77 protein-coding genes, 2 CRISPR repeat arrays and 2 riboswitches are annotated in these 103,222 nt (G+C 26.0%); of the genes, 14 read left to right on the forward strand and 63 right to left on the reverse strand.

What is annotated here, in order from left to right; translation table 11 throughout:
- Positions 1–149: 149 nt before the first annotated feature.
- The 7 genes from Q1K13_RS02980 to Q1K13_RS03010 all read right to left on the reverse strand — a co-directional run bounded on the left by Q1K13_RS02980 (position 150) and on the right by Q1K13_RS03010 (position 6,353).
- Complete coding sequence (locus Q1K13_RS02980; protein WP_300347634.1) at positions 150–533, reverse strand: hypothetical protein; 384 nt, start codon at positions 531–533, stop codon at positions 150–152.
- A gap of 120 nt (positions 534–653) precedes the next feature.
- Positions 654–1,658, reverse strand: a complete 1,005-nt coding sequence (locus tag Q1K13_RS02985) for a DUF4003 family protein (protein ID WP_300347636.1) — start codon at positions 1,656–1,658, stop codon at positions 654–656.
- 227 nt (positions 1,659–1,885) lie between these two features.
- Positions 1,886–2,440, reverse strand: a complete 555-nt coding sequence (locus Q1K13_RS02990; protein ID WP_300347637.1) for a hypothetical protein — start codon at positions 2,438–2,440, stop codon at positions 1,886–1,888.
- A gap of 243 nt (positions 2,441–2,683) precedes the next feature.
- Positions 2,684–3,283 carry a DUF3267 domain-containing protein gene (locus Q1K13_RS02995; protein WP_300347638.1) on the reverse strand — a complete coding sequence of 200 codons (600 nt, stop codon included), beginning with the start codon at positions 3,281–3,283 and terminating at the stop codon, positions 2,684–2,686.
- A 332-nt stretch (positions 3,284–3,615) separates the two neighbouring features.
- Positions 3,616–5,010: a sensor histidine kinase gene (locus Q1K13_RS03000; RefSeq protein WP_300347640.1), complete on the reverse strand. Its 1,395-nt coding sequence runs from the start codon at positions 5,008–5,010 to the stop codon at positions 3,616–3,618.
- Between the two features lie 34 nt (positions 5,011–5,044).
- Positions 5,045–5,713, reverse strand: a complete 669-nt coding sequence (locus tag Q1K13_RS03005; protein WP_300347641.1) for a response regulator transcription factor — start codon at positions 5,711–5,713, stop codon at positions 5,045–5,047.
- 217 nt (positions 5,714–5,930) lie between these two features.
- Positions 5,931–6,353 carry a PepSY domain-containing protein gene (locus Q1K13_RS03010; protein ID WP_300347642.1) on the reverse strand — a complete coding sequence of 141 codons (423 nt, stop codon included), beginning with the start codon at positions 6,351–6,353 and terminating at the stop codon, positions 5,931–5,933.
- Positions 6,354–6,634: 281 nt separating this feature from the next.
- On the opposite strand from Q1K13_RS03010, the gene Q1K13_RS03015 reads away from it, so the two are divergent.
- Positions 6,635–7,120 (forward strand): GNAT family N-acetyltransferase, encoded by a 486-nt coding sequence (locus Q1K13_RS03015; protein ID WP_300347643.1) that lies wholly within the window; start codon positions 6,635–6,637, stop codon positions 7,118–7,120.
- A 113-nt stretch (positions 7,121–7,233) separates the two neighbouring features.
- Here Q1K13_RS03015 and hcp read toward each other — a convergent pair whose 3' ends face one another.
- The gene (gene hcp / locus Q1K13_RS03020; protein WP_300347645.1) at positions 7,234–8,889 is read right to left on the reverse strand and encodes a hydroxylamine reductase; all 1,656 of its coding nucleotides are present in this window, start codon (positions 8,887–8,889) and stop codon (positions 7,234–7,236) included.
- 1,079 nt (positions 8,890–9,968) lie between these two features.
- Here hcp and Q1K13_RS03025 point away from each other — a divergent pair.
- From Q1K13_RS03025 to feoB, 4 genes are all read left to right on the forward strand, one after another.
- A complete protein-coding gene (locus Q1K13_RS03025; RefSeq protein WP_300347646.1) occupies positions 9,969–10,226 on the forward strand; it encodes a MarR family transcriptional regulator in 258 nt (85 codons plus the stop codon).
- Between the two features lie 135 nt (positions 10,227–10,361).
- Positions 10,362–10,580: a FeoA family protein gene (locus Q1K13_RS03030; RefSeq protein WP_300347647.1), complete on the forward strand. Its 219-nt coding sequence runs from the start codon at positions 10,362–10,364 to the stop codon at positions 10,578–10,580.
- A gap of 12 nt (positions 10,581–10,592) precedes the next feature.
- Positions 10,593–10,820: a FeoA family protein gene (locus tag Q1K13_RS03035; protein WP_300347648.1), complete on the forward strand. Its 228-nt coding sequence runs from the start codon at positions 10,593–10,595 to the stop codon at positions 10,818–10,820.
- Between the two features lie 20 nt (positions 10,821–10,840).
- On the forward strand, positions 10,841–12,850 hold the full coding sequence (feoB, locus tag Q1K13_RS03040) for a ferrous iron transport protein B (protein WP_300347650.1): 2,010 nt from the start codon (positions 10,841–10,843) through the stop codon (positions 12,848–12,850).
- A gap of 437 nt (positions 12,851–13,287) precedes the next feature.
- On the opposite strand, the gene Q1K13_RS03045 is transcribed toward feoB, so the two are convergent.
- A complete protein-coding gene (locus Q1K13_RS03045) occupies positions 13,288–13,815 on the reverse strand; it encodes a hypothetical protein (protein WP_300347651.1) in 528 nt (175 codons plus the stop codon).
- Between the two features lie 416 nt (positions 13,816–14,231).
- Here Q1K13_RS03045 and Q1K13_RS03050 point away from each other — a divergent pair, with 416 nt between their 5' ends.
- Positions 14,232–14,387 (forward strand): hypothetical protein, encoded by a 156-nt coding sequence (locus Q1K13_RS03050; RefSeq protein WP_300347652.1) that lies wholly within the window; start codon positions 14,232–14,234, stop codon positions 14,385–14,387.
- A gap of 152 nt (positions 14,388–14,539) precedes the next feature.
- Here the strand turns inward: Q1K13_RS03050 and Q1K13_RS03055 are convergent, their stop codons facing one another.
- The 4 genes from Q1K13_RS03055 to Q1K13_RS03070 all read right to left on the reverse strand — a co-directional run bounded on the left by Q1K13_RS03055 (position 14,540) and on the right by Q1K13_RS03070 (position 17,388).
- A complete protein-coding gene (locus tag Q1K13_RS03055) occupies positions 14,540–15,136 on the reverse strand; it encodes a hypothetical protein (protein ID WP_300347653.1) in 597 nt (198 codons plus the stop codon).
- A 407-nt stretch (positions 15,137–15,543) separates the two neighbouring features.
- Positions 15,544–16,218, reverse strand: coding sequence for a hypothetical protein (locus Q1K13_RS03060; RefSeq protein ID WP_300347655.1), 675 nt, complete (start codon positions 16,216–16,218; stop codon positions 15,544–15,546).
- Positions 16,219–16,467: 249 nt separating this feature from the next.
- Positions 16,468–16,893: a MarR family winged helix-turn-helix transcriptional regulator gene (locus Q1K13_RS03065; protein ID WP_300347656.1), complete on the reverse strand. Its 426-nt coding sequence runs from the start codon at positions 16,891–16,893 to the stop codon at positions 16,468–16,470.
- A 27-nt stretch (positions 16,894–16,920) separates the two neighbouring features.
- Positions 16,921–17,388, reverse strand: a complete 468-nt coding sequence (locus tag Q1K13_RS03070) for a hypothetical protein (RefSeq protein WP_300347657.1) — start codon at positions 17,386–17,388, stop codon at positions 16,921–16,923.
- 940 nt (positions 17,389–18,328) lie between these two features.
- Here Q1K13_RS03070 and Q1K13_RS03075 point away from each other — a divergent pair.
- Positions 18,329–18,580, forward strand: coding sequence for a hypothetical protein (locus Q1K13_RS03075; protein ID WP_300347658.1), 252 nt, complete (start codon positions 18,329–18,331; stop codon positions 18,578–18,580).
- 1,336 nt (positions 18,581–19,916) lie between these two features.
- Here the strand turns inward: Q1K13_RS03075 and Q1K13_RS03080 are convergent.
- The 9 genes from Q1K13_RS03080 to Q1K13_RS03120 form a co-directional block, all read right to left on the reverse strand.
- Positions 19,917–20,633: an ECF transporter S component gene (locus Q1K13_RS03080; protein ID WP_300347659.1), complete on the reverse strand. Its 717-nt coding sequence runs from the start codon at positions 20,631–20,633 to the stop codon at positions 19,917–19,919.
- 196 nt (positions 20,634–20,829) lie between these two features.
- Positions 20,830–22,524 carry an ABC transporter ATP-binding protein gene (locus Q1K13_RS03085; RefSeq protein WP_300347660.1) on the reverse strand — a complete coding sequence of 565 codons (1,695 nt, stop codon included), beginning with the start codon at positions 22,522–22,524 and terminating at the stop codon, positions 20,830–20,832.
- On the reverse strand, positions 22,506–23,393 hold the full coding sequence (locus Q1K13_RS03090; RefSeq protein WP_300347662.1) for an energy-coupling factor transporter transmembrane component T: 888 nt from the start codon (positions 23,391–23,393) through the stop codon (positions 22,506–22,508). The genes Q1K13_RS03085 and Q1K13_RS03090 overlap by 19 nt, the downstream gene beginning before the upstream one ends.
- Before the next feature lie 105 nt (positions 23,394–23,498).
- Complete coding sequence (locus Q1K13_RS03095; RefSeq protein ID WP_300347663.1) at positions 23,499–24,338, reverse strand: DUF4430 domain-containing protein; 840 nt, start codon at positions 24,336–24,338, stop codon at positions 23,499–23,501.
- Positions 24,339–24,417: 79 nt separating this feature from the next.
- The gene (locus Q1K13_RS03100; RefSeq protein WP_300347665.1) at positions 24,418–29,670 is read right to left on the reverse strand and encodes a DUF4430 domain-containing protein; all 5,253 of its coding nucleotides are present in this window, start codon (positions 29,668–29,670) and stop codon (positions 24,418–24,420) included.
- A 508-nt stretch (positions 29,671–30,178) separates the two neighbouring features.
- Positions 30,179–30,358, reverse strand: a riboswitch (cobalamin riboswitch).
- 128 nt (positions 30,359–30,486) lie between these two features.
- Positions 30,487–31,092, reverse strand: coding sequence for a nucleoside/nucleotide kinase family protein (locus tag Q1K13_RS03105; RefSeq protein ID WP_300347667.1), 606 nt, complete (start codon positions 31,090–31,092; stop codon positions 30,487–30,489).
- Between the two features lie 58 nt (positions 31,093–31,150).
- Entirely contained in the window at positions 31,151–31,525 is a 375-nt protein-coding gene (locus Q1K13_RS03110; protein ID WP_300347669.1) for a DUF6483 family protein, read from the reverse strand.
- Positions 31,526–31,566: 41 nt separating this feature from the next.
- Positions 31,567–32,136, reverse strand: a complete 570-nt coding sequence (locus Q1K13_RS03115) for a hypothetical protein (RefSeq protein ID WP_300347670.1) — start codon at positions 32,134–32,136, stop codon at positions 31,567–31,569.
- Positions 32,129–32,674, reverse strand: coding sequence for a hypothetical protein (locus Q1K13_RS03120; RefSeq protein ID WP_300347671.1), 546 nt, complete (start codon positions 32,672–32,674; stop codon positions 32,129–32,131). Before Q1K13_RS03120 ends, Q1K13_RS03115 begins: the two co-directional genes overlap by 8 nt.
- Before the next feature lie 94 nt (positions 32,675–32,768).
- Here Q1K13_RS03120 and Q1K13_RS03125 point away from each other — a divergent pair, with 94 nt between their 5' ends.
- Entirely contained in the window at positions 32,769–33,227 is a 459-nt protein-coding gene (locus Q1K13_RS03125) for an NUDIX hydrolase (protein WP_300347672.1), read from the forward strand.
- A gap of 413 nt (positions 33,228–33,640) precedes the next feature.
- Here the strand turns inward: Q1K13_RS03125 and Q1K13_RS03130 are convergent, their stop codons facing one another.
- The 17 genes from Q1K13_RS03130 to Q1K13_RS03210 all read right to left on the reverse strand — a co-directional run bounded on the left by Q1K13_RS03130 (position 33,641) and on the right by Q1K13_RS03210 (position 60,977).
- Positions 33,641–35,437 carry a DUF2357 domain-containing protein gene (locus Q1K13_RS03130; RefSeq protein ID WP_300347674.1) on the reverse strand — a complete coding sequence of 599 codons (1,797 nt, stop codon included), beginning with the start codon at positions 35,435–35,437 and terminating at the stop codon, positions 33,641–33,643.
- Entirely contained in the window at positions 35,421–37,364 is a 1,944-nt protein-coding gene (locus tag Q1K13_RS03135; RefSeq protein WP_300347675.1) for an McrB family protein, read from the reverse strand. Before Q1K13_RS03135 ends, Q1K13_RS03130 begins: the two co-directional genes overlap by 17 nt.
- Before the next feature lie 9 nt (positions 37,365–37,373).
- Entirely contained in the window at positions 37,374–38,597 is a 1,224-nt protein-coding gene (locus Q1K13_RS03140; RefSeq protein ID WP_300347676.1) for a hypothetical protein, read from the reverse strand.
- A gap of 431 nt (positions 38,598–39,028) precedes the next feature.
- A complete protein-coding gene (locus tag Q1K13_RS03145; RefSeq protein WP_300347677.1) occupies positions 39,029–39,175 on the reverse strand; it encodes a hypothetical protein in 147 nt (48 codons plus the stop codon).
- Positions 39,176–39,364: 189 nt separating this feature from the next.
- Positions 39,365–40,833: direct repeats of the CRISPR family, unit length 30 nt; unit sequence ATTTAAATACATCCTATGTTAAGGTTCAAT.
- A 181-nt stretch (positions 40,834–41,014) separates the two neighbouring features.
- Positions 41,015–41,311 carry a CRISPR-associated endonuclease Cas2 gene (gene cas2 / locus Q1K13_RS03150; protein ID WP_300347678.1) on the reverse strand — a complete coding sequence of 99 codons (297 nt, stop codon included), beginning with the start codon at positions 41,309–41,311 and terminating at the stop codon, positions 41,015–41,017.
- A 58-nt stretch (positions 41,312–41,369) separates the two neighbouring features.
- Positions 41,370–42,368, reverse strand: coding sequence for a type I-B CRISPR-associated endonuclease Cas1b (cas1b, locus tag Q1K13_RS03155; RefSeq protein ID WP_300347680.1), 999 nt, complete (start codon positions 42,366–42,368; stop codon positions 41,370–41,372).
- Positions 42,369–42,403: 35 nt separating this feature from the next.
- The gene (gene cas4 / locus Q1K13_RS03160; RefSeq protein ID WP_300347681.1) at positions 42,404–42,895 is read right to left on the reverse strand and encodes a CRISPR-associated protein Cas4; all 492 of its coding nucleotides are present in this window, start codon (positions 42,893–42,895) and stop codon (positions 42,404–42,406) included.
- 12 nt (positions 42,896–42,907) lie between these two features.
- Positions 42,908–45,568: a CRISPR-associated helicase Cas3' gene (cas3, locus tag Q1K13_RS03165; protein WP_300347682.1), complete on the reverse strand. Its 2,661-nt coding sequence runs from the start codon at positions 45,566–45,568 to the stop codon at positions 42,908–42,910.
- A gap of 111 nt (positions 45,569–45,679) precedes the next feature.
- Positions 45,680–46,477 carry a type I-B CRISPR-associated protein Cas5b gene (cas5b, locus tag Q1K13_RS03170; RefSeq protein WP_300347683.1) on the reverse strand — a complete coding sequence of 266 codons (798 nt, stop codon included), beginning with the start codon at positions 46,475–46,477 and terminating at the stop codon, positions 45,680–45,682.
- A 3-nt stretch (positions 46,478–46,480) separates the two neighbouring features.
- Complete coding sequence (locus Q1K13_RS03175) at positions 46,481–47,434, reverse strand: type I CRISPR-associated protein Cas7 (RefSeq protein WP_300347684.1); 954 nt, start codon at positions 47,432–47,434, stop codon at positions 46,481–46,483.
- A gap of 4 nt (positions 47,435–47,438) precedes the next feature.
- A complete protein-coding gene (locus Q1K13_RS03180; protein WP_300347685.1) occupies positions 47,439–49,211 on the reverse strand; it encodes a type I-B CRISPR-associated protein Cas8b/Csh1 in 1,773 nt (590 codons plus the stop codon).
- Positions 49,212–49,396: 185 nt separating this feature from the next.
- Positions 49,397–50,089 carry a CRISPR-associated endoribonuclease Cas6 gene (cas6, locus tag Q1K13_RS03185; protein ID WP_300347687.1) on the reverse strand — a complete coding sequence of 231 codons (693 nt, stop codon included), beginning with the start codon at positions 50,087–50,089 and terminating at the stop codon, positions 49,397–49,399.
- Between the two features lie 448 nt (positions 50,090–50,537).
- A CRISPR array of direct repeats spans positions 50,538–53,055; the repeat unit is 30 nt; unit sequence ATTTAAATACATCCTATGTTAAGGTTCAAT.
- A gap of 720 nt (positions 53,056–53,775) precedes the next feature.
- On the reverse strand, positions 53,776–54,987 hold the full coding sequence (locus tag Q1K13_RS03190) for a GNAT family N-acetyltransferase (RefSeq protein ID WP_300347688.1): 1,212 nt from the start codon (positions 54,985–54,987) through the stop codon (positions 53,776–53,778).
- 149 nt (positions 54,988–55,136) lie between these two features.
- Positions 55,137–55,916 (reverse strand): hypothetical protein, encoded by a 780-nt coding sequence (locus Q1K13_RS03195; protein WP_300347689.1) that lies wholly within the window; start codon positions 55,914–55,916, stop codon positions 55,137–55,139.
- 195 nt (positions 55,917–56,111) lie between these two features.
- On the reverse strand, positions 56,112–56,813 hold the full coding sequence (locus Q1K13_RS03200) for a hypothetical protein (RefSeq protein WP_300347690.1): 702 nt from the start codon (positions 56,811–56,813) through the stop codon (positions 56,112–56,114).
- 185 nt (positions 56,814–56,998) lie between these two features.
- A complete protein-coding gene (locus Q1K13_RS03205) occupies positions 56,999–59,236 on the reverse strand; it encodes a Piwi domain-containing protein (RefSeq protein WP_300347691.1) in 2,238 nt (745 codons plus the stop codon).
- Between the two features lie 49 nt (positions 59,237–59,285).
- Positions 59,286–60,977, reverse strand: a complete 1,692-nt coding sequence (locus Q1K13_RS03210) for a DUF262 domain-containing protein (RefSeq protein WP_300347693.1) — start codon at positions 60,975–60,977, stop codon at positions 59,286–59,288.
- Between the two features lie 420 nt (positions 60,978–61,397).
- On the opposite strand from Q1K13_RS03210, the gene Q1K13_RS03215 reads away from it, so the two are divergent.
- Positions 61,398–61,724: a bacteriocin immunity family protein gene (locus Q1K13_RS03215; RefSeq protein WP_300347694.1), complete on the forward strand. Its 327-nt coding sequence runs from the start codon at positions 61,398–61,400 to the stop codon at positions 61,722–61,724.
- A 124-nt stretch (positions 61,725–61,848) separates the two neighbouring features.
- Here the strand turns inward: Q1K13_RS03215 and Q1K13_RS03220 are convergent, their stop codons facing one another.
- The 16 genes from Q1K13_RS03220 to Q1K13_RS03295 all read right to left on the reverse strand — a co-directional run bounded on the left by Q1K13_RS03220 (position 61,849) and on the right by Q1K13_RS03295 (position 87,104).
- Positions 61,849–68,307, reverse strand: a complete 6,459-nt coding sequence (locus Q1K13_RS03220) for an NPCBM/NEW2 domain-containing protein (protein ID WP_300347695.1) — start codon at positions 68,305–68,307, stop codon at positions 61,849–61,851.
- A 386-nt stretch (positions 68,308–68,693) separates the two neighbouring features.
- Positions 68,694–68,780, reverse strand: a riboswitch (cyclic di-GMP riboswitch).
- Positions 68,781–69,006: 226 nt separating this feature from the next.
- A complete protein-coding gene (locus Q1K13_RS03225) occupies positions 69,007–71,631 on the reverse strand; it encodes a calcium-translocating P-type ATPase, PMCA-type (RefSeq protein ID WP_300347696.1) in 2,625 nt (874 codons plus the stop codon).
- A 205-nt stretch (positions 71,632–71,836) separates the two neighbouring features.
- Positions 71,837–72,460 (reverse strand): TerD family protein, encoded by a 624-nt coding sequence (locus tag Q1K13_RS03230; protein WP_300347697.1) that lies wholly within the window; start codon positions 72,458–72,460, stop codon positions 71,837–71,839.
- 11 nt (positions 72,461–72,471) lie between these two features.
- Entirely contained in the window at positions 72,472–73,056 is a 585-nt protein-coding gene (locus Q1K13_RS03235) for a TerD family protein (RefSeq protein WP_300347698.1), read from the reverse strand.
- A 17-nt stretch (positions 73,057–73,073) separates the two neighbouring features.
- Entirely contained in the window at positions 73,074–73,691 is a 618-nt protein-coding gene (locus tag Q1K13_RS03240) for a TerD family protein (protein WP_300347699.1), read from the reverse strand.
- Positions 73,692–73,737: 46 nt separating this feature from the next.
- Entirely contained in the window at positions 73,738–75,285 is a 1,548-nt protein-coding gene (locus Q1K13_RS03245; RefSeq protein WP_300347700.1) for a toxic anion resistance protein, read from the reverse strand.
- 14 nt (positions 75,286–75,299) lie between these two features.
- A complete protein-coding gene (locus tag Q1K13_RS03250) occupies positions 75,300–76,847 on the reverse strand; it encodes a YceG family protein (protein WP_300347701.1) in 1,548 nt (515 codons plus the stop codon).
- 188 nt (positions 76,848–77,035) lie between these two features.
- Positions 77,036–77,371, reverse strand: a complete 336-nt coding sequence (locus tag Q1K13_RS03255) for a hypothetical protein (RefSeq protein ID WP_300347702.1) — start codon at positions 77,369–77,371, stop codon at positions 77,036–77,038.
- 471 nt (positions 77,372–77,842) lie between these two features.
- Positions 77,843–79,102 carry a DUF3427 domain-containing protein gene (locus Q1K13_RS03260; protein WP_366522606.1) on the reverse strand — a complete coding sequence of 420 codons (1,260 nt, stop codon included), beginning with the start codon at positions 79,100–79,102 and terminating at the stop codon, positions 77,843–77,845.
- Between the two features lie 1,025 nt (positions 79,103–80,127).
- Positions 80,128–81,528: an LlaJI family restriction endonuclease gene (locus Q1K13_RS03265; protein WP_300347703.1), complete on the reverse strand. Its 1,401-nt coding sequence runs from the start codon at positions 81,526–81,528 to the stop codon at positions 80,128–80,130.
- A 6-nt stretch (positions 81,529–81,534) separates the two neighbouring features.
- The gene (locus tag Q1K13_RS03270) at positions 81,535–83,337 is read right to left on the reverse strand and encodes an AAA family ATPase (protein WP_300347704.1); all 1,803 of its coding nucleotides are present in this window, start codon (positions 83,335–83,337) and stop codon (positions 81,535–81,537) included.
- Positions 83,338–83,339: 2 nt separating this feature from the next.
- Positions 83,340–84,389, reverse strand: coding sequence for a DNA cytosine methyltransferase (locus Q1K13_RS03275; RefSeq protein ID WP_300347706.1), 1,050 nt, complete (start codon positions 84,387–84,389; stop codon positions 83,340–83,342).
- Positions 84,376–85,458, reverse strand: coding sequence for a DNA cytosine methyltransferase (locus Q1K13_RS03280; RefSeq protein WP_300347707.1), 1,083 nt, complete (start codon positions 85,456–85,458; stop codon positions 84,376–84,378). The genes Q1K13_RS03275 and Q1K13_RS03280 overlap by 14 nt, the downstream gene beginning before the upstream one ends.
- A 33-nt stretch (positions 85,459–85,491) precedes the next feature.
- Positions 85,492–85,695 carry a helix-turn-helix domain-containing protein gene (locus Q1K13_RS03285; protein ID WP_300347708.1) on the reverse strand — a complete coding sequence of 68 codons (204 nt, stop codon included), beginning with the start codon at positions 85,693–85,695 and terminating at the stop codon, positions 85,492–85,494.
- 871 nt (positions 85,696–86,566) lie between these two features.
- Positions 86,567–86,863, reverse strand: a complete 297-nt coding sequence (locus Q1K13_RS03290) for a DUF1281 family ferredoxin-like fold protein (RefSeq protein ID WP_300347709.1) — start codon at positions 86,861–86,863, stop codon at positions 86,567–86,569.
- Positions 86,864–86,870: 7 nt separating this feature from the next.
- Positions 86,871–87,104, reverse strand: coding sequence for a hypothetical protein (locus tag Q1K13_RS03295; RefSeq protein ID WP_300347710.1), 234 nt, complete (start codon positions 87,102–87,104; stop codon positions 86,871–86,873).
- Between the two features lie 256 nt (positions 87,105–87,360).
- Here Q1K13_RS03295 and Q1K13_RS03300 point away from each other — a divergent pair, with 256 nt between their 5' ends.
- Complete coding sequence (locus Q1K13_RS03300; RefSeq protein ID WP_300347711.1) at positions 87,361–88,416, forward strand: hypothetical protein; 1,056 nt, start codon at positions 87,361–87,363, stop codon at positions 88,414–88,416.
- A 781-nt stretch (positions 88,417–89,197) separates the two neighbouring features.
- On the opposite strand, the gene Q1K13_RS03305 is transcribed toward Q1K13_RS03300, so the two are convergent.
- From Q1K13_RS03305 to fliB, 3 genes are all read right to left on the reverse strand, one after another.
- Entirely contained in the window at positions 89,198–90,001 is an 804-nt protein-coding gene (locus tag Q1K13_RS03305; protein ID WP_300347712.1) for a GIY-YIG nuclease family protein, read from the reverse strand.
- A gap of 131 nt (positions 90,002–90,132) precedes the next feature.
- Positions 90,133–90,903 carry a Tim44 domain-containing protein gene (locus Q1K13_RS03310; protein ID WP_300347713.1) on the reverse strand — a complete coding sequence of 257 codons (771 nt, stop codon included), beginning with the start codon at positions 90,901–90,903 and terminating at the stop codon, positions 90,133–90,135.
- A 266-nt stretch (positions 90,904–91,169) separates the two neighbouring features.
- Entirely contained in the window at positions 91,170–92,327 is a 1,158-nt protein-coding gene (fliB, locus tag Q1K13_RS03315) for a flagellin lysine-N-methylase (protein ID WP_300347715.1), read from the reverse strand.
- Between the two features lie 917 nt (positions 92,328–93,244).
- On the opposite strand from fliB, the gene Q1K13_RS03320 reads away from it, so the two are divergent.
- Positions 93,245–94,144, forward strand: coding sequence for a LysM peptidoglycan-binding domain-containing protein (locus Q1K13_RS03320; RefSeq protein WP_300347716.1), 900 nt, complete (start codon positions 93,245–93,247; stop codon positions 94,142–94,144).
- 146 nt (positions 94,145–94,290) lie between these two features.
- On the opposite strand, the gene Q1K13_RS03325 is transcribed toward Q1K13_RS03320, so the two are convergent.
- The 3 genes from Q1K13_RS03325 to Q1K13_RS03335 form a co-directional block, all read right to left on the reverse strand.
- Positions 94,291–94,602 (reverse strand): hypothetical protein, encoded by a 312-nt coding sequence (locus Q1K13_RS03325; RefSeq protein WP_300347717.1) that lies wholly within the window; start codon positions 94,600–94,602, stop codon positions 94,291–94,293.
- Between the two features lie 168 nt (positions 94,603–94,770).
- The gene (locus tag Q1K13_RS03330) at positions 94,771–96,453 is read right to left on the reverse strand and encodes an ABC transporter permease (protein WP_300347718.1); all 1,683 of its coding nucleotides are present in this window, start codon (positions 96,451–96,453) and stop codon (positions 94,771–94,773) included.
- Positions 96,454–96,456: 3 nt separating this feature from the next.
- Positions 96,457–97,275, reverse strand: a complete 819-nt coding sequence (locus Q1K13_RS03335; protein ID WP_300347719.1) for an ABC transporter ATP-binding protein — start codon at positions 97,273–97,275, stop codon at positions 96,457–96,459.
- Between the two features lie 793 nt (positions 97,276–98,068).
- Between Q1K13_RS03335 and Q1K13_RS03340 the strand changes: the two genes are divergently transcribed.
- The gene (locus Q1K13_RS03340; protein WP_300347720.1) at positions 98,069–98,383 is read left to right on the forward strand and encodes a YbjQ family protein; all 315 of its coding nucleotides are present in this window, start codon (positions 98,069–98,071) and stop codon (positions 98,381–98,383) included.
- Positions 98,384–98,924: 541 nt separating this feature from the next.
- On the forward strand, positions 98,925–99,689 hold the full coding sequence (locus Q1K13_RS03345) for a DUF1189 domain-containing protein (protein ID WP_300347721.1): 765 nt from the start codon (positions 98,925–98,927) through the stop codon (positions 99,687–99,689).
- A gap of 195 nt (positions 99,690–99,884) precedes the next feature.
- On the opposite strand, the gene Q1K13_RS03350 is transcribed toward Q1K13_RS03345, so the two are convergent.
- Positions 99,885–100,415 (reverse strand): GNAT family N-acetyltransferase, encoded by a 531-nt coding sequence (locus Q1K13_RS03350; protein ID WP_300347723.1) that lies wholly within the window; start codon positions 100,413–100,415, stop codon positions 99,885–99,887.
- A gap of 496 nt (positions 100,416–100,911) precedes the next feature.
- On the opposite strand from Q1K13_RS03350, the gene Q1K13_RS03355 reads away from it, so the two are divergent.
- Positions 100,912–101,601 carry a YitT family protein gene (locus tag Q1K13_RS03355; RefSeq protein WP_300347724.1) on the forward strand — a complete coding sequence of 230 codons (690 nt, stop codon included), beginning with the start codon at positions 100,912–100,914 and terminating at the stop codon, positions 101,599–101,601.
- 1,269 nt (positions 101,602–102,870) lie between these two features.
- On the opposite strand, the gene Q1K13_RS03360 is transcribed toward Q1K13_RS03355, so the two are convergent.
- Positions 102,871–103,047, reverse strand: a complete 177-nt coding sequence (locus tag Q1K13_RS03360) for a hypothetical protein (RefSeq protein ID WP_300347725.1) — start codon at positions 103,045–103,047, stop codon at positions 102,871–102,873.
- Positions 103,048–103,222: the final 175 nt, after the last annotated feature.

Below are 103,222 nucleotides of genomic sequence, written 5' to 3' on the forward strand. Positions count from 1 at the left end.
AGGTTGCAAACTTTTTTAAGTTCCTAACTATTTTATCAGTTAATCTTATAAAGCAATCCCAAATTAAGTTTATTTAATAAACTTAATTAAAAAATAAAATTCCGTGATTAATTAATCACGGAATTTCCTATAATAAATCTTTTTTAAGTTTAATAATCCAAAAGAAGAGCTAATAAATAATCAGCATATAACTCATGTATTTTATTTATAATAATTTTTTTCTTATTTTCATCTAACCCATAATGCCTATTTAAATGTGAAAAAGCTTCATTTGCATAATTTCCTTTTAAATACTCCAAAGAAATTTCTTCTTTTTTTAACTTTTTAAAACTTATTTCGCGTTCTATATTTTTAACAATCTGTTCAACTAAACATTCTAAAGAACAATATGTTTCATCTACTATAAAAAATCCGCCATCTTCTACTCCAAACCCTTTTCCACAATTAAAGCAAAAAGCTTCTATTTCCTCATTATCTTTTATATTATTTTTATCTAAACATAATTCTTCTTTTATGCTAAATAAATTTTCCATCTAAACCCACCTCTTTATTATAATTAAAATTATTATACATATATAAATATAATTTCCTAATTTATATTTATATATGCTTTTATAAATCAATTAATGTTTAAGTGGATTCATAAAAATATATTAATTGCTACTTATAGAACTTACTGCCACTATACTTGCTGTCACTGCGGTTATAATAGCTATTTGTGAGGCTATAACAATATTTATTGATGTGTTATTTGTTAAATTAATCATATTATCCTTATGAATACATTCCTTGGCATATACAGATGCCACAATTGAAGCTGCTATCATATTTCTAACGTAATACCACATACTAAAAGTTCCAAATCCACTTACCTTTTTTAGTCTTTCTGATACTTTCTTAACTTCTTCTCCAAATTCTTTATAATCATCACAAACAAAGGGTGTTATACCTAGAAGAGGAGTTGCAGACCATCTTAATGGAACCTTACACTCCTCTAATGTATTATTCATTTTTGCAACCATTTTACATTTCTCTCTGCTTGTTTTATTTATAACAGATAATAAATGGCATAAGCTTTGAAGATCATTTCCCTTTTGAAAACCAGCTGCCTTCAAAAGAGTGTAACAATCTTCAATATCTCTAAATGTCTCATTTAAATTTTGAGAGGTTGTTGCTATTATTGCCGCTTCACATATATGGGCTTGTCCTGTTAAAAACATATTATTTTTCTTCATGTATCCATATGCTCTTCTTGAATCAATTATTGAACTTGTTACGGATTTTTTTTCTCTTGCAAAATATATAATTTGTGCTGCTAAAACAAGATATTGATTAGCAAACAATTCCTTTTTCAACTCTTTGCATATTAAATTTATATCTTCTAAAGCATCTTTTATATCCTCTTCTTCATAAATATTTATAGCTAAATTTAAAATATTTATAGATCTAAAATTCGAAAATACAGATGTATTTTCTTTTATTATCTTAATTGTCTTTTCTATCTTATCTTTTTCTGCTATTTTATTTTTTATTGTTAAATTTAAAGCTGCACACTTTATTAAAATATTTGTTGTTGTTAATTTGATTCCTTTAATACTATTTAAAATCTTAATATTTTCAATAAATAAATTTAATCTATCTTCCATATCTCTTCTCATGTTTTCAACCTATAATCCTATTTTCAATATTATTTATAACTTTTTAAATTATATTTATATTATATACTCCAAATAATGTTAACCTTCAAATTTTTAGTTAATTTTAGCTATTAAATTAACTCATTAAAAATTTAAAACATATCCTTTAATTAAAACTAAATAAAAAAGTATGATGTTTAAAATAACAGCATACTTTTTTTATTTTTAAATCACTAATTTATATACAATTATCTCCATTGACCATCAACTAATAAAACTTGTGATTGTTGTACTCTATTTAATTTGTTTATTACAATATTCTTTTTATCTAGTTCTTTTAATATAGGATATTGGATTGCTAAAGTTTTAAATGCATCAAGCTCGTCCATCGCTAAAACTGTAGCAGATTTAAGTGGTATTATTTCGCTGTTATCAAAGCCTAAATCTACTTTAAATAATTCCTTAGGTGTTGATAATATCCTTTTATGTTCTGAAAGCAAACGTCCAACAGCGGCGTAATCATTAGACTGTATAAGTTCATTAAGTTTTAATTTTTGCTCCTCTGTAAGAGTTAGCATATAGTCTAACATATCATCCTCTGGTCTACTATGTACTGGAATAGGGTTTAAAATCTCTCCTTTTTCTCTCTCAATAGTTTCTGGAACCTCATCTTCTAATCCCATATCTTCCCCTTCTAAAACTACATCTTCTTCATTAAATTCAACATTCTCCACATTTCCATCTTCGTTTAATTTTACTTCTATATCACTTCTAACATCTCCATTTTTATTAAAAAAACCCATTTTTATCTCCTCCTATATATAATTATCTATGGCTTAAAATATATCCATATATTTTTATTTATTCATAAATTTAATTTATATATATTATATCATTTTTATCTCTCTTAAAAAATAGAAAAAGCAAGTTAATACTTGCTTTTTATGTTTTTTAAAATATGTAAACTAACTTTCATTTTAAAATATATACTTAATGTCTATATATTTATACTTTTTATAAAAACTAACTTTAAAAAATATTTCTAATTAAATATACCAATAAGAGTTAAGTCCAGCCACTTGTATTTTTGCACGACTTGGAACTTGTTTTATGCTATTATAAATATTCATAAAATCACTAACTCCCATTATTAACTCTATAAATCCAAAAGTAAATAAAATACTTCCCCAAAACTCCATACTATTTGGTATAAAAATCCATAATATAAGTGGTAAAAAACCTAATATTATATTTGGTAATATACTTAAGAAAATAAATCTTTTTTTAGAAATAGCACTGTTTGTTTTTACTATAGCCGTCATCTCTTTTATGGAATACCACATTTCTACTTCAGAGCATTTAGGAAAAACTATTGCATGTAAAAATTCATGTGGTAATATAGCAAATGGTATAAGTACTACTCCCCATGGATTTATTACATTACCTAATGAAAAAAAACCACCGATTTTTATTCTTATTAATATAACAACCAATAAAAATAATATAACTGGAATTAAAGAAATTCTAATTGTCTTAGCAATTTCTCTTGCTGTTTCTGTCTCCCCAATCATTACAGCACCCTCTGGTAAATCTCCAATAGGTAAATCCCCTACATCTTTAAATTTTCCTTTCCAAACTAACTTCAAATAATTAGCCACAAACTTATATATTATTTAATTATAAATCTAACCCTATAGATGTTATTTATAACCTATAAGTAGTGACTTTCACCTCCCCTTTTTTATTTAAACAAATATTGAACCACTCCAACAGCCCTTATAATTCTTTGCATATTCTTTGTAAATTTTAAAGAAAATTTAACCTTAAGAATTATAAGATTTCATTCGTTAAATATAAATTTTATAAACATTAACTTTAAATAAAGATATAAATATAAACCTTATATAAATATAAGGTTTATATAATATTAACTATTAATATATAGTATACCATAATATATAACTTTATTAACAATTAATCAAAAAATAATCTTAATTTCTGTAAATTCTCCTAATTTACTATTAATATAAAGTTTTCCATTATAAAGCTTTATTATTCTTTCAGCTATTGATAATCCAAGCCCAAAGGAATTATTCTTAAACCTTGACTCATCTACTTTATAAAATCTATTAGTAACCTTATTAATAGACTCCTCTGGAATTCCAATCCCATTATCTCTTATTGTTAATATTTTCTCCCCTTTAAAGCTAAATAAATTAATATCTATTTTAATCTTTTCTTTATCATTGTATTTTATAGCATTATCCATAAATATTATAAGAAGTTGTTTTAAATGTTCTTCTTTCATATTAATCTCAAAGTCATCCTCTTCTTTAAGTGAATATATTAATTTTTCATTTAAGATCTTGTAATTTTCTAAGGTTTCAAGTATTAAATCCCTAGGATTATATTGTTTTAAGTTATTTATATCAATCTCTTCTTTTTCAACCCTTGACAAAAGAAGCATATCATTAACTATTTTCTTCAATCTATCCACCTCATTTAAGCAAATATCTAAAGATTTATTTAATATCTTCTCATCATTTTTCCCCCATCTTTTAAGCATACTTAAATGTCCTTGAAGGGCTGTAAGAGGTGTTTTTAATTCATGGGACGCATCTGATACAAATCTCTTTTGTTTTTCTAAATTCTCTTCAACATCATCCATCATAGAATTAAAAATTATATTAACCCTATCAAATTCATCATTTTCTTTTGAAACATAGGCTCTTTCATGAAATCCATTATTTTTTATTTCAATAATTGTATCTGTAAGCTTATTTAATCTTTTAAGGAAATTCCTAGATACATACATAGCACCTAATATACTAAGTATAGCAGCAAATATTAAAGTCCCTAAGAATCCATAAAAATAATTTTCTATAAAATCCTTAAAAACATCTATATTCTTAATTATTTCTATTATGTATTCCTTATTTTCTATTTTTATAGGTCCACTTAAAACATCATAAGGTTTAAATCCTATAAATTTAGTTTTAACTTTCACCTTACCCTCATTTAAATAAAGATTCCCCTCTTTAATATCATCATTTTTATATATAAGTTCCCCCTCTTTAGAATAAATTCTTATAAAATAAGTTTCATCATCCTCATCACTATAAAAAGATATTCTATTTAGATAACTTTCAAATTCTTTCTTAGACATACCAATATTCTCATCTCTCATAAGCGATGAGATGTTTGCATATTGATTTTTAAGTAAGTCTTTTTCATAATCCCTAATAAAAAATGTAAATCCAATAAGCTGAACCCCAGTATATACTATTAATATAACTAATATAATTGCTAATGAACCTAATGTAAGTTCTTGAAATATTGGTAATTTACCTTTCTTTTTTAATTTATTTATCATGTTCTTACTCCTGACATAATATAAATTCTTAAGTTTATTCTTTCATGACATATCCTACTGAACGTATGGTTTGAATATATTTTTCCTTATCCTTTGAATCTAATTTTGTTCTTAAATATCTTATATATACATCTGTAATATTTGTTTCTGGCTCATAATCATATCCCCAGATTTCATTTAAGATTTCATCTCTTGATAAAACCTTATTTTTATTATTTATAAGAAGCATTAAAAGTTCATACTCCTTATTAGTTAAAGTAATTTCCTCCCCATTCTTGTATAAGACCCTTAAATCCTTGTTAATTAAAAGGTCTTTAAAATAAATTTCTGAATGTGGTTTATTTTCTTCTCTTCTAAAAACAACCTCTATTCTTGCTATAAGCTCCTCAATTGCAAAGGGTTTAGCTAAATAATCATCTGCACCTATATTAAGACCATTCACCTTATCCATTACAGAATCCTTAGCACTAAGCATTATTACAGGTGTATTTTTTTCCCTTTTTAGTCTTCTACAAATCTCAAAACCATTCATACTAGGTAGCATAATATCTAGAATTATAAGATCATACTGATTTTCTAATGCATCATTTAACCCCTCTCTTCCATCAGATTTAATATTCACATCATATCTTTCATATTCTAATTCCATTTTAAGAAAATCTGAAATATTTGCTTCATCCTCAACAATTAAAATTTTTTTCATATATATCCTCCTAAATACTGGCTAATTACGTAAATTATCATCTTATAACTATACTAAATCAATATATTTTCAACTAAACTTTAGAGAATTCTCTATCTTCTATAAGATTTAAATTAATCACCTAAATATTTAGCTAAACATAAAAAACATAAAAAATAGTGAGCCTTAAGCCCACTATAATTTTATCACCTTAATAAAAAATAATCCTCTATAAATTTTATACATTGTTACTATTTACTATATTATTATCACTTTCTTTAACCTGGTGAAATTTTTTATGTTCATGCTCATGATGAAAGTCATCCTCCTCATAACTAACCTCAGTAATAGCACCAAAACTTGCATCTACATTTACCTCTTGAAGCATATTATTCTTGTCCTTTATCTTAAACTCATATTCTAAGGCTCCATCTTCTATTTCTTTTTTAACTCTAACAACTTCTCCAGGAACTTTCTTTAATGCAATTTCCTCACATTGAGCTTGTGTATATTTTGTGTTACTTTTCACCTTTTCATAAATATAATATCCACCAAAAGTTACAATTGATGTTACTCCAATTGCCATAACAATACATGTTATCAATATTTTCTTTTTATATTTATTAAATCCCTCTTTAACTCTTAATAATATATTTTTCATTTTTAATTCCTCCTCACATCTTATGACTTAATAATAAACTACTTTAAAGCCTTGTTCATTAATCATAAATTAGAGAAAGATTAAAATTTTTTAATTTTTCTAATTTGCTAATATCCACCTAATTTCTTTCATATATATTAACTATAATCTTTTTAAAACTTATATTTTTCTTAGGATTCTCAAAGTATCCTTCTCTTTTAATTGAGAATCCTTTTAAGAAAATCTAATTAACATATTTTTATGAAAGGAGAATATGGAGAATAAGATTTTCCATAATAATTATGAATATAAAAATAAAAAATGTTGAAAGTTATAAGGATTTAGCCCTATTTTGGGATATGTTTTACGAATATATAAATGATATTTTCGAAACCTCCTCAGAGGACCCAAAGATATTAAATTACTTTTTATCAGAAGATTATAAAAAAGAAGTTATTAATCTAAGTGAAAGAGATTTTAATCCTTTAAGAATAGTATTTTTCACCTTAAATGAAAAAATTATTGGTTTTGCTACTTATATGATTTTTATAAATGAATTTGGCAAGTCTAAAATACTTGAATTTTACATAAATAAAGATTTTAGAGCTCAAAGTTTAGGTACACTTTCATTTCTAAAACTTCAAAAACAGATGATTAAAGAGGGTGCAAAACTAATTGAATTAACCCCTACAAATAATAGAAATCAGTCATTTTGGATAGAAAATGGCTTCAAAAAAACTTCTTTATTTTATAGTGATGGTAGAAATATCCTCTCCAAAACTCTTTGATGGTGTTATATTTCAAACATTAAGTTTCTCTTTTCTAAAATCTTAAATTAAATATTAAACAAAATAAAGCTATATTCTTAGCAACTCTAAAAATATAGCTTTATGTTATTATATTATAAATTTTGATGTAAACAATTCTTTAAATCATCCTCTGGTGTACTTATTGGTTTTAGATCAAAATTATCAACTAAATATTGTAATACATTAGGTGATAAGAATGCTGGTAATGATGGCCCAATGTATATTCCCTTAATACCTAAAGCTAATAATGCAAGTAAATCTGCGACAGCTTTTTGCTCATACCAAGAAAGTATTATACTAAGTGGAAGTGCATTTACATTTGTATCAAAGGCATCTGCTAAAGCTGTAGCAATCTTAACAGCTGAATATAAGTCATTACACTGACCTATGTCTAAAAGTCTTGGCAGCCCTGCAACTTCTCCAAAATCCAATTTATTAAATCTATACTTACCACAAGCTAATGTTAATATTATACAGTCTTTTGGAACTTTTTTCGCAAAATCTGTATAATAGTTTCTTCCAGGTCTCGCACCATCACAGCCACCAATTACAAAGAAATGTTTTATTTTCCCCTCTTTAACTGCTGATACAATAGCTTCTGCATGACTTAAGGTTGCTTTATGCCCAAATCCTACCAATATCTCTTTACATTCCTCATCTTTATCATATCCACCAAGTTCAATGGCCTTATTTATTATTTCTGAGAAATCTTTTTTTCCGTTTTCATCAGCTTTTATATGCTGTATTCCTTCCCATCCAACAACACTAGTACTATAAATTCTATCTTTATAACTTTCTCTAGGTTTCATAATACAGTTTGTTGTCATTAAAATACATCCTTTAATATTATCAAACTCTTTTTGTTGATTTTGCCAAGCAGAACCAAAATTTCCTGCTAAGTGTTTATATTTTTTAAGTCCTTCATATCCATGTGCTGGAAGCATTTCTCCATGAGTATATATATTTACTCCTTTTCCTTCGCTTTGTTCTAAAAGCATTTCTAAATCTCTTAAATCATGTCCTGAAACAATAATAAAAGGACCTTTTTTAAGCGTTACATTAACTTTTTGTGGTGAAGGATTGTTATATTTTGTTGTATTTGCATCATCTAAAAGCTTCATAACATCAATTGCTATATTTCCTGTTTTCATTGTTAATGCAATTAAATCATCTAAATTAAGTTTTGGATTAGTTGTAGCTTCTAAAGCAGTAATATAAAACTTATCTACTTCACTACTTTTATATCCTATAAATCTAGCTTGATGACCATAGGCTGCTATTCCTTTTAATCCATAAAGTATTGTACTTCTTAAAGAACGTATATCTTGATCTAATGAATCATCATACATTATTCCAGCTTTTACTGCATCTTTAAGCATTTCTTCCTTAGTACAACTTAAATTATATGTAGCCTGATCACAGTATTCTCCAATTGGTGCCTTCTCTCTTATATCCTCTTTTATTTTTTGTGATTTTAAAAGAAGTTCAATATGTACTTCTGGATCAAAATTAACATTTGTAAGTGTTGTAAAAAGGCAATCTTCTATAAACTTAATTACACCTTCCTCAACACACTCTCCTTTATCTAAAATTGCTTTTCCATAAGAAGCTATCCCTTTTAATTGATATATTAATAAGTCTTGTAAATTTGAAACCTCCGGTGTTTTACCACAAACACCCATTTTAGTACATCCCTTACCTCCAGCAGTTTGCTCGCACTGATAACAAAACATAAGTGAATTTTCCAATTTATTTTGCTGCTAACCTTAAATATTTAGCAACTCCCTCCTCTTTTATATTAAATTTTATTAACTGTCACTCTTATATTCCTCTTTCTAAAATAACATTTAAATTAATGAATTAGAAATTTCTAAAAACAGAAAAATATAAATGCTCTAATTAATATAAACTTAATATTCCCGTTAAAGTTAAAAGTATTCACTATTACTTACTTATGAATCAAACAAAAAACTATAACCTACTCTATGAAATCTACTTACTTTCATTTATAAAATAAATTTAATAAACACTTTGATTTATAAATCACAAGTTTTCATTCACAAAATTTATAAATACTCATATTTATAATAATATAGACTTATACATAGCCACCTCCTTGTTTTGATATTATATAGGATAATATTTTTATTATGCATGCACATCTCCTTTATTAAACCCCTATATATTAAAACTTACTTAAACAATAGTTATCACTTCACACAAGTTATGTATTAGTCTATATGAACTTTTTAGTTACCTCATTTCAAGCACTAATTTTACTAATAACTTTATCTTTATATTACAAGGGGAAACCCTTGTTTTTTCTTTTAAACCAAATTCCACATTATTCTAATTTTTCATATTAAAGAACCCATCAATTCCAAATTAACACAAATTCATATTAATTTTATTTGAGTTTCTAAAAATAAACTATAAAAATAGCAGTTTTACTTTTAATCTGAATATTTAACGCTTTATTCATATTTTAATTTTTAATAGCTTTCTTTCGACTTTTTTCTTCACCTTTAAACCTTATTTATATCAGCTAGTTTTAGATTTATATATATTTTTTAATATAAAACAATATTATTAATTTATTTATATATACAATTCGCATTTAGTTTACATAATTATTAATAAAATTAAAACTATATGTTAATTGTAGCATTTTAAAGGAAATAAGACTTGTACTTTGTTAATTTCTTTATACAGTAATTAACAATATTTATTCACAATTGAAAATAATTATCAATAATAATATAATAACACATGAAATTAATTATCACTTGCTTTTGCAAGATTAAATAAATGAAAAGGTGTGATTATAATGTTGAAAGACATCTTAAGAATAATAAAAGATTCTGGAGAATTTTCTTCAGCATCAATCGCTTCAAAACTTAATATAAGTGAAGCTATGGTTGATATGTATAAAGAACAACTAGAAAAAAAAGGGTTTATAAATAAGACCACTCTAAGTGGATGTTCTGCAGAAAAATGTTCAAGTTGTGGGTGTGGATGTTCAAGTAATCTTTCTCCACTTTCAGGATTTGAAATCACAAAGAAAGGTCTATCACTTTTAGACTAAATTCTATAATTTTTATAAAATACCTTTACCTATACCTTAGTATTGAGATTAAAAATCTGTTATTTTTAAGAATTTACTCTCAATAAAACCATTAAACAGTAAATTAACCAAATTATAATTAGGAGGAATAATAAAATGGAAACTTTAGAAACAAAGAAGATTGGTGAAAAATTAGTAGTCAAAGGACTTGAAAAAGATAGTTCTGTTAAGAGAAGACTTCTAGATATGGGGATTACTCCTGGTATCACTCTAGAAATTACTGGGAAAGCACCTTTAGGTGATCCAATTGAAGTTATGGTAAGAGGATATAAACTTACTTTAAGAAAAACTGAAGCTAAAAGTATTTTTGTTTAGGAGGAATTCATTATGATGCCAATGGCTTTAGCAAAGGGTGGTAGCTCAATTCAAGTTGAAAGAATACTACTTGATGATACCCTAGGAAAAAGACTTAGAGAGATTGGAATTTCAAAGGGAAATGATATTGAAATTATAAAAAATGATAGTGCTGGCCTTATACTTGGTATAAATGGAAGTAGACTTGCACTTGATAAAACTTTAGCTCAAAAAATATTTGTAAGAGAAATTAATGATTAATTTATTAAGGGGGAAAATTAATGTTAACAATTGCGTTAGCTGGTAATCCTAACTGTGGTAAGACAAGTTTATTCAACCTACTTACTAAGTCAAGACAACATATAGGAAACTGGCCAGGTGTTACAGTAGAAAAGAAAGAAGGAACATTAAAATTTAAAGGAGAAAGCTATAAGGTAGTAGACTTACCTGGAACGTATAGTTTAGGTGCTTACTCTGAGGATGAAATAGTTGCTAGAAACTATATAATGAAAGATCACCCAGATGTGGTTATTAACGTTGTAGATGCAACAAACCTTGAGAGAAATCTCTATCTTACTACTCAACTTATAGAAATGGGAGCAAATGTTGTAATTGCTCTTAATATGATTGACCAAGCAGAATCTTTAGGACTAAATATAGATACAAATAAAATATCTAAAAATTTAGGTGTTCCCATAGTTAAAACATCGGCTCTTAAAAACCTAGGAATTAATTCCCTTATAGAAACTGCTATAAAAACTAAAAAAAGTTCAGGTAAACTTGAAATAATATATGGTGAAGAAATTGATACTGAGATTGAAAATCTTTCTAAAGTATTAACAGAACATAAATCAAAATTAGAGTTTCCTGTAGAATGGACTGCTCTTAAGCTATTAGAAAATGATGAATATATGAAAGATATAGTAAAAAATTTAAATTCTCCAAGTATATTCGCTAAATTAGAAGAAAGTAACAAAAGAATTGAAGAAAAAATAGGATTTGAGGCTGAAATGTCAATAGTTGATAAAAGATATTCTTTCATAGCTTCAGTTACTCAAGGTAATGTAAAGCAGCCTAAGGAAAAGAAAGTTACTTTCACTGAAAAATTAGATAAGATAGTTACAAACAAATATTTAGGAATTCCTATATTTGCACTTATAATGTACTGTTTATATGAATTAACATTCATAATTGGAGCTGGAATTCAAGACTGGTTTGGAGATCTTATTGCTAATGTTGGTGTAATTGTATCAGGATGGTTTGAAAGTATTGGTGCTCCTGAAATTTTAGTTGGATTTATAAATGATGGATTATTTGGTGGTGTTGGTGCCGTTCTTTCATTCTTACCATTAATCATGGTTATGTATTTCTTACTAGGTCTTTTAGAAGATAGTGGATACATGGCAAGAGCTGCTTATGTTATGGATAGACTTATGAGATCTTTAGGCCTTCATGGTAAAACATTTGTATCTATGATAGTTTCAGTTGGATGTAATGTTCCTGGAATAATGTCTACTAGAACTTTAGAAAATAAAAAAGATAGAATGATAGCAATACTTATTAATCCATTTATATCATGTGGTGCTAGATTACCTATATATGCAGTATTTGTACAAGCATTCTTCCCTACTCATCAAGGATTAGTATTGTTTAGTTTATATGTTTTAGGAATAATAGTTGCCTTAATAAGTGGTAAAATATTTAGTAAAACTTTATTTAAAGGTGAATCATCTTACTTTATAATGGAATTGCCTGCTTATAGAATGCCATCAATAAAAAATGTTTCTTTATTGATGTGGGAAAAAGCAAGTGCCTTCTTTAAGAAAGCTGGTATGATTATATTCCCAATGATGATTGTTCTTTGGGCATTATCAATATTCCCATTAGGAGTTGAACCAAATAGTGAACACTCATTCCTTGGAATGATAGGTGGATTTGTTGCTCCAATATTCGCATTAGCTGGATATGGTACTTGGGAAGCTGGTGTATCATTAATCACTGGTATATTGGCAAAAGAATCTGTTGTTGCAACAATGGGTATGGTTTATTCTGGTGTATCTGAAGGTGAGGCTTTAATAAATACTATTCACCAGGTATTTACTCCACTTTCAGCAGTATCATTCTTAGTAATGACCCTACTATATACTCCTTGTTTAGCAGCTTTAGGTGCTATAAAGAGAGAAACAAACTCAATGAAATGGACAATATTCTCTGCAATTTACACATTTGTAGTTGCTCTAGTATTATCAACTCTAGTTTACCAAGTTGGTTTACTACTAGGATTCAACTAAGATTAAATAAAATAAAATTAAACAAGCCTTCTAATTATAATTATTAATTTAGTTATAATTAATATAAAAGAATCAAGAAGCATCCTTCCAAAATAGCTTCTTGGTTCTTAATTTATTCTATAAAATTTAAAATGTACTTAAAATATAATTATGCTATTCTTCTACTGGTATCAAAATAGCATTCTGAACATACTTTGCACCTTCTGGTGTTAAGTTTTGTTCTCTTGAAAATTATTTTTGATTGTCAACCACAAGATGATACAAATCTAATACTTCACAATTTTAATCTTTTTTTAGTTAAATATATAATAACAGCTCTCATAAAATCAACTCTACTAAAAAAATTCTAAAATTACTTAAACAAAAAACTATATTAGATTTTACTCTAATATAGCCTTAAATAAATTTATTCTTATATTTTTATATTAGAAAGCTTTTTAAAATCCTTCTCTAAATGGTGGGAATACATATTCATCTTGTTTTTTAATGGATATTAAAACCTCTTCTCCGCATATATCCTTACAAACAACTGTTCCTCTAAATACTTTTAGATTATCTAAAGCCCCCATTTTTAAGAACTCCATAAGTGCCTCTACCTTAGTATCAAAATAAACCTCAGGTATCTCTAACCCATTTTTAGTAATCTCTGCAATTATATATTTTTCTGAAATATATTTACACCAAGCATTTTCTTTATTCCATCCTAGCCCAAACTTTTCATTCATATTATCATACCAATTTTCAGCTAGTATTTCTTTATCACTTTTATTTTTTTTGCCAACTAATTCTTCCTTAAGCTTAGCAACTGCATATCTAAGATAGAAAACCTTGTCCACTTCATCTTCAAATTCATATAAATTAAGATCAAAGCCATAAGTCTTATAAACTTCCGTAACTTTTTCATTGAGTTTTTTAGAATCAATCACAAAATTTCCATTTATTGTCTTATATGTAGTAATTCCCATTCCTTGCTCTCCTTCATCTAGAAAAATTATTTTATTTGAACATACTTTTTAATTCTATTAACAAATTATTATTATCTTTTTATATAATAACATAGTCAGTAAAACTTTGCCAATTATTGAAAGAGTGCAAAATCTTGTATTTATCCCTGTAAAACCAAATTTATATAGTGTTTATGGTATATATTTATATATATTTTCTCAAAATAATATCCATTCAATATTTATTAAAAATTTAACCTCTCTATTCTCATTGTTTGATGAAAATAAATAATTATAGTATAACTAAGATATAAATATTGCTTTATTTACTATTTATCCTTGATAAAACTTAATAACTAAAGTTAAAGCACAAATAAAGTAATTTTAATTTATAAACCTCTTTTAAAAGAGCTTAATTTATTGAAGGAGTTACTATAATGATTAAAAATAACTTAAATAAAACCAAAAAAGAAATATGCGAAATATGTGGTGAGAAAATGGAAGAAAATAAATTTGCCTATGACTATGATGAAAAAAATAAACTAGTTTTTAAATGCCCAGCCTGTGGTCATAGAAAGGTAAAAAATCTTTAACACTTATTATCAAGTAATAAAATATAAGAATAAATTAATCCATTTACATGTACTTTTAAATTAATGAAAAAATTCTTATTTATATCTTTTAAACCTAGAATCTAAATAAGAATTTTTATTATTCAATATTATTCACTTTTTATGTACTTATCTTATGTACTACTCATATCTTTATTATTTGAACTTTCTGAAGCTTTTTCTTGTTCACTTTTTCCTATTTCAGCTGCTAATTTAAGTTTTATTTTTTCAAAACATTGTTTTTGTCCTTCATCTAATTCTCTTCCTTCTATGCTTTTACATAGTGGTTTTGCTTCCTCAAAATTTTTTTCAACTATTAACTTTTTTAACTTATCCATATCATTTTTTAAATTCTTATCAAATTGTTCTTTATTTTCTATGCTTTTTTCTAAAGAATCTACGCTTTTTTTAAATGCTTTAAAGGAATCATCCTTATTCCCAATAGCTTCAATCTTTACTTGAGCTTTATCTATTTCACCAGCTTTAAAAGCCCTCTCAGCATCTAAATAATCTTCCACCATTTTTTTAAGATTTTTAGCCTCATTATTCTTAGGATCTGCATCTAATGCCATATCAAAAGAAACAACTGCCTTATCATATTCCTTTTCATTTATAAGTTCTTTTCCCTTAGCTACAGCCTTTGAAGCTTCTGAATTACCACATCCAACAAGACTTCCTAAAATGAAAGTCGAAAATACTCCTGCAACTAAGAATTTAATAACCTTACTCAAATTTAAATTCGCCTCCACATATACTATGGACCACCTACAAAATGCTAATTATAATCTAGTCCTTATATAAATTTTCTACTTTTAAATTAAAATAGCCTTCACATTTTTGTATTAATTTTCCTTTTTCAGAACAATATTATCATACTTTATATAAGAAGTAAACAAATTTAAAAACCTAAAAATAAATTAAGAGATAATTTGTAATTTATCACAAATTATCTCATTTTTAATGTTTTTTATTTAATATTTTCGAACCACCTTGGGAATAAAGCCACGAGATTTTACGCCATTAATCTATAAATAACTATCTTTAGGACCTATAATTAATTATTTTAATAAACTCTATAAAACTTCTAACTTACTCTTTCAAAAACTTTTATGTGATATTAAATATTAATTCTAAACCTTTAGTCATCTATGTATTTATCCAAAGCTGTTTTTTCTGGTTTATCTGTGAAAGTATATAAACTAAAGCTCTCTTCAACCTGTTTAGATGTTATTCCATCAAATAGTATAGTATCTAGCTTTTCAATATCCCTTAATGCTATTTCTCTATTATAATCTTGACATATTATATTTATATACCACTCTCTAATTATTTTGCAAAGTTCTCTTGGAAGCCTTATATTTCTCATAGCTTTTATAACACTCTCATCATCTACAGCTATTATATTCAAAGAATAATCTAATGATTTAGAAAACTCAAAACTATCTGGAGTGTAGTTGAAATCTAATCTCATATCACTAAACTCTACTGCCCCTTCTATAGATAAAGTAAATCCTGCAAAATCATAATGTAAATCAAACTCTTCTTTTTTAAATATTTGAAATCCAAACTTAACTTTTCCCTTAGTAACGCCTTTAAAACTTCTCTTTGATTCACTTGGAAACCTTAAAATAATTAAAAGACTATCTCTCTCTGTCAAAAGACTTATCATATCCTCCATAAGATTTATAGAAAGCTTGCTTCCAACTTCTAGGTAAGCCTCACACTCTCCCTCTTCATCTAAATCATGAATAGGATCTTTTCCTAAAATATCATTTAAATATCTTTTAAAGTCAATATCAAATTCCTGTTCCATTCCCTAAGTTTCCTCCATCTTAAAATAACCTTACTCATTATATATCAATGAAGTTTTTCTTACAAACCAAATTTTAACCTTTTTGTCTTTTTTAATTTTAATTTCATCGTAAAAGTTAGGATTTTTACCCTTCACCCTCTAAGTTTTAAATAAATACTTTGATTTATTGCTAAATAAGAAAGTTGATTAAAATTTAATAATATACATCCTCCCTTATTTCTTATAAAAATAAAAAGATTAAGGAATTAATTACTCCTTAATCTTATTTCTAAGTTTCAATAATGTTTCTCTTATATCTCTCAACTCTTCATGAGTAAAATTTTCAAAAACACTATCAAAACTGTTGTTTATATCATATCTAAAGTTTTTTACAAAATTTAATCCTTCTTTTGAAAATACTATATAAGTATTTCTTTTATCCTTATCATCTTTTTCTTTTTTAACATATCCAAGTGATTCTAACCTAGAAACTATACCAGACACCGTTCCTTTAGCTAATGACATATCCTCACAAAGTTGTTTTATTGTGATTTTTCCTTTATGAGCAATAAGCTTTATTACAGTAATCTGCTGATGAGTAAGTCCACTTTTTCTCATTCCATCACTTACTTTTCCCATTGTACTTGAATGTATTTCTTTTATAAGCATTGCTATTTCAAATGAATCATGATTCATTTTTTCCCCTCTTTTCAAGCTCTTTAATTAAACTAACTTTTTAAATTTAATTTTAACATTCTCAAATCTTAAGAATCCTAAGAAAAAACTAACTCCAGCCATAAATAAAGCAGCTCCAAGACCTACATAGAAGGCTCCTAAATAAAAAGGATTAAATATTCCTAAATTTCTAACTGTTATACCAAAAAAAATCATAAATCCCATTATTATATAGCTTTTAAAATCAAAAAATGAAAATGCACAATGCTTAGTAAGCTCACTATTGACTATTCTTGTAGTATGTTTTTTAAACATTTTACTAAATATAAATTTAAAAAACACAAAAAATACTAAAGCTGCAAATACTAAAGTTATAATCATATTTCCATGATGAGAAATAATATCTCCAAAACCTAATGTGAAAACTCTAAACCCTGCAAATCCCCACACTAATCCTGCTATTAAAAGCAAAGTTTTCTTGCTTACTCTAGGTGTAAATTTTTTAATATTTTCCATATGTAATCACTCCTACCTTTCATTTATAAAGTTAAAACTAAGTCCTTAAAAATTCCTATCTACTATAAAAACATCATTTATTTTTTTATCCACTAAATTTACGTTTTATTATTTTATAACTTAACATATAAATAGTTCGCATTAGAACTTATTTGTTCTTATGCGAACTATTTTACACTTATTATTATTTCTTGTCAAATACTTTGTAATATAATATTCTTAGTTTCTAAATTAGTTTAACCTTTAAGTATATAATATTAATTTATGGGAAATCTAGTATTGTACCCTAAGAAATTAAGATAAAATTTTGTGATGTTCATCACCTCCTAAAAGTCTTAATTTCTCTAAAATTTTCTATATGCCTTTTTAATTAAAGAAATGCTATACCAACTTTCCATATTTATAAAAAATATACTGGTATAGCCTTCTTTACTTTATATGTTAATTTATATTATTTATTTTAAATTAATGATTAAATGATTATGATTTTAAATAAAACCCAAAAATGAAAAGCTATTCATTTTTATGAATAGCTTTTCATTCTGCACATAACCATATACACAATATAAATTAATACTAATCGATATACTTTGATTTTACCATTCTTAAAATTTTAAAACAATATCCTTATTTGTACAAAAAATTAGATTTTACCTCTTAAATATTTATTTTATATATATTAATTCTCTCTAACTTTTAATTTCGTTAAAATATTAATTTTATTTTCCATTTTCTAAATACAACTTCAAAAAACTAACATAAATTTAATTAAATAAAACAAATAATATTATATAAAATATTCATCATAAAACCCATTTGTAAACCTTAAGTAAACCATTTTTTAATTTTCCATTTTTTTCTATAAAATTCATTTATAGTGCTCTATAATTAATTTAGAAGTTATATTTTAATACTAATTTGTTTGTGAGGAAGGTATTTCATGTTTAAATGTAAAAAGTGTAATAAGTATTTAAAACTTGTATATAAGGATGTTGAAATTGAAATTAATGGTCTTACTATTAAAGCTATAAATGCTCCTGTAAAACAATGTCCTCTTTGTAAGGATATTCAAATACCAAAAATAGTTAAAAATAGGATAGCTATTTATGCTAATGAGGAAAATTCTCTTATAATAAACTATGGAAAATGTGAAGCTGAAGAGGTTATGGCTAGTCATATGCTAGTTGTTTAATTATTATAGTGTTTACCTATATTTATATCTATACAAAATTTGTTTTATTGTTTCTGTTTTAGTAGATTGTTGATTTTAGCTACTCTTTTAAACCTAATCAATTGTGCAGAGAGAGTTTCTATTTAATATCTAAAAAGTTCAATTAACAAAAGTTAAGTTAAAAATAATTTTATTTTTTAGACTATGTTTGTTAACTATTCACCACTTATAGAAAATTAATAATTCTATAAACTTTAGTTAAAGCATAGTCTTTTTTTGATATTTTAAATTCAATTGTAAATACTTCTTATTAATGTTATAATATTTGGAAATAAATGTATTTTAGAGATGAGGTGATTATAATTTATCTTATAGCTTTTTTTATATTAATAGGACTTAGTTTTTACTTAGGAAACAGCAATAAATCAGCTAATAAAAAACTTTTTATAATTTACTCAGTGTTCATGATGACTTTAGGAATATTTGCTTCTATTTTTCTTAAAGGAATTATGCTTAATAAACTTACTAAAACAGTGGAGATAAATAGCCATATTAATAATGATTTTATTCTTTGGGTAAATGAAAGATTTGATTTATATTTTAAAATTTCATACATTTACCTTTCCATAATAATAGCTGTGTTCCTCTTTAATCTTTATGCAGATAAAAATATACGTAATAGGGAATCCTCTAAAAATTTTACCAACTTAAATATACTTTCTATGTTTATATTATTTATAGGATCTAATATATTCTCCTTTAGCACTATAAATAAAAACTTTGATATTTCTTTTTATATAGTAATCTTATCTTTATGCCAAATATTTATACTTCATTTACCCCTAGTAGCTAAAAGACTTTATGTAGGAAATCCTAATGTTGAAGGCACGCTTTTTGATTACTATTGAACTACCTTTGGTCATAAAACCACAAAAATTCTTTTAGCTTAAATTTTACACTTTTATTACCACGCCACACTTATAAAAAATAAAGAGTCCAATTTCCCATTATTTCTCACTAACTTAATTAAATATTAAATTCATTTAAATTGTGAAGTTTAAACATTTTGCAATAAAAAATTTGAAGCCCTAAATCTAACAAAAAATTTAAATTGTGAAAGTTTGAACATATCTTACTCCATAATAATATAAAAAAAGAAAATCTATGAGGATTATTTTTCATAGATTTTCTTTTTTTATATTTTAACTTATTTTTTAATTATATAGATACTAAAAATTTAATTTTTCTTAAATTTAACCAATGCTAACTTATAAAAACAAACACTTGATTAAATATTGAAACATTAAATTTCTACATCTAAATTTATAAGCTTACTCTCTAAGTAATCTAGTAAAGCCTACACCTCATTTATAAGTCCAAATTTAACCTTTATTCTTCTTAATTTAGCACTCCATGGTGTATATAAAAAATATAAGAATACTGCAGTTGCAAATCCATGGGTAAAATCAAACCAAAAACTTGATATATAAAGGGCAAAAAATGCTTTCCATGAAAAATCGTAAACAAAACTAACTGCTGTGAATATATTCATTATCCATCCAAATAAAAATCCTGATAAGAATCCAAATAAACACAAACTTTTCTTTCCTTTTATTATTTTAAACTTGAAGAATAATCCTGCTAAAAATCCTATTAATCCCCAAGAAAACATTTGCCAAGGAGTCCAAGGCCCTTGCCCAAAAAATAAATTTGAAGCTAAGGCAGATATTGCTCCTGTTAAAAATCCAGCCTCTGGTCCAAATACGCTGGCTGTTATTATAACTATGGCTGATGTTGGTTTAAAGCTTGGAAGTGGTGCAAAGGCAACTCTCCCTACTGCCCCTATAGCTGCCATGACAGCAAGAGGAATCCATTCCCTAGCTTGTGGTTTCTTCATTTCATATATCATCAAAAATGGAATCATAGCTAATATTATTAAAAATATACTTATTAATCCATAGCTTCTATTATCATATAAACTATAAAATATCAAAGCTACAGGAAAAACTATAAGTATTAATATTAAGCTAATTAATAATCTTTTTCTCAAATTACTTTTATTTTCTTTACTCAATTATTAATTCTGTTGCCAAAAATCTATAGTTCTGTTTTAAACTAGTGTTTATTTTAGATAGGTATTTACGCTAATCTTAACAGGCAGTTTAGAATTTCATTAAACAGAACCAAATATATAAGCCCTAAAATATTAAGATCCTTTTATAGATTTTGAGCAACAGTCACCTCCTCTCTAAACATATTTAATTTTATATTTAATTTAAATTTAGATTGCATAACTTAACCACATCATCACAAGTTATTCCCTCTTTAAATATATCCCTAGTCATTCTATTGGCTACTGTTGTGTAAAAATTATTTCCACTAAAGAATTCAACTGGTTCTCCTTCTGAAACAATGCTTCCATCAAAAAACATAGCACATCTATCAGAATAATTAGCACAAAATTCTATATCATGACTTACTAAAAGTATAGTCATCCCATCTTTCTTTAGTTTCAACAATAAATCCCCTATTTCTTCCTTAGAATAAGCATCTAATCCTTTAGTTGGCTCATCTAAAAGAAGTATTTTAGGATTTAAAAGTAAAACCTTTGCTAAGGCAGCCCTTTGAATCTCCCCACCACTTAAATCATAAGGATGCTTATTTAAAAGATTTGTTATATTTAATTTCTCTGCTATATCTAAAACTCTTCTTTCAACTTCTATTTTTTCTAACTTGTCAAAGATAAAGACCTCTTCTAAATCCTCTTTAACAGTTTCAAAAACAAATAAAGACTGAGGGTTTTGAGGAAGAACTCCTAAATTTTCTTTATAAAGTGAGTTATTTTTATACTTTTTAATAGGAAGTCCATTAATAATAACCTTTCCCTTAAAAGGCTTTCTTTGATTTGAAATAATTGAAAGGGTTGTGCTTTTTCCTGTTCCATTCCCTCCTAATATAGAGTAGAACTCTCCTTTTTTAACCTTTAAAGAAAGATGGCTAATAGTTGGTTCACTTGTTTTATCATATTTAAACCATATATCTTTAAGCTCAATAGCTATTTCTTCAGTTAATATTTTATTAGAAGGTTTATTTAAACTTTTGACCTTTAATCCTTCTCCTAATAATTCTTTAATCCACCTCTTTCCACTTCTCACATCAAGAGGTATCTCCCCATTAAATTTATCCTCTAAATTTCTAAGTTCCTTATATATTCTAGTTGGTGTTGGAAGTGCTTTAAACATTTTATGCTTTTTACTATCTTCACATAAAATTTCAACCACCTCTCTAGGTGTTCCACTAGCTAATAAATTTCCATTATCTATAACAATAACCTTATCTGCCACAGGATATATATCCTCTAAATTATGTTCTGTTATTATGATTGTTGTTGATAATTCTCTGTTTATTCTAACTAAAGTGTCTAGAAAATCTTTGGCTGCTATTGGATCTAATTGTGATGTTGGTTCATCTAATATTAAAACCTTAGGTTGCATAACCATAATTGAAGCAAGATTTAAAAGTTGTTTTTGTCCACCTGATAATTCCACAACATCTCGTCTAAACCATCCTTGTATTCCAAAAAAACTACTCATTTCTGCAACTCTTCTTCTAATAGTTTGAGTGTCTACTCCTAAATTTTCTAATCCAAATGCTAATTCATGATACACCTTATCTGTTACTATTTGAGATTCTGGATTTTGAAGAACATATCCAATTTCACTTGATGTCTTCCTAAAATCACAATTTTTAAGATTTTCTCCATAATAAACAACCTCTCCATTTCTTTCTCCATAAGGCGTAAGCTCTGGTTTTAAGTGTTTTAATAAAGTACTCTTTCCTCCTCCTGATGCTCCACAAACTAAAATAAATTCTCCTTCATTTATGGATAAGTTTATATTATTTAAAGCTTTCTTTTCCTCCTTAGGATATGAAAAACTTAGATTACTTACTTTAATTGCTTCCATTTTATGTCCTCCATAATTTCTAAAAGACTTGGCATAATTCCTAAACTAAAAAATGCTACATAAACTACTATTGATTTAAAGTTAAATGGAATACGGGCAATTTTAGGATAGAACCTTAAACTTGAAATTCCCATTAAATAACCCACTCCTAAAATTATTGTAATAATTATTATAAAGGCAAGCATTATTCCATCTCTCTTTGTAAAAACAAATATGGAAAAGTTTGTTCTTCCCTTTAATCCATATCCTCTAGCCTTCATTGAATCTGCTGTCTCTACCCCATCTTCTAAGGCCCAGGTAACTAATATTGATAAAATCCTCATAGAACTTTTAGCCCTCTTAATCCAAGGACCACTTGAACAATCTAAACCCATAGTTTTCTGTGAAGCTGCTATTATTTTAGTTTGATTTATTAGCTTTGGAATAAGCCTTAAAGTCATACTTATCATTAAAGCTATGGAAGGAACTAATCTTCCAAATATATATAAAAACTTCTCTGATGTTATGATTTCATTATAACAACTAAACCACAAAACCACAGAAAGCATCATTCCTCCAGAACATACTCCATACATAAGAGATTCAAAAGTTACTGGATTTTCTCTTAAATAAAAAAGAACAGTTGCCCCTCTATGTACAAAAATCACATTTATAATAGCTATTCCTAAAGCTGTCATAAGTCCAAACAAAAATATTTTTTCAGTTTTATCCTCATCTAACAAAGAAGCATATATAACGCTACATACAAGTGATATAGCTATGAAAACTGGATGCATAAAAAACATTGAAGCTATTATCACGATTAAAAAGTAAGTAAAACTCACTATAGGATGGTATATTGAAAAAGCCCTTTCCTTATGAACTTTCATAAACTCACTCCTTTCTCTCCTATATAAATATTAATTAAGTTAAAATAACATTAGGAAGGCTTATAAACTTTAAGCCTTCCTAATTTTTATAATTCTCTATAGAATTTATGCACCTAAATCTTTTCCTAAATCACAAGTATAGTTAAATACTATTTTGTCTCCATCTTTTAACTTATATGCTCCAACCCCATAGTTTGGATATACTCCATTTACTTCATACATCCATCCACTATATTTTCCACAGTCAAATTCATATAAATTATCTATTCCTTGAATATAAATAGCACTTCCTGCCCCTGTATATTCCATTTGTATATTATGCTGACGCACTACCTTAGTTAATACATCAAAAACATTTTCACCGTCTTTTATATCAACTTTTGTAGTTCCTAATATTACACCATTTGAAGGAAGATGTGAAAATCCATCTTCCTTTCTAATTCCATAATCAATAGCCTTATTAGCCTTAATTGAAATTGTTACAGTTTCCTTGTTCTCTTTTTTTGGTGCTTCTTCCTTCTTAGCTTCATCAACTTTTACATTTGAATTTGAGTTATTTGAAGTATTAGTATTTATCTTACTACTATTATCCACAGTGGTTTTAGAAGTATTTTTATCATTATTAGTAGTGGAATCTGATTTTTTCTCACTTTGTGGAGAAGTTTTTTCTACCTTATTACCCTCTTTACTATCCTTTGGCTTTTCTGTATTTTGCTTCTCTTCTTTATTTTCCTTACTACTATCTTTTGAATCATCTTTCTTATCTTGAGGTTGTTCTTTAACCTGATCCTTAGTTGAAGATTTATCTGAACTATTAGTTTTATTAGTGTTTCCACTTTCAACTACTGCTTTATTAGCTACTACATTTTCTTTATTTTGATTAATACCAAAGGCAACGCCAATCAAAACAATAGCAGCTATTAAAAGCCCTATAATCTTCTTCATATCAACTTCTCCTTATTTATTAAAACTTAAATATAAAATTCAAACTAAATTTATAGTAAGAATATATTTACTTTAAGTTTTACTTAGCTTCTTTTTTCTTTTTATATTGTCTTACTATTAATTCTTTTAATACTAGTAAAACACATACACAAGCTAATGTTATAAGTACAACTTGGAAATTGCTTAATGGTTGTTTTTGATTTCCAGTAATTGTGTTTGTTGCACCATTCTCTTTTTCATTATTATCTGAGTTATTTATTGTATTTACTCCATTTGAAGCTTCTTTATTTGATTCATCAACTTTAGCATTCTCTTCATTAGCTTCCTTATTTTCAGCTTTTAAATTTGAAGCGCTTGTTTCTTTTCCTTCATTTGAATAAACTTTACTATTTGAAGAAACTTTATCATTTGAAGAAACTTTATTATTTACTTTATTATTTACTTTATTGTTTCCATTTAATGAGGCATTTCCATTTTCACTTAATAAAATACTTCCATTTCCATTTGATGAAACTCCATTGTTTACCACATTATTATGTGATGGCTTAATATTTGTATTTGATGAAGTTCCATTATTTGAACTTACTCCATTTGATGAACTTAAATTATTATTAGGTCTTAAAGCTCCAGAATTTGAAGAACTTCCACTATTTGATGTGTTTCCAGAATTATTATCACTATTATTTCCTGAGTTATCTGGTTTTATAACCTCTCCATTATTACCTGAGTTGTTTCCATCTTCAGTATTTCCTGAGTTATTATCTATTACAACGTCACTCATATCATATAAAGGAGTTTTATTTTCTAAATATCTTTTATATGCTGCTAAACCATACATAGCTTGCTCTGTAGCCATATCATTAGATGAAATTTCTCCTAATGAATGTTTAAATCCACCATCATTATTCATGAAGCTAATTATATCAGCCACAATCCAATTTTTTCCTTTTACAAATTCTTTGCTCTTTGGATTTATTCCTAAAGAAGTTAATCCAACTAATGTCTGAACTGATGCTTCTACATTTTTAACTGAGTCACTCATGTATCCACCATCATTTAACTGAGCTTTTGATAAGAAATCTAAAGCTTTGTCTATTGAAGCTTTAACATTTTCTTGGTTTTTATATTTGCTTAAAGCTTGTATTGCCATTCCTGTTAAATCTACATTTCCAACATTTCCTGATAATGCAAAACCACCATCTTTAAGCTGTGCTTTTAATATTGTATCTATCATTTTTTCTCTTGAATTTGTAGCATCCTTAGGTATTTCATAGTTGTTTGTGTCTAAAGCTATTAAAGCAAATATAACACCATTTAATCCTTGTTTTGAAACATTCTTATAATTATAAAGTTTTTCAACTAAATTATATCCACCAACATTTTTAGGATCTTTTCCTAAAGCTGTTAATGCTATTATTGTTCTTGAGTACTCTGTATATTTATTTCTAGTTAAATTTCCTTTTTTCTCTTTAACTACATTTACTAAATTATTATAGTAAGTATTTAAGTAAGCTTTATCATTAAACATTCCAGATCTTACTAATCCAAGTATATCCCATTCATTTCCAAAAGTTGGATTTTTAACATTTGATACAGTCCAGTTTATTGCACTCTTTAATGCTTCATCTAAAGATTTAGATGGATTAACAACATCAACTGGCTTATTATCAGGTTTAACCTCTGGTTTCTCTGGCTTAACATCTGGTTTTACAACTGGTGGTTCAGGTTTTACATCTGGTTTAACCTCATTACCTGTTACAACTAATTTAATAACTGGCAATTCTCCCTTATAAAATTCTGAATCCACATAAAGAATACTTGGTTGCCACTCTTTAAATACTCTACCATTTGTAATAGTATAAGTACCAGCTTTAGTTCCCTCAGGTATTTTAAACTTAATAGTTTGAAGGTTCTTGCTATCTTTTGCGCCATCTTCTGATTTTATTTCATTTAATCCTGGAATATTAGTATTAAATATTGTTTCAGCTTCTATTATTTGTCCCGCGTTTTTATCTGGCATTTCAAGGTTATTTATTTTTAAAGTAACCTCATCTCCAGCTTTTATTGGTTCTTTATTTAAAATTTCAGCTGTATATGGATTTTTATAATTCTTATTTTCTAAAACTTCTAACTTAAAGTTTGGTAAACTTGAGAAGTTTCCTTCTCTAACATCTGCATTTAAATTTGGGCCTTCTCCTGCTATTTCTCTTTCACTAAATAACTTATCTCCCCACCAAGATTCCTCTATATTTCCACCTGTGAAATTAAAAGTACCTGCTGTGCTTGCAGTAAATTCTATTGCATTCTTTGTAGCTATATTATACTGGCTTGCTGCACCATATATATTAGTAGCACCTGGCATATCAGTTTTATATTCTACTCTTGTTCTCTTTGGATTATAAACTCTTAAAAACTTTGGAACTGGAGTTTCTAATCCACTAAAACTTATCTTAACCTTATCTCCTTGAACTATTGCTTTTCCTGGATTTGTTAAGTTTGAAATGTTTATTCCTAATTTTTTAGCTTTTAAAGTGTATGATTCATAAGAAGTTTTATCTCCTTTACTTGCAGTAATACTTACTACGTTATACCCTTCTTTAAGCTTAATATTATATCTTCCTTGGTTATCTTTTATAACTTCTTTATTATTAAATAAAACATTTATATGGGCATCACTTGAATCTACTGTGAAGCTATAATCATAGTTATCACCTGTATAATATAAAGTATCGTATTTATTTTCTTTTATTGAAGTTATTATTTTAGGACCAATTCCTTTATTTTCTCCTGTAACATATACGCTTATTAACGCTGGTGTTTCAAGTCCTGGATATCTAACACTTACCTCTGCTACTCCTGGTTTTAAAGCAGTTATTAAACCTGTCTTACTTACTTTAATAACTTCATTTCCTTTAACAACAGAGTATGTCATTCTTGCAGTTTCATCATTTTCATTACTTCTTACATCTGGTGAATCAACAGCTATTATCTGATGAGTTTTTCCACTTTCTAAAACAAGATTTAAAGAATCAACAATTATTCCTGCACCTGGTCTTAATTTAACCTTATAGTTTATTGTATATGATTTAGTAGATTTATTTCCAGCATTATCGGTTGCTTCTATATCAATCTTGTTTGCACCCTCATTTAAATCTACAGTATATTCTCCTGATTTACTTTCCTCAAGTTCTTTTCCATTTAACTTAACAACTGGGATTATAGTTGAATCAACATTATCGCTTACTACTACTCTAAAGCTTAATTTCCCTTTTGAAACAGTTGAATTATCAGTTAAATTTGCTGATATACTTGGTGCTTCCTTGTCCTGCGGAATAGAATCTCTAACTTTAAAACTTATATTAGGTAATATTGAAAAATTCTTTTCATAAGCCCAATTCTTTTCAGTTGCCCCATTTATATCATTACCATACCACCATTGATATATTGAACCATTACTCATGGTATAAGTTCCTGGTTTAGCATCATTAGGTATTTTAAAAGTTACTGTGTTTAGTTTATTTCTATCTACATAAGTATGATTTCCTGCAGATTTTGATGAAACTTTTTCAAGACCTTTTAAGTTTGTAGTATATACTGTCTTTAATTCTTGTGAGTTATATTCTCCTGGAATGTAAGAAAATGATTCTTCTAATCCATTAAATCTAACTGTAACCTCACTACCTGGAACTATAGCATTTGCATTGCTTATTGAATAGCTTATTTTCTTACAAACTATTTTATAAGTTTTACCATCTACACTTAAATTGTTTTCACCAACTGGCATTTTTACTGCATACACATCACCAATTGGAGAAACTTCTTGTCCATTTAATAAAACCTTTGATGAAGCTTTAACTCCTTCTAGTTTTAATAAGGCTGAATCCTCTAAAGTATATACCTTATCAAACTCACTCCATTTGCTTAAATCTAATGAATAAGCCTTGCTTAAATCAACCTTAGGATTTATTTTTAAGTTTATAGTTGGGAATACTGAAAACTTTCCTCTAAAGGCTTCTTTTCCATATGAAAGACCTCCCCAAGATTGTCTTATTCCACCATTAGTTAATTGATATTCACCAGGCTCTGTATCATTTGGAATTTTAAATGTTACCTTTGATAATTTTTCTCTATTAACAGGCGCACCTTTTAAGGTTTCTGAACTTACAGTTTTTAAACCTGGAATATTAGTATTAAACTCTAAAGTTGTTTCTTTTAATTTATAATCAGAACCATTTTTCATGGCTTCTTCAACCATTCCATTAAAATCAACAGTTACTGTTCCACCTGGTACTGGATTTCCTTCTATTTTATAAGGAAGTGTTTTACAAGTTATTGATATTGGATAGCGACTTCCCCATCTAATAACTGATAATTCATGTATTCCTGGTGTTATGTTTATTAGTCCATATTGTCCTTTTACAGGAACTTCTTTTCCATCAAATAAAACTGGTTTAAGATCAGAATCACCAAGTCTTACAACTCTTGCCCATATTGATTTTTGTCCTTCTGCTAAATAAACTGTATTAGGATTTGGTTGATCCCAATTACTAAACATATCTAAATCAAATGAAGGCTTTACATCTGGTACTACTACTTCTTCTTTTTTAACTACTAAACCTTTTATTGAAGCCTCTAAATCATTTAAAAGCTTATCCATCTTCTCTCCATAAGCTTTTGTATCACAATCCCCATTTCCTAATTCAACAGACATCATTTGTCCTATTTGTTCATTTGTAGGGATTTCTTTTTTAACTGTAGTTATTTCATCTTGAAGCTTTTTAAAACTTTCTTCTGTATATTTATCTTTAGAGATTTTCTCTGCTTCATTTAGTTTGCTTCTTAACTTGTCTATTTTATCTACAACTAAAATATCTTCTCCCATATCCTTAGCTGTATATTGAAGTCTTACTACATCTCCATTTTTTAATGTGTAGTCAGACATTCCTACATTTGGATAAACTCCATTAACTGAGTATTTCCATCCACTTACTGAACCATGGTCAAATTCTGATAAGAAATCTCCCTCTGGAGTTTTTATTCCTGATATATAAAAGTTTTTATCTAAGGTTCCTGTACTTTTATATTCTATCTTAAGATTTTTCAGTATCTTATCTATGGCTACGGATGCCTTTTCTCCTACGGTTATATTTTCTTTAGTAGGTTTTAAGATATCACTTTCTCCTAAAACTCTTCTTTCAATTGATAAAGTTATTGTTCCAGTATTTTTACTATTCTCTGCTGCAAATACTGCAGTCGGTGTGAATAAATTCATAAAGAAAATCAAGAACGTAAATACTGACAATAACTTTTTAAATTTAAAATTACTCTTCATTTTTCACCTTTCCTCCTAAATTATAGATGCTTAAATAATTTTTAGCATAAAAAATAGACATTCACAATGAATATCTATCTAGGAATATACAAGTTATTATCTGATTGTATTAAAACTATTTCAAATTTTAAAACAAGCTTTTAATTTATATATTATAAACAATTATATAAATTTTTTAATCTTGAATTAATAAAAATGCCCTTTTTAAGTTTTAAACATATTTAATATGATATTTTAAATTTCCTTAAATAAAAGTTTTAACTTTATAATTTCAAAAAAAAAAAACAGACTTCATAATTATAATAAATAATTTATTAATAAAAAATCAAACTTCATATTCTCATAAAAAGTTCATTTTATAATCAATTATAATAAATTATGAACAAAATTTAATTTAAAATGAATAAGACTTAAATAATCACATTAAATATATTAATTTACTCTTAAGCACTCTATATTAACCCTATATAAAAGCTAATCAGTTTCCTTGTTTCTTTCCCCAGAAAGATACTCTAAGTTGAAAAAGGCAGGTCTCCTGGCTCATAACTCACTCTCTTTAGTACCTTCCCATGAAAACTCACAGTGGTATATCACTAAAGAAAAGTTACTTACAGTTGCTGGGGGCAGCTTTAGCATTTAACTAAATTCCCTATTAAGCATTTTATACACCTAATTCAAAAGTATGCTTATTAATTTAATTTTATTCCATATAACATATTAATATAAATATAGATTTTATTCAACAAAATTTTAGACAAATAAATATTTAATACTTATTATTTTCATCTTTTAACTTAAATTAACTATTTTTAAATATCAAATTAATGATTTAACCCATTCATAAAGTTTTTCTCCTACTTCTTCTTTAGATAGGTTGTCTACATTTAAAACATCTACATTATTATTTTTTAGTAACCAATCCTTTTTTAAAGGCAATAAGTTATTAATCTGGTAATCAAAAAAGTTTCTTGAGCGTGTTTTATCTTTTTCTTTATTTCTGTATAAGGTTTCATCTTTCCCATTTAAAAACAAAATTCTATCTGGCATAAATTTTCTCAATTCCTCTAATTCCTTATGAAGTCTTTCGTAAACATTCCAGTCTAATCCCTTACTCTTAGGATAGTTTAATGTGTAAAATTCTATTTCTTCAGCGCCATAATCCATAATTGAAAAGCCATACTTTTTTGCATTCTTTCCTCTTTCAATTTCATTTCTTATCCACAGCCTTTGTATTTCAATATATTCTTCAAATACATCCTTATTTAACCCTCTATTTTTAATCTCCTCAATAACTTTTGAATTATCTTCATAAACAATATTTACATTTAGTTTTTTACTTTCTAAATGCTTTAAGGCAGTTGTCTTGCCAACTGCCATGGCTCCTTGTATTGATAATACTGTTCCTCTCTTTTTACCCTTCATTTTTAATACTTCTTTCTAAGTTTTTATTTATAAGATCATATTGCCTAAGACTTTATTACTATTCTACTCTCATTCCTAATATTTTTAATTCCTCTAGTCCCTCTATTATCTCTTTTCTTGAAAAATTACATTTATCTAACCTTTCATCACTATAGTTATTTATTTCATCATAAAATTTCAAGGCTATTTCATAGTTTCTTTTGCTCACATGAGATTCTAATGAATCAAATATCAAATTCTCTGCCTTATTTATCTTGCCTTCCTCTAAATACTTTCTAATCATTATTTCTAATAAATCATCTTCTGAAAGTTTCATATCATAATTATCATCTTCTATGTTGCTCTTTACAGCATCCTTACCTGAAGTTATTGCAATTAGCATATTGCTAGCTGCAGTTATAAGTCTCTTTATATAATCCTTCTCAAAATACATCTTTATCCTCCCAAAACTCATCTATTAATGTTACTCTCTTTTTACCCTTCATTTTTAATACTTCTTTCCCAGTTTTTATTTATAAGATTCATAATTCCCTTTATATTTTCATCACCTGGTTTAAAAAAAATCAATCCTTTTTTACCATTTTTCATATAATTTATACTTATTTTTCTTCCTACAATTTTAACTTCTGTTAATCCATAATATTGAATTTTATAACTTACCTTATCACTATATACTTTTATATAATTTTTATTTGATAAATCTAATTTTTCTTTCTTAAGATAATCCCTTTCCCCTAAAGAACCAAATAATTTTCTAGAATATTTTATTTTAGTTGCCATGATATTTATTTCGTATATGCTATAAAAAACTAAAATCATAGAAATTATATATAGTATATAACTGTGTACTTTGCTTAACTTAAGTAAATCTACCAATGTACCTGCAAAAACTTTTACCAATAAAAAAGATAAAATTAAAAACATAATAATTAAAAACCACTTTTCAATCATATATGTAGTTTTGAAAAGACTAAAATCGTAAGTCATTTTTAGCTTTCTAAGTTTACCTTTTTTTAAAGTATTATTACGTTTTATATTATGCATTCTTATTCCCCCTCATTGAAATTATCTCCTCTTTAAATTCATCAAAGTTTTCAAATTTATTTTTAGGGAACATAACTATAAACCCACTCTTTTCAATAAACACAATTGAATCCTCGTCATTTTTAACACGGCATCCACTTAAATTCAAAGTAATATCCTTCCATTCTGACTTCATATATAATTTTTTATCCTTTAATATCACATTAAATTCTCCAATTAAATATTGGTAATACTGAATTAAATTTTCTTTACTTAATCTATTCAATTTAAATTTTTGTAGAAAGTAAAAAATAATATAAACTAAATAATACAATATTGATATAAAAATTAAGTCAACCATCCCTTTAATAGAAAATAACTTGTCTTCTAAACCAATAATAATACTAGTAATAAGTACTAAAGCTAATAAAGCCAAAGAGCTCTTTTTAAAACTTTCAGATAAATCATCATAATTTTTTGTTTCACGAAAATAACTTTTTAAGGTTTTATTACTTTTTATATCCTCAAATTCTATACTTACCTTATATTGTTTATCCAAACAATCACCACTTTCCTTATTTTTAAATTTTATTTATCATATAAAAAATCTTGTTATAATAAATATATAGTAATTTTTAGGAGTTGACAATTATATGGATAAGCATTTCACTGTTTCAATATTTATAGTTCACAAGGACAAGGTATTATTACACCTACATAAAAAAGCTAAAAAAATACTTCCTCTAGGTGGTCATATAGAACTTAATGAATCACCTGAAGAAACCTGTATTCGTGAGGCCTATGAAGAATCTGGATTAAACATAAAAATATACAATCCATTTAATGAAAAACTAAAGAAAAGTTGTAATTTTTCAAATGAAAAACTTTTAATAAACCCAATGCACACAATTTTAGGTGAAGTAGCCCCTGAGCATTATCATATAGATTTTGTTTATTATGCTACATCAGAATCCTTTGAAACTAAGCCAGCATCAGGAGAATCTAAGTTATTAAAATGGTACTCAAAAGAAGAGATTAGAAACCCTACTAATATCCAAAATAATATTTTATATATGGCTAATGAAGCTTTAGATTTATTAGGGGAATTTTAAACTAGTATAAAGAGCTTGAAGAAAAATTTAATGGATTTAACTCTAGATTTATTAGGCAAATTATAAATATTAAACTTAAGCTTAGATTTCTTATAGATTTCAAAAGACTTTATAAAAAAATAAGTACTAAAACTTTAAAGCTATGTAAAAAATACATTTTTTTCAAAAACCATACTTAAGAAGTAAAAATTAAAACTTGCAAGCCCCTCATAAAACTAACCCTATTTTCCATGAAAATTCTTAAGTTTTTATGCTACTTGCAAGTTTTTTAAGTTCATTTTTTTAAACTTTATTTTTTAAATTATGCATTTTAAATATTAAGAAAGTTAATTCCTAAAAAAGAATTAATAATAAGAAATCTAAAGGAATACTAGGATTTAAAATCTCTTTGTTTTGTGCTTTTAATTAGCTATTTAAATTCCATAAAACCTTTCTTTTTTAAGAACTTTCTCTATTTCATTTTTAAGCTCTAAGGTGAAAACTTCTAAGTTATTTTTAGGCTTTAGTTTTATGAACTTTAAGTTATTATCCTCATCCTCATCTAAATTAAACTCATCATATTTAGACCTTGGATATAATACTATAACTTTTTGCAGAGGATTAAATGGTGTTTTTTCTTTTATAAGGTCCCCATTTTTCTTTAAGTTGAATATACTATCACAGCTTGTTCCATAAGCCATAAGCTGTTTTACAATGCCTTTGTCTAAGCTGCTATACCAATCCTCTTTCCATATATCTTCCCTATACCTATATTTAAATTCAAATATGATACTTCCTAGGAATATTTCATTTTTGTATATATCAAGTCTTCCATCTGGTCTATTATTTAAAGCCTTTATAAAAATTGGCTTTTCATTAAAATCTGTTTCACTGCTCTTTCTTGGAATAGGGCTATCATAATAAAATTTAAGGGTTACATCCTCTTTTTTGAAAGTTACCACAGTATTTTTATTTAAACTTTGTAAAATCTTATTTTTTTCCTTTGTATATATGTCTCCTTGAATATTTTCATACTTTAATTCATCTCTAAGTATTTTACATATTTTTATATAACACCACATTTCATAAAGATTATCTGTTCTTTTAAACTGGAGAGAGAAGTTTATATTCTCTTTCTCTTTTTTTAATTCCTCAGAATGAAGTTTTTCATAAACCCTATATAATATGTTATATCTAGAATCTTGAATAAGCACATGGGGAATACTATGACCAAAAGTTCTTCCAACCAAATTATACCAATCAGTTGATTTTAATATATTTATGGAACTTCTCATTCTATCTGCCTTTATTCTAAGCTCCTTTATACCTTTTAAAAGCTTTAGTCTTCTTTCTTCATTTAATTTACTTTTTAAATCCTCTTCATTCCCACTAAAATCACTTAACTTTTCCTTTTCTACCTCTCCAACTCCTCTTGAAAACCTATTTAGTATGGTCATCATTTCACATACAATCTTTTTTACCCACCTATTTTCTGGTAAATCATATTCTATATTTTTTATTGGTGCTTTCATAAATCCAGGCTTTATTGAATTATTTAGATAACTTCTCATTGTAATGTTATCTATTTTTCTAACCTTTTCCTCATTTATAACTCTATAACTATTGCTTATTTTATAATTCGGCCTAACTTTAAGTTCCATAAGAGCATTCATTATATTTGAAAAATCCTTCTCTATTATAAGAAAAGCATATAAATCTTTAGGAAGCTCTTTTAAAAGTTCTCCATCTATAAAAGAAAACTTTCTCCTTATAAACTCAAAGCTTATTCCATCAATTTCACTTTCTAATTCTCTCTTTAACTCATTGCTCTCATCAAAAGTTAAATTTTTACCTATTACATTAAATAGGGAGTAATAAATTTTTCCCTCTACCTTTACTCTTATTTCATATATTCCTGGTATAAATGGACAAACTCCCTCATTGTAGTAAAGAGGAAATTCCTCCTTACATGGTTTAATATAAATCTCATTTTTTGATATTCCAATAGAATCCTCTGAAAATGAATCTAAAGGAAATTCATCTAAACAATCTAAATAAAGTTTTGCATCCTTATTTTCACAGTTAAACTGAATTGTTATTAACCTATTTTCCTCAATTTCTACTAAATCTTTCTTGCTTATATCATTTAGTGTTTCATAAAAATTCAAAGTTTTTATTTCATTGTTGTATAACTGATGAAAGTTAACCTTAAAATTATAATGTGTATCCATATATCTCTAACTCTCTTGCCTTATTTAAGATATAAGCTCTTGATACTTCAAAATTTGATACATCTTTAAATTCATCTAAGATTTTAAGAATTTCACTGTGTAAAACTTCTTTGTTATAATACTCACCTATAAATTCTCCCCACTGTTCCTTAGTTCCTCTAATCTTTGGTAAAACCCTTTGAGCTAGCTGAATATCAATTCCCTTTTCTCTTGTTATAATTTTTCCTAAAGGTAAATTCCTTATATAACTATCTATTTGACTTACTATCCTAAAGCCTATACCTACATTTCTATTTAAAACATTCATATTTTTATGAATTTCAGTTAAAAGTTCTAATTCTCTTTCTGTTAAATCTATACACTCTGATTTTTTTGTCATATTATCATAATCTAAAAATGAAAACTCTTCTAAATTACTTTCTAAAGGTTCTCCACATTCTAATTTTTTAAGTTCTAAGAAACTTACTTGATTTAAACTTATAACATTTGCTCTATCTAAAACCTTATCTGAAAAATGACAAGTAGATTCATCTAAATTAACAGTTCCAACAAATAATATGTTATCTCCAATTTTTATATTAGCTTTATACCTATCTGAATTTTTTAATTCCTCTTCTAAACTTTTATTATAAAGCTTTAATACTCTATCCTCACCATCTAGCTCTAAGACTGATAAAATCTGTGAAAAATAATGCTCAACCCTTGCTAAATTCATTTCATCTAAACATACTATATAAAGTTTATCCTTATTTTTCTCTGCTTCAACTAAAGTATCTAAAAAGCCAGAATCTCCTGGTCTATACACTTTATTAATGGTATCAACATATCCTAATAAATCACTATCATCAGTCCATGAAGGTCTAACAGGTATGAAATTTAGTCCCTCTTCCTTTAAGCCTAAAGCTTTCCCATAAGCTTGTACAATTTTAGACTTTCCAGTTCCACTCATGCCAGATAGTATAACAAGTTTTGATGATTTCATAGAGGTATGAAAATTTATTAAGTCCTCTTCTTTATAAAGTAGATTCATATTTCTGCATGTCTTAGTAAAGTTATTTATAAATTTCCCTTCATGAGTATTTTCATCTAAAATATATCCTTTATGTTCATAAGAATATCCTTCTTTTTTCCTATTCTCTTGTAACAAAACCTCTTTTCCACTATTATTCTGAAAAAAGAAATCCTTAAATTCCTCTTTTAAAGCCTCCTCTTCTTTTTTAAGTACTTCTTGATTATTAGCTAAATCAATTATTTCTAAAAAGGTATTCTCTTCAACAAAAATTATATCCTCACATTTTGGACTTCTAACAAAGCTTTGATACCATTTTTCATCCTCTTCAACTACATTAAGCTCATTAAATCCATAGCACACCTTGTCATCTATATATATTTGCCTTTCTATTCCTGTAATAGCTCTTATTTTCTCCTCATCTTCAAAGAATATTACTGATGGAGCAGAATCCCTGCCCTCTTCTACACCATTCACTCCTTCAATCCACTTATTATTTAGTAATAAATTCTTAAATTCTTCAAAAGAAACCTTGTTTTTCTTTTTTGAGAATACTGGAACTACTCTGTAAGTATAATCCTCTTTAAAACTCTCTGGCTTCTTAAGAATAATTGTCTCCTCCATAAGATAATTTTCTACGTCTTTATGAAATTCATCCTTTTTCATAGGCTTAAACATAACTAGTTTATCTAAAAGAAAGTCTGAAAGTCTCTCTTCTCTTACTTCACGCTCTTCATCTTCACAATCAAAAAAACCATATTCATACATTCCACTAGAAAAACAAGCAAAACTCTCTTCACATATTTCTCCATTATTAAACTTTGAAATTGTCTTAACTCCAAACTGAAGTATTTTTCTGTTATTTAAAAATATATTACTATTTACTTTTCCTAACATGTATATACTAAAATTCTTCATAATACCCTCCTACATAACTACATCCATATGATCTTTTAATTCCCCAAAGCTTCTAAACTTATAAACCTTATAATTATTTTCTCTTCTATTTATTCTACTTTGATCCACTACTTGTAAGTCATATAAAAGTACCCAAACTTCCTCATAGTCATTTAAAAGTTTATCTAAATCCTCTATCTTTTTCACGTCAATTTTACTAAAATCATAATTTAAACCTTTTATATGAAAATCATCTATTTCTCCTATTATGGCTATTCTTCTCCTTGAAAATCTCTCCATTTCTTTCTCTTTAAGCTCAATTTCTTTTTTAAGCTCCTTAATCTCATTTTTCAACTTGATTTCTTTATTTTTAAACTTTTGATTTTCGCTTTTTAAAAGAGCATTTTCTTCATTTCCCTGTCTTTTTTCATTCAAAGCCTTGTCATATCTTTCTTTTAATGAATTATATTGCTCTTTGCCTTTCTCCTCAATTCCATTAAGTTTTTTAAGATTTTTTTCAAACTTTTTATTTTCTAACTCTAAATCATTTATTTGTTTTTTTAAGTTTTTAATTGAACTCTTATTCTCAAGCAAAGCTACTTTTTTCTCTTCTCTAAGCTTTCTAATTTCCTCATCTTTTTTTCTATTTTTCTCTTTTAAAATTTCATATTCCTCTTTTAATTTTAAGAGAATTTCATAAGAAACTTCCTCTTTTACCTCTTCTATTATTTTACTTTCTTCTATACTTGAAGCTATTTCCTCCTTAGCTTCTCCTTCTTCTAAATTTAATTTTTTATCTTCTAATTTGTTATTATCTTTTAAACCATGAACTTTAAAATCATTATTTTCTAGGATATCTACCTTTTTTTCTCCTTCATAAGTTAGTCTTAATGAATTTTTTTCTATTTCATCTACAATTAATTCTTTAAGACTTAAATAATTATTTTTTTCAGTGGATATAATAAACTCAATAATTTCTTCATTTGCATTTCCATCATTAAAAATCTTTATTAACTCTTCTTCTTTATAATTCTCATTCATTCCATTTAAAGAAGTTAAATCAAAAAAATCCTTAAGACTATTTATATTTGATTTATTCTCCAAGCTTCTTGATATAATAACTCTAGGAGGTAAAGTTTTCTTTCTTTTGTTCTTTGGAAATCCATTTATATTTAAATCTACATATCTAATTATTTCTCTTAATCTTTTTTCATCTACATTTTTAATATACCATTTTAAAATTTTTTCATCCATTTTACCAAAACCTCTCAATTTTAATTTAATTTATCTATTTAATTATACAAAATCCTAATATTTTTTCCAATTTATAACTCAATATAATTAATCAATAATAGAAGTTTTTAAAAAATTTACTAATATATCCTTAATAAATTCATATATTTTTCTCTTCTAAAGTCACCAGTTTTCTAAATTAAACCCAAAATAATACCCATACTAAAATAAAAAACTTCCATTAATACTATAAAAATTCATTAGCACCAAATTTAACAGGCATTTTTATTTATGCTAAATAAAAATATAAATAATCTTTAAATGCTTTCTTAGTAGCATTAGATGTAGTTCTTCTTTGATGAAAATAAAAAAGGACTTAAAGATAAATAATCTTTAAATCCTTTTTCAGTATAAATTCATATAATACCTCTAATTTTTCATGATTACTTCAATTAAAACTCTTCATAGCTTATGTTAAACTCTTCGCCTTTTTCATCACTAGGAAGATTTTTACTTAAAGATATGTAAACAAGTCCAATTAAAGCTGGTAAAATAAATATTGATAAAGATAATAAAATGGCAAAATTTAATAAGTTCATAATAAAAACCTCCTTTTAATATAATGTAAAAATTTAATTATTGCTTATATAAATTCCTTGATTTAATTATATAAGAACTATTTAAAATCTTATATTTAAAAACATTACACTAAAGTTACAAAAATGAAACATTTATTAAAAAAGATTAACATTAAAATATGAACATATTTTTTGAATTAATCAAAGTACATTTAAATACATCCTATGTTAAGGTTCAATCAATTAGTAATAATTTGTCTATAAGAGAAAGTTTTATTTAAATACATCCTATGTTAAGGTTCAATTTATGTTCTACATAAACATCAACAAAAAATTTATCTATTTAAATACATCCTATGTTAAGGTTCAATCAAGAGAATTTGCAGACGGCTTACAAAATAAAGTTTTATTTAAATACATCCTATGTTAAGGTTCAATCTTCTATGTATTTGCTTAATAAACTGCATTTCCCATTTAAATACATCCTATGTTAAGGTTCAATCTTATATCAAGAGAATCTATTATTTCATTTTTTATTATTTAAATACATCCTATGTTAAGGTTCAATAAAGGTTTCTCGTCCTGCTATTAAATTTAATTCTGAATTTAAATACATCCTATGTTAAGGTTCAATTTTTTAAAAATTCTAAAGTTTCTTTTTGCTTTTGTATTTAAATACATCCTATGTTAAGGTTCAATCACTTGCGGAACAAAAATATTATACAATAGAAAAAATATTTAAATACATCCTATGTTAAGGTTCAATATTAATAGGTACAATTAAATCAACTGGACAGAAATTATTTAAATACATCCTATGTTAAGGTTCAATTAACTAAGTTGTCTATTTCCTCATTCAAAGCATCTATTTAAATACATCCTATGTTAAGGTTCAATCGCTTGGTATTGTTGTTAGCATTCCAGTTGCACAATTTAAATACATCCTATGTTAAGGTTCAATAGGAAGAAATGAAAAAAGAAACACATAAGCTTGGATTTAAATACATCCTATGTTAAGGTTCAATATTTAGTGTAATTCTTGTTACTCAAAATGACCGCTATTTAAATACATCCTATGTTAAGGTTCAATCACAATCTAACACTTTAAAAAATCTTTTAGTCATTCATTTAAATACATCCTATGTTAAGGTTCAATTTTAAAAGAAAAATGGGGACATGGTTCTGCTTACATATTTAAATACATCCTATGTTAAGGTTCAATTTGGTTCTTTTCTTTTTGTGACAATGCATCCTTAGAATTTAAATACATCCTATGTTAAGGTTCAATGACTTAAAAAAGAAGAAGATATATATAGTGCAAAATTTAAATACATCCTATGTTAAGGTTCAATGTTGGTAAAAATGGGCTTAGTATAGCTAGTGTTAAATTTAAATACATCCTATGTTAAGGTTCAATCCATATATTTTAAATTTATATCCGAAAATTCTAAAATATTTAAATACATCCTATGTTAAGGTTCAATGTTAGATTGGTTTATAAAAATTTTAAATATGGGTTATTTAAATACATCCTATGTTAAGGTTCAATCAAAATTTATACATACGACTTTTTAGAAAAAATACAATTTAAATACATCCTATGTTAAGGTTCAATATAAATTTTAAGGAGGTGGCAATCATGAAAGATAATTTAAATACATCCTATGTTAAGGTTCAATGCTTGTAAAATAGCCATTTTTATTTTCAACTTTTTTATAAGATATTGTTATTTCAATATCTTCAATAATATTTTACCAATGTTTCATTAAAATTTAAAGCATAATATTATATTTCTTCTAATCGCTGTTATTTCAATAGTTTAAACCTTCTTTTATTTTTTTATCATTGGTAAAATATTAGTTAGAGTATTAAATTTTCACCATTTACTACTTCTTTAACGCCTAAAACTTCTTCTCCAAAAACCTTACCATTTAATAATTTAACTATACATATAAAATCTTCATCTTTTTCTATTACTTTATTTAAATCTTTTCGCAAATTAATAAGATTAGATGGTGTTATTTCTCCTCTAAAAACTGACTTTTGAAAATGTGATAAATACTTTTTGCAAATTTTAAATACTTTATTTACCCTTTTTTCATTTACATCATAAAATAAAAAAGCATAATTATAGTTTATATTATTTTTCCCTTTCATATTTTCCTCCAAGCTCATTATAATCTATAGTCTACAAGTTTATTATAACTATACTTTATTAGTAATTATCTTTTAAACTAAATGGCTTAAATTCTTTCCCCTCCATTATGAATTTTATAAGTTTATAGCAATCTAGTTTTATAGCTGTTTTATAAGTTATTTTCCTCTTAAGTTTTGGATGTACAAATACTGAATCTAACCTTTCTTCAAAAGCTTTTATAAATATTTCTCTTCCCTCTTCATTTAAAAGACAATAATTAACTTTCTTATCAAAATGTTTTTCAACCTTTAATGTTTTCCTATTTACCAATTCAAAAATAGTCTTATATACTATTACTGGTTTAAAAACCTCACTAATATCTAAACTTAATGAAAATCTACCTTCTGAAGGCTCATGCAAAAAACTTATTCTTTGATCTAAGTGAGTTTTATATATAGTTGATATTGTTTTAGTATATAGAAGAGTATTCCCAAAGGATATCAGAGCATTTATTGGATTATCTGGTGGTCTTTTGCATCTTTTATTCATTATAAATTCCTCTGGTAATATAAACTTAAAATCAGAATAAAACCTTTGCCAAAGCTCTCCTTCAACAGCCATTATCTCATTTATATTTTTTGAATTATCTAATCTAGTGTAAAATTCTTTTTTTATCCAATCTATAGTTACTTTTACTTCTTTTTTATCATGTTTATAGTAATGATATAGAAGTTCATATATATTTTTTCCTATCCCTTCAACTATATTTTTAGCTATTTCTATTCTATTTTCATTAAATACTTTAACCTGCTTTATTAATAACTTTCCACTATTATATTTATTTTTAGGATAAAAAGTCCCACTATATCCTTCATAATAATTAAAAAAGTGCATAACTATATTATTTTTTCCTATAAAATCTAATAACTTTGTGTTTATGCTTATTTCATTTAGACAATATATTTCATTTACTCCTTCTACAGGTATATATATGTTTTTTCCACCTTTTCTAAAACATAGCGAGTTATCTTTTCTTGTAAGTTCACCCATAGAGCTTATATACTTGGTTTTTGCCATATTTTAATACTCCTCTCAAACTTTTATAATCTTCTCTAAATATAACAATACTCATAATAAGCACACTTTTTACATTTAGGCTCATTTAATAATTTTGGTATATCCTCTTCTAAAATTAACTTTTCAATATCACTAATAACTTCATCTAATTTTTTCTCATTTTCTTCTGTTAATTCAAAGGTTAAAGTTTTCTTTTTTGTTTTATTTTTTTCTATAAACTCTAACTTTCCTTTTCTCTCAATCCCTTTATTTTTTAAAACTTTAAGATAGTATAATAACTGCCACTTTGAAGCCTCTACATCAGCATCAGACTTCTTAACTTCTGTAAGATATTCTTTTGTAAGCTTATCAATCTTTATATTTTCAATTTCTATTTCTGTATTATCCCCTTTGTTTCTCTCTTCATGAAGTGCTTTACCCATGCTAACATTTTCACTATTATCCTCCAAATTTAATCTGTTTCCATGAAAATAACATTGCCTTTTACAATGAAAATAATAATTTATAAGTGTTCCATTTGCTTTCAAAATTCTCACCTCTTACAAAAATTCTCCAATGTCCTTTTCAAACAAAGTTTTATTTAATTTCCCATTTTCAAAGAAATCTTCTCCATTACTTATATAAATAAGTTCTCCAATTCTATCATTATAATTAAAATTTTGATTTGTTTTTATTCTATAAATAAAATAATTCATATCAGCTTTAATCTTTGAAAGCTTTATTATTTTTTCTGCATAATCAATATCATTATTTAAAAGTAACTTTTTATATTTTTGCCATACATCTTCTCCATTTATTTTTTTTATAGATTCTTCTTTATTATCTTTAACTTCTAATTCATAAGCTAAAAATATTTGAATTTCATTTTCTTTTTTATCTATCAATCTCATCTTCTTTTCAATTTCTGAAAAATTAAGATTTCCAACAGAATTCTTAAAAAACTCTCTTGTATTATTTGAATTTTCTCTGCTTGTAACTTCTAAAAGGCTTTCATTTACAAGTTCATTATATTTGTTAAACTGCTTTTCTTTAAGTATTTCTCTAAGTTCTTTATTTTTTAAAGTTAAATTTGAATTTTTTCTAACATCTTCTTTATATATGCTTACTGCATCATCTAAATTAAAGAAATAAACTATTGAATCCTCCTTTAGGCAGGATCTATTTATTCTTCCTAAAAACTGTTCTTCACTATCTAATATAGATGAATCTTTAAATCCAATATCCATATCTATGTCTACTCCAGCTTCTATAACCTGAGTTGAAACTAAAATTATGTTTTCTAAAGGATATTTTAATTTATTACCTTTAATCTCATCTATTATATTTTTTCTTTCAACAGAATTATCATCTCCTGTTAATAGTCTAATCTCTGATTTTATTTCTCCTAATTCTTCTTTTGATTTAAGTTCTTGAAAAAATTTATAGGCACTTTTTTTATTTATAAATTCTACTATTCTCTTTTTTCCCTCATATTCTTTAAGCTTTTCAATTAATTTCTCGAAAATTTCTTCATCCTCTAAATCCATTAGAGAATAATCTACCTTTACTCTATTTTTAAACTTCTTGTTTTTAAAATATTTATCTCTGTTTTTTATTAAATTAACTGAATTATCATTTTCTAACCCCTTTGAATTTAATAGTTTTTCTAAATTTGGTAAAGTAGCAGACATTATTATAATCTTTATATTTAGTAACTTTGAAAATTCATTTAAAAACTCTATTATTTCTCTCCATATTAAATTTTTATAACTTTGTATTTCATCAAGTATTATTACACTATTTGCTAATTGGTGAAAAGCAAATATATTTTCTTTATTTGTTCCAAACATATATGAAAATAAAGATACGTGAGTTGTTAAAATCATAGGATAATTTAAAAACTGCCTATTTAATAAGGATTTTGAATAATCAATGTATTCTTCATTTTCAAAATAAGAATCTCTTTCATAGTTATCATTTATTACTTCTTTTATTGGAAACAATGAATTTATAACCGCAATTTCTTCTAAAACTTCTTTGTTGGTTTTATATATTTTTTTTAAAGTTTCAATATTTTGTTCTATAAGAGTGTTAAATGGATAAACATAAAATATCTTATTTTTTGAAGGATCCTTTTCTATTATTTTAAAAGCTAAATTATTTGCTACATTACTCTTTCCACTACCTGTAGGTGCTTCTAGATAAAATATATTTTTGTTTAAATTTTTAACCATCTCCTTTTCAGCATCTAAAAACATCTCATTTCTTAAGATATTTATATTATCTACTTTGGAAAAATCTTGATTTTTTCCATATTCACTTTTTTCATATTCTCTTATGTGTTTATAAATCTCCCCCTCTCTAAAGCTCTTATAAAACTTACCTATATCCTTAATTGTTCCTATATCATTTATCTCTGTTCCACTCATATATTCAGATGTAGCATAATAATCACAGGCTATTAAAATTGAAAGCATAAACCTTTCATAGGTGTATAAGTTTATTGAATTTTTGGTTTCATTTTCCTCTTCTAAAATTATCTTATTAAATTCCTTAAACCTATCTATTATTAAATTTATCTTCCCTTTATTTAATCTTAGTTTTTTAAAATAAACTGGTTCTATAACGTTCTTAATTCCCCTTATTTTATACTCTTCAAATTCTACCATAAGCTTACCAAAATCTCCTGAATATAATTTAATATCATCTAAAGGAGAATGGTGTTTTGATATTATATATGAATTTAAAATAAGTAATGCAAAAAACACATCTTTATTGTCTTTTCCTATCTTATATGCTTTTCCTAAATTTAAAATTTCCTCTAAAAAATAATCTATATATATTATTGATGAATATATGGAATGATTTGTATCTGAAATAAGTCCCATATCAATTTTTAAATCATTATCCATTTTTTCCTTTTGAAAATTCGGATTTATTTTTCCTATATCATGTAAGCTAATTATTCCTAAAAGCATTTTTCTAAATAGTTCTTTTTCTTCCTCCAAAGGATTCTTTAAGAATATATTTTCAAAATTTAAAAAAATCTTTTCTAATTCTTTATCCTCATAAATTCTTTTAAAATACTTTTTACATAACTCTATATGTATTTTTAAGGTTTCTTTTTCTTTTATATTTTCATTATCTTTATGTGCAAAAACTTTATAATTTTCTTTTGTTAAATCATCTAAATCTATATAATCTAAAAATTTTAAATACATAATGATCCCCTTTCTTTTTAATTTAATTTTCATATAAAATTTGGCTGTATTACATATCCAAAAAGTATATATAATACAGCCTATTACTTTAACTTATTTAAAATATTTTTTCTATATAAATTGAAGTGTTTTATCTTTAACTTTATAAATTAAACTCTCTTTTTCTTTTTCTAAATAGCTATTTGTATAAATTAAGCCCTTACATTCATACATTGTTGTTTCATCATTTAAAGTTATTGGTAAAAATTCTTCATATTTATAATAAGTTTCTTCTTTATAGTTTTCATCTTCAAATTCATTAAACATATTAAATATATCATCTTTCTCTTTCTTAGAAAGCCTATAACTATCTTTTATAAAGAAACTATCTATACGATTTACTTCTATACACTCTTCACAATTACATATTTCATAGTTTAATAAATCTACCATGTGATCATTTTTACCTAGGTATGGTAAATATACATAATTTCTATTTAAAATAGCCTTTGAAATTTTATTTGCTTCTTCTCCATCTAAAAGAAGATATATATCCCAAGAAGGGTTTTCTAGCCATTGCTCTTTAATAATAAGAGTTCCCCCTTGCTCCTGTGAAGCATATCCAACAGTATTATTGAATACATTTAATCTCTTTCTAATAACCCCATTTTTATTATTAGGGACTATTGAAATCTTTAAATCTTTAAGTTTTTCATAAAACTCTGGAAACTTTGTTTCTATCTTTTTAGATTTTTCACCCTTATATTTTGAATTTCTCTGATTGTATCCACCATATCCTAATATTGCTCCAAATATACCAAGAAGAGCTACTTTGTGTATATGACCATAGGTAAAGTACATATTAGAATTAACATCTGGTCTTTTGAAAAATCCAGTTTTCCCTTCTAATGTGAATTTTAAAGCTTTCATGTATTACAACACCTCTTTTTTACTAAAGATATTGTAATATTTAGCTCCTTCAAAATTAGCTTTCAAATCAATTGTTAAAGGATTATAGAATATTTCTATACTTTCAATCCTATCCTCTAAGCCCTCTAAAACCTCTTTAAAATTTAATTCGAAAATATTTTTTTCTTCCCCTTTTATAAACTTCACATATCTATCTAGATTTGGTAAATATAATGTACTATCTGTTTTTATAAATATTGAAAGTTCATTTTCACATCCAACTTTTGAATTGGTTGCAAATGAAGTTGTTGATGAAATTGCAGCTTCTTTAAACTCCTTATAATCCTCTTCTGTATATCCATCTGTAACACCTAAATTTATAAACTCTTTATACGCAAGTGGATTTATAACAAAAGGATAGCAATAATGTGCTTCTGGAGTTACTATTTTACTTCCTAATGTTGAATTTTTTGCCTCTTCATCACCTTTTTTATTAGCCTTTTCACTTCCATCTCTAAAAGGAGAAAGTATTTTCTGTTCCTCAGCCTCTGCCTCATCATATATATTGTATCCTTGACCTATTTGAACAGCCCCAGTTATTGATATATTATTATTACTCTCTGCAAAGGTAGCTCCAAAGTTTTTTACATCTTTAGCTTTAAAAAGATTCATTAAAACATTTCTACCATCTTTTTCATCTTTTAAATTATCAATACTAAAGATTTCCTCATATCTTTCTTTTAGTGATTTTGGAACTAAAGAAACTTCTCCTTTTTTTCCATCTGAAAACTTCATTGATTTTATATAAAGAACCTTATCACCTGCATTATCCCATGATTTTTTCATAGGATATTTTAAAGCTTTGTCACTTCCAAATATATCTCCTTCAGAAGTTGTTTTTGGAAATCCTGTAAAATCAGCATTCCAGTTTGCCATTCTTGATGAAATGCAAATTAATCCATAAACTCTTTTATCCATATAACTAATTCTCCTCTCTCTCAACTTTTTCAAATATTATATTGCCGCTTAAATATCCCGCTGTTATGAAATCACCTTGTATTTTACCTTCTACTTCATATCCTAAAACCATAGTATAAAGTCTTTTAAATCTAACATCTTTAACTAAGTCTAAATCATAGTTATATTTTTTATAAAACTTAAAAAGATTTGACTTTATTATCTCATCATTTTTCGCATTAATTATTGGATTTGCTAAAGATAAAGGCTTGTTTTTACCCTTGCTCTTTCCTATTAAATATGAAGTTAATTGACCAACTGCAAAAAAATATTCTCTATCACTTTCTATAGCATCTTCTTTGTTTTCTAAGACTTTATTTCTTAATCCTTTTCTTATGCCCATAAGAATATCAGCCATGCTTTCCTCTCCTCCTTCAAAATACTCTTTTAAAGAGTAGATTAAATTAAATTGATTTAACGCCTTTATAAAATATCCGTTATCTAAAGAAGTTTTTAAGGATAATCTTGAAGCTTTATTTAAAACATTCCAAACATGAGTTTTATCACCTTTATAGAACCAATTAAAAAGTTCTCCTCTCGCCATAAATAAAGCTCTTTTTAAATAAACTTCTTTAATTGAAATATCTTCTGAAAAGTAATTTGTTATTAAAAACTTGTTAAAAAATATTACATTTATTAAGCTTTGTAAATCCTTTTTATTATCAATAACTTTGTAGTCCCAATTATCTTCTTTTTTCCTGTTTTGAAGTAAAACTTCTCTTTTTTCACCTATTATATTTTTAAATTCAAATACTTTATTTAACTTAGGAGAATATTTTGGAATAATGTCATAATCCTTAATTTCACATTCTTTTCCTTTTAAAACTCTTATGTAAATCCCACTGAATTCTTCCTTTAAAAATTCTCCATCCTCAATAGCAAAAAACTCTGAATCATTTAAATAAACGTTACATTTTCTTTGTACAGCTAAATTAAAAAGAAAATCAAAAACTTTTTTCTGTCTTAAAACCTCCTCTTGATTTAATAAGGTTGGAAAACCTAAATCTCTTGTCTTATTTTCTAAATAAGGTTTTTTTGAATTTAAGCCCATATTATCATTGGGAACTCCCTTAATTTCTCCATTTATTTTCAAGTTATATTCATTGCTATTATAAATATTTGGAACTAAATAACGTTTACCTTCTTTGTAAAAATCCTCTTCATCAAACAAGAAGAATATCTTTAAATAATTTTTATCTTTTAAATCTACATCTAAAGTAAAAATATTTTCCAAAATCCAAGACTTAACCTTAGATAGCTTTTCTAAATCAACTTCTCCTAATTGCTTTTCTACTTCTTCATATATCTCTAAAGATTTTTTCTTTTTATAATATTTTTCTCTTTGATTTGATAGAATCTTATAATATTCATCTATACGCTCTTTGTTCAGCTTTCTTTTTCCATTTTTTTCATCAGGTTTTAAACTATCTTTTTTAATAAAAAAACTTAAATAGTTATTACTATGTATAACTTTTTTCCCATCAATTGGTTTTTGCATATTTATAAGACTATTATAATCCATTTTACAAATCAGCTTAAAATTTTCTATGGTAGAATCAATTTTTTTATTTTTTTTATCAAATATAATATTAGTTCTAAAAAATTCTTTAAGATTTCCATTTTCATCTGGCTTTACTATTAAATAAGTTCCATCACTTGGAATATAATTGTCTAATATTTTGCTTTCTAAATTATCCCCAAAATTACTATAAATATAGTTTTTAACTTGATCTAACATCCATTCTTTCCTCCCCTCCTAATTAACTTCTACTTATCATATCAAAGGTTTCAATACCAATAATTATTTTATTTAAACTACTTTTTAATTAATTATGCTTTTAAATATTTCTTAATAAATAAAATTAGTTGACTAACTACTTTTATTTACTTTTAAGTTTATTTTTTACAATAGATATCAAAAATTTATAGCCACCTATAGTTTAAAAATCCAAATCCTCTTGAATTGATTTCTCCAATTCCTACACCTATACTCATATAAGCTATCTTTTGAGATAATTCATCATCACTTACATTTAAGGTTAATTTATCACCGAGAATTTTTATTTCTTTATAATTTGTGGCTATTGGTTTTTTATTATTAAATTCTATAGAATTAAATAAAGGAAAATCTTCATTTATATTCTCTCCATAAAACTCGTTATACTTTTTAATCAGGTTAACTTTTAATCTATTTGCATACTCATCAATATTCATATTGCCTTTCCAATACCCAAAATCATTTTTAATTACAACTGGAGTAATTGAATAAAGTCTATCAATATGATGTTTTTTTATTTCTTTAATATCAACTTTTATACACTTTAATGATTTTGTATAACTTTTATGAAGTTCGTTTAAAAGATAGTTAGCTAACTTGCTATCTATTGTTCGTAATTGAAAAGTATAAATATTGTCCTTTTTATAAATCTTTTCTTTTTCAACAGGATAAAAAGAATTAAAAGTGTACATCTTGTACGAATTTTTCTTATGTAAACTTAAAAATTCATCATTTCTCGATAAAGTTGTATCTATAAGCTTACAAATCTCTTTTGAAGCATCACTCTGACTTATATCATCTAAAGTATAAACTTTTATATCTTCTTGAAAAATATTCACTCTTCTCACCTCCTTATAAAATATTCCTTTATATTAAGTTTAGTTCTTGATAAAATACATAATAAATTCAAAAATTTAACTTAATAATATTTACCTTTTGTCAAAAACATCTTATGTTATAGTTAAAAATTTTCACTCATTAAAAATATTTTTTAAACACTCAAAGAGTTAACATTAATTAAATATATTTGACAATTTAATTTTATCACCATTTTTTTACTTGTCAAATTTTTCTTTTTTAAATTTAACCATTTATTTAATTTTATTCCATTATTTATTTAAAATTTATTTTTTATTTTATAAATTTATTACTTAATTATCCATACTTTTATCATTTAAACAAATTTTAAAAAGCTTGATAATCTAATTTTAGTCTTTATCTTTTTAATGTGTACACTATGTTAAGGTTCAATGAGCAGAAATTGGAAAATGTGGATTGGAGCAGATTATTTAAATACATCCTATGTTAAGGTTCAATTATACTACTATACTACTTCCTATAGAAATACTATCTATTTAAATACATCCTATGTTAAGGTTCAATGTTGCTAATCTTTTGTCTATGTTATAGCCTAATTTATTTAAATACATCCTATGTTAAGGTTCAATAAAGTTATAGAAGGATTCTTATATATTTCTTTTAATTTAAATACATCCTATGTTAAGGTTCAATGCCATTAATATAGTTGGTAAATTAGTTGCTATAGCATTTAAATACATCCTATGTTAAGGTTCAATTAATAGACAATATAATGGATAACAATATATATCTATCATTTAAATACATCCTATGTTAAGGTTCAATTTGTCTATATACATTAGAGGAAGCTCAAGAGCGAATATTTAAATACATCCTATGTTAAGGTTCAATGATAATGGTTTGAGTATTGAAGATTTAACTACGAAATTTAAATACATCCTATGTTAAGGTTCAATAAGATTAGTAGACTCTGTTATTGTAATTGTTACGTTATTTAAATACATCCTATGTTAAGGTTCAATAAGTCTTTTCTTAATCTAATTTCATGCTTATAAACAATTTAAATACATCCTATGTTAAGGTTCAATTTGCTCTTAAAGTTCAGGAGTTCAGAACTAAAGCAAGATTTAAATACATCCTATGTTAAGGTTCAATATTATAACTTGTAATAATAAAAAATATTCTTATATGATTTAAATACATCCTATGTTAAGGTTCAATGATATTGAAGAAATAAACGACTTTATGAAAAGTTCATTTAAATACATCCTATGTTAAGGTTCAATCTACCCTTAAATTCTATACCTGCACCACTTCCAACATTTAAATACATCCTATGTTAAGGTTCAATCCAACTCTTGATAATGAGCCTGAATACATCACTTCATTTAAATACATCCTATGTTAAGGTTCAATTTAGTGTTCTCTTCTTGTAGTTGTTTTAAAATGTTATTTAAATACATCCTATGTTAAGGTTCAATTTAGTTCTCTCTTTTCCTGTCTTAGTAATGTAATCTATTTAAATACATCCTATGTTAAGGTTCAATGCTCAACTTGCCGTTACCGCAGCAACAAAAGCTAATTTAAATAAATCCTATGTTAAGGTTCAATTTACACCTCAGCCAGTAGCATCTCAACCAACTGTATTTAAATACATCCTATGTTAAGGTTCAATATGCTATGGGATTTAATACAGGTTCAATGTCAAAATTTAAATACATCCTATGTTAAGGTTCAATGCTGGAAGAAAAGATGTTATAAAGGCTGTTGATTAATTTAAATACATCCTATGTTAAGGTTCAATTAGCCTTTTCTAAGTTGTTAATGGTGCAAGTGTTGTATTTAAATACATCCTATGTTAAGGTTCAATATAAGCTTATAAGAGTATTTAAACAAGAAAAATTTATTTAAATACATCCTATGTTAAGGTTCAATAAATATATTGTTGATTATTAGAGGAACGTCTTATATATTTAAATACATCCTATGTTAAGGTTCAATTTGAACCAAACAATCTGTTAATAAACTTACATCATTATTTAAATACATCCTATGTTAAGGTTCAATTAGAAAAATTTGCAATTACATTTTTCTTTTCAACATTTAAATACATCCTATGTTAAGGTTCAATCTTCAAGGTAATTTTAGAATTGGACAAGATAATGTATTTAAATACATCCTATGTTAAGGTTCAATTAGCTCTCTTCTTCATCTGTAGCTTGTTTGTAAACTATTTAAATACATCCTATGTTAAGGTTCAATATAAAAATGATTCTGTAGAAGTTTTTATAATAAGCAAATTTAAATACATCCTATGTTAAGGTTCAATACTATATCTCCACACTTTTTCAAGCGCTGGTAAACAATTTAAATACATCCTATGTTAAGGTTCAATAGGAAGATGAGTAAATTTCTAGTTTATCAAGCTAAATTTAAATACATCCTATGTTAAGGTTCAATGAAGAAATGACAATGTTAAATATGTTGACATACAAATTTAAATACATCCTATGTTAAGGTTCAATATAACAAGTAACAATATAACAAATGGAGGAGAAATAATTTAAATACATCCTATGTTAAGGTTCAATGTATGGCTTAGAGCAATCAATTGCTTTATTACTATATTTAAATACATCCTATGTTAAGGTTCAATAACAAAATGCAAAAAACCATTTGTAACAGAACCACTATTTAAATACATCCTATGTTAAGGTTCAATTTAAGATAAAATATCAATTTTAAATAAAAAATATTCATTTAAATACATCCTATGTTAAGGTTCAATTCAGCATTTATAACTTCCTCTGCTTCATGTTCATCTATTTAAATACATCCTATGTTAAGGTTCAATAGAAAAAGTAAATTCGCAAAGTCAGGGTATGCTGATATTTAAATACATCCTATGTTAAGGTTCAATTTCAAAAATGCTTAAAAATAAGAATTAATTTACATCATTTAAATACATCCTATGTTAAGGTTCAATACTTGAAAAATAGCCATTCTTCTATTTTAAGATTTAACTTAATATTAGTTATTTACTTACTTCTAATACTATTTTACCAATGTTTTTCATTAATTGAAAGTATTAATTTTAAAATTGTGTTTAATGTAGTTATTTCAATGGTTTAAGCATGTTTTATAAACAATTTTAATTGGTAAAAATTTTGTTATTATTAGTACTTGATTTATATTTTAATTTTGTTATTAAGAAAATTGTATTTCACAAAAAATATTTGATGAATAGTTAATTTTATTTACAAAATGACTATTGTTATAATATTATAACAACAATCATTTTACATTTTTCCAATTAAATTTTAAAAAGCATAGGTGAGTACTTCTTCCAGCTTTAATATTAAAATTAAATACTATATAAGTATTTATCTATTTTTCATAATTACCTATTATTTTAGCCTAAAACTTCTTTAAATGGTTCTACGCCTGCCAAAGTAGCCGATTTTAGCACTAACGATTCTAATAAACGCACTTGTTTTATCACTGCTTAAATTATTAGTATCTTTGATTAACCTGCAAAAAATCAAATCATCTTGCAGCTTTGTTTACCATGCAAAAATTTATTCAAACTTATATAAATTTCAAAGAAAGAATAATTTTAAGAATAATTAAGCTATTTTTTCATAACAACTTAAGAGATTCTATATTCATGGTTTTATTTTTTTAAGTGTTTAGCAAATGCTTATATTTAAACGCAATCTAGGTTTTCTATATATAAAGGTAGTGGAAACCAGCTCTGTATAAAGTTTGGAATATCTTTATTAAAATCAAAATAAGATTTTAATGGGGAGAATATGAAATTCATTGCCTCTAATTCCCCTAGTTCAATATGAAATTTTCTTATGTTTTGTGATTTTAATTCCTTATTACCTGACCCTTCCTTACTTAATTCATCCTTATATTCTTCTATTTTCTTTAATTCTATATTATTGTTACTAACTTTTATATTTAAAACCCCATAATTTTCTATGCCTATGCTGCATTCTCCATCAGCTAAATTTGAATAGGTAGCTTTTAGTTTTAAAAATAACCCTACTACTTTTTCATAATTAAATATTCTAAAGTTGTTGTTTATATTGATTGAGTAATTCTCACATATCTTCATAAGCTTAGATATTTTCTCAATTTCATGAACTCCTAATCTTAAATTCACTTTCCCTAGCTTAAATCTTTTTATATATGAGGCTATAACAAGGTCTATATCATTATTATCCTCTAAAGCCACCTCAAAAATAGTGCTGTTAATTGAAGATATATAGCCTATGAACTCATAATTTTTGTATATGGAATAAGTGGTTGCATTCCATGACTTTGCTATGTCTAAAAACTTTTCCCTCTCTCTTTCTACCTTTATGGTTTTAGAGGAATGTATCTTGTATGCCTTCTCTAAAAGATTACTTTTACTTTCATCTAAAATTTCAAACATTATACCTTCATAATCCTCTTCAGTAAACTTATAATTTATGTTTAAATCTAGAATCTTAAAGTTTATCTGCTCTCCACAGGGTTCATAGCCAAAATGTTCATACCTCTGTCTATATCCACTAAGAACGCTCATATCCACATTCTCATTTTTCATATCTTCAATAGACTTAGTCATAAGTTCTTTCATATATCCCTTTCCCTCAGAATAAGGATGAACTGCTACAGAACCTATGCCAGCTACCTTAACATTTTCCCCTAGTAGATTTAGATTTAGTGGAAATGAACAAACCACTCCTTTTATCTTACCCTCTTCTTTCATAATGTGATGATATTTCATGGTGTCATTATTTCTATATAACTTAGGCAATAAAGTTGGAAAATCTGTCTTACCACCTGAATGACTAAATACATAGTTTATGAAGTCTACTAATTCCTCAAAATCACTTTCTTTTGCTTTTAAATACTCTTTTCCCATAATATACTCTCCCTTTTAAATAAAACTCTATAAAAATCTTCCTTATTATTTTTAATATTCTCTATTATATTTAACTCCTCAAATCTTGAAAAATCATTTCCATAAAAAAAACTCTTGTTATTGAGTTATAAAAAGAGTTTTTTTTCATTTTATTTGTTATCATTCTTTTCTGGTTGCCAATTTGTATTTTCTGGTTGCCAATCAGATGGCTTTGGATTATTTTTTGAAGTTATAAGTGTGCCTGTACTATTTACCCAAAATGGATTGAAGTAATCATAGGCTATTTCTCCTGCTGACACCTCTCTATATTTATTAGTTTTTATGTCTAATTGCTTTAATTCATCTTTTTTAGCTGCATCATATAGATCTTTGTAATTATAAACTTTTCCATTTTCACCTATTATGGCAAAATTAGCTCCCTCATTATAGCCAGATAAATAAATACTTGCTTCCATAATCGTAGTTATCCAAGCTTTCTTTCCATTTATTAAATAATCAGCTTGTCCAAGCTTAGCATTATCTTTTGTAGTATCAACATAAAACTTTCCTAACTTGTCATTTAAATCTCCATCTAAACTGGCTACCACGGCACTTCTTCCTTGAAATTTCATTGCAAGGTCTGGATTTCCATTTCCAAAACTTTTTGCTTGCTCATCAGTTAAATGAAGAATTTCTACTGGTATTAATCCATTATCTATAGCCACTTTTCTCAAGAAACCTATGGTTTCATCACAGCCTTTTTTATCATCCATACTATTCTTATTAGAGATTTTATTAGAATTTTCCTCTTTATTTTTATTAATATTGCTACTCATATTATTTGTAGATTTATTATCCATCTGTTTATTATTTTTTCCACATCCAATAAAAGAACCACCTAAAATTCCTATAACTATTAATAAACTTAATACTTTTCTCATGATATTCATCATTTCCTTCCTAAGTATATCCATTAAGTTTATTTTAACATTATATGATAAATTTGTTAATAATATAACCTTTTATTCATATATAAACCTTTAATTTTATTAGATAAAATATAAAACAAATTTTTAATTTATATGATTCATTATGACATATAACTGTATTAGAATTAAAATTTCTCTAAAATTTAGTTAAAGTCTTTATTTAAATTTAAACTCAATAACAATCTTATTAAGCCATGAGGGATTAATTCCTATCTTCTTAGCTATTTTACTACTCATTCCAAAGGAATTATCTAGATTTAGTGTGTAAGAAAACTCCCTTTTCTCCTGATTTGAAAGCTTAGTAGTTAATTCTTTAAAATCATCAATCCAAAAACAAGTATTTTTTTTAAAATTCTCTTCTTCATCACCATAAAAGGTAAGTTCTAAAGACTTAGAATCTATTAAGGTAACTCTTCCAAATTCAGAAAGCTTATCCTCCTCTATGTTTAACTCCTTAAAACTTGAAAAATCATTTCCCTCTTTAATATTAACCAAAACCTTGTTACAATGTAGATTTTTATGAAGATAAGTTGCTATTTCACCTATCTGCTCCATTAATATGTACTCATGAAAACACCTTGCCTCAATAAGAGAAGTTTCATTTTTAGGATGACTCAAATAATATTGCTTTCCCCCAATCCATTGATTGCCTAAAAGATTTTTGAATGTATCAAGGCTCTCTTGACTATCAATGAAATAAAGGTTTCCTTCCAAAAAGAAATCCTCAAGTCCCCTCTTAAAATTTGAAATAGAATAAAAACTCCCCTTATTTCTTCCTAAAGGAGAATTAACCTTTGGTTTATCCTTAAAATTTCTACCATTTAAACCCATATCTATTTTGTATATCTTAGTTTCCATATCATACACCTTCACACTCTTATTTAACTATATTCATTTAATAGAACACTCTAATTTAATCACTATATAATTTTATCATATAATAGGCTCTCTTAAAATTAACACATATAAAATAAACTCTTTATACTTAATAAAATATAAGCATAAAGAGTTTTTACTAAAATTAATATAAGTAATTTTTAACCTTATAAAAAGAACAACCTATTATCCACTCTCCCCTGTGGAATAAATTCTATTGCTTTACAAATTTTATCTGCATATCCTGTGGTTATTGGAAGTCTTAAACTCTTTGTTGATCCAACATGTATTTGAGTTAATGCATATATCTGATGTAACACAGTTAGCATATCAATGTCACCATAGGATTTCTCTATTTTCAACGGTTTTGGTGAGCCTAAAGTTTCTTTTATATCAGTTGTGACCATATATGCTTTATCACCTTTTAATATATAGCTTCCCTTTTCTGGATTTAATATTTTTCCTTCTTTTATATTTGCAATTTTTAATGGTGTACTTTTTTTAACTTCTATTATGTTAAACTTAATGTTCTTTTTCCCAAAATACTTTTCATACCACTCTAAATCTTCTCTTGAAAATCCATCTCTATGTATAACAATATTTTGGGGATAAGCTCCATTTTCCTCTTCATATGAAATTAACACCTTATCAAAAATCTCCTGTAGTATATCAGTATTAATCTTTTCTCCACTTTGAGGAACATTTGGTTTATAATAATTTATAAGCTTTCCATACTTATCAAAAACAACAGAGCATGCTGGATAATGAATTCCTTTTTCTCTAGTTCCAACATCTAATCCAACAAAACAATCTACCTCTCCTTTCATATCCTTAACAACCCATGGTATTCCTCCTATTTTTCCTAAAATACCCAAAACTATATTATGTAAATAATATAATCCTGTGTTATCTCTACTTTTTGCAAAGATTTCTGCTGTTTTTACTGATATCATTTGAGAGGGCAAATTTAGCTCAGCCCATATTTTCTTAAAAGGATTATAAGAATTCTCTATTTCTTCCTCTCCCATATCAGGTACAACAGCTACTACAAAATCTACCTTATTATATTTCTTTAACTTTAATGCAGCCTTTTTATATTCAGTAATATCTCCTAATTTATACCCTTCAAAAATACATTCTTTATGATTAAATTCCACATTCATTAAATTCTCTGGTATGTATTTATTTCTTTCTCCATGATATTTTCCATATTTAGAAAAATCATATATGGCTCTTATAGCTTTTCTACTTATCTCATCAAACTCTTTAGGATATAAAACTCCAAATTTCACCTTGCCCTCTGGTAATTTATAAAAACCATTAGAAAATATCTGCATCTTATTTTTTATAATTCCTCTAGATCCAACAAGGACTGGTTCCTCTATTTTCCCACTGCTATAACCTAATAAACCAACTTCTTCATAATATTTATTTTCAAAACTTAAATTATTAAGTTCTTCAATAACTCCAATATCCCTAACAAATGCTTTTAATGTCTCATATCTATAATTCATATTCATCTTAATCAAAGGCTCAATCTCTTTAGAAAAAGAGGAATCATTTTTTGATAAATACTCTCTAGTTATAATAGGTTTTAATGCATGTGGTATAAAAAACAAATTTCTTTTATTAGCCTTTACATTTATTACATTGGCATCTAAATCTTCTTCAGTAAAATTTTTAATTCTATATGCTTGATTATTATTTTTATAGTAATCTATTAATGATTGTCCTAAGCTTGTTGGTTCAGTTATTTTAGTTTCCAATATACTTTCTATAACTAAATTCCCATTTATATTAGCCCATTCATTTTTTACAGCTAGTCCAGTTACATCTAATCCTTCTTTCATCATCTCATATATATTTTTCTTAGTTGAAAAATCAGCTGAACAGCTTAAATATAAAATTACATGACCTAATTTATTAACTACAGGAGAAATTCTAAATTTTCTTTTTAACTCAAATCCTTTATTACTTTTCTTAAATTCTTCTTTTAACTCCTTAGTTAATATTGTATTCCCAAGTATTTCTTCTGTGAAATTAGCCTTGTATTTATTATATTTACCAAAAACTTTAACCTTTTTAAGATTTAAATTTATGTAATACTTAACAACCTCTCCATAAATATCTTTATTATCTTCTATATTTAAAACTTCACTTTTTTCAAAGTTTATATTTGCAAAATCTAAGTCCTCTATATCTTCAAACTTTTCTAATGTATATAATTTATCATCTTTTATAAATACACCCTTAAACATATTTCTTGAATGCATCTTATATCTTGCACTCTTAATGATTTTGTAAAAATTATCACATTTTCCTTTTCCAGTTACATTATACTTATAAAACAACATAGGCTTTAAACTTCCTATGCCTTTAAATGCTTCAATTGTTAAATTTGACACATTATACCTCATTTTAAACTTTCATGGAATATAAATTTAGTTCTTCCATTTATACTAAAAGCTTTCTGATTTTTTCAACAAGAATTTCTTTTCTCTTTTCATAGAACTTTTCAAAGTCATTAATTTCAAGAGAAACTCCTTCTGGTATAATAGCCTCTTTAAGAAACTTTGATTTTTGATCATCATTCATATCATTATAGTAATCAACAAGTCTCATATTATTCTTACTACCATTACTTCTTCCTTCAAGTAGATGGATATTAGGTAATCTATTTCTATTTCCTCTCCATCTTTTCCACTCTTCCATTGTTACAGATACAGGCTTACTCTCATCAAATCTGCTATATGGATGAAGATGGTCTTGTTCATATTTAAAATTCTTATTTATCCAATCTAAATTAAGATAATAAAGAACTTCTCCTCCAACTCTACTACCTTTTTCAGAATTTACCACATCTTCAATTTTACCATCTGTTACTCTTAAATCATTCATTTGATCAAGCATTTCAATGGTGATTTCATAATCAAAACTATTTATATTACTTCTCATTTGCTGTAATTTACCAGTTGTTCCTGACTGGAAATATGTGAAGAATATTGCCCTAAATAAATATGCTCTAACCCCCTCAATGTTATTATTATAATCAGGGTTATAATAAATATAGTATATTATTGGTAATAAAACATTCCAACTACTTGAGAAACGACTTACGTCAATTTTCATATCTTTAAGTATCTTTTCTAGATTTTTAAGTGCTTTATTGAAATCACTCCAATTATTTTTCAAATCCTCTGCTATTTTTTTATTTATGTTAGATTTTACAACATCACCATAAAGCATCAATGCTGAACGAATAATAAAGTCTGTTCCAAAACCTCCATAAGATCCAATTAATATCTTTCCAAACTCAGTCTTTGCACTAGGCCAGTAAGCTTCCAGAATTGACATTGTAATTTCAGATTTACGTAAAGCCTTACCACCACTATTGAATCTTACAAACATTTCAAGTGCATCATCTTGTTTCATATCCTCAATTTTAGTATAACGAATAAGCTTTTCTTCAAAAATCTTCGTATAAAGTTTGTTTAATATATTTCTTGCATACTCTTTACTATCTGCTGGAACATTTAAAATTGCCTCTTCTATTGCATTTTCTCTAGTTGTTTCATCTTGAAATTTTTCACTAATTATATTCTTTATTTCAAATTGTGTTGGACTAAGTCTACCAACCTTTTCACTAAACTTAATATCAAATTTCTTGCTATTATACTCTTCCTCATCTATAGTAATCTTGTTTTTATTAAGTTCAATTAGTAATTTAGTAATAATTTTGCTACCATTCTTTTTTCTTGCATAGCTTGGACGAATATATGACTCTCCTAATAGTGATAAAAATAATGAAGTTAATCTCTGTTGTCCATCTAATACTGCTATATCAGTAGTATCAACATTTATACTTGTTAGCTCATAATTTATACTATCTGCTTGCTTTCTACTATCAAAAGTAACCTCTCCTAAGAAATTACAAAAATATGTATCCCATGTTACATTAGAATCATCTACATGCCAAAACAAAAACGTTGCAATAGGATAATCAAGTAATATAGAATCCCATAATTTTTCAATTTGCTCCATTCCCCATACATATTGTCTTTGAAATGCAGGCATTACATATTTTCCATTTTTTATATTCTGTAATGCTTCATATATAGTTATACTTCCATCTATAATTTTACTCATTTTTAACACCTCTCAATACTATCAATCATTTGCCTACAACTTATTTTAACATATAAAACAAAAAAATACATTTTTGTATATATTAAAACAAAATATTTAATTTGTGTTTATTTGCTTAATTCCATTTAAATTACATATTTAATATTTTTTCCTATTATTAATTTGATTATATTTCTTTAAATGCATTAAATTTAATTTATATAAACAAAGTTAATATTTTTTATTAAGTAAATGGATTTCAAATAAAAGTAAATAATATTTCATACAAAAAATAACCTATTTGCCTACTTCTTGTTTTTTATTTGAAATTTATTGTTAAAAGTTTTATATTAGAATTAGAATGGTTTTATTAAAATACTTTTAATATAAATAATTTTATATATAATAGATAAATATTGGGTTAGAAAGTGGGAGATTAAATTGAGTAAAAAAGAAAAAAGAATAGAAGAAGAAAATGCTTTATTAGCTAAAGTTTATGATTTGATTTTAAATACAGAAACAACTGCTGATGAACGTTCTATGTTAATTGAATTTAAGAACTCAGTTGAAAGCGGGAAAGATTTTCAAAAAGCCATAATGAAATTAGCAGAAAATCTACGTTTATTAGCTCTTAAGAAACATACTCACAATGAAACACTTACTACGGAGGTAGGAAAATTTTATATGGATATTTCTACCACTGGATACTTTGAAAAGAATTTAGGCTATGGCATATCAGTACTTGGTACTGTTTTAAACATAAATTAATAGTAATTTATAGTTAGAATATTCTGATTATAAAATTTTTTTCTGAATATAGATTGATAAAAAAGAAGGATTAAATTAGGTATTTTAATTTAATCCTTCTTTATTCATTTAATTTGCTTTTTTATTATCTATTTACTAAGGTTGAAAGAGTTACCTCATATTTTCCTTCTAAATCTTTATACACTACCGCTATACCACTAACGCCATTTTCAAAAAGCTTAGTATCTATTTCCACATTTCCATCTTTTAAGGAATTTTCAACATTAACATTTGTTATGTTGGCAGTTGCTTCCCCTTTATTTTTTCTTATATTTATTTCACTTGGAAGAAGTTTTTCTCCATCTTTTCCTATAAAGCTTTCATTTATAATATACTTACCATTTATTTCTTGTGGTGATTCTATAACAACATATTGCTCTTTTATGCTAACATCTTTAAGTTTCTTTAAATCTTTTAACTTGGATATGTCCCTTATTTGGTTATTATTAAGATTTAAACTTTCTAGATTTATAGCATATTGTATTCCTTCTAAGTTACTTATTTCAGCCCATTCTGCTTGTAACTTTGTTAATTTATGCATATCTCCCACTGTTATTTCATCACTTTGAATATTTAATTCTGTTTTTATAGCCTGCTTTAAGTTAGCATCTTGTATTTTAACCACTTCTGTTAAATCAATAGCTTTCTCTAAACCATCAATAGCTTTTCTAACTTCTGAGGTTGTAGAATCTATTAAAGATTGTTCTGGATTTTTAGTTTCTAATATTTTATTAGCTTTCTCCATAACTTCTTGTAATTTAGCAAAACTTTCTTCAGTGTATAGTTTTACATCTAAGCCTTTCGCCTCTTCAACTACTTTTTCTAAATATGTGAAATCTTTAGGAGATACATATAATAACTTAGCATCTGCCCAGTCTCCATGGTCTCCTCCATTTCCATTTCCACCATCTTTAACTACTAATTTAAGTTTATCAACTCCAACTACTGGTACTAAAATATGCTTTCTTTTAGTGTTTGAATTCATAAGGCCACTATCAAAAACTTTTTTCTCATCAACATAAACTTCAAAACTTATTGATGATACGTTTGAATGTCTCATTTCTCTATCTACACCAACATAGGCTTCAAAAAACTTATAATTTTCTTTTGATAAATCATAAACTATTGTTGAAGTTGAGTGTGTTCCAATACCCTTATCATATTTAACTTCTTCTCCATTTTCATCAAGTAAAGTTAAGGTATTATTTTCAACACTCTTATCTTTTCTCACACTTCCCCAACCTGAGTTAGCTGATTCCCAAGCTTTATCACTTATATAGTCATAAGCATTAGCAACTGAAATTTTTCTATCTAGCGTTACTTTATTTCCATGAGAGTCAGTAACTTCATATGATACCACATAGTTACCTCCTCTTTTTGTGTTTACATTATTATTTACAATTTGTACCTTGTTTAATATATCACCATCCTCTGGGTCATTGGCAACTATTCCTTTTAATGGATCAAAATCTTCTCCTATATTTAAAGCCACCTCTTCCCCAGTTAATACTGGCTTATCACTTGTATTATAAACTTTAGCATCAGCCCAGTCTGCATGGTCTGCGGCATTTCCATTACCACCATCTTTAGCAACTAATTTAAGTTCACTTGCTCCTGCAATTTTTACTAAAACATGTTTTCTCTCAGTATTTGATTTCATAAGTCCACTATCAAAAACTTTTTCTCCATCAACATATACTTCAAAAATCACAGATGATGCATTAGAATTTCTCATTTCTCTATCCACACCAACATAGGCTTCAAACATTCCATAATTTTTTCCTGCTAAATCATAAACTATTTCTGAATTTGCATGAGTTCCAAAGCCTTTATCATATTTAACTTCTTGTCCTTTTTCATCAAGTAAAGTTAAAGTATTTCCTTCAACACTCTTGTTTTTCTTTACTTCTCTCCATCCTGAAGTTGCTTTTTTCCATTCCATATCACTTAAGCTTTCAGTATTAGTTATTGTATATATTTTTCTTTCCTTAGTAACAGTATTTCCATCTTTATCTGAAACTTCATATACTACAGTATATACTCCCCCTCTATTTTCTTTAAAGTCACTTGATTTTACTTTTATGCTTGATGTTAAATCTCCATCTTCTGCATCCTTAGCAGTAACCCCATCTAATATATTAAATTTATCTTTAACATTAATTACTGCATTTTCAAGAGTTATAGTAGGTTTTGCATTATTTGTAGTTAATTTAGGATTAACTATTACTCCGTGGTCTGAAGTTTTTCCATTTCCAGCATCATTAACTTTTATTACCAATTCTTTTACTCCTTTAACAGGAATATTTATATACTTCATATTATCAGCATGCTTTAAAACCTCAGTATTTGCTAAAGTTTTACCATCAGCTATTATTTCAAATTTTATACTTGAATTATTTTGGGCTTCTATTCCTCCATCAACTCCAAGTAAGACTTCAAAATTATCATACTCTTTACCTGATAAATCATAAGTTATTTTTCCATTTGCATGTATTCCAAAACCTTTTTCAAAATTTTTAATCTCTCCATTAACTCTACCTTTTATGTTTGTGTTTCTTCTTGGAGTTCCCCACTGTGTTTCTACATTTTTCCACTCTTCATCTGATAAATAGTCATATTCACTAACTACTTCAACCTCTAAAATCTTTTCTGTTGTCATACCTTTATCATTTGACGTGTACTTAACTTCATATATACCAGGCTTTTTAGTATCAACTTTTTCTTCAACCTTCACCTTAGAAGTTAAATCATCCCCTTTATATCCTAATACCTTAACATATTCTAAAGGATTAAACTCTTCTCCTAATTTTAAAGTTATTTTCTTTTGTTGAAGGCTTATACTTGGTGCAAAGGAATTTATTGTAGCCTCTTTACCTTTTCCTAGGTTTATATCATATGGTATTACTTCGTATTTAGAGTTTTTATTCTTGCTTGTCTTTGTATCTACAAAAGAATTAGTTGATGTAAAGCCTATTACCTCACCATCTTTTAATATTTCATATCCTAATAAATCAGATTTAACTTCATTATCCACATTAAAATTCAATTTAATTCCATTTTCAACTCTACTTAAGGAAAGTTCTAGGCTAGGATCCTTAGTAAATCCATTTCCTTTATAATCAACCTTGCTATCATTTAAATACCATATTTTCTTATCTGGCTTTTTATACTTGCTAGTTTCTTTTTTAGTTTCTTCATTAACTTCAAATCCATGTCTAGCAAAGTATTCACTTAAATCTTCCCCTATAACTTCTGATGAGAATTTAATTAAGTATTGCATTTTAACATTATTAGGATTTTCCTTTCCTAAGTCAACATCTCTTTCTCTATATAATCTGTTTAATTTTCCCCAATAACCTGGTTTATACATTTCTAATTGCCAATACACAGCTAGGTTTTCAAAATATCCACCCTCTGTATATTTATTAGAATTCTCACTTATTACATTCTTATAAACCTCAGATTCATACGGTATTCTTTTATTTATCTTATTGTAATAAACAGACATATACATAGGTAACATATTGTTTGTAACCTCTCCATATACCCTTGCATTTATATCCATTTTATGTCCTATTTCATGAGTTAATCCCCATGATGGCCCTCTATCTTCAAATGGAATTAAGTGGTTAGCCATTACATCTTTTTGTACTCCTATATGCCCAGTAGCTGCATACATATATCCAAAAGGTTGAGCTAATCTAACATTTTCTCTTATATACTTAGGGTCATTTTTTTCATTACTTCCATCTAAAGCATAATACTTAAATAATTCTTCCATGTGAGTATTGTAAGATTTTATTGTGTCTAAAGGATTTACCCCTTTTTCTATATAAGTTTCATATGCTCCTGTTGCAGTCCCTGTCCAAACTATATGGTCACTTACAAACTCAAAAACATCTATTACTTCTCTATCTAAAACATTTGGATGTTTAGCTGCATCTTCATCTATTTTCTTTTTATATTCTATTAAGAAATTTTTAAATTCTTCCACATTACTATCCTTTGTAACAAAAGGGAATTTGTGACCTGTGGCAAATCTTAAAACTGGAGCTTTGCTTTGCTCTTTGCTAGTATAAGGATTTACTATATACACTGGTCCTCCCTTAGTTACATCATGCTTGTACCATTTATCCTTGCTTATCTCTGGAACAGTTATTACGTTTTTACCAGGCTTTAAGCTAACAGTTCTTAACCAATTTCCAAAACTTCCTTCTTGCTGAGAAAATGCTAATTTTGGTAAAGGTTCATTTGAATCTGCATCCACATAAACAGTTATTGTTTCTCCTGGTTTTGCATATATTCCTGTTGGTTGATTATTGTTACCAAATCCAAATTTCAAGTTTTTACTAGCATGTGCTACCATGTCTCCATGTTGCTCAGCAGTTATAATCTTTACATTTTCCAACTCACCCTTAAGTATTTTATGTGCTAATTCAAACTTTTCTTCAAATAAAGTTTTTAAAGGATGATTACTCATTTCATCTTCTAAAACTTTTAATTTTTCCTCTGTATTAAATTCTTCTGATAATTCATTCATCAATCCATTTTTGAATAATCCTTGAACCTTCTCTAGAGTTTTATCTTCTTTATATAATCCAAACTCACTAGCACAAGCCCAATCTTCATATCCTTTTTTGAATACAAACTTAATTCTCTTAAATTCTGTTGTGTTAAATCTTATTTCTACTGAATCTTGAGTTATATTAGCCTTTCCACTAGTTACTTTTTCAAACTTATCCCCCTTGCTTGTTCTTGAGGCATAAATATCAAAGGCTTCTGCAAACCCTCTATTTGAACCACGTGGAGCTGTATATACTACTCTATTTAGTGGAGTTAATTCATTTAACTCTATTACTACTTCATTTTTAAACTCTGAATTATTTTGCTTTCCTGAATGCCACTTTGTATTAAAATCTCCATCTATAGCTTTCTCTATAACCTCTGATGCATAGTGACCTCCATTGGTTTTGATTGATTTTATTTTGCTCTTATCTAACTTATAAACAGCATCATAGCTTGAAAGTAACTCATTATTTGGATTTAAGAAACTAGATACCTTAGCATCAGTATATTGAACTTCTTTATTTTCAACAATTAACTTAGCATTTTCTAAATCTTCCTTATAGTAATTATAACGAGGGTGTTTCTTAGCTTCTTCTTCTAATTTTTCTAACTTTTCTAAACTATTAAATTCTTCAGATACATTGTCCATTTTATTATCTGTAAATAATCTTTCCATTTTATCACTTAATTCATCTTGTTTATAGAAAGCTAATTCTGATAAAGTTGCCCAGTTTTGATCTGAATTTTTAAATTTAAACTTTATTCTTTTAAACTTTGTTGGATTGAATTTTGCTTCAACTAAGCCTGAAACTTTGTTGTGCTCACCGGTTGCTATAAGATTAAATGTATCACCCTTAGATGTTTTTGAACCATATATTTCAAACTCTTTAGCAAATCCCTTATTATCAGATTTTCTTGCTCCATAAACAACTCTATTTAATTCTATAGCCTCATTAAACTCTACTTCTACTTCGTTTGAAAAGTTATTAGTATTTGATTTATTAGTTTCCCAATAAGTATCTGCGTTTCCATCTATAGCATTTTCTATTATTTGCCCTCTATAGTTCCCTCCATTATTTTTAATACTCTTTATATTTTTATTATCCATTTTAAATAACTTTGAATACTCTTCATTAGAATAATCATTAAAAATTCTTGTAGTTGCCTTTGTAGCTTCCACTTTATTTTCATTTATTATTTCCCTCGCATCGTTTATGCTCTCTTTAAAACAATTATAAAATGGATGCTCTTTAACTTCATTTTCTAGTTCATTTAATTTCTCTAAGCTATTAAACTCATCAGCTACCTGACTCATAGTTTCATCTTTAAATAATCTATCCATCTTATCTAATAGCTTATCTTCTTTATAAAACCAAAACTCTGATGCACTTGCCCAACTTTGATTAGCTGCTTTAAATACAAACTTGATTTTCTTAGCTTCTATTTTGTCAAACTTAAACTCCATAAGGTTTCCTGATACCTTACTTTCTCCCTGAGAAACTAATTCAAAATCACTATCATTATCAGTTTTAGAAGCATATATCTCAAACTGAGTTGGATACCCTTTTCCCTTTGCCCCATCTTGTCTTGTTGCATAGGCTATTCTATTTATTGACTCTAAATTATTAAATTCTACTACAACCTCATTTGTAAAATTAGAACTATTTTGTTTTCCTGTTTCCCAATGAGTAGCTAAATCCCCATCTATAGCCTTATCTATAGAACTTGATGCATATTGACCCCCATTATTTTTTATTGAAAGAATTTCACTTCTTTGCACCTTATATTTCTCATTATATTTATCAAAATTTTCATAATTATTTAAATCAAATTTATTTATAGATGCTTTATTTACTACACTTTTCTCTATAGCAGTTATTTTTTTCTTCATAACTTCACTAGCATAAACATTTAAAACTGGACTTGCATTTGACATTACCATTGATGCAATAAGAATTTTTGATATTTTTTTCTTCATACTATATGTCCCCCTATTTTATAAAACTAACTACTTTTATATGTAAATTTTCACTATTTAATATTCTTTATAAAAATTTTTCATTATCTTTAAATTGTTCTATCAAAACTTTAATTCTACATTTAACATACGTTATAAAAATTTCTCTGTTTTAAACTGTTATTGATTTTAGTTAAATTTCAAGAAATAAAGTCAATATATATTAAAAAAATTTTTAAATTATATCTATAAATTTAACCAATTAAAAAATCAAATAAAAAAACTACCCTTTAAATTGTTAGTTAAAGGATAGTTACCTAAAATAAATGTATAAAAATAAAGCCAATACAAAAATATACATGCTTAAATAAAATATACATTTATAAATTAACAAAGAATATAAATTCTTCGGCAACTGGCTAGCATAGTTATATAAAACCTTAGCCCCTTTAGCTTTGCGTCTCTAGATTTCCCTAGATTTGCTATTTTTTTATCACTTATATAATACAAAATTAAAATAAATTTTTCAATGTATAAATTTATAACAAATTATGCATTTTTTCTAAATTCAACTTATTTATTATGTTTTTTTACAAATTATTAATTTTTACTTACTGAAAAAGATTCTAAAGTTTTAAAGTTTTAAAAGGATAAATGAAAAATTAAATAAAAAAGTCATTGTTGACTTTAACTTAATAATCAACAATGACTTAATTTTACTTACCTATTTTTTGAAGTATTCATAATTACTTTTCTTATCATATCAAATGGAATTATTGTAAATGCAAATAATATAACAACAATCCAATTTTGACCTGTTATTGGTGTACAACTAAATACCTCTCCACCAAAATAAGTTAATATTACTTGTACTAATACAATTAAAAACATAACCTTTATAAAATCTTTATTCTCATTTATATGTTCAAATAGATTTAATCCTTCACTTCTTACATTAAATCCATTAAATACAGCAGCTAATACAAACATTGAAAAATATCCTGTTAAATGTCTAGCTTCACTTGAGAACATATTAGTTACAAATGGTAATTTTAAGAAAGTAAAACTTATTATTGTCACCCATAATCCTGCAAATAATACTTGTTCTAGCATTTTCTTTGAAACTATACTTTGAGTTCTTAATTTAGGCTTTTCTTCCATATATTTTCTTAAAGCTGGCTCTGATCCTAAAGCTAAAGCACCTAAACCATCCATTATTAAATTAATCCATAATATATTAGTTATACTAAGTGGTTGTTCTATTCCAACAAAAGGTGCTATGGCACTTACTGCCACTGCTGCCACATTTATAGTCAATTGAAACTTTATGAATTTTAATATATTATTATATATTGTTCTTCCATATAAAATAGCATTTTCTATTGATTTAAAATTATCATCTAATATAACTATATCTCCAACTTCCTTGGCAACATCTGTACCTGATCCCATTGCAAAGCCAACATCTGCTCTTTTTAAGGCAGGAGCATCATTAACCCCATCACCAGTCATACCACAAACAAGGTTTAATTCTTGAACTAATCTTACCATTCTAGATTTATCTGTAGGTAACGCCCTAGCTATAACTCTTAAATTAGGTAAAATATCTTTAACTTCATCATCAGACATCATATTTAATTCATCAGATGTTAATGCTATTTCATTTGAATTTTCTATAAGCCCACAATCCTTTGCAATGGCAACTGCTGTTTCTTTTCTATCACCAGTTATCATTACAACCTGAATTCCTGCATTTCTAACTTCTTTTATAGCTTGTTTTGCTTCTATTCTAACGTCATCCCTAATACCAACAAAACCAACTATAATAAGATCCTCTGGTAATATATCTTCAACAAGTTCACTTTCACTATAAGCAAAGGATAAAACTCTCATAGCTTTGTCAGCTAGCTCGTCTATTTTTTTATTAATCTCATCTTTGTTTATAGGTAAGACTTTTCCTTCACTATTTATATATTTTGTAGCCTTTGCTAATAACCTCTCTGGAGCTCCCTTATACACAGTTTTTCCATCTAATTGAGCTGCAGAATACTTATTAGCTGAATTAAATTGCTGATCTTTTAAAACTTTTATATCTTTATATTTATCCTCAGTCTCTTTAGTTAAAAAGTTTAATAGGGCTTTATCCGTAGCATTTCCTCCTATAACTTTTCCTTCTCCATCAAACATAGCAGCTGTATTTTTTCCTATACAATAAGCCATAAGTTCATTTATAAAGATACTTTCTTTATAACTATCTTTAATATCACCATCAAAAAATTCAACAACTTCTAGTTGACCTTTTGTTATAGTTCCAGTTTTATCACTAAATAAAATATTAAGTGAACCTGCTGTTTCTATTCCAATAGGTTTTCTTACTAAAACATTGTTTTGAAGCATTTTAGATGTATTTCTCATAAGAACTATAGCAATCATTAAAGGAAGTCCCTCAGGCACTGCCATTACTATAATTACTACAGCAACCATTATTGTTTCTAATATTTCCTTAAATATTTCAACAAAACCTAGTTGCATATAAGCTCCAATACTACCTGCGTCTATTACATGCTTACTCATTAAAACAATAGCTATTACTACAGATCCAATATATCCAAATTTAGAAATCTTGTCTGCTAAGTCTGTAAGCTTTATTTTTAATGGGCTCTCTACAGAATCATCTGCCATATCTTTTGCCATTTCACCCATCACAGTTTCCATACCTACTCTTCTAACAAGCATAACTCCTGACCCATGCACAGTTACAGTTCCTTTAAATAAAGAAGTTTCATCTACAAATATATCTCCAGTCAATGTGGCTGCTGCCTCATGATAACTTTCATTATTAAAATCAATCTTAGAAGCATATTTTTTGCATTCCTCTGACTCACCATTTAATATAGAGTTGTCTACACTTATTGATCCATCTATCAATACACCATCTGCTGGAATTTTATCTCCTAATTGAAGAATTACATAGTCACCAACAACTACATCATCAACATTAATTTCTATAGCTTTTCCATCTCTATATACTTTACACGTTTCCTTCTCTGCTCCATTTTTAAGCTTTCTATACTCATTATCTGAAGCAACCTCTGTTTTTGCTGATATTGTTGTAACAAGAATTATAGATATTACTATACCTACAATTTCTCCCCACTCTGCATAATGAAATACTGCCATTATACCTAATATACAAGCTATTGCTAAAAGTAACTTTATCATAGGGTCTCCAAAAGCTTCTTTAAACTTATCTAAAAAAGTTTCTGGTGGTGCTTCGTCTATTATATTGGCACCATATTTTTTCCTATTCTCTTCCACCTGCTTCTTATTAAGACCTTTAAACATATAATGTCTCCTTTAATTAAATATTTAATCTTTAACATCAATCCTTAAATTCTATTTTATACTCAATATAAAATAGAAAAATATACATGTAAAACAATAATATTTTACATGTATTTTAATAATAATCTATGTTTTAAATAACCTTCAACTTAAAACAGAACTTAATAATATACTTATTTAATAACATTTCTTTAAGCTATTAAAATTATTGATATAATGCTAATACACCATTTAAATCTGCTATTTTACCTTCTCCAACAGCTTTAAATTGCCATTCTCCTGCCTCTCTATATAATTCAGCAAATATAACTGATGTAGCAGTAGAACCATCTTCTTTTAAATTAAATCTACATAACTCTTTTTCATTGTTGTCTGCATCTAAAAGTCTTACATAAGAATTATTAACCATTCCAAATGTCTGTCTTTTAGCTTGGGCATTGTGTATAGTTACTACAAAAACTATTTTATGTATATTGCTATTTATTGAATCTAATGAAATAGTTATTCTTTCATCATCACCCTCACCAGCGCCTGTTCTATTATCACCAGATAAAGCAATACCTTGCCCTTGTTTATTGTTAAAGAATATTACATTTTCAACAGTATTAAATTTATTGTTAGCATCTAATAAAAAAGCTGCTATATCTAAATCAAAATCCATCCCATTATTTGCAACATCCCATCCTGCGCCTAATATAACATTTTTAAGTCCTGGATTTCTTTTAGTTAAATCTAATATATCATTTTTTTGAAGATTTAATATCATATTAGATGAATTTGTATTATTGTTGTTTAATGAACCAAAATCTGCTCCTAAATTTATAGCCATTTAAATCCCTCCTATATGTACATTTTAGCTAAAGAACTAACACTAGCTCTTAAAAGTTGACCTTTTGCTTTAAATTGCCATGAATTATTTATATTTGATAATTCAGCAAAAATTATCGCTGTATTATTTCCACCATCTTCTGATAAATTATATCTACATATTTCTGTATTACTTTTATCTTCATCTACTAATCTAACATATGCATTTTTTACCTTTCCAAAACATTGATTTCTTTTATCAGCATCATATATTACAACTGAAAACACAATGTTTTTGCAATATTTAGGCAATTCACTTAAGTTTAGTGATATTTTTTCATCATCACCATCTCCGGCTCCAGTTAAATTATCACCATGAAGTTTAATTCCATTACCCTCCATATTTCCAAAATATATCACATCGTTATTATGTCTTAATTTTTCATTTTCATCTAATAATAATGCCACTAAATCAAGATCATAGTCTGCTGTTGCAAAAGAAAATAAACCTTTTTTAACAACATCCCAGCCTGCTGCTAACATAATTTTATTTAGAGATGGGTCTTTTTTAGTTAAGTCTAAAATATCATTCTTTTGTAAATTTAATACTCCACTCATTTTTCTAATCCTCTCCTCTACATATAAAGACTTAATATTCCGTTTAAGTCTGCTATTTTACCATCACCTATAGCTCTAAACTGCCAGTCATTTCCGTCTCTATATAATTCAGCAAATATAACTGACGTAACAGTAGATCCATTCTCTTTCAAATTAAATCTACATACTTCTTTTTCATCTCTTTCAGCGTCTAAAAGTCTAACATAAGAATTCTCTACCATTCCAAATGTTTGTCTTTTAACTTGTGCATTATGTATAGTTACTACAAAAACTATTTTTTCAACATCATTTCGTATCATTGATAAATCTATTTGAATTCTTTCATCATCACCATCTCCAACGCCTGTTCTGTTATCACCTTCCAAGCTTATACCTTGTCCATTCATATTGTTAAAAAATATAACATCTTCTGGAACACGGCTTACTTTATTGCTTGAATTTAAAAGAAAAGCTGCTATATCTAAATCAAAATCTTGTCCAACTGTTGCTACATCCCAGCCTGCACCTACTATAACTTTTTTAAGCCCTGGATTTTTCTTTGTTAAATCTAATATATCATTTTTTTGAAGATTAAGAGAAGCAACACCTCTATTAGTTTCTCTTCCTCCATTAAATCCTCCTAAATTAATGCCCATTAGTAAATCCTCCTTATAAGTTTTTATTAAACTTTTATTTAACTATTTAAATTGAGACAATTTCTTTTTTCATATTATGTTTTAATGTCTCAAGTTTTACAGTATTTTCATTTCTCTGAACCATATTACTCTCTTGAATTGCTCTTGTATCTTCTATACCCTTCATAATTGTTGCATATGATTTTTCTAATGTTTCCATTGCAATAGAGCTTCCAGATGCCATTTTAGCAATTTCAACTGATTGTCTTGCCGTATTAGCAGCATTTCTCATTATAAGTTCATTAGTCTTATCATCTAATTGTTTTATAGACTTAGCTTGAATTTCTTGTCTTTTTAAAATTACAGCTTGAGCCAAACACTGTTTAAATATTGGTAATGTTACTATAAATGATGAGTTGATTTTTCTCATTAAATTAAAATTTGACATCTGAATTGTTTGAATCATAGGTGCTGCTTGAATAGCAACATTTTCAGCAATCCTTAAGTCATAAACTCTTTGAGAAAGCATCTCTTTGCTAATTTCTAATTTTTGAATTATCATTTGCTTTTCTTCTTGATTCATAGATACATCATTTCCTATTTGATTTAAATACATATCAATCTCTTCTAATGCCATCTCTCCTGCAACTATATACTTTTCTAACATTTGATAGAATTCAAAGTTACCATCATAAAGCTTTTTAAGGTGATTATTAGATTCTCTAATATCATTTTCATACTTTTTAAGCAATACATATATTTTTTCCACTTCATATCCCATAGTATCGTATTTTTGAAATAACTTAGCAACTGTATTACCAACATTCTTAAAAATTTTTGATACAAAAGAACCTCCCTTAACATCCTCTAATTCCTTTATATCAAATTTATCCATAACCTTTGTTAAGTTAACTAACATTTCACTTGCTTCTTCTGACTTAACGGCTTTCATAGAATTTAAAAGTTCATCTGAAATCTTAGATATATTTTCACTAGCACGTTGTCCAAACATTATTATTGAGTTTGGATTTTGAATTTCAATTTCTCCAGTAAGAGCTTGTACTTCTTTCATACCTCTTAACCTTTGCTTATACGCTGTTATATCTTGAAACTCTAAAGACTGATCATACTGCTGGTTTGATATGCCATTATTATTCATTAAGCCGTTCATATTTAAATTTGTGCTTTGATAACCACCACTCATGCCATTCATATTTTGATTCATGTTTTGGTATCCACTGTTCATACCATTCATATTTTGACCCATATTCTGGTATCCATTGTTCATACCATTCATATTTTGATTCATATTCTGGTATCCACTATTCATGTTATTCACATTTTGACCCATGTTTTGGTATCCATTATTCATACCATTCATATTTTGATTCATATTCTGATATCCACTATTCATGTTATTCATATTTTCATTCATGTTCTGGTACCCATTATTCATGCCATTCATTTTTTGATCCATGTTCTGATATCCATTGTTCATACCATTCATATTTAAGTTCATATTTTGATAGCCATTATTCATGCCAAAATTACTATTGCTATACTCATTTTTATTATCTTCTGACATGTCATCAGCAATTAAAAAATCTTTATCCATATATTATCACTCCGTCATATATTTTTTAATATTCTAGAAATAACACTTTCTTTAGTGGCTAAAACAGACTTATATGTTGAATTATAATCCATTTTGTTTAATCTTATATTAATAATAGCTTCTTTTGATATTATTCTATTTATGTTAAATAATCCAGATGGATTAAATATAAGTATATCAAAAGCCATAAGATGTAAATATCCAAGTAACATTACCATTGAATCTGAAATTTCATCTTCTTTTTCTAAATAAATTACAATTTTAGGAATTTCACCAGTAAAATCAAAGTTATCTATAAGTCTTACTATATCTTCATTTAAAGATAATACTAAAACTAATAGTTTCAATATTTTTTCTTTATCTAAATTAAAATTAAATATATGATTATTTAATATAATTTCATTTATCTTTTTCAATATAATATCTTGCACATCTTTACTATACTTTTTAAATTTGTATATTGATGTTTTTTTAACTTCCTCTATATCAAAGGTTCCATCACTTAACTGACAAAACATTAATTCATAGACCTCATCAGTTATTACTTCCTCTTTAGATATATTTCCATTTTTAAAAAACAAGGTATTATTTGAATTTTTACAATATTCCACCAAATCTTTGTATTCCAATAAATTCGTATACTGACCTTCTATTTTATAAAAAAAGCATGGTACAGTAACTAATTTTTTTTCTACTTTAAAACCTTCTCTAAGTCTAGAGGGCTCTCTCCAATATATTTTTATATCACTTAAAACGGTATCAAACAGTATCCCATGAACATATCCATCTCTAAATTGCCATGGTTTATAAATTCCTGTACCTGAAAATAAGTCATTTTGAACATCTTTTTCTATTTTCTTCGTTATTGTTTCAACACTATTTATAATTTTGCCCTGTGCTGCCCTGGATTCAAAAGTTTCTAATTGAAGTATCCCCATACTTTTTTCACATTTACTCAATTTCTCTAAATCAATTTCTTCAAAAAATTCCTCTTTTAATGGATTTATGTATAAAACATCAAATCCCATTAAATATAGAAGAATTAAAAAATAAACTTCATGTCTATTTATGTTACCGTAATAAATGCATTTAGGATTAAAATCACTATTGAAATTAATTTTTCTTGCATGAGAATACACCCATACTATCAATTTAGTTATAAAGTTATTTCTAATATTTTCATTAAAGAAATTTTCCTTTTTTATTGAAAGCGATACAACATAGTCTAAAGCTTCTAAGAACTTAGTATTTATATTTTCATTTTTAAATAAAACTATTTCTTGTTGTCTAATATTACCAATATCCATATACTCTAATTCATTATATATATACTGAATTAATTCAAATTCGCTTTCCATAGGAATAGCCTTTTCAAAAAATATACAAACGTCCTTATGTTCTTCAATCTTATCTTTTAATAACTTTAGGCTATTATTATAATTATCATTATTATCTCCACCTATAAATCTATAAAAATAAGGTTTAAAGCTATGAAATTGATCTAAGCGATGATCTACTTTTCTGAACATATTACATATTACTAAATCAAAGTCACTATCCATTTATTAAACTTCTCCAAATTTCATTTTTAAATATTTAACATTATACTAACATAATATCATTAATTTTCTGAATTTTTTGTCTTACTTTGTCGAAACAAAATAAATTTATAAAAAGCATCTAAATTTAAAAATTATAGAATAAAAAAGTCATTGTTGACTTTAACTTAATAATCAACAATGACTTAATTTTATTTACCTATTTTTCTATATTTAAGTATAACTTTATCCTTACTTTCTTCTAAAAATATAGATTCATCAACTATTCCTCCAAAATAACTAAATTGTTCATCTAACTTTAAGTTTCTACTAAGTTTTTCATTATTTCTTATATCCTTTAAAACATTATGGGTAAAATCATACCACTTTTCACAATTTAATATATATTGCTTTTCACCATCTATTGCTATTCTTGCAAATTTATTAGAAAAATCTTTAAACAAAACAAAAGTTAAATGTATATCAGGATAGTTATAAAATTCTTTTGCAATTTCTAAAATCTCATCTTCAATTTCTAAGGTGTCCATAAAAGTTATATTTGGAGCTGTTATTACTAATAAATCAATATCACTTCTATCTTTAATTCATTCTTCAGTTCTAAAACTTCCAAATTCAACCACAGCAATTATACTTTTTAAATTCTTTAGTTTTACTAAGAATTCCGCTTCTTCCATATTTATCACCTCATTTTACTCATAGTAATATTATATCCTAATAATAAAAGTTTATAAATATATACTTATGTTACACCTTAATTATATTCTTTCTCTCTTTTCCTTACCTTTAGTAAATGATGAATTTAATATAATACAATCCTTTAATCAAAAAACTCCTATTTTTTAGAAAAATTATTATCAAAGAGCAAATTATACAACTATAAAAAATTACAAAAAAGTCTTGTTTATCACAATATACTGATAAACAAGACTTTATGATAATTTAGTTTTACTTATTAATTTAATCACATCTTTTAAATATCAAGTTAAATCTCTTCCTTTTTAAACCTTCTTAGTAAACTCCACATACAAATTCTCTGGAACCTTATTATTAAGCTCTATCTCAACAGTTATTGGTTTCTCTCCCTCATACTTAACCACATCTCCTTTTCCTATGTAGATATAAGGCTGAACTTTTCTATCTATTTCTTTATATTTTCTAACAAATATATGTAGGTTAATTCCTCTTTTCTTATTAAAGATTATATTTTTTCCTCTTTCAGATGTTTGTGATGTACTGTTTGGAGTTTCCCATTGGAACAAGCTTCTACTTAGGAATTCATCTTTATAATTGATGCTTTCCTTTATATCCTCATCTTTATGTAAATCTACAAAAAGGAAGTATTCATTTCCATTTGCCATTAATCCACTTCCTCTAAATGAACTATGTATCTTTTCATAATTTGATAAAAGTGCAGCATCTATCATTTGATACTGTTCATATAGTTTTAAAAATGGAACTCCAAAGTTTTCACTACCAAATTTCTTCTCATAAGTTACAAGGCCATAGTTTAATAAATCAAGTAATATTTCCTTATACTTTTTATTTGCCAATACCTTCTCAAAGCTTAATAGTCTTAATAACTTTTCTCCAGTAAATTCAAATAACTTAATACAATTATTCTTTTCCCTTGAATCATAATAATCTTGATTTAGTGTTTTAAAAGCATGAATAACTGTTTCTTTATCTACAGATTTAATGTACTTATTTATTCCCTTTGAAGCTTCATCTACATTTAACTCGCTTTTATTTATTAATTCCTTTATTATGGCAAATTCATGAGGTCTCTTTAAAGGTAATTTATCTGAAAATTCTTTTAAAACTTTATAGAAATTCTCATCTAAAAGTTCCAAAGCTTCATAAGATTTTTCAACTTTCTTAAGAAATCCCTCATAAGTCTTTCCATAATTAATAAACTTAAGTGGATCTGGTGCCCCATCAAACTTAACATAATCCATTAACTGATATGGAATCTTTCCACCTAGTAAAGATTTAAACTCATTATACTCTTCCTTTAAATACTTTAAGCTGTTAAAATTCTCTGTGTTAAGCTGATTTAATATCCTATCCTGTGCAATCCTATCCATATGAATATTTGAACATCCTGGAATATCAGAAAAATCTGTAGCAACTGAAACCTTTAAACTGTCCTTATCATAATATCTGCCACCCTTTAAGGCTAAAGCTATTAAAAAAGCCTTATTATGATTTCCTATGAAATCTAAAACAGTTAAAAATTCTTTGCTCTTATGCTTTCTCAATCCTCTTCCAAGCTGTTGTATAAATATAATTGGTAAGTTAATTGATTAAATATCTCCTTTTAATCTCCTTTTGAGTTTTGTTAACCCAAAATTCTTCACTAAATAACCAAGTTCACTTCTTAAACTATCATTACTGTCAATATACTAATCGTAAGCATTTAAAAATTATAAGAATGTAATTTAATCAAAGTTATTCAATTAATATTCATTATTTCATTGTAAAAATTTTACATTCAAATAAAATAGAATATTATTAAGACTATTTATATATAATTTATCAGCACTTTTTTTATTTTTTATTTATATAGTTACATACAAACTTAATTATAAATTATAGATTCTTATAAAATCAAAATAAAAAAATTATATTTTAATCTAAAAACTAACAAACACTTAGAAAACAGACAACTTGCTTTATTTCTATATATGAAAAATACCTACATAAATTTACTTATGTAGGCATTTTTCATATATCGTGGAAAATTAAAGATTATATTTTTTCAGCACTTTCTTTATTTTTTATTTATATGCCTATGGGAAGACCTAATCATAAGTGATTAATATCTTCACATTAACATAAATAGTAAAAGCGATATACTTAACTAATATTATTTGCTAATATTAATTAGCAAAATTATAATTAGTAATAAAGCTACAACTAATAATAAAACTATAAACAACTTTAAAAGGCCGCTCAAAGCGCTAATAAATACTATCATCTTAATCCTCCATATTTACTTTTTAATAAGTACATTATCATAATATACTTTAAGTTAAATTAATACAAGTACTATATTAAATATACTTACTAATATTTTATTTGATTCTACTAATTCAATAACTCATATCTATATTTTTAAAGCTTTAAACTTTATCTTTTTTATATTAATATTAATTTTCATAGGTATTTTTATCTATTATTTAAGTCTATAATCATATTCTATAGTAATCTATAAAAAGCTGATTCAAAATATTACTTAGAACCAACTTTTTCTTATAAGATTATTTTTATCCGTACAGATCTTTTAATTAGCTCTTATCTCGTCAATAAATTTATTAAGGTCATACCTTTTATTATTACAATACATATCAATAACTTCATTTACATTGAGTTGAACTAAATTTATTTGATTATTAGAAAATTCATGCATAAATCCAATTTTCACTTCTCCTTGTATATAACTTTCTAATTCACTAGGGAATAGAAAGGCATTTATTACATTATTTTCATTTATACATTCTTTAGACATATAGTACTTTAATGCTGAATGATATAAATATTGTTTAGTTATATCCTCTATTCCTGGGTTACCTTTTATTTTATTTTCTTCAACAATTACATTATAATATTTAGCATCTAATATTAACAAATATTTTTCACCATTATATTCTGTAACTTTTAATACATCTGGAGTTAATCTATTCTTCTTTTCCTGTAATATATTATATTCATCTGTATTCAAAATTCCATTACCATATATAGTCCATTCTGGTGAAGCTATACCATACTTTTCATATTTGCTTATGTTTCCATCTTTAATGAACTCATTATCAAAAATATATCCACAAATTACTTCCCATATCCATTTGAAGTTTCTTGTTCCATATAGTAACAAATCACTTTCTTCCGCTCCTGATTTTTTCTCTAAATATGATTTAATAGCTTTAAGAATTCTTCTTTTTCTATCACTAAATTGTACTGTAATTTCTTTATCTATTTCATAGAATATATAATCCTTATCTTCTATACTATCAATAGAATTTTCTAATTCTTCTATATCATACTTTAAAATAATATTTAAGCTTGTCCTATTTAAAAGTTCCGTACATTCATTTATAACCTTAGCATGTAGCATGGTAATAAATCTATTATTATCAATAATATTGTTTTTTGTTATTAAATCAGTATACACCCATTGATTATTTATAACTAAAGGATTAATTTGATCTATAGTCTTATCCCAATCAATATCACCATCACCATTTAATTCATATGAATTTATTTCATTTTCATATAACCCATTTTCAATATAATCTTCTAGCAAAAAATTTATTATAGAAATAAGATTGTTTTCTTGTATCTCAGCCTCAAACTCTATACTTTCTATATTGCTAGAATCTAGTTTTTCTCTCTCACTAAAGTCATTAAGTAATTTTATAATATTTTTCATTAAGACTAGTTCAATATCTTTATCCTTAGTAAAACTATATTTAGGTTTAACAAATATAGGTATGTTTTTAACAACTACTAATCCAACATAATCAAACTTTATATTAAGGTGTCTATCATATTTAATTATGCTTCTTTTTACTAATATATTTAGTATGTCTTCTAGTGTTGTTTTATCTTTTATGCTCTTTGAATCACTTAACTTTTCATATAATCTTAATTTAGAATAAGACTCTAATTCTTTTAATATTAACATAGCACTTTATACCTCTACTGGCTCTTCTGTTATACTTTCCTTATTCTCTATTACTTCTTCAAGTTCATTATATTCTTCTAATGCAAATTCAAATATTTTTCCTAAATCATAATTTCTCATTACATCTGATAAATTATTAACTGTATTCTCACTATCTGTTTTAAAGAACGGAATATTTTTATGTTTTAGTATGTCTTCATATAAATACATTAAAACTTTACTTTTAAATATATTATCAAAATTCTCTCTGCTTTCTTTTAGTTCTTTTTCACTTAAAAAGAATGGTCCTAAAAGCTTATCTTCATTTATCTTATTTTTTTTCAAATTTTTATTTATATCTTTTCTAACTTTATTCCACTCATATTTTTTATATATTCTATTACCGTTATCATCAAACTTTTCAGTAGGTAATTCAATTATTCCACAACCTAGTTCTTTTAATTTCTCTTCATTTTCGTCTATACCTATATACTCAAATGACCATCTTCTTTTAAAAGCTGAATCCATAGGATACACTCCCTGATCTGCACTATTCATAGTTGCCCATATATACATATTATTAGGAATATAAAGCTCACTTATATAGTTTCCTAGTTCTTTCTTATTTCCAAGTTCTTCATTAACATATTTTTCCATTTCATTAGTCATATTTATAGCATAAGTACTTTTACCTTTAGAATCTCTATCTAACAACTGAAAAATATCACCAAAAACACCTGCTGGATTAGCTCTATTTATTTCTTCAATCACTAGAATATGAGGAATCCCCTCTTTTTCATCTTTTAAAGATTCTATTAAAGTTTTTAAAAAAGGTCCTCCTACATACTTATAACTTATATTACCATCTCCATTTCCTACCGGTTTATATGAACCAATAAACTGAGAATATGTATAGTTAGGGTGGAATGTAACTCTTCTAAATTGATTTTCTAATTCATTATCATCTATTTCCTTATTTAACTTGAAACTTTTTCCTGTCCCAGGAGCTCCAAATATTATACGATTATTTTTTAAAATTCTATTTTCTTTTATTTTTTTACAATTTAAAATTTTATTTTTTTTAATATCCATTGAATTATTAGACAAATTAAAATCTATTTCTTTTAGGAATAGTAATCCCTTTTTTGAAAGGTTATATTTATCTAAATTATCCTCTTTTTCAGGACCATCAACTAAATTCATCTTAACTAAATTGGTTATGATTCTATAATTTATATTAGGTGTATATTCATCACTATCAATATCCTTATTTCTTCCATGAAACCCATATAAATCATAAACCATTTTACAATATTCTAACCTTTTATCTTTTTCAGTAACATCAATCTTAAACTTATCATTACTATCTCTAAATACTATTATTTTTCCATTAATATACCCTTCTCTTAATGTACATAAAATACTATTAAGTATCATATCCATATCTTCTATAGATGATATACTTAATAATTTTCGTTCAAAATATTTTTCTATTGAGATATCCTCATTTAAAAATTCAAAAAATTTTTCTGAAAACTCATAATTATCTTTTTCATTCTCTTCTATAAACGCTAATTCCTTCATTACCCTAATATTTGTAGTTACAACATCAGATGATTCTTTTACATTTAGAATTTTTTTTGTTATAATGTCTTCATTTATATAACATTCTTTTTCTTTCAAATAATATTTTTTAAATTTTTCTACACTAGCAAATATATCTCTAGGTAAACTCTTACATGGTCTCAATTCACCATCTTTAATCAATATTTTTTCATTTTCTAAATAAAATTTCTCAATATTACAAAAAACAATTTGTAAATCACTCATTTTTAACCCTCTCTATTTCTTAAATACTCTTCTATATTAATTGCTAATTGTTTAGCTAAAAGTGGTGGAACAGCATTCCCCACTTGTTTATATTGTTCAGCTTTAGGACCTATAAATATATAATCATCTTTAAAACTTTGTAATCTTGCTGATTCTCTAACCGATGGAACTCTTAACTCTTCATAATGAAAGTATGTTCTATGACCAGTATCAATTGTATATGATGGCTTATTTCTATCCATCTTTCTTAATAAAGCCTTATAATTTCTACCGCCTCTAAGATTTTCAGGAATATCCTTTATACTACCTCCTTCAGGAACTAAAGATAATATTTTTTTTGTTTCATCTTTATGAGCACTTTGTTCATGATTATATAAAATATTAGAGCCATTTCTCATGTATATTTGATAGTTGCTTATAGGTAATTTATTGTACCTCGTATTATCTTCATTATTATCAAGTGAAGGCAAATCAGATATTGCATCATAAATTGATACATATTTTGAATTACCAATAGGAAATTCAAAATCATCTTTCACCATTTCCTTTCTAAACCCAACAAAAAAAACTCTCTTTCTATTTTGTGGAATCCCAAAATCTGCAGCATTTAAAGTTTCAAAAAAAACTTTGTATCCAATTTTATCAGCTCTTTTAATAATATCATCTTTAACTAATCCTTTTGCGAAAGTTAGAATTCCAGTTACATTTTCTATTAAAAAAAATTTAGGTTTTTTCAATTCTAATATTTTAAAGTATTCCCTGTATAATTCATTTCTTTCATCATCAATAATCCTTTGTCCAGCTGTACTAAATCCTTGACAAGGTGGTCCTCCAATAATACCATCTATATCACCAAGTTTATTCAGAAACATTTCATCTATCTCTTTTATATCTTTTATCATAGCAACTTTATCTTTCCTATTACAATTATAAGTTTCTATTGCATATTTAGAAAAATCTATCGCTTTAACAACTTCAAAATTTTGCTCTTCAAAACCCAAACTTAAGCCACCAGCTCCACAAAATAAATCTAATAACCTATATTTCTTCATTGTTTAAAACCTCCATAATTCCTTCTGCAAGTGCTTGAGCTAATAAAGGAGGTACCGCATTTCCAACTTGTCTAAATTGCTCTCCTTTATTCCCAATGAATAAAAATGAATCTGGAAAACTTTGAATTCTAGCTGATTCTCTTATTGTTGGAACCCTATTAAATTTAGGATGAAAATAAACATTATGTCCTGTGTCTATGGTAATAGATTGACTCTTACTATCTAATCTCTTAAGATAGTTTGAATGTCTATTATTTCTTTTTGACTTAAAAAGCTCCTCAGGTACATTTTTCCAATTCCCTCCTTCGGGCACATACTTAATTTTAGTCTGTACACTTTCAGTTGGGTAATATATTAAGTGATTATTTAATATATTACCGTTTCTCATCATCTCTTGATAATCCGATTTAGCTTTTCCTAATACATAATTATATCCATTTAAATCAGTTTTAGCTTGCTCTTCAATTTCAGCAATGTCAGAAATAGCTTCTTCTATAGTTACTTTTTTCTTATAATGCTTAATCATTTTTCCAAAATCAAATTCACCCAATTCTTTTTTTATTCCAATAAAAAAAGCTCTTTGTCTATTTTGAGGAACACCATAATCAGCAGCATTCAAAACCTCATAACTGGTATTATATCCCATATCATCTAGCATTTCACAAATATTTTTCTTAGCGAAACCATTTTTAGATGTTAGTATTTGTCTAACATTTTCAATTAAAATTGCTTTAGGTTTTAATTCTGATACAAATCTTAAAAACTGAAAGAACAATTTATTTCTAGGATCATTCTCTAATTCTTTGTTCCAACGATTTAAACCTGAAAAACCTTGACATGGTGGTCCTCCAACAATAATATCTATATTTTCAAATCCAGTTTCATTAACTAAGATATTATTTATATCTCCATTTATAACATTTGCACTTTGAAAATTATATTTATATGTCTTACATGCTGATTTATCAAAATCGATTGCTCCAACTATATCTACTTTGCCTGTATTATGAAAACCTAAACTTATTCCTCCACAACCTGAAAATAAATCTATTACCCTATATCTCTTCATATTTAATAATCACTCCATTAACTTCTTAATTTATTATTCTCGTATATGTTCTATGATGTCTTCAACTTCACACTCAAAAACTTCACAAATCTTATCTAGCGTTTCTACATCTATCTTTTTAACTTTCTCATTATATAAATCACCAATTGTATTAGGTCTAACGTCTATTAACTCGGCTAATTTTTTTCTTGTCATCTTATGTTTTCCTAACAACTCAGATAATTTTATCTTTATCATAATATCACCTCATAAATATTCACATTATTATATCATTTTAAAAATAAAATATCAATATTTGATATTTTATAACATTTTTTAATATTTATTTTATATAAATCACCACTTTAATATTATATTTTTTAAAAGCGCTCGATATAATTCCACTCAAAATATAAATTTATTGTATCTAATAATATTCTTATATATATTACCACATCTATTTGAAACTAATATTTCTTAATAATATTTTGCGTCTATTATTAATTGAGTTTTTTCTATTTTATTTTCTACTACAATGTCAGTTCTCATTTTTGAAAGTAATTCTATAGATTATTCATCTAGTTTTCTAGTAATCTTCCACTTTATCTTTGGAGAATATATCTTACAAATTCTACCATCTATTTTATTATCAAATTCTTTTTAATCTATAATATTATAAGATATAACCTATTATTTTCTGCCATTTTTCTTAAAGTAGTTATTACTAAATAATAAGATACATTTATTCCCTATGTTAATTTACTATTATTCTTTAAATAATTTTCAAAATCATCTTTTCTCATTAAATCACTTCCTACGCTATTAAAATACACTTTTAATTTTGTATATTTTAATATTATAAGTAATTTATTTCTATAAAAACCAGTTTGATCTAAATATATTATACAATTATAATTATCAAGCTAATTTTAATTAAATATATTTAAGATTGGCTTCCTTATTATTCCCCTCTCTTTTATTAATAAAAAAAGTTCATGTCTATTAGTACACACTAACAAACAAGAACTTATTTTTTATTTACATTTATTTAATTCTAACTTGATATTTTTTATCTTCATCAATATAGAAAGCTATCTTCCCCAAAATGAGTATAAAATTTTTAAACTTATTAAATATACTCACCATTTTTAAATGTAGCACTTCCTTTTAAAGATTCTTCACTTATTTCAAAATTCAAAGAAAATTCTAACTCTCTATGTTTTTCACTCAAAGCCTTAACCCATTCATCAACTGGACTCCAAGGACTTAAGACCAAAAACTCAATTTCTTTCCTATGATTTTTATCATAACTTTTCTCTTCTAAATAATTATAACTTTTATTTTCTTTTATTTCATTTTCTTCCCTAATACTACTTTTAAGCTCTTTCAAAATATTATCTAATTCATATTTACTTTCATAAAGCATATCCCATTTACATCCCCCAATTATCCTTTTGCCAGTAGTAACCAGACTTAGCATAACCAAGCTCTAAAACTTCTTCAGGAACTTCTAAAGTTGCATTGAAAGTATAACATTTTTCTAAATCTTCTTTATTATATCCCTCTTCCTTATATATAGCCTTATACCATTTCATTCCCTCTATACATTTTATTATCTCTTGAACTTCTCCTTCTATTTTTATGTAATTATCACACCAATTAGGCATATTTCTTTCCTCATTTCTTTATCTTAATTAAATTTTAAATTTCATTTCTAAAATATATAATAATATATAAAACATAAATATTATACAATTATATATTCATTAATTTCTATAATTCCCCAATTAAAATAGTACCAAAATTTCATTTTAAATTTATTTCTTTTAAATACTCTATTCATATCTTTAATTTATAATTAAAGATATGAAGTTATATGAAGAATATAACTTCATTAAGTTTTTTAAATTAGGAGGCTATTAAATGAAATATATTAAAAGTAGAAAACAATTTAATTCATTAATGATTGAAGGAGTACATTATGATGAAGAAATTTATTTTTTTTATAATTATTGTTATGATTTATATAAAAATCCAAACAATACTAAATATATTCCATTAAGACCATCAATTACAGTAACTAAATTTAGTAGTACTCCTGAAATTGGATGCTATAAAAAATTCAGAGAACATATAATGAAAATAAAACCAAGTAAAAATGAATATAAGGTTATCGGTGGTGGAATTCCATTTGATAAAACATCTAATATTAAAGTTCCATATATTTATGATATAAAAGAAAAAGGAAGAGCAATGTTAGCAGGTACATCATTTGATTATTTAGCTAGAATTGTTCTATGTAAATATTCTAATTGTAAATTCAAATTAAACGAAACAAAAGGATATTATTGGCTACAGCATAGTATAGATTCTTTCAGTATAATAAATAAAGAGTTACTTATAAAAACTAAAATTTTAATGGATGAATTAGAGTTAAATATTGAATCTTACATGGAAAGTGATAATGATATATTCTCAGATTCTATGCTAGAAGGCATTTGTATTTTATCAAGGTTAGAAAATGCTTACAGAAGTGGTATATCTGATTTAGAAGGATACGAAAAAACACTTTTAATGAAATATGACAATGTAATCTATGACTTAAAAAATCTTGGTAAAAATTTCATAGAAAATTTCATACAAGTTTTAAATATAAATAAAAATAGTAAAATAATTCTCAACCCTAATTTTGGGAGCAAATCTTCAGGTTTTAAAGCTGATGGAGATGTAATTATAGATGGATGCTTAATAGATTTTAAAGTAAGTAAAAACTATAAATATGAAGGTAAAGACGCATGCCAAATCACCACATATTATATGCTTAATGAATTTAACAAAAATAATAATAATATAACAGTATTTGATTTCTCTAGTGTTGCTCTATATAATGTTAGATATGGGAAAATATTAAAATTCGATATAGCTAATAAAGTAAGTTTAGAAAAAAGAAAAGAAATTATAAAAAGTTTAATTTTTTAGTTTTTAAATATAATATAGTATAAATTCTAATAAATTTAAAATATTAGTATTTTTTTCTTTATTATTTATAATATAGCAGAATATAGAATTATTTATGTAGTTTAATATTCTATATTCTCCTATTTCATTATGTTTAAATTATTTGTATTTCTTCTTAAAACTCTTAACTACTTATGCTAATATTACACAAACTATAAGCATCAGATAACTCTATATATTATTTAATATTTTTACATTTTGTAGTTTTAAAAAAATTATTATACAAATATCATACTTAGACAAATAATCTTATTTTCACTTTTATTCAATTTATTTCTAATTATTATTAAGTTGAATCCCATTAATTAATAGTACCCAAGATTTCCTTCCAACATACCTACTTTTCTCCTCTAAAGACCTTTTAAGATACACACCAATCTTTTTATAAATTAATCCATTTTCAAATAAATCTATAGGCTATATTTGAAATACTTATCTTATTTGAATTTAGTAATTTTGTAACTACCTAAATCACTCAATAATAAAAAGTTTCTAAATCATTAAATTTAATGTATTGAAATAATTTATATCAAAATAAACTTATTGCATATAATAATGATAAATAATATAATAGATTTATTGAATTGCGGTGGTTGTCTTCGGACTACACCTAAGAGGATTGGATGCGTCCAACCCTCTTTTATTTTTATTAGAACAAATTATTTTTTAATTACTCCAAATTCATTAAGTAAATCATATTTTTATTTTCCAAGAGGTCTGTTTATTTCCATATTCAACTCTCCTAATTATTATTAAGTTGAATCCCATTATACGGTCCATAATTAACAGTACCTAAGATTTCCTTCCACTTATTCTCTCTCTTAAGAATATCATCTTCATGACAAAACTCAAGAACTGAAAACACCACTTCATTATATCCATTTTCTAAGATAAAAAGATTCAAGTGTTGAGCATCTCCATTAGAATTTAAATGTTTCATCCATCTTCCAATTATTCCATCACTTCCATAAGCACTTCCAACATACCTACTTTTCCCATCTAAAGATCTTTGAAGATATATCCCATTCTTTTTAAGTTTCTCTTTAAGTACATTATCTTCAGAACCATCTTCCCAAATACTTATTATCTCTCTCCAAGTAAAAGTTTGTCCAAAAACATCCTCCTGACCAACATCTACATCAGGTAAATCAAGGCCTTGAAACTTAGAAGTTCTTGCAAAGCTACTATTTTTCTCACACTCTTTTGTTATGTCTCGATTTAACAAAATACTTTTTATTTCCTTACATAAACTTAAATAATCATCATTTTTATAATCAATGGTTTTCTTTGTAAGCTTTTTCAAATTACCAATATTCATAAACTTTTTCTTTAAATTTTCATTTATTTTATTACTATGATAAATTCTAAAAAAAGAATCCTCTTTATTTGCTCCCCATATTTCAAAGGCTCTAATTCTATACTTATTTGATTTTACTCTATATGAAACATAAGGAATATCTCTATCCCTATTATCATCTGTTCTATTATGTAAAAATAATCCTTCTAGTTCACTTTCAGATAATATTTTCTTTAATTCTTCTAACATAAAACCACTCCCAATCTCATTTAATTTTAACATAACTTTAAAATCAAACCATAACCTTCCAAAAAAAAAAAAAAAAAATAAGCAGCCTAAAACTAAATCTTATAATTCAGTTTCAAACTGCCACTTCAAATTTATTTCAACTTATTTTTCTTATTATTAATCTTATGTTCCACTCTTCTAACTTCCTTTTTAAAATACTCTGAATTATATTGTGGCTCATTTTGAAGTATCTCTGCTAGTAACCATTTATTATTTCTATATACAAATTTCCAATACTCATTTCCATCCTCTATGGATTTACTTCCTTCAACAACAACTTTTTTATTTCCTCTTAATTCTATTATGTAATCTTTCATGGAGAAATTAATCTTAACCCATAAAAAGCCCTCAAATTCTTCATTTCCTTTAAAATAGGATTGTATTATTCCATAACCAAACTTTATGTTTTTTAATATGTTTCTTCTATTTTTATTTCTCATATCCTCCAAAAGATTAGTATGTTCAGTATATAATTCATCTGTAAGCAAGTTTAAGACTTCTTCATATTTGTCATTTTTCCAAGCTTTCTGAACCTTATAAAAAGTCTCTTCAATCATTAAATTAATATTATCAAACTCCCAATTAGAGTCACTTTTTCCTATTTCATCTAACTCCTCTTTATATTTTCTTTTCTCTTTTCTTAAAGATACTAAACCATATGCCATTAAGGATGTAAAACCTCCTAAAAACAGAAAATCAAATATTTTAAAATCACTTCCACCTGAACTTCCTGAACTACCATAAGAACCACCATGTCCTCCTCCATGCCCTCCACCTGCTCTTGCATATGCAATATTAGCTGGTAATAAAATCACCATAAATAATAAAACTATAACTACCAACTTTTTAACTTTCTTAATCATTCTTCTAACTTACCTCATTTGTTTTATTTTAAAAATTAAGATTATCTATGATATTAGACAGTAAAACTAGAGATATCATATCAATCCCAATGTATTTAGATAACTTATCTTTTTTCTTAACTCCATAAATAATTGCAATTCCACTAATTATAAGTACAAATAAAAACAATGTATATCACATTTAAAGTCACTCCTTAGTATTTAAAATTATCTTATCAATTCTCTCCTTACCCATTCTATAATGTAATTTTGGTTTAACAAATATATTAAAACTCATTCATAAGCACAACTAAAATTTCATCCACCTCAAATAATTCATTAGTTTCAAAAATTTCTTGAAGGTTTTCCACATTCTCATCTGAATGTTCTATATCCTTAGAATAAATACGGCTAACTTCCACCATATCCTCTTCAGAAAACTCCCCTTTGTCCATAAATCTTACAACTGAAAGCTCCTTAATCATAAGGGTACTTATAATAGCAAGTTTAATTTTAGCAGACAAATCATAATCAAAAATACCTTTCATAAAATATCTAAAGACAAAGTAAACAAATATATTCAAAAACTTATAAGAATTTTTCTCATAATATTTATTAAACTCCCTATGTTTATTAAAATATAATTCCTCATTCCCCTCTAAATATTTAAATCCATTTTTTAGACCAAGTGGATCATTAGGATTTATATGCTTAATTTCCTTATAAACCTTAAAATACTTAGAAAGTAAATTATACTTTTCACTCCACTTATTCTTAGCTTCAAGTATCTCCTCCATGATTTCCTCTAAGATTCTTTCATCCTTATAATCAGAAATAACCTCTCCTATTTCATCCATATCACCTAAATCAATCTTATTTTGAATCTCCTTAGTAAACTTAAGGATTAAAGACAACTTACTTCCAAAATCAAGATTTTTCTTATTAGCTAACTGAAAAATAAGATTTCTACACTCCAAAAAGTCTTCTAAAACCTCTTTTGAAATTCCAGAGTCATACTCCTCATAATCTTCCTCCAAATCACTTAATTCAAAGGTAACATTCTCAGGCTTTCTTAAAATAATTCTTGCAGCCTCAGGACATGATAAAGAAAGTCCAACCTCCCTTAAATCCAAAAACTCCTCTGTATATCTAGGGAACTGCTGACAAGTATAACAAAGACTCTCCTCTCCAAGATTAATATAAAGCTCACACATCTTTTTATCATTTAAAAAGGAACAATTCCCATTATTAAGAAGAAAAATATTTTCTCCATCATTTTTCACAATCCTACTTCTTAAAACATCTCCAAACTCTCCAGAAACCTTCATATACTTATCATAGCTTTCATCATCTATAACAATCTCCCAACCAGCACAACAAGTATCCTCACACTCTGATGCAATACATTTAAACTCATTAAAATAATTTGGTCTTCTTAACTTCATATTCTTCCTCACTCTGTTAATTAAAATCTCTTTAAAATAGAAACTTTTATTAGCTATTTTCTATGAACCCACTCTCACAAAATCAGTCAAAACAAAATACCTAATAAAAATCTCTTCTCTTATTATAACAAAGTGGAAATATTAACTCACTATTTTTCACCCATAACTTTTCATATATAAGCTAGAAAAATCACTATCCATAAAAAATATATTTTAAAACTCTATTTTAAATTAGTATTAATTTTAATAGTAGCAAATCTTAGGCTCCCAGCTTTATTTTAAATTGGTTTTGATTTTAAATAAATAAGTTAAAGATCTAGCTAAAATCAATATTCTCTTAAAACAAAATCTATTTTTAAAATTTAGGAATAATTAGAAAACTTTCATCATATATATATCATAGAGTGGGCATTTTTTGATAATATAGTAACTTTTATACGCTTCTTCGAAGTTACCTAAAAAAAGAAACTACCCACCAAACCATTATTCATCATACTCTGATCATTCTAGTATTAACCTAACCAACTTAATAGTCAAAAGAAAGAGCTTGTTTTTTTAATAAGCTCTTTCCTTTTCCAAAAAAATTTCCTTATTTGAAAACATTTTCTTGATTTTTATTAAAATTAGTTTTATAATTAATGTAAAGGTTTTACCAAGGTCCCTCTTTTCTTAATACCTTGGTAAAAACAATTTTTTCATTTTTAGTGCACTTTTGTGTTATTTACTTATTATTGAATGTGATATAAAAAAACAAATACTTTAATTAGTATTTGTTTTTTTATTTTACTAAAAATAAACATCTCTTAACATATTCCATAAAAAAACTCATATAATATACTACTTTTTTTATATCCTCTGTATATTTTCTAAAAAGCTGTCAATAATTCAGATAGAAATTAATTAGGAGGATTTAAAAAATGAATAAAAAAGATGTAGCAATTTTAAGTGGATCACTTGTATGTGTAGCCTTACTTGGTTATTTTACATATTCCACAGTATCTACAGTATTGAAAAGCAAAGCAACCTCTCAAAAAGTAATATCTCAAGATCAAAACAAAAATGAAGATACTACTGAAGAGAGTAATGATAAAAATTCTAATAAACAAGAAAGCCTAAATTCTAGGTTAGAAGATGCTTCAAATAGTTCAAATGAAAAAGATTCTAAAGAGTGCAACACAAAAGATAACTCCTCTCAAAATTCTAAAGAAGATGAAAAAGAAAGTTCTAAAGAAAAAACAAATGATAAAAACTCTCAAAAAATAACCACTGAAAAAGAAAGTTCTAATGATAATGAAAAAAATATAAAATCCAAAGAAGAAAGTAAAGAAAGCCAAAGTAAAGATAAAAAAATAGAAAACTCAAAAGAAAATGAGGAAGAAAATTCTTCATCAAAAAAAGACTCTTCTAATAAAAATTTAACTTCTTCAAGCAAAAAAGAAGTACCAACATTTTCTACTTATTTAAAGGATATAGAAACTGAAAAATATACCCTTAAAGAAGATGAAAGTTTAAATGATGTTGCTAAAAAGTTTAAAGGTACTTGTGCTGTAAATTCAAGCTTAAACATATTAAAATCTCTCAACCAAGTAAATAATGTTTCAGCTTTAAAAACTGGGGATACAATCTTAGTGCCAGTAAAAGCACTTAAGGAAGGAACTAACTATAAGGTAAAAGAAGGAGATACTTGGTATAACCTAGCTAGAAAACACTATCCTAAGTATAACCACGAAGTTGTTATAGAGTTCTTAATGGATGTAAATCCATTCTCAAAAGAAATACTACCTTTAGGAGAAGAAATTTTCTTACCAAAAATTTAGTTAGCTAATTTTTTTAGAATTCTCCTCTCTTTCTACAAGTAGTGAGTAATTCAAAATAATAAAGGCTATATTAAGAAAAATTAATATAGCCTCATATTTATTCTATTCTCTAGTTAATTATTTTTTTCTGAAAACTTAAAATAAAGCTAAATATTAAAATGTCTTTTATATTTTTTATCCAGCTTATTAGCCATACTAACTAAAAAGCCACTTAAAATACCAGTAAATATATTTGAAGTTATCTTTGAAGTATCCACATATCTATTAATAAAAACCATAATAACTGCTCCAATCAAAATAAAAGATGTTATTATAACAAGAGTCTTCCACTTATTTGGAACTTTAACTTTATCAGCTATCCTATATGTTATGGAAAATTTATTATCAATAAATGAGTAAAGCCCCATGCTTATTAGCATAAAACTAATTAATACTACTATGCTAGTTATTCTGTTCATTCTATCATTCCTCCAAAGAAAATTACTTCCTATTCCATAAACAAATTTTTTAATGTCTGTTCTTAGGTACCATCTAACATATTTTATTATATACCTGTATTTACTAAAAAAACACATGAAATCCTCTCTAGAAAATATAAATTTAAAACTTAAATTAAAAAAGTTCATCTAAAATTTAATCTTATTGTAGCTTCCTTTACATATTCTGTACCAAAGTAAGCCTATTAAAATAATCATAAGACCAATGAAATAATAAACTCCATAGTTAATATAAACATCCATAGCTAATTGGAATCCAAAAAATATACCACTTAAAAGTATAATAAGAAATGTATTTCCTAAGTCATCCATTTTCTCCCCATCCTTAAAACTTACTGAGAAAGGAAAATGTTTATCCATGGCTTTAACTGATATTAAAGATAAAGCTATTGCCACTAAAAATATTGCTATAAGATTTAGAATCACTTTAAATCCAAATAACCAAACATATATAAGTGATAATAAAATGTATATTGGACAAACCATCTTATATATAATAGCTTTAGTAACTCCCTTAAATATTGATGCCATATCCTCTATTGGTACAGCCTTATATATCCAAGCATCCTTACACTGGTCTGAATACTTAACCATCATGACAATTGGTGCTAAACAAAATACTGACATATAAATAGTATAATAAAGTTTTGTATTTGGAAGCATCTCCTTCCAAGCCCAAAAGCTATTAAAATCACTAATATCAATTAATAAGAATATAAATGGAAATATAAACCCCATAGCCAAACTCGGATAAGTTTTAAGCTTAAAATTTCTCTCACTCTTTATAATATTAATTGTGAAATTAAAGAAACTTCTTTCACAATTATTTCTACATAATACATTCCCTACTCTAAATGAAATAGTGGTTTTATCTTTTCCTCTATATGAATTATCATTGAGTTTTTGTATATTCTCTTCAAACTTTTTAGCTATTTTAAAATAAATACCTATAGATATTAAGGGAAGTATAATAGCTAAAACTGATAATATTATTAAACTTATATTAACTTCTCCACTTCCTATAATTTGAAGTGGTGCCCCAAACCATAAAGGTGGCAAAATCCATTGAAACCATCTAGTTACAGAAAAGCCACTACTTACCCCTTTTAAGCTTCCAAATACTCTTCCTATAACTTGATAAATTATCATTATTCCAACTGATAAAACTATTTGAATTCCATTTATAACATCCTTAAGCTTTTCTCCATCAAAAAACTTAAGAATTAAATAATAAATAAAACAAGTTACTAAAATCATAAAAATATTAATAAGTATAATCTCAAGCAAAAATACTAAAGCAAAAAATATTCCATGTCTAAAAGATAAGAGTAATGAAGGTAATGAAAAATAAATACTTATGCTAGTCATATAAATAAGTATATTCGTAAGCTTTGCTGCATTTATTGTCTTAGAACTAACCCCAGTTACTCCAAGTAAATTTTTATCCTTAACATCTAATAAAACAAAGGCAAAATCAGCTATGAAGCTTGTTCCAATTAAAAACATAAATATTCCAAAGAACATTGTCATCTGAAACATAATGTTAAAATTTAAAACAACTACAGGTGCTATAAAAAGTCCTAAAACTCCATATAAAAGTAAGGCTGATTTAAACCTATTCCCATCATTTTTGGTAGTATTCATATTTCCATTCATAATAGAAGGATTTCTTCTCTTATCCATCATAAGTTTATGCTCTAAAATAAGCATCATCATATCATAGTCTACTCCAGCTTTCTCATAAAGCCATTTAAACTTTTCAACAATTTTAATACTTTTTTCTTTTTTAGATGTATTCATATTCTTTTTCATATGCTACACCTCATTTATAAGAGAAGTAAATTCCTCTGCAAGCTTTCTATGATTATTAAATCCAGTTAAATTATTAAATATCTCTTCTAAGGATCTTTCATTACAACTATTTTTAAGATCCTCAAAGCTTCCATCTGCTTTAACTACCCCATCATTTAAAAGAATTATTCTATGACTTATTTTCTCAACAACATCAATTATGTGAGAAGAATAGAAAATAGTCTTTCCTTCCCTAGCAAGCTCCTCCATAATTTCCTTAATTACCATAACACTATTTGCATCTAATCCATTTAAAGGCTCGTCTAAAAATAAAATGTCTGGATTATGAATTAAGGCTGAAATTAAAAGAACCTTTTGTTTCATCCCCTTAGAAAAGCTTGAAATTCTTGAATTAAAAGCATTTTCTATGCCTAAAATTCTCATAAGCTGCTTACTCTTATACAAAACATCATTAAACTTCATACCATAAAGTTGTCCAATAAAAGTTAAATATTCTTTGGCAGTAAGTGTATCATAAATATCAGCCATTTCTGGAACATAGCCTATTCTTCTTTTATAACTTTCATCGCCTAAGCTAATATCCTTTCCAAATATCTCAATACTACCCTTATATCCTTCTATAAGTCCAAGCATTATTTTAACTGTAGTACTCTTTCCAGCACCATTACTTCCTATATACCCTATAATTTCCCCCTTATGTATATCAAGATTTATTCCCTTTAAGACTTCCTTACTTCCAAAATTCATTCTTAAATCTCTTATTTTTATAATGCTATCTTCTTTATAAAATTGTTTTTCCTCTCTTTCCCTATTATTAACCATATAAATTTCTCCATTCATACTTTCCATATACAACCACAAATCCTTTCCAATATTTTAAAAAACTTTTTTCATTCACTAACCAAAGCTTAAATAAATATAAAAATAGAGCCTTCTTTTACATAATCATTCTTAAAAATAAGTCATATATTAAAAACTTAATTCATAAACACACTAATTACCTAAAAGAAAGCTCTAAAAAATCTATTTATTTGCAAACATTCCTTAAAATACGTAAATTAACAATTATTATTTATGTAAGCCTTAAAAATCTATAAAATTAAAACTTAACTAATAATCTTTATTACTACTTTTAACCCCCCTAAAATGTTTTGGATAAATCTCACATTATGTGCTTTATTTTACCGTATAAATTTAGTTTACACAAACTTCATATTTTTAGAAAAATATTCTATTTTATTAATTTCATTGATAAATCCTTTTTAAAGCTCCTAATTACACTAATAAATTGTTAAATTTCTCCTTTAATTCATACAAATTTCTTAATAAACGATTATAATCCCCCTTTAAAGAATATTAATATATTACTTAATAAGTTTTTTAATACTACTTATTGATTTATTATTTAACTTATGTTATTATCATTTCAATAACTTAAATAGAAGTAATTTAAATTTATACATTAGTACTTAAGCTAAGGAAAATAAAATAGAAAATAAATACACAAAGAAAAAAGCATAGTTCTAAATTTAAAACTCACATTATAAAATATCACAAACAATTAAAATTTTTTTAAAATGCATAAACTATAAAAAATACTTTAGGAGGTATCTTTATGCTAATATTAACAACTGAATCAATCCCTGGAAAAGGAATCAAAGAAGTTAAAGGTCTTGTAAAAGGAAGTACTATAAGATGTAAAAATATAGGAAGAGATTTTGCATCAAGCTTTAAAAACTTAGTTGGTGGAGAAATGAAGTCTTATAATGATATGCTTATTGAAGCTAGACAAATAGCCATTGAAAGAATGGTTCATGAAGCAGAATCACTTGGTGCCAATGCAATAATAGGAATGAGACTTATGTCCTCTTCTGTTACGGCTGGTGCTGCTGAAATGGTAGCTTATGGAACAGCAGTAATTTACAAATAAAAAAAATACTAATAATTTTATGATTTAAGTAAATAATAAAATTGGGATAGGTTAAATTAAAACCCTTATCCTCCTTTAATTTTATATAATAAATATCCCCCTATTAAAAGGTAGTAAGTTGTCCTATTACTACCTTTTTTAAAGTTCTTTACTTTTTAATTATAATCAACTTAATTCACCTAAGCTCCCATTGTATCTATCCACTAAAAAGCTTTATAATCTTTTACTCTATTTTAAAATTAGTGTTGATTTTGATAGGACTTTTTTACCATATTAAAAGCTTCATTGAATGTAGAAGAATAATATAAGAATCTAAGTTATTTGTCCTATGGGAGTTTTTTAAATTTAGCTATTATTATTATGGAAGTGTTAAATAGAAACCCTCTGCAAAATTAAGTAGATCTTATGAGATAGCTAAAACCAACACTCTCTTAAAACAGAATCTACTCTTTAAATTCTTATAACTTAATCTTCTTTATTTTCAATTTATATTAATAATAATCTGTAAAATGCACAAAATAAAAGAAGAAAGGGTGATTTTATGAATATCTTCAAAAGATTTTATATAAGTTTGTTTAAACCTAAAAGATACAAAGAACTTTTAAATTCTTCTGGTTTTTCTACATTGTTATACTTAATTATTTTTTCATTTATTATTGGACTCTTAGCCTTTAGTAGAAACTATACAAACTTAAATAAATTTTTTTATGCAAGAAAAGAAGTAATTGAAAAAAAAATACCTCAATTTGAAATTAAAGATGGTGTTTTAAACTTAAAAGGAGCAAATTTTGTTGTTTTCCAAGAAGAAAATTGTACCTTTATATTAAATGACAAGGAAAGTTCCTCTACTTTGTTAGATGAATATGCCTCTGGTATAGCCTTAGGAAAAGATTCCCTAACCTTAAAATATAACAATACAAACCTTGGAACAACAGATTATTCCTCTATGAATCTTTCATTAACAGATCAAAAACTTAAAGATTACCTAGAAGCATTAGATAATACTCTTGGAAATACCTATCTAACTTTCATGGTGTTATCATTTATGATTTTTGCTTTTGTATCCTCATTTATATTAGCCATAATAGGAAAAATAATAGCAAAGGTAAAAAATATAAATTTAAGCTTTGGTTCTTCTTATAAACTTAGTATTTATGGCATTACCCCTTGTTTAGTAATAATAGCCATATTAAATTTACTAGATATAAATATGATGCTCTCAACACCACTTAGTTTTTTAGTTTCAATAATTTATATTTACTTTGGAATATTAAATGTAAATACCTATACCTTTGGAAGCTATTAATAAAGTAATAAAAAATAACTAAATCAATCGAAGCAGATATTTTTTTATAAACTGTGAAAACTATTAATAAAATAACTAGAAAAAACCCTATTAAATACAGTATAAAACACTGTATTTAACAGGGTTTTCTTTAAAGCTAAGAGGTTAAGTTTATTCTTTGAATAATATCTAACAAGTTTTTCTTCAAAGAATTTATTATTCTAAAAACTCATTGGCATATCTAACTACACCACTTATATTTTTTAAGGACTCTTCATTTAGCTCTATTGCCATGTAATTTTCATCTGGAACATCAAAGGGAGCTTTTATACCCCATAAACTAGCCTTTTTAAAACCAAACCTTGGATAATACTTATCATGTCCTAAAACAACTATGGAATCATATCCTAACTCTCTTCCTATTCTCATTCCCTCTTTTATAAGTTCACTTCCAATTCCAATCCCTTGATACTTAGGTAAAACTGAAACTGGTGCTAATGCCAAAGTTTCGTATTTATCACTTTCATTTTCTATTTTTGCCTTAGTAAGAAGTATGTGACCTACTACCTCTCCCTCTCTTTCAGCAACTAGAGAAAGTCCATTTATAAAGTTTTCTCCCTCTCTAAGTTTGCTAACAAGCACATGCTCCATATGATCACTATTTTCCTCATTTTTAAATGCTTCCTCAATTAAAAGTTCAACTGTTTTATAATCATTTTCTGTTTCTTTTCTTATAATAACTTTCATAAAATCACCTACTTAATTTTTATTTTCCTCTGTTTAAAAAAAGACTCCCTTTAATATAATTTCTATCCATATAGATAAATTAATATCTCTTTAAAACAAAGTTTTTTTCTTCTTATTTTATTATTCCAAAATAAGAGGACTTTTAATACTAAATTTCTATAAACTAATCCTATATTAAAGATATTATAAAACTTTGAACTTAATATTAATATTTAATTACCAAACATTTAATAAATTACCAGTTTATATAGAAAAATTACCCATTCATTAGTAAAACTGATGACCATAGAGATTATTGCATCCTAAGAAGAATAGTAGTGATTAATACCTGTTGCTCTCATTTAAACTAGTTTGCCCTTAAGCTTTACTATATCTATAATTAAATAAGATGATTTCACGTAAATAAAATTTTATTTAACTTAGTAGGAGACATTTAGTCTACTATTTCTTTATTATAAATTTTAAAATAACATAAAAAAAATTGGAGAGTGGTATTTTGGATTCCAGTAAAAAGATATTGAAAACCGCAGCAATCATTGCACTTGGTTCATGTATCTTAGCCTTTGGTAGTTATAACTTTAATTATCAAAACAATGTAACAGAAGGCGGAGTTATAGGACTTTTGCTTCTTATAAAAAATGTTTTTGATGTTTCACCATCATATACTAGCTTAATAGTAGACTTTACTCTATTTTCATTAGGTGCTAAATTCTTTGGAAAAAGATTTTTAGCATATTCAATATTTGCTACCCTTTGTTTCTCAACTTCCTATAAAATATGGGAAAGCATAGGTTTTATAACACCAAACTTTTCAAATAATATGCTAATTGCAAGTATATTATCAGGTATTGGTGTAGGAGTTGGAGCTGGTATTGTTGTAAGATGTGGAGCAGCCTCTGGAGGCGATGATGTTATTGCCTTATTAGGAAATAAATTTACAAAACTTAAAGTAAACCATATTTATATGCTAACAGATGCCATAATATTAGGTTTATCTTTAGTTTACCTAGATTTAAAACAGATTTTATTTTCAATAATAGCTGTAATCATAAGTGGTAAATTAATAGGTTTCATATACGAATATAAGAATGAAAACCTTAATGCAGAAGAAGTGGTAGAAGAATTTATTGATGAACTTGAAGAAAAATCTTCCCTAAAAAGTGGAGTTTCTATACAAAGTATGTAATTAAAAAATTTATAACATAAAAGGTCATGAATTAATCATCTAAATTCATGACCTTTTTCTTATCTTTTCACTATACTAAATAATACCCTAATTTAATCTATTTTCTCTGTTTTTCTAATTTTTTATTTTTATTCCGCCCTAATCTATCAAAATTTATGTAATACTAATGTATCACAAACTCTAAATAAGTCTTTTTAATTAATATATTCAGGTATATTAAATTTTACTTTTCATTATAAATAAAAAAAACTGTAAATAAATTATAACTCTTCAAAATATTTTTCAATACAAATGTAATCAATGTTTTAAGCAAAACTAATAAAATCATATTATACTTTCAATATTATTAACTATTATTAAATTCTTATTTACTATTAGAATCTTCATTCTTATTTATTAAATAACAAACAAAACTAGCCTAATAGATTAGTTTTTATACAAATTATTATATATATATATGTTAAAATAACATATATATTATTTTAATTTATATGAAAGGAAGTTTATTATTTTATGGTTAAAGAAAAAAATTTAGAATCTGATCGCCCACTTATATTAGCTATAATGTTTCTTGTAGATTTTTTTATATTTATTCTATTTATACATAACTTTAATATTTTTATTTACACATATATAATAACATTTAACATTTTTTCTTTAATAAATTTAATATTTATTAAAAAATTATCTAAATTTATATACTTATACTCTGCTATTTCAATGTCAACTTTTTCACTTTTTTTATTTTTATCTGGGATATATAAGTTAAATGAAATGCTTTCTACATCTCACTTTATTAAAATATCTATTTTATTTATATCAATATATATTTTAATAATTATACTATCAATAAATCATATGAAAAATTTTTATAGCTCTAAAGTTTACCAAAATAAAATTTTAAAAAATTCTCCTAAATACAGCTTAATATTTTTAGGTACTTTTTTAGGATTATTTATATCTAAATTAAATTTAAATCAAGATTTTATTATTCCTTTAGGCATGATATTACTTGGTTGTGGATTTGCAGTATGTTATTCTCATTTTTACAAATTTTCATTGAATAAAATAAAAAAGTAAGGATTGAACTGCTCCCTTTAAAGTAGACATGAAAAAAAAGACCAGTTAAAATAGATATTATCCAAAATATTTTTATCTTTATATCCACAGATCCTCCTATAAATAGTATTAATATTTAAAAGATTGTCTTAAAAATTTAGTTTCAAAATATTAACAGTATTTTCAAGACAATCATTTATATAAATTATACTATATAATCGGTTCTATTAAGTGCTCAAGTAACTTGACCCAATCCATGTTTATACCACTCTTTTCTAAATCAATAACACTTAACGAACCATCACACTCACTGCTTATAACTAGATACTTACCTTTATCTAATCCCCACCTCAATACTTCTTCTTCACTTAATAAACACTTTTCCATTTTACCAGCTTTATTTGTATAATTTTATAAAAAAAGATTCACAACAATAGCTATTGCGAACCTTTTAAATTATTAGTATATTAATTTATTTTAACTTCTTCATTAGTATTTTTATTAACAAGATATATTTCCAGATTATCTTTATTCACTTCTTTAGGATTATAAAGAAGTTTTG

This window comes from Clostridium sp. (assembly GCF_029267215.1).
Lineage (GTDB): Bacteria > Bacillota > Clostridia > Clostridiales > Clostridiaceae > Sarcina.

What these genes read in the sequence shown, in the direction of transcription:
- Q1K13_RS03180 (WP_300347685.1), bottom strand. Translation starts at nt 49,211, where the DNA reads ATGTTAGATCAAGTTAAAAACTATATTTATAGTAATTTTGGGGATAAT.
- Q1K13_RS03130 (WP_300347674.1), bottom strand. Translation starts at nt 35,437, where the DNA reads ATGGATACACATTATAATTTTAAGGTTAACTTTCATCAGTTATACAAC.
- Q1K13_RS03225 (WP_300347696.1), bottom strand. Translation starts at nt 71,631, where the DNA reads ATGTTTAAAGGTCTTAATAAGAAGCAGGTGGAAGAGAATAGGAAAAAA.
- Q1K13_RS03175 (WP_300347684.1), bottom strand. Translation starts at nt 47,434, where the DNA reads ATGGATAAAAGAGTTTATGGATTAATTTGCATTTCATCAAGAATGGCA.
- fliB (WP_300347715.1), bottom strand. Translation starts at nt 92,327, where the DNA reads ATGAAGTTAAGAAGACCAAATTATTTTAATGAGTTTAAATGTATTGCA.
- Q1K13_RS03070 (WP_300347657.1), bottom strand. Translation starts at nt 17,388, where the DNA reads ATGGAAAATATTAAAAAATTTACACCTAGAGTAAGCAAGAAAACTTTG.
- Q1K13_RS03095 (WP_300347663.1), bottom strand. Translation starts at nt 24,338, where the DNA reads ATGAAGAAGATTATAGGGCTTTTAATAGCTGCTATTGTTTTGATTGGC.
- Q1K13_RS03050 (WP_300347652.1), top strand. Translation starts at nt 14,232, where the DNA reads ATGATTAAAAATAACTTAAATAAAACCAAAAAAGAAATATGCGAAATA.
- Q1K13_RS03010 (WP_300347642.1), bottom strand. Translation starts at nt 6,353, where the DNA reads ATGAAAAATATATTATTAAGAGTTAAAGAGGGATTTAATAAATATAAA.
- Q1K13_RS03100 (WP_300347665.1), bottom strand. Translation starts at nt 29,670, where the DNA reads ATGAAGAGTAATTTTAAATTTAAAAAGTTATTGTCAGTATTTACGTTC.
- Q1K13_RS03085 (WP_300347660.1), bottom strand. Translation starts at nt 22,524, where the DNA reads ATGGAAGCAATTAAAGTAAGTAATCTAAGTTTTTCATATCCTAAGGAG.
- Q1K13_RS03240 (WP_300347699.1), bottom strand. Translation starts at nt 73,691, where the DNA reads ATGGGCATTAATTTAGGAGGATTTAATGGAGGAAGAGAAACTAATAGA.
- Q1K13_RS03060 (WP_300347655.1), bottom strand. Translation starts at nt 16,218, where the DNA reads ATGGAACAGGAATTTGATATTGACTTTAAAAGATATTTAAATGATATT.
- Q1K13_RS03235 (WP_300347698.1), bottom strand. Translation starts at nt 73,056, where the DNA reads ATGAGTGGAGTATTAAATTTACAAAAGAATGATATTTTAGACTTAACT.
- Q1K13_RS03330 (WP_300347718.1), bottom strand. Translation starts at nt 96,453, where the DNA reads ATGAAAAAGAATATGAATACATCTAAAAAAGAAAAAAGTATTAAAATT.
- cas1b (WP_300347680.1), bottom strand. Translation starts at nt 42,368, where the DNA reads ATGGCAAAAACCAAGTATATAAGCTCTATGGGTGAACTTACAAGAAAA.
- Q1K13_RS03025 (WP_300347646.1), top strand. Translation starts at nt 9,969, where the DNA reads ATGTTGAAAGACATCTTAAGAATAATAAAAGATTCTGGAGAATTTTCT.
- Q1K13_RS02990 (WP_300347637.1), bottom strand. Translation starts at nt 2,440, where the DNA reads ATGGGTTTTTTTAATAAAAATGGAGATGTTAGAAGTGATATAGAAGTA.
- Q1K13_RS03335 (WP_300347719.1), bottom strand. Translation starts at nt 97,275, where the DNA reads ATGGTTAATAATAGGGAAAGAGAGGAAAAACAATTTTATAAAGAAGAT.
- Q1K13_RS02985 (WP_300347636.1), bottom strand. Translation starts at nt 1,658, where the DNA reads ATGAGAAGAGATATGGAAGATAGATTAAATTTATTTATTGAAAATATT.
- Q1K13_RS03140 (WP_300347676.1), bottom strand. Translation starts at nt 38,597, where the DNA reads ATGGATGAAAAAATTTTAAAATGGTATATTAAAAATGTAGATGAAAAA.
- Q1K13_RS03285 (WP_300347708.1), bottom strand. Translation starts at nt 85,695, where the DNA reads ATGATAAAGATAAAATTATCTGAGTTGTTAGGAAAACATAAGATGACA.
- Q1K13_RS03255 (WP_300347702.1), bottom strand. Translation starts at nt 77,371, where the DNA reads ATGGACACCTTAGAAATTGAAGATGAGATTTTAGAAATTGCAAAAGAA.
- Q1K13_RS03220 (WP_300347695.1), bottom strand. Translation starts at nt 68,307, where the DNA reads ATGAAGAAAAAAATATCAAAAATTCTTATTGCATCAATGGTAATGTCA.
- Q1K13_RS03115 (WP_300347670.1), bottom strand. Translation starts at nt 32,136, where the DNA reads ATGCATAATATAAAACGTAATAATACTTTAAAAAAAGGTAAACTTAGA.
- Q1K13_RS03005 (WP_300347641.1), bottom strand. Translation starts at nt 5,713, where the DNA reads ATGAAAAAAATTTTAATTGTTGAGGATGAAGCAAATATTTCAGATTTT.
- Q1K13_RS03295 (WP_300347710.1), bottom strand. Translation starts at nt 87,104, where the DNA reads ATGCCTAATTGGTGTGATAATTACATAAAAATAGAAGGAGAAGTTCAA.
- Q1K13_RS03305 (WP_300347712.1), bottom strand. Translation starts at nt 90,001, where the DNA reads ATGTTAGAAGAATTAAAGAAAATATTATCTGAAAGTGAACTAGAAGGA.
- Q1K13_RS03340 (WP_300347720.1), top strand. Translation starts at nt 98,069, where the DNA reads ATGCTAATATTAACAACTGAATCAATCCCTGGAAAAGGAATCAAAGAA.
- Q1K13_RS03035 (WP_300347648.1), top strand. Translation starts at nt 10,593, where the DNA reads ATGATGCCAATGGCTTTAGCAAAGGGTGGTAGCTCAATTCAAGTTGAA.
- cas2 (WP_300347678.1), bottom strand. Translation starts at nt 41,311, where the DNA reads ATGAAAGGGAAAAATAATATAAACTATAATTATGCTTTTTTATTTTAT.
- Q1K13_RS03110 (WP_300347669.1), bottom strand. Translation starts at nt 31,525, where the DNA reads ATGTATTTTGAGAAGGATTATATAAAGAGACTTATAACTGCAGCTAGC.
- Q1K13_RS03230 (WP_300347697.1), bottom strand. Translation starts at nt 72,460, where the DNA reads ATGGCTATAAATTTAGGAGCAGATTTTGGTTCATTAAACAACAATAAT.
- Q1K13_RS03290 (WP_300347709.1), bottom strand. Translation starts at nt 86,863, where the DNA reads ATGCTTTATGAAAGTAAATATGAATTAGATAATATTTTGAAAGAGCTT.
- Q1K13_RS03135 (WP_300347675.1), bottom strand. Translation starts at nt 37,364, where the DNA reads ATGAAGAATTTTAGTATATACATGTTAGGAAAAGTAAATAGTAATATA.
- Q1K13_RS03200 (WP_300347690.1), bottom strand. Translation starts at nt 56,813, where the DNA reads ATGGAAACTAAGATATACAAAATAGATATGGGTTTAAATGGTAGAAAT.
- Q1K13_RS03270 (WP_300347704.1), bottom strand. Translation starts at nt 83,337, where the DNA reads ATGAGTGATTTACAAATTGTTTTTTGTAATATTGAGAAATTTTATTTA.
- Q1K13_RS03300 (WP_300347711.1), top strand. Translation starts at nt 87,361, where the DNA reads ATGAAATATATTAAAAGTAGAAAACAATTTAATTCATTAATGATTGAA.
- Q1K13_RS03310 (WP_300347713.1), bottom strand. Translation starts at nt 90,903, where the DNA reads ATGATTAAGAAAGTTAAAAAGTTGGTAGTTATAGTTTTATTATTTATG.
- Q1K13_RS03350 (WP_300347723.1), bottom strand. Translation starts at nt 100,415, where the DNA reads ATGAAAGTTATTATAAGAAAAGAAACAGAAAATGATTATAAAACAGTT.
- Q1K13_RS03325 (WP_300347717.1), bottom strand. Translation starts at nt 94,602, where the DNA reads ATGAACAGAATAACTAGCATAGTAGTATTAATTAGTTTTATGCTAATA.
- feoB (WP_300347650.1), top strand. Translation starts at nt 10,841, where the DNA reads ATGTTAACAATTGCGTTAGCTGGTAATCCTAACTGTGGTAAGACAAGT.
- Q1K13_RS03090 (WP_300347662.1), bottom strand. Translation starts at nt 23,393, where the DNA reads ATGAAAGTTCATAAGGAAAGGGCTTTTTCAATATACCATCCTATAGTG.
- Q1K13_RS03125 (WP_300347672.1), top strand. Translation starts at nt 32,769, where the DNA reads ATGGATAAGCATTTCACTGTTTCAATATTTATAGTTCACAAGGACAAG.
- Q1K13_RS03250 (WP_300347701.1), bottom strand. Translation starts at nt 76,847, where the DNA reads ATGGATAGTGACTTTGATTTAGTAATATGTAATATGTTCAGAAAAGTA.
- Q1K13_RS03075 (WP_300347658.1), top strand. Translation starts at nt 18,329, where the DNA reads ATGTTTAAATGTAAAAAGTGTAATAAGTATTTAAAACTTGTATATAAG.
- Q1K13_RS03045 (WP_300347651.1), bottom strand. Translation starts at nt 13,815, where the DNA reads ATGGGAATTACTACATATAAGACAATAAATGGAAATTTTGTGATTGAT.
- Q1K13_RS03030 (WP_300347647.1), top strand. Translation starts at nt 10,362, where the DNA reads ATGGAAACTTTAGAAACAAAGAAGATTGGTGAAAAATTAGTAGTCAAA.
- Q1K13_RS03360 (WP_300347725.1), bottom strand. Translation starts at nt 103,047, where the DNA reads ATGGAAAAGTGTTTATTAAGTGAAGAAGAAGTATTGAGGTGGGGATTA.
- Q1K13_RS03265 (WP_300347703.1), bottom strand. Translation starts at nt 81,528, where the DNA reads ATGTTAATATTAAAAGAATTAGAGTCTTATTCTAAATTAAGATTATAT.
- Q1K13_RS03320 (WP_300347716.1), top strand. Translation starts at nt 93,245, where the DNA reads ATGAATAAAAAAGATGTAGCAATTTTAAGTGGATCACTTGTATGTGTA.
- Q1K13_RS03015 (WP_300347643.1), top strand. Translation starts at nt 6,635, where the DNA reads ATGAATATAAAAATAAAAAATGTTGAAAGTTATAAGGATTTAGCCCTA.
- cas3 (WP_300347682.1), bottom strand. Translation starts at nt 45,568, where the DNA reads ATGTATTTAAAATTTTTAGATTATATAGATTTAGATGATTTAACAAAA.
- cas5b (WP_300347683.1), bottom strand. Translation starts at nt 46,477, where the DNA reads ATGAAAGCTTTAAAATTCACATTAGAAGGGAAAACTGGATTTTTCAAA.
- Q1K13_RS03000 (WP_300347640.1), bottom strand. Translation starts at nt 5,010, where the DNA reads ATGATAAATAAATTAAAAAAGAAAGGTAAATTACCAATATTTCAAGAA.
- Q1K13_RS03105 (WP_300347667.1), bottom strand. Translation starts at nt 31,092, where the DNA reads ATGAAGGGTAAAAAGAGAGGAACAGTATTATCAATACAAGGAGCCATG.
- Q1K13_RS03275 (WP_300347706.1), bottom strand. Translation starts at nt 84,389, where the DNA reads ATGAAGAAATATAGGTTATTAGATTTATTTTGTGGAGCTGGTGGCTTA.
- Q1K13_RS03210 (WP_300347693.1), bottom strand. Translation starts at nt 60,977, where the DNA reads ATGAGTAAAATTATAGATGGAAGTATAACTATATATGAAGCATTACAG.
- Q1K13_RS03065 (WP_300347656.1), bottom strand. Translation starts at nt 16,893, where the DNA reads ATGAATCATGATTCATTTGAAATAGCAATGCTTATAAAAGAAATACAT.
- Q1K13_RS03280 (WP_300347707.1), bottom strand. Translation starts at nt 85,458, where the DNA reads ATGAAGAGATATAGGGTAATAGATTTATTTTCAGGTTGTGGAGGAATA.
- Q1K13_RS02980 (WP_300347634.1), bottom strand. Translation starts at nt 533, where the DNA reads ATGGAAAATTTATTTAGCATAAAAGAAGAATTATGTTTAGATAAAAAT.
- Q1K13_RS03195 (WP_300347689.1), bottom strand. Translation starts at nt 55,916, where the DNA reads ATGAATATCATGAGAAAAGTATTAAGTTTATTAATAGTTATAGGAATT.
- Q1K13_RS03145 (WP_300347677.1), bottom strand. Translation starts at nt 39,175, where the DNA reads ATGAACTTATTAAATTTTGCCATTTTATTATCTTTATCAATATTTATT.
- Q1K13_RS03245 (WP_300347700.1), bottom strand. Translation starts at nt 75,285, where the DNA reads ATGGATAAAGATTTTTTAATTGCTGATGACATGTCAGAAGATAATAAA.
- Q1K13_RS03345 (WP_300347721.1), top strand. Translation starts at nt 98,925, where the DNA reads ATGAATATCTTCAAAAGATTTTATATAAGTTTGTTTAAACCTAAAAGA.
- Q1K13_RS03190 (WP_300347688.1), bottom strand. Translation starts at nt 54,987, where the DNA reads ATGGGAAAAGAGTATTTAAAAGCAAAAGAAAGTGATTTTGAGGAATTA.